Source organism: Xanthomonas sp. SI (genome assembly GCF_014236855.1).
Taxonomy (GTDB): Bacteria; Pseudomonadota; Gammaproteobacteria; order Xanthomonadales; family Xanthomonadaceae; genus Xanthomonas_A.
This window is the reverse complement of sequence record NZ_CP051261.1, coordinates 1-111,978: the sequence shown is the minus strand read 5'-3', so window position 1 is coordinate 111,978 and position 111,978 is coordinate 1. Positions and strand designations below refer to the sequence as shown.

At 67.0% G+C, this 111,978-nt stretch carries 107 protein-coding genes and 1 pseudogene (1 of these 108 only partly in view); 34 read left to right on the top strand and 74 right to left on the bottom strand.

Annotated features, from left to right (window positions below; all coding sequences use genetic code 11):
- The 4 genes in view from HEP75_RS00540 to HEP75_RS00525 are tightly spaced (at most 16 nt apart) and all read right to left on the bottom strand, a layout consistent with a single transcriptional unit that may run on beyond the window.
- On the bottom strand, positions 1 to 206 hold the 5' portion of the coding sequence (locus HEP75_RS00540) for a DoxX family protein (protein ID WP_185825053.1). 253 nt of this gene lie to the left of the window's left edge; the window shows 206 of its 459 coding nt (coding positions 1–206); its start codon is at positions 204 to 206; the stop codon falls past the left edge of the window.
- Positions 203 to 964, bottom strand: coding sequence for a DNA-binding domain-containing protein (locus HEP75_RS00535; RefSeq protein WP_185825052.1), 762 nt, complete (start codon positions 962 to 964; stop codon positions 203 to 205). Before HEP75_RS00535 ends, HEP75_RS00540 begins: the two co-directional genes overlap by 4 nt.
- Entirely contained in the window at positions 961 to 1,803 is an 843-nt protein-coding gene (locus HEP75_RS00530) for a DUF692 domain-containing protein (RefSeq protein ID WP_185825051.1), read from the bottom strand. The genes HEP75_RS00535 and HEP75_RS00530 overlap by 4 nt, the downstream gene beginning before the upstream one ends.
- 16 nt (positions 1,804 to 1,819) lie before the next feature.
- Positions 1,820 to 2,107 carry a DUF2282 domain-containing protein gene (locus tag HEP75_RS00525; protein ID WP_185821717.1) on the bottom strand — a complete coding sequence of 96 codons (288 nt, stop codon included), beginning with the start codon at positions 2,105 to 2,107 and terminating at the stop codon, positions 1,820 to 1,822.
- A 484-nt stretch (positions 2,108 to 2,591) separates the two neighbouring features.
- Here HEP75_RS00525 and HEP75_RS00520 point away from each other — a divergent pair, with 484 nt between their 5' ends.
- The 3 genes from HEP75_RS00520 (at position 2,592) to HEP75_RS00510 (ending at position 4,944) form a co-directional block, all read left to right on the top strand.
- A complete protein-coding gene (locus tag HEP75_RS00520) occupies positions 2,592 to 3,155 on the top strand; it encodes a sigma-70 family RNA polymerase sigma factor (protein ID WP_185821716.1) in 564 nt (187 codons plus the stop codon).
- A complete protein-coding gene (locus tag HEP75_RS00515; protein ID WP_185825050.1) occupies positions 3,152 to 3,793 on the top strand; it encodes a DUF1109 domain-containing protein in 642 nt (213 codons plus the stop codon). The genes HEP75_RS00520 and HEP75_RS00515 overlap by 4 nt, the downstream gene beginning before the upstream one ends.
- A 122-nt stretch (positions 3,794 to 3,915) precedes the next feature.
- A complete protein-coding gene (locus HEP75_RS00510) occupies positions 3,916 to 4,944 on the top strand; it encodes a patatin-like phospholipase family protein (protein WP_185825049.1) in 1,029 nt (342 codons plus the stop codon).
- Between the two features lie 491 nt (positions 4,945 to 5,435).
- Here the strand turns inward: HEP75_RS00510 and HEP75_RS00505 are convergent, their stop codons facing one another.
- From HEP75_RS00505 to HEP75_RS00495, 3 genes are all read right to left on the bottom strand, one after another.
- Complete coding sequence (locus HEP75_RS00505; RefSeq protein ID WP_255423948.1) at positions 5,436 to 6,770, bottom strand: XVIPCD domain-containing protein; 1,335 nt, start codon at positions 6,768 to 6,770, stop codon at positions 5,436 to 5,438.
- 12 nt (positions 6,771 to 6,782) lie between these two features.
- Positions 6,783 to 7,661 (bottom strand): hypothetical protein, encoded by an 879-nt coding sequence (locus HEP75_RS00500; protein WP_185825048.1) that lies wholly within the window; start codon positions 7,659 to 7,661, stop codon positions 6,783 to 6,785.
- 362 nt (positions 7,662 to 8,023) lie between these two features.
- On the bottom strand, positions 8,024 to 8,503 hold the full coding sequence (locus HEP75_RS00495; protein ID WP_185821712.1) for an Lrp/AsnC family transcriptional regulator: 480 nt from the start codon (positions 8,501 to 8,503) through the stop codon (positions 8,024 to 8,026).
- Between the two features lie 127 nt (positions 8,504 to 8,630).
- Here HEP75_RS00495 and phhA point away from each other — a divergent pair, with 127 nt between their 5' ends.
- Positions 8,631 to 9,521, top strand: coding sequence for a phenylalanine 4-monooxygenase (gene phhA, locus HEP75_RS00490; protein ID WP_185825047.1), 891 nt, complete (start codon positions 8,631 to 8,633; stop codon positions 9,519 to 9,521).
- A gap of 29 nt (positions 9,522 to 9,550) precedes the next feature.
- On the opposite strand, the gene HEP75_RS00485 is transcribed toward phhA, so the two are convergent.
- The 11 genes from HEP75_RS00485 to HEP75_RS00435 all read right to left on the bottom strand — a co-directional run bounded on the left by HEP75_RS00485 (position 9,551) and on the right by HEP75_RS00435 (position 21,427).
- Complete coding sequence (locus HEP75_RS00485) at positions 9,551 to 10,753, bottom strand: Fic/DOC family N-terminal domain-containing protein (protein ID WP_185825046.1); 1,203 nt, start codon at positions 10,751 to 10,753, stop codon at positions 9,551 to 9,553.
- Between the two features lie 164 nt (positions 10,754 to 10,917).
- The gene (locus HEP75_RS00480; RefSeq protein ID WP_185821709.1) at positions 10,918 to 12,021 is read right to left on the bottom strand and encodes a GDSL-type esterase/lipase family protein; all 1,104 of its coding nucleotides are present in this window, start codon (positions 12,019 to 12,021) and stop codon (positions 10,918 to 10,920) included.
- 150 nt (positions 12,022 to 12,171) lie between these two features.
- Complete coding sequence (locus HEP75_RS00475) at positions 12,172 to 12,828, bottom strand: RpiB/LacA/LacB family sugar-phosphate isomerase (RefSeq protein ID WP_185814712.1); 657 nt, start codon at positions 12,826 to 12,828, stop codon at positions 12,172 to 12,174.
- 138 nt (positions 12,829 to 12,966) lie between these two features.
- Entirely contained in the window at positions 12,967 to 13,722 is a 756-nt protein-coding gene (kduD, locus tag HEP75_RS00470) for a 2-dehydro-3-deoxy-D-gluconate 5-dehydrogenase KduD (protein ID WP_179570402.1), read from the bottom strand.
- Positions 13,723 to 13,787: 65 nt separating this feature from the next.
- The gene (gene kduI, locus HEP75_RS00465) at positions 13,788 to 14,642 is read right to left on the bottom strand and encodes a 5-dehydro-4-deoxy-D-glucuronate isomerase (RefSeq protein ID WP_185825045.1); all 855 of its coding nucleotides are present in this window, start codon (positions 14,640 to 14,642) and stop codon (positions 13,788 to 13,790) included.
- 375 nt (positions 14,643 to 15,017) lie between these two features.
- Positions 15,018 to 16,076 (bottom strand): LacI family DNA-binding transcriptional regulator, encoded by a 1,059-nt coding sequence (locus tag HEP75_RS00460; RefSeq protein WP_185823232.1) that lies wholly within the window; start codon positions 16,074 to 16,076, stop codon positions 15,018 to 15,020.
- 47 nt (positions 16,077 to 16,123) lie between these two features.
- Complete coding sequence (locus HEP75_RS00455; protein WP_185825044.1) at positions 16,124 to 17,707, bottom strand: family 43 glycosylhydrolase; 1,584 nt, start codon at positions 17,705 to 17,707, stop codon at positions 16,124 to 16,126.
- A 50-nt stretch (positions 17,708 to 17,757) separates the two neighbouring features.
- Entirely contained in the window at positions 17,758 to 19,041 is a 1,284-nt protein-coding gene (locus tag HEP75_RS00450; protein ID WP_185814709.1) for a TRAP transporter large permease, read from the bottom strand.
- A 3-nt stretch (positions 19,042 to 19,044) separates the two neighbouring features.
- Entirely contained in the window at positions 19,045 to 19,563 is a 519-nt protein-coding gene (locus HEP75_RS00445) for a TRAP transporter small permease (protein WP_185814708.1), read from the bottom strand.
- A gap of 10 nt (positions 19,564 to 19,573) precedes the next feature.
- Entirely contained in the window at positions 19,574 to 20,566 is a 993-nt protein-coding gene (locus tag HEP75_RS00440) for a TRAP transporter substrate-binding protein (protein WP_185825043.1), read from the bottom strand.
- Between the two features lie 36 nt (positions 20,567 to 20,602).
- Positions 20,603 to 21,427, bottom strand: coding sequence for a 2-keto-4-pentenoate hydratase (locus tag HEP75_RS00435; protein WP_185814706.1), 825 nt, complete (start codon positions 21,425 to 21,427; stop codon positions 20,603 to 20,605).
- Positions 21,428 to 21,788: 361 nt separating this feature from the next.
- Here HEP75_RS00435 and HEP75_RS00430 point away from each other — a divergent pair, with 361 nt between their 5' ends.
- The gene (locus HEP75_RS00430; RefSeq protein WP_185826448.1) at positions 21,789 to 22,835 is read left to right on the top strand and encodes an alpha/beta hydrolase; all 1,047 of its coding nucleotides are present in this window, start codon (positions 21,789 to 21,791) and stop codon (positions 22,833 to 22,835) included.
- Between the two features lie 182 nt (positions 22,836 to 23,017).
- Positions 23,018 to 24,682, top strand: a complete 1,665-nt coding sequence (locus HEP75_RS00425) for a carboxylesterase/lipase family protein (protein ID WP_185825042.1) — start codon at positions 23,018 to 23,020, stop codon at positions 24,680 to 24,682.
- Positions 24,683 to 24,713: 31 nt separating this feature from the next.
- On the opposite strand, the gene HEP75_RS00420 is transcribed toward HEP75_RS00425, so the two are convergent.
- The 7 genes from HEP75_RS00420 to HEP75_RS00390 form a co-directional block, all read right to left on the bottom strand.
- Entirely contained in the window at positions 24,714 to 25,241 is a 528-nt protein-coding gene (locus HEP75_RS00420) for a hypothetical protein (protein WP_185825041.1), read from the bottom strand.
- A gap of 60 nt (positions 25,242 to 25,301) precedes the next feature.
- Positions 25,302 to 26,483, bottom strand: a complete 1,182-nt coding sequence (locus HEP75_RS00415) for a GGDEF domain-containing protein (protein ID WP_185825040.1) — start codon at positions 26,481 to 26,483, stop codon at positions 25,302 to 25,304.
- A 259-nt stretch (positions 26,484 to 26,742) separates the two neighbouring features.
- Positions 26,743 to 28,290: a PepSY-associated TM helix domain-containing protein gene (locus tag HEP75_RS00410; RefSeq protein ID WP_185825039.1), complete on the bottom strand. Its 1,548-nt coding sequence runs from the start codon at positions 28,288 to 28,290 to the stop codon at positions 26,743 to 26,745.
- Positions 28,287 to 28,559: a hypothetical protein gene (locus HEP75_RS00405; protein WP_185821697.1), complete on the bottom strand. Its 273-nt coding sequence runs from the start codon at positions 28,557 to 28,559 to the stop codon at positions 28,287 to 28,289. The genes HEP75_RS00410 and HEP75_RS00405 overlap by 4 nt, the downstream gene beginning before the upstream one ends.
- Positions 28,549 to 28,845, bottom strand: coding sequence for a hypothetical protein (locus HEP75_RS00400; RefSeq protein ID WP_185825038.1), 297 nt, complete (start codon positions 28,843 to 28,845; stop codon positions 28,549 to 28,551). Before HEP75_RS00400 ends, HEP75_RS00405 begins: the two co-directional genes overlap by 11 nt.
- A gap of 6 nt (positions 28,846 to 28,851) precedes the next feature.
- Entirely contained in the window at positions 28,852 to 31,134 is a 2,283-nt protein-coding gene (locus HEP75_RS00395) for a TonB-dependent receptor (RefSeq protein ID WP_255423946.1), read from the bottom strand.
- A 358-nt stretch (positions 31,135 to 31,492) separates the two neighbouring features.
- Complete coding sequence (locus HEP75_RS00390; RefSeq protein WP_185825036.1) at positions 31,493 to 33,889, bottom strand: TonB-dependent receptor; 2,397 nt, start codon at positions 33,887 to 33,889, stop codon at positions 31,493 to 31,495.
- A gap of 283 nt (positions 33,890 to 34,172) precedes the next feature.
- Here HEP75_RS00390 and HEP75_RS00385 point away from each other — a divergent pair, with 283 nt between their 5' ends.
- Complete coding sequence (locus HEP75_RS00385) at positions 34,173 to 34,934, top strand: OBAP family protein (RefSeq protein ID WP_185825035.1); 762 nt, start codon at positions 34,173 to 34,175, stop codon at positions 34,932 to 34,934.
- Between the two features lie 88 nt (positions 34,935 to 35,022).
- On the opposite strand, the gene HEP75_RS00380 is transcribed toward HEP75_RS00385, so the two are convergent.
- The 7 genes from HEP75_RS00380 to HEP75_RS00350 form a co-directional block, all read right to left on the bottom strand.
- Positions 35,023 to 35,433, bottom strand: coding sequence for a hypothetical protein (locus tag HEP75_RS00380; protein ID WP_185825034.1), 411 nt, complete (start codon positions 35,431 to 35,433; stop codon positions 35,023 to 35,025).
- 163 nt (positions 35,434 to 35,596) lie between these two features.
- The gene (locus tag HEP75_RS00375; protein ID WP_185814696.1) at positions 35,597 to 36,001 is read right to left on the bottom strand and encodes a Na+:solute symporter; all 405 of its coding nucleotides are present in this window, start codon (positions 35,999 to 36,001) and stop codon (positions 35,597 to 35,599) included.
- 485 nt (positions 36,002 to 36,486) lie between these two features.
- Entirely contained in the window at positions 36,487 to 36,768 is a 282-nt protein-coding gene (locus HEP75_RS00370) for a hypothetical protein (protein ID WP_185825033.1), read from the bottom strand.
- A gap of 231 nt (positions 36,769 to 36,999) precedes the next feature.
- The gene (locus tag HEP75_RS00365; RefSeq protein ID WP_185821690.1) at positions 37,000 to 37,395 is read right to left on the bottom strand and encodes a hypothetical protein; all 396 of its coding nucleotides are present in this window, start codon (positions 37,393 to 37,395) and stop codon (positions 37,000 to 37,002) included.
- Between the two features lie 261 nt (positions 37,396 to 37,656).
- Positions 37,657 to 38,052 (bottom strand): VOC family protein, encoded by a 396-nt coding sequence (locus HEP75_RS00360; RefSeq protein WP_185825032.1) that lies wholly within the window; start codon positions 38,050 to 38,052, stop codon positions 37,657 to 37,659.
- Complete coding sequence (locus HEP75_RS00355; RefSeq protein ID WP_185823558.1) at positions 38,049 to 38,486, bottom strand: hypothetical protein; 438 nt, start codon at positions 38,484 to 38,486, stop codon at positions 38,049 to 38,051. Before HEP75_RS00355 ends, HEP75_RS00360 begins: the two co-directional genes overlap by 4 nt.
- A gap of 64 nt (positions 38,487 to 38,550) precedes the next feature.
- Positions 38,551 to 39,063, bottom strand: coding sequence for a hypothetical protein (locus HEP75_RS00350; RefSeq protein WP_185821688.1), 513 nt, complete (start codon positions 39,061 to 39,063; stop codon positions 38,551 to 38,553).
- Positions 39,064 to 39,279: 216 nt separating this feature from the next.
- Here HEP75_RS00350 and HEP75_RS00345 point away from each other — a divergent pair, with 216 nt between their 5' ends.
- On the top strand, positions 39,280 to 39,963 hold the full coding sequence (locus HEP75_RS00345) for a hypothetical protein (RefSeq protein ID WP_185825031.1): 684 nt from the start codon (positions 39,280 to 39,282) through the stop codon (positions 39,961 to 39,963).
- A gap of 85 nt (positions 39,964 to 40,048) precedes the next feature.
- Here the strand turns inward: HEP75_RS00345 and HEP75_RS00340 are convergent, their stop codons facing one another.
- The gene (locus HEP75_RS00340) at positions 40,049 to 40,507 is read right to left on the bottom strand and encodes a hypothetical protein (RefSeq protein ID WP_185821686.1); all 459 of its coding nucleotides are present in this window, start codon (positions 40,505 to 40,507) and stop codon (positions 40,049 to 40,051) included.
- A gap of 183 nt (positions 40,508 to 40,690) precedes the next feature.
- Entirely contained in the window at positions 40,691 to 41,671 is a 981-nt protein-coding gene (locus HEP75_RS00335; protein ID WP_255423945.1) for a DUF1028 domain-containing protein, read from the bottom strand.
- A gap of 329 nt (positions 41,672 to 42,000) precedes the next feature.
- Between HEP75_RS00335 and HEP75_RS00330 the strand changes: the two genes are divergently transcribed.
- Together HEP75_RS00330 and HEP75_RS00325 are read left to right on the top strand one after the other, a co-directional pair.
- Positions 42,001 to 42,684: a hypothetical protein gene (locus HEP75_RS00330; RefSeq protein ID WP_185821685.1), complete on the top strand. Its 684-nt coding sequence runs from the start codon at positions 42,001 to 42,003 to the stop codon at positions 42,682 to 42,684.
- Between the two features lie 358 nt (positions 42,685 to 43,042).
- On the top strand, positions 43,043 to 43,423 hold the full coding sequence (locus HEP75_RS00325) for an STY0301 family protein (protein ID WP_221899293.1): 381 nt from the start codon (positions 43,043 to 43,045) through the stop codon (positions 43,421 to 43,423).
- A gap of 132 nt (positions 43,424 to 43,555) precedes the next feature.
- Here HEP75_RS00325 and HEP75_RS00320 read toward each other — a convergent pair whose 3' ends face one another.
- The 3 genes from HEP75_RS00320 to HEP75_RS00310 form a co-directional block, all read right to left on the bottom strand.
- Positions 43,556 to 43,966 (bottom strand): pentapeptide repeat-containing protein, encoded by a 411-nt coding sequence (locus HEP75_RS00320; protein WP_221899292.1) that lies wholly within the window; start codon positions 43,964 to 43,966, stop codon positions 43,556 to 43,558.
- Positions 43,967 to 44,152: 186 nt separating this feature from the next.
- Entirely contained in the window at positions 44,153 to 44,551 is a 399-nt protein-coding gene (locus tag HEP75_RS00315; protein ID WP_185825028.1) for a DUF4431 domain-containing protein, read from the bottom strand.
- Positions 44,552 to 44,667: 116 nt separating this feature from the next.
- On the bottom strand, positions 44,668 to 44,913 hold the full coding sequence (locus tag HEP75_RS00310) for a hypothetical protein (RefSeq protein ID WP_185814687.1): 246 nt from the start codon (positions 44,911 to 44,913) through the stop codon (positions 44,668 to 44,670).
- 154 nt (positions 44,914 to 45,067) lie between these two features.
- Between HEP75_RS00310 and HEP75_RS00305 the strand changes: the two genes are divergently transcribed.
- Complete coding sequence (locus HEP75_RS00305; RefSeq protein ID WP_185825027.1) at positions 45,068 to 45,496, top strand: Dabb family protein; 429 nt, start codon at positions 45,068 to 45,070, stop codon at positions 45,494 to 45,496.
- Between the two features lie 17 nt (positions 45,497 to 45,513).
- Positions 45,514 to 45,693 carry a hypothetical protein gene (locus HEP75_RS00300; RefSeq protein ID WP_185825026.1) on the top strand — a complete coding sequence of 60 codons (180 nt, stop codon included), beginning with the start codon at positions 45,514 to 45,516 and terminating at the stop codon, positions 45,691 to 45,693.
- 70 nt (positions 45,694 to 45,763) lie between these two features.
- Here HEP75_RS00300 and HEP75_RS00295 read toward each other — a convergent pair whose 3' ends face one another.
- The 6 genes from HEP75_RS00295 to HEP75_RS00270 all read right to left on the bottom strand — a co-directional run bounded on the left by HEP75_RS00295 (position 45,764) and on the right by HEP75_RS00270 (position 50,685).
- Complete coding sequence (locus tag HEP75_RS00295; RefSeq protein WP_185825025.1) at positions 45,764 to 46,207, bottom strand: lysozyme inhibitor LprI family protein; 444 nt, start codon at positions 46,205 to 46,207, stop codon at positions 45,764 to 45,766.
- Positions 46,208 to 46,359: 152 nt separating this feature from the next.
- Complete coding sequence (locus tag HEP75_RS00290) at positions 46,360 to 46,608, bottom strand: SymE family type I addiction module toxin (protein ID WP_345776771.1); 249 nt, start codon at positions 46,606 to 46,608, stop codon at positions 46,360 to 46,362.
- A 674-nt stretch (positions 46,609 to 47,282) separates the two neighbouring features.
- Positions 47,283 to 48,290 carry a RelA/SpoT domain-containing protein gene (locus tag HEP75_RS00285; protein ID WP_185825023.1) on the bottom strand — a complete coding sequence of 336 codons (1,008 nt, stop codon included), beginning with the start codon at positions 48,288 to 48,290 and terminating at the stop codon, positions 47,283 to 47,285.
- Between the two features lie 347 nt (positions 48,291 to 48,637).
- Positions 48,638 to 49,294 carry a hypothetical protein gene (locus HEP75_RS00280; RefSeq protein ID WP_185825022.1) on the bottom strand — a complete coding sequence of 219 codons (657 nt, stop codon included), beginning with the start codon at positions 49,292 to 49,294 and terminating at the stop codon, positions 48,638 to 48,640.
- Complete coding sequence (locus tag HEP75_RS00275; RefSeq protein ID WP_185825021.1) at positions 49,294 to 50,325, bottom strand: ImmA/IrrE family metallo-endopeptidase; 1,032 nt, start codon at positions 50,323 to 50,325, stop codon at positions 49,294 to 49,296. The genes HEP75_RS00280 and HEP75_RS00275 overlap by 1 nt, the downstream gene beginning before the upstream one ends.
- 30 nt (positions 50,326 to 50,355) lie before the next feature.
- The gene (locus HEP75_RS00270) at positions 50,356 to 50,685 is read right to left on the bottom strand and encodes a hypothetical protein (RefSeq protein ID WP_185825020.1); all 330 of its coding nucleotides are present in this window, start codon (positions 50,683 to 50,685) and stop codon (positions 50,356 to 50,358) included.
- Positions 50,686 to 50,761: 76 nt separating this feature from the next.
- On the opposite strand from HEP75_RS00270, the gene HEP75_RS00265 reads away from it, so the two are divergent.
- Entirely contained in the window at positions 50,762 to 51,322 is a 561-nt protein-coding gene (locus tag HEP75_RS00265) for a sce7726 family protein (protein WP_185825019.1), read from the top strand.
- Here HEP75_RS00265 and HEP75_RS00260 read toward each other — a convergent pair.
- The 3 genes from HEP75_RS00260 to HEP75_RS00250 all read right to left on the bottom strand — a co-directional run bounded on the left by HEP75_RS00260 (position 51,319) and on the right by HEP75_RS00250 (position 59,451).
- The gene (locus tag HEP75_RS00260) at positions 51,319 to 52,335 is read right to left on the bottom strand and encodes a hypothetical protein (RefSeq protein ID WP_185825018.1); all 1,017 of its coding nucleotides are present in this window, start codon (positions 52,333 to 52,335) and stop codon (positions 51,319 to 51,321) included. The genes HEP75_RS00265 and HEP75_RS00260 overlap by 4 nt on opposite strands.
- Before the next feature lie 216 nt (positions 52,336 to 52,551).
- Complete coding sequence (locus HEP75_RS00255) at positions 52,552 to 56,364, bottom strand: LamG-like jellyroll fold domain-containing protein (RefSeq protein ID WP_185825017.1); 3,813 nt, start codon at positions 56,362 to 56,364, stop codon at positions 52,552 to 52,554.
- A 315-nt stretch (positions 56,365 to 56,679) separates the two neighbouring features.
- On the bottom strand, positions 56,680 to 59,451 hold the full coding sequence (locus tag HEP75_RS00250; RefSeq protein WP_185825016.1) for a TonB-dependent receptor: 2,772 nt from the start codon (positions 59,449 to 59,451) through the stop codon (positions 56,680 to 56,682).
- 299 nt (positions 59,452 to 59,750) lie between these two features.
- Between HEP75_RS00250 and HEP75_RS00245 the strand changes: the two genes are divergently transcribed.
- Both HEP75_RS00245 and HEP75_RS00240 read left to right on the top strand, forming a co-directional pair.
- Positions 59,751 to 60,773, top strand: a complete 1,023-nt coding sequence (locus HEP75_RS00245; RefSeq protein ID WP_185825015.1) for a sugar kinase — start codon at positions 59,751 to 59,753, stop codon at positions 60,771 to 60,773.
- A gap of 460 nt (positions 60,774 to 61,233) precedes the next feature.
- On the top strand, positions 61,234 to 62,487 hold the full coding sequence (locus HEP75_RS00240; protein ID WP_185825014.1) for an SGNH/GDSL hydrolase family protein: 1,254 nt from the start codon (positions 61,234 to 61,236) through the stop codon (positions 62,485 to 62,487).
- 482 nt (positions 62,488 to 62,969) lie between these two features.
- Here HEP75_RS00240 and fabV read toward each other — a convergent pair whose 3' ends face one another.
- From fabV to HEP75_RS00225, 3 genes are all read right to left on the bottom strand, one after another.
- Positions 62,970 to 64,175 (bottom strand): enoyl-ACP reductase FabV, encoded by a 1,206-nt coding sequence (fabV, locus tag HEP75_RS00235; protein ID WP_185825013.1) that lies wholly within the window; start codon positions 64,173 to 64,175, stop codon positions 62,970 to 62,972.
- A gap of 334 nt (positions 64,176 to 64,509) precedes the next feature.
- Positions 64,510 to 65,142, bottom strand: a complete 633-nt coding sequence (locus tag HEP75_RS00230) for a response regulator transcription factor (protein WP_185825012.1) — start codon at positions 65,140 to 65,142, stop codon at positions 64,510 to 64,512.
- Positions 65,139 to 66,239, bottom strand: coding sequence for a sensor histidine kinase (locus HEP75_RS00225; protein ID WP_185825011.1), 1,101 nt, complete (start codon positions 66,237 to 66,239; stop codon positions 65,139 to 65,141). The genes HEP75_RS00230 and HEP75_RS00225 overlap by 4 nt, the downstream gene beginning before the upstream one ends.
- Positions 66,240 to 66,448: 209 nt before the next feature.
- On the opposite strand from HEP75_RS00225, the gene HEP75_RS00220 reads away from it, so the two are divergent.
- The 5 genes from HEP75_RS00220 to dld all read left to right on the top strand — a co-directional run bounded on the left by HEP75_RS00220 (position 66,449) and on the right by dld (position 71,349).
- Positions 66,449 to 67,030 (top strand): PEMT/PEM2 methyltransferase family protein, encoded by a 582-nt coding sequence (locus HEP75_RS00220; protein ID WP_185826446.1) that lies wholly within the window; start codon positions 66,449 to 66,451, stop codon positions 67,028 to 67,030.
- Between the two features lie 10 nt (positions 67,031 to 67,040).
- On the top strand, positions 67,041 to 67,496 hold the full coding sequence (locus HEP75_RS00215; protein WP_185825010.1) for a DUF2214 family protein: 456 nt from the start codon (positions 67,041 to 67,043) through the stop codon (positions 67,494 to 67,496).
- Positions 67,497 to 67,599: 103 nt separating this feature from the next.
- The gene (gene lldR, locus HEP75_RS00210) at positions 67,600 to 68,460 is read left to right on the top strand and encodes a transcriptional regulator LldR (RefSeq protein WP_185825009.1); all 861 of its coding nucleotides are present in this window, start codon (positions 67,600 to 67,602) and stop codon (positions 68,458 to 68,460) included.
- A complete protein-coding gene (gene lldD, locus HEP75_RS00205) occupies positions 68,457 to 69,617 on the top strand; it encodes an FMN-dependent L-lactate dehydrogenase LldD (RefSeq protein WP_185825008.1) in 1,161 nt (386 codons plus the stop codon). Before lldR ends, lldD begins: the two co-directional genes overlap by 4 nt.
- Positions 69,618 to 69,630: 13 nt before the next feature.
- Complete coding sequence (gene dld, locus HEP75_RS00200) at positions 69,631 to 71,349, top strand: D-lactate dehydrogenase (RefSeq protein WP_185825007.1); 1,719 nt, start codon at positions 69,631 to 69,633, stop codon at positions 71,347 to 71,349.
- Positions 71,350 to 71,407: 58 nt separating this feature from the next.
- Here the strand turns inward: dld and HEP75_RS00195 are convergent, their stop codons facing one another.
- The 4 genes from HEP75_RS00195 to HEP75_RS00180 form a co-directional block, all read right to left on the bottom strand.
- Entirely contained in the window at positions 71,408 to 72,211 is an 804-nt protein-coding gene (locus HEP75_RS00195; RefSeq protein ID WP_185825006.1) for a hypothetical protein, read from the bottom strand.
- Positions 72,212 to 72,340: 129 nt separating this feature from the next.
- A complete protein-coding gene (gene ligD, locus HEP75_RS00190; protein WP_185825005.1) occupies positions 72,341 to 75,052 on the bottom strand; it encodes a DNA ligase D in 2,712 nt (903 codons plus the stop codon).
- A 6-nt stretch (positions 75,053 to 75,058) separates the two neighbouring features.
- Positions 75,059 to 76,036: a Ku protein gene (locus HEP75_RS00185; RefSeq protein WP_185825004.1), complete on the bottom strand. Its 978-nt coding sequence runs from the start codon at positions 76,034 to 76,036 to the stop codon at positions 75,059 to 75,061.
- On the bottom strand, positions 76,036 to 76,434 hold the full coding sequence (locus HEP75_RS00180; protein WP_185814664.1) for a hypothetical protein: 399 nt from the start codon (positions 76,432 to 76,434) through the stop codon (positions 76,036 to 76,038). Before HEP75_RS00180 ends, HEP75_RS00185 begins: the two co-directional genes overlap by 1 nt.
- A 165-nt stretch (positions 76,435 to 76,599) precedes the next feature.
- Between HEP75_RS00180 and HEP75_RS00175 the strand changes: the two genes are divergently transcribed.
- Entirely contained in the window at positions 76,600 to 76,896 is a 297-nt protein-coding gene (locus HEP75_RS00175; protein WP_185825003.1) for a hypothetical protein, read from the top strand.
- A 142-nt stretch (positions 76,897 to 77,038) separates the two neighbouring features.
- On the opposite strand, the gene HEP75_RS00170 is transcribed toward HEP75_RS00175, so the two are convergent.
- The 3 genes from HEP75_RS00170 to adh all read right to left on the bottom strand — a co-directional run bounded on the left by HEP75_RS00170 (position 77,039) and on the right by adh (position 80,126).
- Positions 77,039 to 77,434, bottom strand: a complete 396-nt coding sequence (locus tag HEP75_RS00170) for a DUF779 domain-containing protein (protein WP_185825002.1) — start codon at positions 77,432 to 77,434, stop codon at positions 77,039 to 77,041.
- Positions 77,434 to 78,462, bottom strand: a complete 1,029-nt coding sequence (gene adhP / locus HEP75_RS00165; protein WP_185821656.1) for an alcohol dehydrogenase AdhP — start codon at positions 78,460 to 78,462, stop codon at positions 77,434 to 77,436. The genes HEP75_RS00170 and adhP overlap by 1 nt, the downstream gene beginning before the upstream one ends.
- Positions 78,463 to 78,596: 134 nt before the next feature.
- Complete coding sequence (gene adh, locus HEP75_RS00160; RefSeq protein ID WP_185825001.1) at positions 78,597 to 80,126, bottom strand: aldehyde dehydrogenase; 1,530 nt, start codon at positions 80,124 to 80,126, stop codon at positions 78,597 to 78,599.
- Positions 80,127 to 80,371: 245 nt separating this feature from the next.
- Here adh and HEP75_RS00155 point away from each other — a divergent pair, with 245 nt between their 5' ends.
- A complete protein-coding gene (locus HEP75_RS00155) occupies positions 80,372 to 82,312 on the top strand; it encodes a sigma-54-dependent Fis family transcriptional regulator (protein WP_185825000.1) in 1,941 nt (646 codons plus the stop codon).
- 224 nt (positions 82,313 to 82,536) lie between these two features.
- Here the strand turns inward: HEP75_RS00155 and HEP75_RS00150 are convergent, their stop codons facing one another.
- The 4 genes from HEP75_RS00150 to HEP75_RS00135 form a co-directional block, all read right to left on the bottom strand.
- Positions 82,537 to 82,926, bottom strand: a complete 390-nt coding sequence (locus HEP75_RS00150) for a hypothetical protein (RefSeq protein ID WP_185814658.1) — start codon at positions 82,924 to 82,926, stop codon at positions 82,537 to 82,539.
- Between the two features lie 258 nt (positions 82,927 to 83,184).
- Complete coding sequence (locus HEP75_RS00145) at positions 83,185 to 83,682, bottom strand: hypothetical protein (protein ID WP_185824999.1); 498 nt, start codon at positions 83,680 to 83,682, stop codon at positions 83,185 to 83,187.
- 206 nt (positions 83,683 to 83,888) lie between these two features.
- Positions 83,889 to 84,539 carry a hypothetical protein gene (locus tag HEP75_RS00140; RefSeq protein WP_221899291.1) on the bottom strand — a complete coding sequence of 217 codons (651 nt, stop codon included), beginning with the start codon at positions 84,537 to 84,539 and terminating at the stop codon, positions 83,889 to 83,891.
- A 56-nt stretch (positions 84,540 to 84,595) separates the two neighbouring features.
- Positions 84,596 to 86,728 (bottom strand): TonB-dependent receptor, encoded by a 2,133-nt coding sequence (locus HEP75_RS00135; protein WP_185824998.1) that lies wholly within the window; start codon positions 86,726 to 86,728, stop codon positions 84,596 to 84,598.
- Between the two features lie 414 nt (positions 86,729 to 87,142).
- Between HEP75_RS00135 and HEP75_RS00130 the strand changes: the two genes are divergently transcribed.
- The 7 genes from HEP75_RS00130 to HEP75_RS00100 all read left to right on the top strand — a co-directional run bounded on the left by HEP75_RS00130 (position 87,143) and on the right by HEP75_RS00100 (position 92,337).
- Positions 87,143 to 88,345 (top strand): amino acid aminotransferase, encoded by a 1,203-nt coding sequence (locus HEP75_RS00130; RefSeq protein WP_185824997.1) that lies wholly within the window; start codon positions 87,143 to 87,145, stop codon positions 88,343 to 88,345.
- Positions 88,346 to 88,589: 244 nt separating this feature from the next.
- Positions 88,590 to 89,606: a class 1 fructose-bisphosphatase gene (locus HEP75_RS00125; RefSeq protein ID WP_185824996.1), complete on the top strand. Its 1,017-nt coding sequence runs from the start codon at positions 88,590 to 88,592 to the stop codon at positions 89,604 to 89,606.
- A gap of 147 nt (positions 89,607 to 89,753) precedes the next feature.
- The gene (locus HEP75_RS00120; protein ID WP_185824995.1) at positions 89,754 to 90,143 is read left to right on the top strand and encodes a hypothetical protein; all 390 of its coding nucleotides are present in this window, start codon (positions 89,754 to 89,756) and stop codon (positions 90,141 to 90,143) included.
- A gap of 70 nt (positions 90,144 to 90,213) precedes the next feature.
- A complete protein-coding gene (locus HEP75_RS00115; protein WP_185824994.1) occupies positions 90,214 to 90,606 on the top strand; it encodes a hypothetical protein in 393 nt (130 codons plus the stop codon).
- 193 nt (positions 90,607 to 90,799) lie between these two features.
- On the top strand, positions 90,800 to 91,432 hold the full coding sequence (locus HEP75_RS00110; RefSeq protein WP_185821648.1) for a LysE family translocator: 633 nt from the start codon (positions 90,800 to 90,802) through the stop codon (positions 91,430 to 91,432).
- A gap of 178 nt (positions 91,433 to 91,610) precedes the next feature.
- Positions 91,611 to 92,000 carry a DUF2267 domain-containing protein gene (locus HEP75_RS00105; RefSeq protein WP_221899290.1) on the top strand — a complete coding sequence of 130 codons (390 nt, stop codon included), beginning with the start codon at positions 91,611 to 91,613 and terminating at the stop codon, positions 91,998 to 92,000.
- Positions 92,001 to 92,070: 70 nt separating this feature from the next.
- The gene (locus HEP75_RS00100) at positions 92,071 to 92,337 is read left to right on the top strand and encodes a hypothetical protein (RefSeq protein ID WP_185821647.1); all 267 of its coding nucleotides are present in this window, start codon (positions 92,071 to 92,073) and stop codon (positions 92,335 to 92,337) included.
- Between the two features lie 155 nt (positions 92,338 to 92,492).
- Here HEP75_RS00100 and HEP75_RS00095 read toward each other — a convergent pair whose 3' ends face one another.
- Entirely contained in the window at positions 92,493 to 93,074 is a 582-nt protein-coding gene (locus tag HEP75_RS00095; protein ID WP_255423944.1) for a nucleoside 2-deoxyribosyltransferase, read from the bottom strand.
- A 43-nt stretch (positions 93,075 to 93,117) separates the two neighbouring features.
- Between HEP75_RS00095 and HEP75_RS00090 the strand changes: the two genes are divergently transcribed.
- Positions 93,118 to 93,825, top strand: coding sequence for a 2OG-Fe(II) oxygenase (locus HEP75_RS00090; protein WP_185814649.1), 708 nt, complete (start codon positions 93,118 to 93,120; stop codon positions 93,823 to 93,825).
- Positions 93,826 to 94,042: 217 nt separating this feature from the next.
- Here the strand turns inward: HEP75_RS00090 and HEP75_RS00085 are convergent, their stop codons facing one another.
- A complete protein-coding gene (locus HEP75_RS00085) occupies positions 94,043 to 95,128 on the bottom strand; it encodes a PA0069 family radical SAM protein (RefSeq protein ID WP_185824992.1) in 1,086 nt (361 codons plus the stop codon).
- 108 nt (positions 95,129 to 95,236) lie between these two features.
- Between HEP75_RS00085 and cls the strand changes: the two genes are divergently transcribed.
- From cls to HEP75_RS00065, 4 genes are all read left to right on the top strand, one after another.
- Complete coding sequence (gene cls / locus HEP75_RS00080) at positions 95,237 to 96,709, top strand: cardiolipin synthase (RefSeq protein ID WP_185824991.1); 1,473 nt, start codon at positions 95,237 to 95,239, stop codon at positions 96,707 to 96,709.
- A gap of 150 nt (positions 96,710 to 96,859) precedes the next feature.
- On the top strand, positions 96,860 to 97,129 hold the full coding sequence (locus tag HEP75_RS00075) for a hypothetical protein (RefSeq protein WP_185824990.1): 270 nt from the start codon (positions 96,860 to 96,862) through the stop codon (positions 97,127 to 97,129).
- 13 nt (positions 97,130 to 97,142) lie between these two features.
- Positions 97,143 to 97,895, top strand: a complete 753-nt coding sequence (locus tag HEP75_RS00070; RefSeq protein ID WP_185824989.1) for a pyridoxine 5'-phosphate synthase — start codon at positions 97,143 to 97,145, stop codon at positions 97,893 to 97,895.
- Between the two features lie 22 nt (positions 97,896 to 97,917).
- Positions 97,918 to 98,079 (top strand): hypothetical protein, encoded by a 162-nt coding sequence (locus tag HEP75_RS00065; protein WP_185824988.1) that lies wholly within the window; start codon positions 97,918 to 97,920, stop codon positions 98,077 to 98,079.
- A gap of 596 nt (positions 98,080 to 98,675) precedes the next feature.
- Here the strand turns inward: HEP75_RS00065 and HEP75_RS00060 are convergent.
- The 12 genes and pseudogenes from HEP75_RS00060 to dnaA form a co-directional block, all read right to left on the bottom strand.
- Positions 98,676 to 99,083, bottom strand: a complete 408-nt coding sequence (locus HEP75_RS00060) for a biopolymer transporter ExbD (RefSeq protein ID WP_185824987.1) — start codon at positions 99,081 to 99,083, stop codon at positions 98,676 to 98,678.
- Positions 99,084 to 99,460: 377 nt separating this feature from the next.
- On the bottom strand, positions 99,461 to 99,874 hold the full coding sequence (locus tag HEP75_RS00055; RefSeq protein WP_003470010.1) for a biopolymer transporter ExbD: 414 nt from the start codon (positions 99,872 to 99,874) through the stop codon (positions 99,461 to 99,463).
- 3 nt (positions 99,875 to 99,877) lie between these two features.
- Positions 99,878 to 100,303, bottom strand: coding sequence for a biopolymer transporter ExbD (locus HEP75_RS00050; protein WP_003470008.1), 426 nt, complete (start codon positions 100,301 to 100,303; stop codon positions 99,878 to 99,880).
- A 42-nt stretch (positions 100,304 to 100,345) separates the two neighbouring features.
- Positions 100,346 to 101,110 carry a TonB-system energizer ExbB gene (exbB, locus tag HEP75_RS00045; protein ID WP_179570259.1) on the bottom strand — a complete coding sequence of 255 codons (765 nt, stop codon included), beginning with the start codon at positions 101,108 to 101,110 and terminating at the stop codon, positions 100,346 to 100,348.
- 93 nt (positions 101,111 to 101,203) lie between these two features.
- A pseudogene (locus HEP75_RS00040) lies at positions 101,204 to 101,764 on the bottom strand (TonB family protein).
- 265 nt (positions 101,765 to 102,029) lie between these two features.
- Positions 102,030 to 103,223 carry a tetratricopeptide repeat protein gene (locus HEP75_RS00035; RefSeq protein ID WP_185824985.1) on the bottom strand — a complete coding sequence of 398 codons (1,194 nt, stop codon included), beginning with the start codon at positions 103,221 to 103,223 and terminating at the stop codon, positions 102,030 to 102,032.
- 157 nt (positions 103,224 to 103,380) lie between these two features.
- Positions 103,381 to 104,187, bottom strand: coding sequence for a M48 family metallopeptidase (locus HEP75_RS00030; RefSeq protein ID WP_185824984.1), 807 nt, complete (start codon positions 104,185 to 104,187; stop codon positions 103,381 to 103,383).
- Positions 104,188 to 104,254: 67 nt separating this feature from the next.
- Positions 104,255 to 105,088 (bottom strand): CPBP family intramembrane glutamic endopeptidase, encoded by an 834-nt coding sequence (locus HEP75_RS00025; RefSeq protein ID WP_185824983.1) that lies wholly within the window; start codon positions 105,086 to 105,088, stop codon positions 104,255 to 104,257.
- A gap of 99 nt (positions 105,089 to 105,187) precedes the next feature.
- Positions 105,188 to 107,635, bottom strand: a complete 2,448-nt coding sequence (gene gyrB / locus HEP75_RS00020; RefSeq protein ID WP_185824982.1) for a DNA topoisomerase (ATP-hydrolyzing) subunit B — start codon at positions 107,633 to 107,635, stop codon at positions 105,188 to 105,190.
- 113 nt (positions 107,636 to 107,748) lie between these two features.
- On the bottom strand, positions 107,749 to 108,849 hold the full coding sequence (gene recF, locus HEP75_RS00015) for a DNA replication/repair protein RecF (RefSeq protein WP_185814641.1): 1,101 nt from the start codon (positions 108,847 to 108,849) through the stop codon (positions 107,749 to 107,751).
- A 363-nt stretch (positions 108,850 to 109,212) separates the two neighbouring features.
- Positions 109,213 to 110,313, bottom strand: a complete 1,101-nt coding sequence (gene dnaN / locus HEP75_RS00010; RefSeq protein ID WP_179570245.1) for a DNA polymerase III subunit beta — start codon at positions 110,311 to 110,313, stop codon at positions 109,213 to 109,215.
- 324 nt (positions 110,314 to 110,637) lie between these two features.
- Entirely contained in the window at positions 110,638 to 111,978 is a 1,341-nt protein-coding gene (gene dnaA / locus HEP75_RS00005) for a chromosomal replication initiator protein DnaA (RefSeq protein ID WP_179570243.1), read from the bottom strand.

The following is a 111,978-nucleotide window of genomic DNA, read 5'->3' as shown; positions in this document are numbered from 1 at the left end:
CGGTAGTCCTCGCGGAACAGCGCGTAGGTGCTGTCGGTGATGGTCAGCACGCCGCTGACCTTGGTGCGCCCGGACAGGAAGAAGATCGCGGCGATCGACAGCCGGAACAGCAGTGCCAGCGCCGAATGGCCGACCCGCTGCGACACCGCGGTGGCGAGACGATTCCACGCGGCACGCGGGTCCGCGGAAGCGAGAAGAGACGTCATGGAATGCCTTGCATGGAAGAGAGGTCGAGGGAAGAAAACGCGCCGGCATCCAGCAGCGCCGCGAAGGTATCGGCCAGCGCCAGCGTGGGCTCGGCCTGCTGCGCCTGCTCTGCCGCGGCCTGCAGCGTGGCGCCACCGCGACAGGCCTGCAGCAGCACGCAACCGCCCAGGCCCAGCGCATGCCGATGCACCTGGCCGCCATGCCGCAGCAGCAGTGCGCCTTCGCCGCGCCACGCAAGCTCGGGCACCGGCGCCACATCGCGCTGCGCGCACCAGATCGAGTACACCGGCAACGCCTCGAACCAATGCCAGCGCGCGCTCGGATGCACGGTCAGGCGCGCGGCCGCCAGTTGTTCGCCAGGCAAGGCGGCCACGGCCTGCGGATCGAGGACGGCGGCATCGGCCGCGACATGCGCCTCGCGCCAGCTGCGATCCAGTTGCGCCACACCCGGCAGATAAGGCAACTGCCCGGCCTCGGGAAGCGCGGCGAGAAACGCATCGAAGTCGCCGCCGTAGTGCAGCAGGTGCACATCGTTGGGTGGGCAGCGCTGGGCATAGGTACGCGCCGCCTGCTCGAACCATGCCGCTCCCACCAGCCGCTCCACGCTCGGAAAATTCGCCTGCAACGCATCGATGCAGGCGCGCAGCACGGTGTTGCGGTAGATGCGGAATCCCGGTTGCGCCGCCAGCCCGCCAGCATCGCCATCGCCGTACAGCGCGCGCGCGAACCCGTCCTGGAACTGCGCCAACGCGCTCATGCCGCCCACCGCCGCCGCGTCGCGGCCCGCTCCAGCAGTCGCTGCGCGCGATCGCGCTCCAGCAGCAGCGCATCGAATGCGGGCACGTCGCCATCGCGCTCGATCAAGGTCGGCCGCGGCCCGGCGATGTCCAGGAAATGCGCGTACAGGTCCCAGACGGCGTCATTCACCGGCGCATCGTGCGAATCGATTAGCAGCGTCCGCGCGTCCGCCGCATCCTGGGCATGGCCGGCCACATGCACTTCCACCACCGCATCGGCGGGGAAGGCATGCAGGTAGGCATAGGCATCGAACCCCAGGTTGTGCGCGCTGACATGGACATTGTTGATGTCCAGCAATAGCCGGCAACCGCTGCGCCGCACCAGTTCGGCCAGGAAATCCGGTTCGCTCCAGGTGTGCCCGGGCAGCTCCAGATAATGGCTAGGGTTCTCGATCGCCAGGGTGCGGCCGAGCGCCTCCTGCGCCCGCTGGACATTGCTCACCACGCGGGCCAGCGCCGCGGCGCTGCGCGGTACCGGCAACAGGTCCGGATGGTAACGGCCGCGCCAGACCGACCAGGCCAGGTGCTCGGACACCTGCCACGGCTGGACCCGCTCGGCGAGCGCGGCCAGGCGGCGCAGGTGCTGCGCGTCCGGATCGGCATCGGCCGCCAGCGACAGCGACACGCCGTGCAGCGACAGCGGGTGGCGCGCGGCGATCGCCTCGAGCCAGGCCAGCCGCGGCCCGCCCTGGACCAGGTAGTTCTCCGGATGCACCTCGAACCACAACCCCGGCGCAGGACAGTCCAGCGCCTGCGCGTAGTGTTGCGGCTTCAGGCCGATGCCGGCGCCGAGCTGCATGGCCGCGGCGCCGCGCTCAGGCGCCGACCGGGCTCAGCGTGCCATGACCCTTCGGCGTCTTGATGCCGACGCAGGTGCCGGCCGGCACGTTCTTCCAGGCATTGCCTTGGTAGTCGCGCTTCGACGTGCCCGCGCAACTGGTGCCCGCCCCGGCCTTGCAATCGTTCTGGCCGGCCTTGGCGATGCCGTAGCACTTCTCCATCGGCTTGGGCTGCGCAGCGCGATCGGCGCCCTGCGCCATCGCGGCTCCGGCGACGAGGGCGGCCAGGGTCAGGGTTGCCGCGGCGGCGTTGCGTACGTTCATGGGAATGCTCCTGCGGAAAAGGGAATGGACGGGCCGGGCGCACGCTGCGGCCGGGTTCCTCCTGCATTCGCGGCGAACGCCGCAGCGGTTACAGCCGGCCGCCCACGCGTGGAAAAAATATTCGGCCGGCGGCTGTAACCGCCACCGCGCATGCGACGAACTACCGCGGTCATGACCAGAGACAAGAAGCGACAGTGAACAGCCAGACACCGGTGGCGGCCGTGGCCGCATGGCCTGCGCCCGCGGCGCCATGCGTCGCGGCGGTGGGCGCGTGCCTGGCACGCCTGGCACGGCCGGGTGCGGCGCCAGGCGCGGCCAGCGTGGCGGCGGTACCGGCGCGCAGATGCCCGGTGCGACTCCAGCGGCAAGGTCAATGCCGTCGTATCCTGCCTGTCCGGCGTGCGCCAGGCCGCCTTGGAGAACGCTGCATGCCGATCCGCCGTTCCCGCCGCGTCCCGTCCCAGGCCGCCGGCCGCGTGGCGCGATGAGCCGGCTGGACGCGCTGCAGGCGGTGGAAGTGCGTCTGCGCCTGTTGTTCGTGGCCGGCCTGGAGGGCGACGCGCGCGACTACCGCACGTTCCTGGACGAACTCAGCGCCCACTTGCGCGCTTTCCTGCGCCGCCGCCTGAACCACGCGCCCGATGATGTGGAGGACATCTTGCAAGAGACCCTGCTGGCCATCCACAACAGCCGCCACACCTATCGCCGCAGCGAACCGCTGACCGCGTGGGTGTATGCGGTCGCCCGCTACAAGCTGCTGGACTTCTACCGGGCGCACGCGCGCAAGCGTCCGCTGCAACTGCCGCTGGACGCCGCGGACGATCTGTTCGCGCATGCCGACGACGCGCCGGCGCACGCCCGCCATGAGATCGGCCGGCTGCTGCAGCAATTGCCGGACCGGCACCGCCTGCCGATCGTGCACGTGAAGCTGCAGGGCCTGTCGGTCAGCGAGACCGCCCGGCTGACCGGCATGTCCGAATCCGCGGTCAAGGTCGGCGTGCATCGCGGACTCAAGGCGCTGGCGCTGAAGATCAGGAGTACGACATGAAGACCAATGAATTGATTGCGCTGCTGGCGCAGGAACCTTTGCGCGTGGACCGGCATGCTTCTGCTCGGCGATTCGCGTTGGCGCTGCCATGCGGGCTGCTGGGTGCGCTGCTGTTGGCGGCAGCCGTCTTCGGTCTCCGCCCGGACCTGACGGTCGCCGCTGCGCATCCGGCGTTCTGGGCGAAGCTGGGCTTCGCCACCTGCATGGCCGCCGGTGCCGGCCTGGCGACCTGGCGCCTGGCCACGCCGGGGCGGCGGGTCGGCGCCGCCGCCATCGCGATCGGCGTCCCGGTCGTCACGTTGTGGATCGCGGCCATCGCCGCGCTGTGGGCGGCGCCGGCGGAACTGCGCCTGCCGTTGCTGCAGGGCCAGAGTTGGCACAGTTGCCCGTTCAACATCGCGCTGCTGTCGATTCCGACCTTCGCCAGCGTGTTCTGGGCCTTGCGCGGACTGGCGCCGACCCGCCTGCGCGCGGCCGGCGCAGCCGGCGGACTGCTCGGCGGCGCCCTGGCGACCACGGCCTATTGCCTGCATTGCCCGGAGATGGCGGTCCCGTTCTGGGCGCTGTGGTACGTGCTGGGGATGGCGCTGCCGACCGCGCTCGGCGCCGCCCTCGGCCCGCGCCTGCTGCGCTGGTAGCCGGCGGCGCGTTCGTTCGGCGCCGCGTGCGCCAGCCGGCATGACCTCCGGTCGTGGGCGGTGCAGGCCGATCCCGGTATGCTCGCGCCGGCTCCGCCCTCTCCTTCCTCGACGCCGCATCCATGACCGCCTTCCGTTCCCCGCGCCTGCTCCTGTCCCTGTCCCTGTTCGGCTTGCTCGCTGCGTGCGGCGGCGAGCCCAAGCCGGCGACGCCGGCCCCGGTGGTGGTGGGGCCGGCACCGACCGCCGCGGCCAAGCCGCTGCGCATCGGCATCGCCCTGGGCGGCGGCGCGGCCAAGGGCTTCGCCCATATCGGCGTGATCAAGATGCTGCAGGCCAACGGACTGGAGCCGGTGGTGGTGTCCGGCACCAGTGCCGGCAGTGTGGTCGGCGCGCTGTACGCCAGCGGCATGGACGCGTTCCAGATGCAGCAGGCCGCGGTGGCGCTGGACGAGACCAGCATCCGCGACATGCGCCTGTTCTCCGGCGGTCTGGTGCAGGGCCAGGCGCTGCAGGACTACGTCAACGCCCAGCTCAAGAACCGCCCGATCGAGAAGCTCGGCAAGCCCTTCGCCGCGGTGTCCACGCGCCTGGAAGACGGCGAGCGCACCGTGTTCGTGCGCGGCAACGCCGGCCAGGCGGTGCGCGCCTCCAGCAGCATTCCCGGCGTGTTCGAACCGGTGACCATCGGCAAGTTCCATTACGTGGACGGCGGCGTGGTCAGCCCGGTGCCGGTGGACGCGGCGCGCCAGCTCGGCGCCGACTTCGTGGTCGCGGTGGACATCTCCAGCAAGGCCAGCGGCAAGAACCCGGCCGGCATGCTCGGCATCGTCAATCAGTCGATCGCGATCATGGGCCAGCGCCTGGGCCAGCAGGAGCTGGCGCGCGCGGACATCGTGATCCGGCCCAGGGTCAACGACATCGGCGCCGCCGATTTCGCCCAGCGCAACGCCGCCATCCTGGAAGGCGAGAAGGCCGCGCTGGCGGCGATGCCGCAGATCAAGGCCAAGCTGGCGCAGCTGCAGCAACAGCGCGCGGCGGCCGCGGCCGCTGCAGCCAAGGCGTCGCAGCCGGCACCCGCGCCATGCGAACCGCGCTCGCGCCTGGGCCGCCTGATCGGCCGCGACGATCCGTGCAAGAAGCAGGACTGAGCTAGCGCGGCGCATCAGGAGGATTAACAGCCGAGCTGTGCATAGCCCCTGGTTGGGGTGAGGGTACGGCGCGCAGCGTCTCGCGGAGTTGGGTGCGCGAGGCTGCGCCCAGACCCTCATCCGCCCCTTCGGGGCACCTTCTCCCGCTGGGAGAAGGAATAGCCGAGCGCCCATAGCCCCTCTCCCACCTGGAGAGGGGTTGGGGTGAGGGTACGGCGCGAAGCGACTCGCGGAGTTGGGTGCGCGAGGCTGCGCCCGTACCCTCATCCGCCCCTGCGGGGCACCTTCTCCCGAGGAGAGAAGGAACAGCCGAGCTGTGCATAGCCCCTCTCCCACCGGGAGAGGGGTTGGGGTGAGGGTACGGCGCGAAGCGTCTCGCGGAGTTGGGTGCGCGAGGCTGCGCCCGTACCCTCATCCGGCCCTGCGGGCCACCTTCTCCCGATGGGAGAAGGAATAGCCGGGCGTCCATAGCCCCTCTCCCGCCGCTTCGCTCAGATCCGGATTGCCGCCGTGCTCTGGCGCTGTGCATCCTGCTGCTGCACATCCTGCTGCATGGTTGCCTGCTGCGTTTGTGCGAGCACCTGCTGCCGATCGAACTCGGCCAGTCGCTCGAACGACTGCGTGGCCGGCGTGCGCACCGCCTCTTCGATCGGCATCTGCGCACGCAGGTGCGCCGGATCCTTCGGGTCGCCCTGCACCACGAACACCAGTTCGCCTGCCTGCACGTTGCGCCCGCGCTCGCTCAACCGAACATGGTCCACCCGCTCCAGGCCGCTGCGCGCGGCCAGATCGGTCAGGCTGGCGGCCATGCAGGCGCTGTCCGCGTCGGGGCTGCGCCCGAGTTGCTGGTCCAGCGCGTGCGTGCCGGCGACGCATTGCTGATGCAAGGCGTGGCGTGGATGGTCCGGCCGGGTGGGATCGGTGGCACCCGCGGCCAGCAGCTCGGCATTTGCCGGCCGCGCGGGATCGGCCTCGGCCAATGTCTGCGGGCTGCGCATGACCGGTTGCTGCCGGTAAGGATCGTCGGGATGGAACTGCTGCCGCAGCTGCTGGCGCTCCAGGCGTAGCGCGCGCGTGTCGTCGAGTTCGCGGAGTTGCTGCGGGTCGCGCACTGGCTGCACCACGGTCTGCTCACCATCGCTGACCCACGTGTTCCAGCCGCGCGTCTGTTGGTCGTACATGTAGGAAAAATTCGGCGCACCAATCCGGTCCGGGTCGATGATGGGCAGCGTATGGCTCGCTCCGATGCGTGCGACCGTCATCCGCCACGTATAGGAAAGCGCATTGAGTTGCGCATCGTCGTACTTGCCAACGTCCGCCATGGTTTCGCTGGCCCGGTTCACTCCAAGCGCGGAGTTGTCGAGCATCATCGACCAGACCTTCTCCGCCTCGGCTTCGCCGCCGTGGCGGCGCGCGGCATCGAGCAGCTGGCGCGGGGTCCAGGCGTCGGGGTTGATTTTTCTTTCCTGGAACGTGGCATCGTGAACGTCCTCGACGTCCCTGACTGGAAGATTGAGCGCAAGGTCGGGGCGATGCGCCGTGTTCTGATAAAACTCGCGTCGCTCGAGATCATGCTTCATCAAGTCAACGCCGAAGCTGTTCCACTCGCGTTCGCTCATGCGCACGCCGTCGCGTCGTGCCTGGCTATCGGCGAACATATTCGCGGTTGCACCTGGTGCGTTGTCATTGCGTACGACACCAAGCGCGAGCAGGCCATAACCATCGTTACCCTGCTTGCGCGCTAGATAGTTCCAGTAGAGCTCTCGATTTTCCTCGTCTGCATAGTGCCGGAGGATGTCGATGTCTTTTTGGTCGAGTCCAGCCATTTCCACATCTCCTTATCGGGGTGCTCCTGCCTCATCGGCCAGGGTCTTTGGAGCCCCGAACTGAACGAGTGCGCTTCGCGCCCTATCCTCGATCTTGCTCCAATCGGCCAATGCAACGCGCACATAGTTGATATGCACCAAGACCTTCAACTGCGGAATGGTGAAAAAGTGATCGCACTTGGGAAGTGCGTCTTCATCGCTTCGCACCAGCGTTCCATCGCGATATTCCACCCCCGTCTGCGTCACTTCACGCGATGTGCATTTGATGACCGTCTGGATGTCGCCGCGTTGGTCCCGTCTCACGTACCAATCGTCATGTCCTTTGGGCTGCATCACAGCTAAGGATTCGCGGTATCCCTTGGCCCTGTAATACGCAAAGATCTTGGGCAGGTCCGCATAGTATGGCGTCAAGCCATACGTCACTTCCCCCTGGATGCGGGTTTCCAGGCGCTCGGCTGGATTGTCTTGCTGACCCGGATCCGGCGTGTACTGGCTTCGCAAGGACGCATGAACATCCACCCGGTCCATATAGTGGTAGCCGATGTTGACCGTGCGCGTTGCCACATCCAGGCTCAGATGACTGCGCTCGCCAGGCGCGAACGGCTCCAGCGTCGGATATTCCAGGTACAGGCCGAAGCTGCCGTCGAAGTTCGGCCCCATCTGGTCGCCGAAATAGTTGGCCGGGATCCGCAACGTGTACGGGCCCAGGCACGTGTCCATCAGCGGCGGCGGCGTCTTGAATGGATCCTGCGGGCCATCGTGATGCTTCATGACACATCCCTGTTCGTTGGTGGTGGTGCGCGACGGTTTGTCGGCCGGGTTGGCGCAGCCGGCCAATGGCAGCCCGATGGCCAACAACAGCCAATGGGCGCGGCATGGGGCACGTCTCATCTGCATCCTCCGGTGATGCGCGGGACACAATTATAGGTCGCGCATACGCCCTGGAGCCGCATGGGCCACGCCTGCATCGATTTCGATATCACCAACGTGGCGTCAGGCTGGCGAAGCGCGCTTCGCTGTGGTTCTGGCAGTCCACAGTGGCCCGAACTTTCCATCCGGCGCATTGCGTACGGTCAACGTCGCGCCACTACGCGATGAGCCGGCCATTCGCATTGAGGCGATAGGCACGTAGGCGATCTGCACGGCAGTGACAGCGACCGTGGCGCCGCTGCTGTGCCCGAGCGGTCGCAGAGCATGTCATCGAAGTCGCAATTGCCCGGCCGCGATAGTGTGGCGGCTCGACGCGCGCCCTTTCAGCCGCGCGGCAGCGGCAACCCGGTGAAGTCCTTGACCGTACGCAGCACGAAGCTGGAATTGACATCGGCCACGCCGGCGGCGTTGAGCAGCTTGTCCAGCAGGAACGCGGAGAAATGGGTCAGGTCGCGCACGTAGACGTGCAGCAGGTAGTCCATGTCGCCGGTCAGCGCGTGGCAGGCGACGACCTCGTCCCAGCCCTGCACGCTGTCGGCGAAATGGGCGATGCCGGTTTGCCCGTGCTTTTCCAGCTGCACGCGCACGAACGCCTGCAGACCCAGACCGATCGCGCCAGGCACCAGCCGTGCGGCGTAGCCGGCGACCACGCCGTCGGCCTCCAGCCGCTGCACCCGGCGCAGGCAGGCCGACGGCGACAGGTTCACCTGCGCGGCCAGTTCGGCGTTGCTGGCCCGTCCCTGCCGTTGCAGCAGCGCCAGCAGGCGCAGGTCGGTGCGGTCGAACAGGGCCGATTCGGTCATTTATTGCTCTGCAACATGTATTCGCTGCAACAATCTTGCGCCTAGGAACTGGAATCGCGCAACTTCGCAAACTCATTGCGTGGCTTGTCGCCTAGCATCGTCGGTATCCCCACCGGAGCCGCCGCCCATGGACACCGCACCGCGCCGCGTCGAACACCAGCAGACCGACAAGGGCTATGTGCCGGTCTACACCACGGCCGTGGTCGCGCAGCCATGGGACAGCTACAGCGCCGACGACCATGCCACCTGGGGCACGCTGTACCAGCGTCAGCGCGAATTGCTGGTCGGCCGCGCCTGCGACGAATTCCTGCAGGCGCAGGACGCGATGGGCATGAGTCCGCAGGCCATCCCGCGCTTCGAGCAGCTCAACGAGGTGCTGGGCGCCGCCACCGGCTGGACCCTGGTCGGGGTCGAAGGCCTGCTGCCGGAACTGGATTTCTTCGATCACCTGGCCAACCGCCGCTTCCCGGTGACCTGGTGGATCCGCCGCCCCGAACAGATCGACTACATCGCCGAGCCGGACCTGTTCCACGACCTGTTCGGCCACGTGCCGCTGCTGATGAATCCGCTGTTCGCCGACTACATGCAGGCCTATGGCCGCGGCGGGGTGAAGGCGCACGGCATCGGCCCGGACGCGCTGCAGAACCTCACCCGCCTGTACTGGTACACGGTGGAGTTCGGGTTGATCGCCAGCGCCGACGGCCTGCGCATCTTCGGTGCCGGCATCGTCTCGTCCAAGGGAGAGTCGCTGTACGCGCTGGAATCGGCCGCGCCCAATCGCATCGGCTTCGACCTGGCGCGGATCATGCGCACCCGCTACCGCATCGACACCTTCCAGAAGACCTACTTCGTCATCGACAGCTTCGAACAGTTGATGCAGGCGACCGCGCCGGACTTCACTCCGATCTATGTGGCGCTGGAAACCCAGGAGCACCTGCCGGCCGGCGAGGTTCAGGAAGGCGACCGCGTGTACCAGAAGGGCACCGGCGAAGGCTGGGCGGAAGGCGGCGACGTTTAACCGTAGAGCCGGGCCCTGCCCGGCTGCTTTCAACGCGGCCGCGTAGCCACGCGCGCTGGTGGCTGGTTGAGTCGCTTGAGGACGGCGTGGGCGTGGTACGTCCTGCCCCACTTCTTCTCGTTGCCCTTCGACAGGATTCCGGCCTCCTCGAGCGCATAGATGCCGGTAAGCGCTGACCGGTCAGACACATCCAGCAGCGAAGCAACCTGCGACGCCGTGACCACCGGATGGCCGACCAGCAGCGCGGGAAGTCGACGCGCGACAGAATCGCCGCGATAGCGGCTTACCTTCACCGACCACTCTGCTACAAGCTGCTGCATGTCCTCGGCGATGGCGATCGCATCGTTCGCCGACTCCACCACGGCCTTGGAGACCATATCCATCCACGGTACCCAGTTGCCTTTGATCTGCACCTGGTTGAGCGCTTCGTAGTAGGTGTCCTTGCTTCGGAGCAATGCGCCAGACAGGTACAGCGGTGGATATCCTTCTGCCGCCAGTATCAGCGGCATCAGCAGCCGACCGGTGCGTCCATTGCCATCCTTGTATGGATGGATGGTTTCGAACTGGGCGTGCGTGATGGCGAGCTGGGCAAGGATGTTCAGTTCGAACTGTTCGTCTTCCGCCGCCTGGTATTGCAGCATCTGCCGTTCCAGTTCCTGCATCGCCTCGCCGATCCGATCCGGCGGCGAAGGAACGAAGCGTGCGTCTTCAGGGCGTCCTCCCAACGGGCCGATAACGGCCTGTTCCTGACGATAGCTGCCCTTTGGGAAATGCTTGGGCGTGTCCTGCATCAGCACTGCGTGCAGGTGGTTGACCAGCGCAAGGTCGATGGCGGACCTACCCCGCTCCCTGACCGTTTCAAGGCCGTCCTGCAGCGCCTGTACGTAACGCTCGGTGACCACCACGTCGGCGGGCAGGCCGTCGAGGCCAAGGGTAGCTTCATACACCAGCAACTGGTCCAGATCGGTCTGGGTCCCTTCTATCTGGGAGCTCTGCACGGCTTCGCGTCGCGCCAAGGTACGGGTGACCAAATCCGGGGCAGGCCAGTGGCGCATTGCCTGTTCCAGCCGGGCCAGCGCCGCGTTGGCGCCAGCGAACAGTTCGCGGTTGCCCGACTGCCCAGCGGGCAGCCTGCGCGGCGTTGGCGGGGCTGTCATGGCCATCAGGTTCGGGCGACCTTCGACCGGCACCAGGTACTGGCGCAGTGGAACCGCTATGTCTTCTCGTCGCATGGAACCCTCCGCCCTAAACTTCAAAAGCACTCTACGCTTCTGAAGTTTAGCGTTCCATCCTTCAAAAGCGGCAAAGATTTTTGAAGTTTACTTCATTAAACTTCAAAATCTCCCACCGCTTTTGAAAGTTGGCGCCGGTAGACCGGGGCCCTGCCCGGCTGGCTTCACCGCGGATACGCCAGCAGCACCACTAGATCCTGCTCCCCCCGCTGCTGCAGCGCATGCAGGCTGCCCACCCGGGTCAGAAGCGCATCGCCTGCCGCCACGTCGTACTGCTTGCCATCCAGCACGTAGCTGCCCTGCCCGCTGACGATGTAATAGATCTCGTCCTTGTGCTGCGGGTGCAGGCCGATGCCCGCGCCCTTGTGCAGCACGCGCTTGCGCAGCACGAAGGGCAGGTCCTTGTCGTCGGCGAAGAAGGGATACGCGGTGGTCGGCCCGGCGCCGCCGTGCGGGCCGGGCTGACTGATGCCGATATCGCGCTCGTGGACCACGCGCGAGGGCTTGGCCGGCTCGCTGCCCCGCCCTGCGGGCTGACTTACGTCGCAGTCGATGTCGCGCTTCAAGGCCGGCTTCAGCTCGGGCGTCGACGCCACCCAGTCGCGCAGCACCAGGCAAGCCACGGCGGTGGCGCCGGCGGTGCTGAAGTGGGTGCCGTCGGCCTTGTTCTGCTCGGGCACGAACATGAAGTACGGCTTGGCGCCCTGCTCGCCCAGCGCGCGGATCCAGCGGGTGGAACTGGCGTTGAGGTCGATCAGCGCGACCTGCTCGCGCGTAGCCAGCTGTTTCACCGCCTGGGTGTACAGCCCGTGGGTGTCGAGCAGCGAACCGAAGTCGTACAGCAGCCGCGCGGCGGGCGTGAGCAGGATCGGCGTGGCGCCCTTGTCGCGGGCCAGCGTCACGTAGCGCGATAGATACTGCGGATAAGCATGCTGCGGATCGTCGTAGCGGTTGGGGTCTTCGACCTTGGCGTCGTTGTGCCCGAACTGGATCAGCAGCACGTCGCCGCGACGCAGGTCCTTGGCGATCGCGTCGAGGCGGCCCTCGACGATGAAGCTGCGCGCGCTGCGCCCACCCTTGGCGTGGTTGCGCACCTGCCAGGCGGCCGGATCCAGATAGCTCTGCAAGGCCTGGCCCCAACCGGCCTGCGGCGCGCGCTCGGGGCCGTAGTCGGCCGCGGTGGAATCGCCGGCGATGAATACGCGCTGCGGCTCTGCACAGGCGATCCCTGCGCAGAGCGACAGCAAGACGGACAAGAACAGGCGCATGGCGGGCTCCGGTGCGCGGTGTCTGCGCTTTGCGCCGCCGCCGCTGTCACCGCGGGTGTGGCGAGGCGTTAGGCAAGCGCGGTGCGGGTTGGTCGAACCGTTCGACTCTCACCCCAACCCCTCTCCCGCGGGAGAGGGGCGTCATGCGGGTCAGGCCGCTGCGGCTTCCGGCTTGCCCAGCACGCCGGCGACGAAGGCGCGGATCTCCGCATCCTGCGCATTGTCGAAGAAGCACTGCTGGAAACGCTCGCCGCCGACCGCCTGCTTGACCAGTTCCGGATCCAGCGCGCGCAGGCCGTCCAGGTAGGACTTGCCGGTGGCCTGCTTGACCTGCGCCAGGATGCCGGCGTTGGCCTGCTGCGATTCGCGGCGCTCGGCCGGATAGCCCATGCCGCGCTCGCCGCTGAAGGCCTTCTCGAAGATGTAGCGCACGTTGATTTCCGCGCCCCAGCCGTAGCCCTTGGCGAAGGCCAGCGCCAGCGCGTTGCCATTGTTGACCTGGGCGAACAGGTAGGCGTCGGTCGGCTCGATGCAGTAGCCGCAGAACACGCCCGGGTAGGCGTTGAGCGACATCATCGCGCCCTGGCCGGTGCCGCAGCCGGCGACGACGAAATCGACCGCCTTGGAATTCAGCAGCAGGCTGGCGACGATGCCCAGGTGGATGTAGGTCAGGCGGTGGTCGTTGTCGCCGTCCATGCCGACGTTGAACACGCTGTGGCCCTGTTCGCCGGCCACGTCGGTGAGCTGCTGCAGGATTACCGGGTTCTTGCCGGCCTGGCTGAACTCATTCATCAGTGCGATTTTCATGGGTGTCTCCGATTGCGGGGGAAGATGTTGCGTGTGATCGATGTGGCGCGTGTGGTGCCGACCCTCATCCGCCCTGCGGGCACCTTCCCCCGGAGGGGGAAGGGAGAAGCGCTGGCTGCGGCCGCACGCGTGCTTGGCTCAGCGCGCCAGCCAGCCGCCGTCGACCGGGATGACGGTGCCGTTGACGTAGTCCGAGGCGCTGCTGGCCAGGAACACCGCGGTGCCGCCCAGGTCTTCCGGCACGCCCCAGCGCCCGGCCGGGATGCGCTCCAGGATCGACTGGTTGCGCGCGGCGTCGGCACGCAGCTGCGCGGTGTTGTCCGTAGCCATGTAGCCGGGCGCGATGGCGTTGATGTTCAACCCCTTGGCGCCCCACTCGTTGGCCAGCAGGCGGGTGATGCCGGCGATGCCGGACTTGCTGGCGGTGTACGAGGGCACGCGGATGCCGCCCTGGAACGACAGCATCGAGGCGATGTTGATGATCTTGCCGCTGCCCTGGGCGATGAAGTGGCGGCCGGCGGCCTGCGACATGAAGAACGCAGACTTGATGTTGACGTTCATCACGTCGTCCCAGTCCTGCTCGCTGAAATCCACCGCGTCGGCGCGGCGGATCAGGCCGGCGTTGTTAACCAGGATGTCGAGGCGGCCGAGGCCGGCCAGGGTCTCGTCGAGCACGCGCTGCACCGGCTCGATGCTGATCAGGTTGGCCTCGATCGCGACGAAGCGTCGGCCCAGCGCCTTGACCTTTTCCTCGGTCTCGGTGGGCGCCTGGATGCCGGCGGCGGCGATGTCGGCGCCGGCCTGCGCCAGCGCCAGCGCGATGCCCTGGCCGAGGCCGGTATTGGCGCCGGTGACCAGTGCGACCTTGCCTTCGAGACTGAACGGATTCGTCATTGCGGGTGCTCCTAGAGTGATGCGGATACGGTGGCGGGCGGCGGCGCAGGTGGCGCACGCGGCGCTTACTTGAGCTGGCAGATGTCCAGCACGTGCATGTCGGTGTAGTCCAGGTTTTCGCCGCCCATCGCCCAGATGAAGGCGTAGTTGCTGGTCCCGGCGCCCATGTGGATCGACCACGGCGGCGAGACCACCGCCTCGTCGTTCTGGATCACGATGTGGCGCTGCGCGTCGGGCTCGCCCATGAAGTGATAGACGCGGTCGTTGGCGCCCAGGTCGAAGTAGAAATAGACCTCGCTGCGACGATCGTGCAGATGCGGCGGCATGGTGTTCCACACGCTGCCCGGCTTGAGCACGGTCAGGCCCAGCAGCAGCTGCGAGGACTGGCAGGTGGCCGGCACGATGTACTGGTAGATGGTGCGCTCGTTGCTGGTCTCCAGCGCGCCGCGGTCCAGCGCCACCGCGTCCTTGATCGACAGTTGCTTGGTCTCGAAGCGCGCATGCGCCGGGGTCGAGGCCAGATAGAACCGGGCCGGGTTGGCCGCGTCGTCGGAGGCGAAGCTGACCTCGCTGCTGCCCATCGCCACGTACAGCCCGTCCTTCGGTCCCAGCGCGTAGGCGGTGCCGTCGACGGTGACCGTGCCGCTGCCGGCGCCGACGTTGATCACGCCCAGCTCGCGGCGCTCCAGGAACGGATGGCCGGCGGCGGAGGCCGGTTCGGTCTGCTGCGGCAGTGCCACCGGGTTGTTGACCGGCGCGGCACCGCCGAGCACGAAGCGCTCGTAGTGGGTGTACTTCAGCGTGACCGCATCGGCGACGAACAGGCCATCGAGCAGGTACAGCTCGCGCAACTGGTCGTTGCTGGCGCCCTTGATGGCGTCGGGATGGGTGGCGTAGTGGGTCTTGCAGTACAGGGACATGGGGATCTCCGGGGCAAGCAGGGACACGCGGCAGCCCGCATGAGGGCATTCTAGCGGCTCTGGTAAACCGGTGTCATTGCGCAGTGCACGAAAGGCCGGGATTGGGGATTGGGGATTGGGGATTCGTGGCCAGCGGCGGAGAGTTTGGACGAGCAATCGGCGCCGCGCGCCGCTGGCACTGCAGGACACGGCGATGTATCGGGCAGACCGACCTACTTGGCGACGGTTGCCGCATCCCTTCTGGAGAAAAGCCCCCTTTGGTAAAGGGGGCGTGCCTAAGGCGCGGGGATTGGGCAGGCTCGGCGCCCGGGGCCCAAGGTTCTGCGACGCAGAACCTTGGGGGCACCTGCCCGCGCAGCGGACAGGTGCCGCGCTTCAATCTTCCGGCGGCTGGCAGGAGTCGCGCACGATCAGGTGCGGGCGCACGCTGGCGATCGCCAGTGCCGGGGTGCCCTCGGGCTGGATCAGCATCGCCGCGGCGGTGCGGCCGGTGTCGCGGGTGTGCCGGCGTACCGAGGTCAGCGACGGCCACAGGCGCGAGGCCAGCGGGCTGTCGTCGTAGCCGATGATCGACAGCTGGCGCGGGATGTTGATGCCGGCGCGCAGCGCGACCTTGTACACGCCGGCGGCCATCTCGTCGTTGCCGGTGAAGATCGCGCTCGGGCGCTGCTTGCCGAGCAGCAGTTTCTCGGCCGCGGCCACGCCGGATTCGAAGGTGTAGCCGGCCTCGACGATGCGCTCCGGCGGCAGTTCGATGCCGCGCCGGGTCAGCGCTTCGATGAAGCCGGCGGTGCGCTCGTGCGCGGAGCGGTAGGCGCTGGGACCGGTGATCAGGGCGATCTCGCGGTGGCCAAGCGACAGCAGGTAGTCGGCGGCCTCGGCGGCGCCGTCGCGGTCGTGGGTGACCACCATCTGCGAGGTCTCGTCCAGCGGCAGCGAGGCGATGCGGGTGTAGCGCACGCCGATGCCGGCGAGCATGTCGGCCAGCGCCTGGTCTTCGGAGGCGCGCGGCACCAGGATCACGCCGTGCAGTTTCTGCTGCTGCACGAAGCGGCGCACGCCCTCGATATAGCCGGGGCTGCGGCTGTCGCAGGGATGCACCACCAGCTCGAAGCTGGAGCCGCGCAACGCGTCCAGCGCGCCGTACTGCATGTCCACGATGTACTGCGCGGTCGGGTTGTCGTAGACCATGCCGATCAGGAACGAGCGCCGGAACGCCAGCCCGCGCGCCAGCGGATCCGGCGCGTAGCCGACTTCGCGCATCAGCGCTTCGACCTTCTCGCGCGTGTCCTTGCGCACCAGCGGCGAGTTGTTGATGATCCGCGACACCGTTTTCTTCGAAACCCCGGACAGGCGCGCGATGTCGTTGATCGTCGCCGCCTTGCCGTGGACGGACGCGTGGAGATCGGCGGAAGGAGGTTTGCTCGGCGCCATGGACGGAAAACCGGACGGAAGAGGACGGATTCTACCGGTAGTCATGTTCACTCCAGCGCGCGGTAGCGGAATTGGCGGAAATGCACCTTTCCATTTCCGGCCGCATACAGCGCCGGCTTCAGCGCCAGAAACTTGCCGGCGACGTTGTGGTGGTAGCCGGACACTTCCATCTGCACCGGATACTTGGTCCAGCTGATGCCGTCGCGGCTGCTGTGGATGGTGACGATGTGGCGGTCGTTGCGCACCCGCAGCCACAGGCGGCCGCCCTTGGCGCTGGGCGCCAGCTGCGCCGGGCGCTCCTCGCCGTAGCGGTGCATGACGAACGCCTCGCCGTTGCTGCCCACCCCGGCGTACAGGCGCTCGCTATAGAACAGCAGCGCGCCGCCCTGCGCACCGGGTTCGATCTCCATCTCCACCTCGAACTCATAGGCGGGGTCGGGCGCGATCACGGTCAGCGGCGAACTGTCGCGCGGCGCGCGGCCCTTGCCCTGCACGCTCAGCGTGCCGTCGCCGAAGGACAGCCGCTGGTATTCGTCGCGGCCCGGGTTGAAGAACGACCACTGCGGGCCGAGCCGGCCGCCGCGGAAATCGTCCGACAACGCCAGCCCGTGCGGCAACGCCTGCCCGCTGGGCTTTTTCAGCGGCATGCCGAGATCGCCGCCCTTGGCCACGAACCAGCCGTCGGCGGTCCACTCGATCGGGTCCAGCAGCGCCTGCCGGCCCAGCGTCCAGTAGCCGTTCTCGTAGCCGTGATAGAGCATCCACCAGCGCCCGTCGGTGCCTTCGACCAGGGTCGCATGGCCGCGCGACCACCACGGCTCGGCCGCACTCTTGGTGCGGGTGATCGGGTTGTTCGGCGCGTTGCGCCACGGCCCGTGGATCGAGCGCGAGCGAGCGGTGATCACCATGTGCCCGGTCGGCGGGCCGGCGGTGCCGCCGACCGCGGTGGTCATGTAGTACCAGCCGTTGTGGCGGGTGATCTTCGGCCCTTCCTGCGCATAGGCTTCCACATCCCAGCTTTCCGGGTACTTCCAGCCGTCGTAGACATGCTTGGGCGTGCCGATGACCTTCAACCCGTCGTCGGACAACTGCACGTAGTCGCCGCCGCTCAGGAACAGGTAACGCTTGCCGTCCTCGCCGACCGCGTGGCCGGGATCGATGTACTTGCCCAGGCCGATGTCGATCGGCGCGCTCCACGGGCCCTTGATGTCGTCGGCCCAGACCACGAAGTTGCTGCGCTGGCCCTGCTCGCCACGCCGCGCCGGAAAATAGATGTAGTAACGCGTGCCGTGCTTGATCAGGTCCGGCGCCCAGATCGCGCCGACGTTCTCGCTGATGGCGTGGCCCAGCGGCTGCCAGTTCACCAGGTCGCGCGAGTGCCAGATCGGCAGGCCGGGGTAGGCGTCGAACGAGGACAGGGTGAGGTAGTAGTCGTCGCCGTCCTTGAGCACCGACGGATCGGGATGGTCGCCGGCCAGCACCGGGTTGAGGAATGTGCCATCGCCCTGGTCGGCGATGCGCTGGTGCTCGATGCCGCGCTTCCAGTCGGCCGCCGCGGCCAGCGCGCTGGCGGCGAGCAGGCCGGCCAGCAGCAGCCAGCGCAGCGAACGCGGGATCGTGGACGAGCTCATGCCATGCACTCCTTGGTTGGCGCCGCAGCGGCTGCGTGCGGCGCGGCGCATCAGGCGCGCAGCGCGCGCGGCAACCACAGCGACAGTTCCGGGAAGAACGCCACGATCAGCAGCACGCACAGCGCCGCCAGCCAGAACGGCCAGATCGTGCGCATGCTCTGGGCCACGGTGATCTGGCCGATCGAGGTGCCGATGAACAACACCGAGCCGATCGGCGGGGTGATCAGGCCGATGCCGCCAGCCAGCACCATCACCAGCCCGAAATGGATCGGGTCGATGCCGTAGGCCTTCACCACCGGCAGGAAGATCGGCGTGCAGATCAGGATCTTCGGCGCCAGGTCCATGAACATGCCCAGCAGCAGCAGCATCACCACGATCATCAGCAGCACGGTGTTCTTGCCGTCGGCGATCGACTGCAGCAACTTCACCGCTGCCGCCGGCACCTGCAGGTAGGCCAGCAGCCAGCCGAACACCGCCGCGGTGGCGATCACGAACAGGATCACGCCGGTGGTGCGCGCCGCATGCGTGACCGCGGCGAAGAACTCAGCCCAACGCAATTGCCGATACAGCAGCGCGGTGACGATCAGCGCGTACACCACCGCGATCGCCGCGCTCTCCACCGCGGTGAAGATGCCGGCGCGGATGCCGACGAAGATCAGCGCGACCAGGCCCAGCCCGGGCAACGCACCGACCAGGCGCAGCGCCACCGCGCGCCAGCCCGGGAACGGCTCGGTGCCGTAGCCGCGGTGGCGCGCCACCGCGTAGCCGGTGATCATCATCGCCGCGGTCATCAGCAGCGCCGGGAAGATGCCGGCCGCGAACAGATCGGCGATCGACAGCCCGCCGCCGGCCGCGGCCGAGAACAGGATCAGGTTGTGCGAAGGCGGCACCAGCAGCGCGACCAGCGCCGCGGTCATGCTCACGTTGACCGCGTAGTCGCGGTCGTAGCCGCGCTTGATCATCTGCGGAATCATGGTGCCGCCGACCGCCGACACGTCGGCGATGGCCGAACCGGACACGCCGCCGAAGAACAGCGAGGACAGCACGCTGACCTGGCCCAGGCCGCCGCGCATGCGCCCCACCAGCGACGAGGCCAGCGCGATCAGGCGTTCGGAGATACCGCCGCGCAACATCAACTCACCGGCAAAAATGAACAACGGAATCGCGATCAACGAGGCCGAGCCGCTGCCGGCGGAGATCTGCTGCACCAGCACGATCGCCGGCAGGTCCAGGTAGAGGATGGTCGCCAGCGCCGCGGCGCCCAGCGCATAGGCGACCGGCACGCCGATCAACAGCAACAGCACGAACAGCCCGAGCAGGATTGCAATGGCCATGGCTCAGTTCACTCCTTCAGCGGTGGCCGGACGCAGCGCCTGCCACGCCTGGTACAGCGCGAACACGCTCATCAGCGCGCCGCCGATCGACAGCGGCAGGTAGTTGATGCTCTGCGGCAGCGAGGCGCCGGCCATCTTGATGTCCAGCCCGTCCAGCAACAGCACCCCGCCCCACCAGGCGATCACTGCGCCGATGGCGACGATCATCAGCGGACGGATCAGGTCGATCGCCCGGCGCACGCGGGCGTGCATCTTTTCCGCCAGCAGGAAGAAACCGAAGTGGCGGCGGGTGTGCACGCCGGCGGCGGCGGCCAGGCTCATCGCGGTGCTCAGCAGCAGCAGCGTCACCGGCTCGGTCCAGCTCGGCGAATCGTTGAGCACGTAGCGGGTGAATACCTGCCAGCCCTGCACCACCACCAGCCCGAGCAGGGCGGCGGCGGCGATGCCGATGGCGAGGTTGGAAACCCGGTCGAGCAGCCGCTGCAGCGGCGCCACCGGAACGGCAATGGCGTGGTCGGTCATCGGCATGGCCTCAGGCGAAATCGCGGATGCGTCGGTACAGGGCTTCGATCTCCGGCTGCCGCCGGTACTCGGCCAGCAGCGGCGCGGCGGCCTTGCGGAAGGCGGGCATGTCCACCTCGTTGATCAGCACGCCGTAGTCGAGCACTTCCTGGCGCGCCTTCGATTCGGAGGCGTCCCACAGCTTGCGCATCACCGCCACCGATTGCCGCGCGGTCTCCACCACCAGCGCGCGATCGCCCGGCGCCAGCGCCTGGAAGCTGCGCTGCGACATCACCAGCACGTCCGGCGCATAGGAATGCTCGCTCTGCGACCAGTAGTGTGCGGCCTCGAAATGGCGGCTGGACTGGAAGCTGCGCATGTTGTTCTCGGCGCCGTCGATCATGTGCGTCTCCATCGCCGAGAAGGTTTCGCCCAGCGACATCGGCGTCGGATTGGCGCCGAGCATGTGCATCAGCTTGAGGAAGATGTCCGACGAGGCCACGCGCAGCTTCAGGCCGTGCAGGTCTTCGGGACGATGCAGCGGGTGCTTGGTGTTGTAGAAGCAGCGCGCGCCGGAATCGTAGATGGCCAGGCCGACCAGGTCGCGCTGCTCGAAGCTGCGCAGGATGCTGTCGCCGACATGGCCGTCGATCGCGCGGCGCAGGTGCGGCACCGAGTCGAACACGTACGGCAGGCACAGCGCCTGGGTCAGCGGGAAGGTGTTGTTGAGCGCGCCGGAGTAGACGCGGGTGATGTCGATGGCGCCGAAGCGGGCCATGTCGATCGCTTCCGCTTCGCGGCCGAGTTGGCCGGAGTGGTACTGGCGCAGCTTCAGCCGGCCGCCGGTCTGCCGTTCCAGGGTCTGCCCGAACCAGCGCACCGCCTCCACGGTGGGATAGTCGGCCACGTGCACGTCGGTGGCGGTGAGCAACTGGCTGCCGCCGCCGGCCTGAGCCAGCGTGCCCAGCGGCGCTGCCGCGGCCGCGGCGAGTCCTGCGCCCAGAAAACCTCTACGAGTGATCATGCTGCGCCCTCCCGCGCGTCGTCGGCATGCCGCGGCTTACGCCGCGACCGCCCTGCAGTGAAGTTCGCCGTAGCCGTCGAAACGGATCGTCGCGTGCTGGCCGATGGCGATGTCGTGGATGCCGGTGGCATTGCCGGTGGCGATCAGCTCGCCGCGCTTGAGCGGCCGGCCGCGCCGCGCCGAACGCGCCAGCGCGAACGCGAACGCGGCGCGCAGCCCGCCCGGCAACAGGGTGGCACCGCCGCTGCCGACGCGTTGGCCCTCGATCAAGGTTTCCGCCAACAGCGCGGATTCGTCCAACGTGGTCCAGTCGGCGACCTGCGGCCCCAGGATCAGGCCGTTGTTGTTGCCGAAATCGGAGATCACCACGCGCGGCCCCAACTGGTTGATCGTGGCCAGCGGGCTGCTGGCCACTTCCACGCCGATGAACAGCGTGGACGGCACCTGCGCGGCCTGCTCCGGGGTCCAGTGCAACTGGTCGGCCGGCACGTCCGCGTCCAGGCGCATCACGTACTCGGCCTCGACAGCGCCGAAGCCGCCGTCGAACACCGGGATGTCCGTTGTTCCACCGGTAGCATTCCACAGGTTGCGGGCGAAGATCGGGCCGAGCAGGCGCTCGTCGCCGGAATGGTCGCGGCGCTCGGCGGCGATGTAGCCGACCTTCCAGCCGACCACGCGGTCCGGCCATTGCGCGATCGCCAGGTCCTGCACGCGGTAGGCGGTTTCCAGGTCGTCGGGGATGATCCCCGGGAAATCGGGCAACGAACGGCCCTGCTGGCGGGCCTGGACGAAGCGCGCCGCGATGTCGGCCAGCGCGGGCGGTGGCGTGTCCGAAGGACCGGAATGAGTGCTCAAGGGCATCTCCGCAAGAATGTGGGGGGTCGGAAGAATTGCTGCGCCGCTCATCGACAGCGCGTTGCGCAGTTGTATATGGTAAACCGGTGTCATTGGCAATGTGCGGTGCGGCAAAAAGCGGGGATTCGGTAGTGGGGATTGGGGATTCGCCGCGGCATTGCGACCTGATCCCGAATGCGAAACCCACCGCTTGCGCGGCGCCGTGCGAGCGGATTAGCTGCACATCCTTGACCTGGGAGGGCGACGGATGCGGAACACGACGACAACGGAAGGCGCTGGTGTGGCGCTGACGGATGCTGCCGACGACAACGGCCTGCGGCGCCTGGCCTCGCGCCCGATCCTGAGGCATGCGGCCGGCGCGCTTACGCTGGCGTGGCGCCATCGCCGGCATGGCGCGCTGAGCGTCTTGCTGGCACTGGCGCTCGCCGGCCCCGCGCTCGCGGCCGAGCACCCGAGCGGCGAAACAGCGGCCGAGCAGGCGGCGCGGATCCCGCTATGGCCGGATCCGGCGCCCGGCGCTGCGCCCGGCCCCGACGAGGCGCGCATCGTCGACCGCAGCGACGACCCGGCGCTGCCCGACCGCGCCATCAGCGGCCGCTACCAGCCGTACCTGGTGGTGTACCGGCCGAAGACGCCGAACGGCATCGCCCTGCTGGTCGCGCCCGGCGGCGGCTACGCGCGCATCGTGCTGGACAAGGAAGGCACCGCCTTGCTGCCGATCTTCGCCGAACAGGCAGGCATTACCCTGTTCGTGCTGCGTTATCGGCTGCCCGACGCGGAAGCGGCGGGCGCCGACGCAGCGGCGCAGCGCAACCTGCCGCTGGCCGACGCGCAGCGCGCGCTGCGCCTGATCCGCGCACGCGCCGCCGACTACGGCGTGGACCCGCACCGGGTCGGCGCGATCGGCTTCTCCGCCGGCGGCCACGTCGCCGCCAGCCTGGGCACCCGCTACGACGACCGCGTCTACCCGGCGCGCGACGCGATCGACCGGCTCAGCGCGCGGCCGGACTTCCTGCTGCTGCTGTACCCGGTCATCGACATGGGCAGCGGCACCGCGGCGCATACCGGCTCGCGCCTGCGGCTGCTCGGCCGTCATCCCGATGCCGCCACGATGAGCGCCTATTCGCTGCAGAACCGCGTGATTCCGGCGATGCCGCCGACGTTCCTGGTGCACGCGCAGGACGACCGGGTGGTGCCGGTGGAGAACAGCCTGCTGTTCTACCAGGCGCTGCGCCAGGCCGGCGTGCCGGCGGAACTGCACCTGTTCGCGCACGGCGGCCATGGCTTCGGCACCCGCGGCATCGCCGGCCTGCCCTTGGCGGCATGGCCGACCCAGGCGCTGGAATGGATGCGCAGCGTGCAGGGCGACCCGGCCGCGCTGGCGCCGATCCCGCCTGCCGCGCCGAAGCAGTAGCGGGCGCAGCCGCGTTGCCATGCACCACACCGCCATGACCCAGCGCGCGAACGCCGCCTGCCTCGGGCCGCCTCGCGCGGCGCACGCCACAGGCCTGCCGCTTGCACCCATCCGATCCTTTCCGCTGTCGGCCAGGGCCTTCGCCCATGGCTGGCGGCGTTTGCCCACGGACTCCGCCACGCATGACCACGCCCGCCGCCATCCCGCCTGCCTCGCTTGCCCCCACCACGGCCATCGCACCCGACGACCACGGCCGGCGCCGCTTCCTGCACGGCAGCGCGCTCGCCGCACTGGCAGTGAGCGGTGCCCTGCCTGGCGGTAGCGCCGGCGCCGCGCCCGCGCCCGCCGACCCGCAAGCGCCGCTGGCGCGCACCCGCAGCGGTCGCATCCGCGGCTATCGCGACCAGGGCGTGCAGGTGTTCAAGGGCATTCCCTACGGCGCCGACACCGCACAGCGCCGTTTCCAGCCGGCGCTGCAGGAACACCCCTGGCGCGGCGTGCGCGACTGCACCAGCTACGCCGCTTCCGCGCCGCAGCTCAAGCTCGACCCGGTCAGCGAGGACTGTCTGTTCCTCAACGTGTGGACGCCCGCCCTGCGCGACGGCGCAAAGCGCCCGATCCTGTTCTACATCCACGGCGGCGCCTACAACAACGGCTCCGGCAGCGATCCGCAGTACGACGGCGCGCGCCTGTGCCGGCGCGGCGACGCCGTGGTGATCAGCGTCAACCACCGCCTCAACGCGTTCGGCTACCTGTACCTGGCGCAGCTCGGCGACGCCGAGTTCGCCGCGTCCGGCAACGTCGGCCAGCTCGACCTGGTGCAGGCGCTGCAGTGGGTGCGCGCGCACGCGGCCGAGTTCGGCGGCGATGCCGGCAACGTCACCGTGTTCGGCCAGTCCGGCGGCGGCGCCAAGATCGCCACGCTGATGGCGATGCCGGCCGCGCAGGGCCTGTTCCACCGCGCCTGGACCATGAGCGGCCAGCAGGTCACCGCCGCCGGCCCGCGCGCGGCCACGCAGCGCGCGCAATTGCTGCTGCAGGCCTTGCAGCTCGACGCCACGCAACTGGCGGCGCTGCGCACGCTGCCGATGCAACGCCTGCTCGAGGCCACGCGCACGCGCGATCCGTCGCGGGTGGAGAACACCTCCCTGTACCTGGGCCCGGTGCTGGATGCGCAGGTGCTGCACCGGCATCCGTTCTGGCCGGACGCACCGCCGCAATCGGCGACGATCCCGATGGTGATCGGCAACACCCACGACGAGACCCGCGCCTTCCTCGGCAACGATCCGGCCAACTTCGCGCTGAGTTGGGACACGCTGCCGGCCAAGCTGGAGCAGGAACAATTCGTGGACCTGCTGCCGCAGGTGGTGATCGCCGAGTACCGGCGTCTGTATCCGCACTACACGCCGAGCGAAGTGTTCTTCGCCGCGACCACCGCCGGGCGCTCGTGGCGCGGCGCGATCGAGGAAGCCGAAGCGCGCGCGCGGCAGGGCGCGCCGACCTGGGCCTATCAACTCGATTGGGGTTCGCCGCTGGACGGCGGCAAGTTCGGCGCATTCCACACCCTGGACATCCCGCTGGTGTTCGACAACATCCGCCAGCCCGGTTCGCGCACCGGCGACGGCGCGCAGGCGCAGCGCGTGGCCGATGCGATGAGCGAGGCGCTGCTCGCCTTCGCCCGCCACGGCGATCCCAACCACGCCGGGCTGCCGCGCTGGGAACCGTATTCGCTGGCGCGGCGCGAGACCATGGTGTTCGACGCCGACAGCCGCCTGGCGCACGACCCGCGCGGCGGCGAACGCCGGCTCTACCAGCAGGTGCCGTTCGTGCAGCGCGGGACGTTTTGAGTCAGCGCAACCAGCCGCAGCGCGCGGCTGGTCAGTTGCCGGCGTAGGCCCAGTAGAGCCTGGACGTCCGGGTATCGTAGGCCATGAAACCATCTCCATTGGAGGACACGGTTCTCGGACCAAGATCGCCCGCTTCGCTGTACAGGACGGTGATCACGACGTGCGGGGACCGCAGCGCAGGAAGTTGCGGACATCCCGGCTTGCGCGCGTTGTACTCGATGAAACCATCGAACGTTTCGCTCTGCGAGTCGTCGAATGGAGCGTGGTGCCAGTGTCGTTGCCGCGCATCTTCGCTGGCCCAATAGGCATCGGGAATCTTCGCTACATCCACGGCATAGGTGTAGTCGATGCCGTCGAGAAATCCTTCTTCCCGGCAGACCTGCGGTATCCCGCGCAGGGAGGTGACGTGACCGAGTCCGCTGCGTTGCAGTTGATCGCGCATCACGCCGACGGCGATATAGGTGCGCATCATCGTGGACACCATCTGCAGCTGCACGAGCGCCCCCACGGGGATCACCAGCCACAGTGCGAGAACCCGCAACGTCTTGACCAGACGCATCGATCACCTCGGCGAAGGGCTATGCACGCCCCCTAGCGTCGCATGCCATGCCGGCCCGCGCTACCAACCCGTGTCCTCGGCCAGCACCACTTGATTGCCGCCGCCGATGCGCGCGCGCTGCAGCAGCGCTTCGGCACGTTGCATCAGCGTGGCGGCGGTGTCGGCGGGCGTGGCGAGCAAGGCGCCGACGCTGACGCCGAGCTGTTCGTTGGCCATGTCGGCGTGCGCGATCGCCAGCAGCTCGATCATGTCGCGCAACGCCGGCGCCACCTGGCGCAGGTGCGCGCCGCTGGCGTCGTACAGCACCAGCGCGAAGTGGCCCGCATCGATGCGCATGGTCACGTCCATCGGCCGCAGCAGGCATTGCAGCACCTCGGCCACGTCCACCACCGCGCGATCGGCCTCGCGCGGGCCGTAGCGCTGCACGAAGGCGGCGTATCCATCCAGTTCGACCAGGATCAACGCCAACCCGCGCTGCAGGCGCCGGGTCTCGGCCAGCGCCACCGCCAGGTGTTCGTCGAAACGGCGGCGATCGCCAAGACCGGTGAGCGCGTCGCGCAAGGCCTCGTCGTCGCGCACCCGCCGCTGCAGGAATCCCTCGCGGCGCGAATGCTCGCGCAGGTAGCCGCCGACCGCGCCGATCGGCACCGCCGCCCACAGCAACCATTGCAGGCGCAGATAGGCGTCGCGCGCCGCGCCGTCCAGCAACAGGTGCGCGGCCGCGGCGCTGATCGCGCACAGCACCAGCGCCACCGCCACGCTCTGCCACAGCGCCAGGCCCAGCGGAAAGAAACCGGCGACGATCACCAGGGTCATCACCGCGGCGGCATAACGCAGTTCCTGCGGCGGATAGCCGATGCTCGACAGCACCAGCCCGGTGCCGCCGACCAGCAACAACAGCGCCGCCCGGCCCGGCCCGTGCGCGTCCGCGCGATGGATCGCCACCGCCACCCACAGCAGCGCCAGCAAGGTGGCCGCACGCACCGCCACCGCATAGCCGAGCAGCCCGGTGCTGCCCGACCAACCGAAATGCAACGCGTCCCAGGCCAGCAACGCCAGCGCGATCAGCACACCGAGCGAGGCCGCCACGCGTTGCGCGAAGCCCATGGTCGATGCGGTGTAGCGGCGATACGCCCGTTCCAGCGGCGGGTCGAAGCGCAAAGCGGCAAAGCCGTGATGCAGTTGCCTGGCGTAGTCCTCGCCGGACGGCGCGTCCGGCGGTCCTTCGTAGCGGTGGTGCATGCGATCCCCTGTACACGGCAGCGTGGAACAGAACGCGGCGGCTGTCACACAATTCACCGTACGACGCCCAGCGCCAACGCTGCAGACTTCGACTTCCGCGTACATGAGAAATCACTGGCGCACGATTGTCCACTTTTGTCCGCCATGCATGCGCGCGATGCACAGCGCATGTCAGCAACAAGATGCAGCATGGCTGGCATGCGACAGCGCGTGCGGCCGGTGGCCGCAGCGGCCCGAGCGACGGCCGATTTATAGCCGCTCAGGCCTTCGCCGGCAGCGCCCACACGCTATTCGGATCGCCGTGACGGCCGCGGCGAAGGGTGGCGCGCGCCATCTGCCAGTACGCCCAGGCCAGGGCCAAGGCACAGCCATCCACCGCCAGCAGCAGCGAACTGCTCCACGGCGCCACCCAGCCGCCGGCGCCGCGCAGCGCGGCCAACGGCACCAGCGCAGTCAGCACCGCGCAAGCCAACAGCAGTTCGTAGGCGCCGCGCGCGGTGGGGCGCAGCAGTGCCCAGGCCACGCCCAGTCCGAACACGGCGTAGTACACGTAGCGCTCCTGCCCCGGCGGCAACAGCCGCGCGGCGACGAACAGCGCCGAGACGCCGGCCACGCAACCCAGGCAGATGCCCACCGTGAGCCGCGCCAGCGCATGCGTGCGCCACGGCTGCGCCTGCTGGCGCCGCTTGCGCCGCGCCTCCACCCACAGCAGGTTGCCGCTGTAGAACAGGAACGCGCCGCCCAGGCCGAGCAGGAAATACAGCCACCGCAGCGGCGCCCCGCCGAAGTTGGCGTAATGCAGCGCCTGCAGCCCGCGCAGCGACGCCACGCCGGGCGACATGTCCTGCGGCGCCAGCACCCGCAGCACCTTGCCGGTGGCCGCTTCCATGGCCACGCCAGCCATCGTGTTGAGCCGGCGCTGCGGGTGCTGGCCGTAGATTTCCACGCGCGCATTGGCATCGCCGGCGTCGTGGAAGGACAGGCTTTCCGGTTCGAAGCCCGGACTGGCCGCGCGCGCGCGCGCCAGCAGGTCGGCCACCGGCAGCAGCGGCGCCTTGATGTGCGCCGGCTGCACGTGCGGCGTCAGCTCCAGATCCGGCTCCAGCACCTGCATCAGCTTGCCGTCGAACACCAGGTACTGGAATGGCGCCAGCAGCAGCACGCCCAGCGCCAGTACCGCGCCGGACCAGGCGAAGATCACGTGGAACGGCAGCGACAGCATGCCGACCACGTTGTGCGCGTCCTGCCACAGGCGCTTGACGTTGCGCCCCATGCGCAGCGCGAACAGGTCCTTCAGGAACACCGGCGCGTACAGCACCACGCCACTGACCAACGCCAGGCCATAGAGAATGCAGACCACGCCGAACAGGTAGGTGCCGAAGGTGCGCGGCAAGCCGGCGGTGAAGTGCAGGTCGTACAGGAAGTCGACGAAACCGGTGCGTTGCGGCAGCTGCAGCGGTTGCCCGTCGGCACCGGGCTGGAACTGCACGGTGCCGCCGAACGCCTGCGCCGGCGGCCCGAACGCATACAGCCGCGGCTGCGCGCCGTGTTCGCCCGGCAGCATCAGCGAGAACGATTCGGCCAACACCGGATGCCGCGCCAGCACAGTATCCAGCAGGGCCTGCGCCGCCTGTTCCGACGGCTGCGTCGCCGGAGCGGCGAGCGCCGACGCGCGCGGCCAGTCGTTGAGCTCGTGAGTGAACACGGTGATCGCGCCGACATAGAAGGCGATGAACAAGGCCATGCCGGCCAGCAGGCCCATCCAGCTGTGCGCCGACAAGAACTGACGCAAGGTCGCTGCCTTCATACCGTCACCTGCACCAGGCCGGCGGCCTTCAACGCGTACAGCAGGCCATGGCACAGCAGCGTGGCCAGGCCCAGCCACAGCCAGGCGCGCGCGCCGCTGCGGAACACGAACGCCAGCGACATCGCGCCGATCCACAACGGGAACATCAGCAGCAGCCACGGCAACGTATGCACCTGCAGCGCGCCCGGCCACAACAGCACGCACAGCCCGACCACGCCCACCGCCAGCGGCAGGCCGAGCACGATCGCCGCCAGCCATCTAGCCCACATCGGCGCGGCCTCCGCGCAGCTGCCGCCACGCATCCAGGAACGGCAGCGCGACCGCGGCCAGCATCAGTGCGCTCAGCGCCGCGAACGTGCCGGCCCACACCCCGAGCGCGGCGATCGCCGCGACCAGCGCCAGCGTGCTCAACACCGCACCCGCCACGCGCAGCGCGCGCGCATGCGGGCGCCAACCCGGGCGCAGGCGCTGGTGCGCGGTGGCCAGGTAGAACGCCAGCGCCGCCAGCGGCGCGGCGAGCAGGTACAGGGCGGTGGTCAGCGCATGCATGGCCATCGTCGGTTACCAGCGCGCCTCGAAGCCGATGCCGACCACGCGCGGCGCGCCGAGGATGGCGATCGGCTGGTCCGCCCAGCGGTACTGGACGTACTGCCTGTCGAGCAGGTTGTTGGCGAACACCCACGCGCTCCAGTCCAGGTTCTCGTAGCCGAACTTGGCGTTGAGCAGCGTGCGCGAGGCCAGCCGCGGCGCATCGCTGCCGATGTCGGTGTAGACCTTGTCGCGGAAGTTGGCGTTGAGGTTGGCGACCCAGCCCGCGCCGAAGCGCCAGTTGCCGCCCACGGCTGCGGTCCAGCGCGGCGCGTAGGCGAACTCGCGGCCGGCGTAGTCGGTGATCTGCGCGTCGGCCACGGTCTTGAACTCGTCGTAGCGGGTGCGCGAATGGCCCAGCGACGCATACCAGTCGAAGCCTTCGCCGAGCCGGTGGCTGAGCTCCAGCTCGAAGCCGTACAGGTGCGCGCGGCCGGCGTTGACGGTGTTGTAGTCGTAGTCGTTGAGGCCGAAGAAGGCGAAGACCTGCTTGTCCTTCCAGTCGATGTAGTAGGCGTTGGCATTGACGCTCAAGCGCCCGTCCAGCCACTGCGAGCGCAGCGAGGCCTCGTAGTTCCAGGTGTATTCCGGGTCGTAGGCGAAGGCCTGGCTGCGCGCGGTGTTGAAGCTGGAGCCGCCGGAGCGGTAGCCGCGCTGCACCACCAGGCTGGCCGCCAGATCCGGGCTCCATTCGTAACGCGCGCCGAGCTTGGGCAGGAACGCGCTGAAGTCGCGCGTGTTGTCCGGCACTTCGCCGCTGGCCGAATCGACGATGCCGGCCACGCCCGCGTTGATCGCGTTGATCGCCTGGTACAGCGCGGTGCCGGGGCTGGCGAAGCTGGCGGCGCTGGGATAGGTGCCGACGAAGGTCGCGGTGGTGCTGGACGCCATCTCGTAGCGCTGGCGGTCGTAGCGCACGCCGCCGAGCAGCGAGAAGCCGCCGCCCACGTGCCACTGCCCGTCGGCGAACAGCGCGCGGTTCTCCGAGGTGGTCGGCGCATCGCTGGCATACAGCACCGGGATCACCGGCAACGCCGCGCCATACGCGGCTGAGATCGCCGCCGCGTTGGCGGCCGGGAAACCGGCGCCGGTCAACAGGCGGGTAATGGTGGCCAGCGGGGTATTCACGTCGAGGCGGTTGACCACGTCGTTCTGGGTGTCGTGCTTGGCCCAGTACAGCCCGAACAAGCCGTCCACGGCCTGGCCGTCGTAGTTCAGGCGCACTTCCTGCGAGGTGGTGCGGGTGGTGGCCAGGCGCCTGGCGTAGGCGGTCTGCGCCGCGCTGCGGTCGCCGTCCCAGGTGCTGTCCATGTCGACCTTGTTCCATGCCGTCACCGCCGACAGCGACCAGGCCGCATCGATCGCGTAGTCGACGTTGAGGTTGGCGATGTCGCTGTCGGTCAGGCTGCGGTTCGGCGTGTTGTCGTGGTTGGTGCGACGCTTGAAGTAGTCCGCCTCGTCGGTGGGCACGTACACGTACAGGTACGGCCCGTTGCGGTGCGCCTTGGTGTAGCCGAGCTGGACCTTCAACCCGTCGATCGCCGACGGCGTCCACAGCAGCTTGCCGCGGTAGGTCAGCGCGTGCAGCGCATCGTCGGACGCCTGGCGCGTGTCGTTCCAGCTGTAGCCTTCGAAGCTGCGTTGTTCGACCGAGGCGCGGAAGGCCAGTTCGTCGGCCACCAGCGGGCCGCCGAACGCCGCGGCCAGGGTGCGGTCGGACGGATCGGAGGCCAGCACCCGCAGCTTGCCCTCCCAGTCCATGGTCGGCTCGGCGGTGCGCAGGATCACCGCGCCGGCCAGCGCGTTCTCGCCCTGCAGGGTGGACTGCGGCCCGCGCAGGATCTCCACCTGCTGCAGGTCCCACAGGCTCAGCGGCGCCGAGCTGATCGCGTTCTGCGGCAGCGCCGCGCCGTCCAGGTAGACCGTGGCCAGCGGCGCATCGCCGCCGCCGTCGATCTCGCGGATGCCGCGGATGGTGAAGCCGGTATCGCCGTAGGTCTGCGCCACGTTGGCGGTGCGGTTGAGCACCTCGTAGAGATTCTGCAGGTTCTCCTGCTCGATCCGCGCCTGGGTGGTCACCGCCACGCTGGTGGTGGTGTCCTGCAGCGTGCGTGCGCGCTTTTCGCCGGTGACGACGATGCGGTCCAGGGTGGTGGGATCGGCGACATCCGCCTCGGCGGCCAGCGCAGGCGCTGAAGCATGCAAGGCCAGAATTGCGGCGATGGAAACAGACAAGGGCAACAAATTGACGCGCACGCGCATCGCTCCGTGAAAAGAAAATCGGACGGAGGCATGGCGATGGCTGTGCCTGACTGCCGGGCTCGGCAGCGCTGGGCGCGGACTTTAACAGAGTGTGAAGAGGGCGGCCACAAATTTGTGCGGTGTATCAAGGGCTGCCATGGCGGATCTTCGGCATGGGTTCTCCGACTCTCCACGACGGAGCGGCCTTTGTAGGAGCGGCTTCAGCCGCGACAGGCGTTATCGATAGATCCTGTCGCGGCTGAAGCCGCTCCTACACAAGCCGTCGCGACGGCGCAGCCCGTCAGCGCCGTCGCGACCGCTAGCCACCCGAGCGAACCGGAACCGCGTTACAGCAGCGCCGGCGTTGCGCGGCTCAATGCCAATGCACGTCGACCGACAGACCGACGATGCGCGGTTCGTTGTACACCGCCGCCATGTAGTTCTCGATCACGCCCTTGAGGTTCTTCTCGTTGGTGATGTTGCGCGCGAACGCCGCCACTTCCCACGCGCCGTAGTCGCCGCTGTAGCCCAGCTTCAGGCCGCCTTCGAAGCTGCCCTTGGAATTGAACTCGGTCGAGTCGTACAGCACGAAGCTGGTCTTGCCCTGCTTGTTCCAGTCGGTGGCGACGAAGAACGCGCCGCCATCGGCGACCGGGATGTCGTAGCGCGCGGCCAGGTTCACGTTGTAGGTGGGCGCATTCGGCAGCGGATTGCCGTCGATCTGGGCGAAGGTGTTGGCGCCGAGCTTGATCGTCGGATCGTTCACCGTGCACACCACCACGCCATTCAGCGCGCACACCTGCGCATACACGCGCTTGTCCTGGATCTCGCTGTGCAGCAGGCTCAGGCCAGCGCTCAGCGACAGGTTCGGGATCGGGCGCCAGTCCAGATCGGCTTCCATGCCGTAGGCCTTGGCCTTGTCCGCATTGAACAGCACGCCGTTGCCGTTGGAGTCGTTGCCGTTGAGTTGGATGTCGTCGACCGTGTAGGTGAAGCCGGTGACGTTCAGGCGCAGGCGGTTGTCGAACAGGCTGCTCTTGATGCCCGCTTCCCACGACAGGATCGTCTCCGAATCGGCGGTGGTGAAGTCGGAGTTGAACACCGCCGAGCGGCCCTGGATGGTGGGGCCGCGGAAGCCGCGGGCGACCTTCGCGTACACGCTGACGTTGTCGTCGATCGCGTACATCGCGCTGAAATCCCAGCTCGGCTGGGTGTCGGCCATGCGCACGTCGCGGCGGCCGCGGTAGGTGACCACGCCAGCGGCGGTGTCGGCGGTCTTGAGCAGCTTGGTTTCCTTGCTGTCGCGGGTCTGGCGCACGCCCGCGGTCAGGGTCAGCGCGTCGGTGGCCTTGTAGGTCAACTGGCCGAAACCGGCCCACGAAGTGTTGCTGTTGCGCAGGCGCACCCAATTGTTCGGATTGCGCGCGGCAGTCTGCAGGAAGTAGGCGCGCTGGTAGAAATCGGTGGTGTCCTTGCCGTCGAAGTAGAACGCGCCGGCCTGCCACTGCAACGGCGCGTCGCCTTCGCTGGCCAGGCGCAGCTCCTGCGTGTACTGGTCCAGATCGCGCACCTGGCCCATCGACTGGCCGTAGCCGTTGGCCACACCGTTGACCGGATAGTTCGCCGCCGCGCCGCCGTCGGTATCGCCGCGGCTGTAGCCGGAGGTGGTCTCGTAGGCGCTGATCGAGGTCAGCGACACGCCGCCGAAGTCGTACACCGCCTTGAGCGAACCGCCGTGGGTCTTGTACGCCTGCGGATTGTCGTGCGCCTCGTCGTAGGCGACCTGGTCGCGCGGCACGTCGACCTTGTTGGAGCCCTTGGTGACCGCATTGCGCAGGAACAGCGTGGAGGTACCGTCGTAGTCGCGGGTATGCGCCGAGGCCAGCAGCGAGAAGTTCTCGCTCGGCTTGAGCAGCAGCTGCAAGCGCGCGTTGCGGTCGTCGTAGCCGCCCATCGCATCCTTCTTCGGCGTCACCGTGCCGTCGGCGCTGGGGCCGCTGTAGGTGTTGTCCACCCAATCGTCGCGGTGCTGGTACAACGCCGACACGCGGAACGACAGCACGTCGTTGATCGGCCCGCCGAAGCCGCCGTCGAGCGAGGTGGTGCCGTAGCTGCCGTAGCTGGCGCTGAGCCGGCCGCTGTAGTCGTCACTGGGCTTGATGCTGTCGAACTTGACGATGCCGGCGGTGGTGTTGCGGCCGAACAGCGAGCCCTGCGGACCGCGCAGCACTTCCACCTGGTCCAGGTCGTAGACCGGATTGGACTTCAGCACCACGTGCTCCAGCACCACGTCGTCCTGGATGATCGACACCGGCTGCGAAGCGCCGAGGTAGAAATCGATGTTGCCCAGGCCGCGGATGTAGAAGCGCGGGAAGATGCGGCCGGTGGTGGTCTCGGCATAGAAGCTGGGCACGCGGCCGGACAGCGCCAGCAGCGTGTCGTCGCCGCCGGCGGTGTAGTTGCGCATCGCATCGCCCTGCACCACGCCCACCGACACCGGCACCTCCTGCAGGTTCTGCTCGCGGTGCTCGGCGGTGACTGTGACGGTGTCCAGCGAGGTCGCCGCATCGCCGGCCGCGGCGCCGCGCATGGCCTGCTGCTCGCTACCGGCCAGCGACGGTGCCATCTCCTGCGCGGTAGCCGCAGTGGCGATCGACGCCAGCAACAGACCAGCGCAGGCCTGTGCCAGGCGGTTGCGGACCAGCGCGCCAGGCAGGCGCGACGAACGCGCGGCCAGGCGGCACGCGGAAAGAGAGGGATGCAGCAACATGGCACTTCCTTTGGGCTGGATGACGATTCCGTTCGGCTTGCGCGACGGCCCGCCATTGGATGGCGTAGCGCGGCACGATATGTCATCTGTGTTGCATCCCGGTTGCAAGGCGGCCGGCTCAGCGGCATCGACGCGGTGTGGCCGGCACGGCCGCAGCACGCGTGTTCTTACGGTCTCTGGACGCGCTCGCAACCTGGCGACGACACGGCGGCGACGGACGTTTCACCCACGCCCGCCGATCCTCGGGCCGTACACGCTCGTGCCGCCTCGCTGGAGACCCCGCATGCGCACCACCCTGTTGGCCCCACTGCTGCTCGCCCTCGCCGCCTGCTCGCGCGACCACACCGGCCCGGCCACACACCCGCCCGGCGCCGAAGAAACCGCCAAGACAGACATGCTCGAAGCCGGCGCCAAGGCGCTGCAGGGCAACGGCCCGCTGGCCAAACTCGACATCCACCTGGTCGGCTTCCATCCGATGAAGGAGCACCCGCACCAGCAGATGGAAGCGCACCACTTCTGCCGCCAGGTCAACCAGGACTTCGCGCAATGCGCCCTGTTCGACGGCGACAGCGCCCAAGCCAACCTGACCGGCGTGGAGTACATCATTTCCGAAACCCTGTTCCAGCGCCTGCCGCCCGAAGAACGCGGCTACTGGCACCCGCACAACGGCGAAATCCTGTCCGGCCAGCTGTCTGCGCCCGGCTTGCCGCTTGTGGCGGAAAAGGAACTGATGCGGAGCAAGATGAATAGCTACGGCAAGACGTGGCACACCTGGCATACCCGCGACGGCGCCGGTCCCGGCGACGCGATGCCGGTCGGCGAGGCGATGCTGGCCTGGTCGTTCAACCGCGACGGCGAGCTGCAGCCGTCGCTGCAGGCACGCCGCGACCAGGTCGCCGCACACAGCGCCGCCGAGCTGCGCGCCAATCGCAAGGACCTCACCACGCTGGCAAAGCCGCAGGAGGGCGTGGACCTGTTGCGCCCAGCGTTTCCCGAGGCCACACCGATCCCTGGCGTGTCGGATGCGCGGGCGCAGCATCCCTAGCGGCTCCCGATGCGCCCGTGCCCGAGCAGCAGCGAACGCCGAAGACCGGGCGGTTTGCGCGATCGCATGCAACGGATGAGCAAACGGCTCAGTCGCTATCGATGCCCACCACCGTCAGCAACAACGCAGGAGCTCCCTGGCCGGCTGCGGCTTCCGACAACATGCCGGTGACGCGCACGATCTGCCCGACGCCTTCTTCTTCCAGGTGCGCCGCCTGCTCCTTGCTGAGCACCAAGCGCAGGCGGCGCACATCCTCATGGCGCGGCGCCTGTCCGGCAGGCGAGGCCGCCACGCAGACCGGCGTCGGCAGCACCAGCACCTCGCCGCCAGCGTCGGCCGCAGCAGCTGCACTGGCCGTCGCTGGCTTTGCGTGCGGCTCCAGCTTGCCGGACAGCGTGACCTTGATCGGGCCATAGGGCAGGCAGTGCGGCTGCGCCTGCGCCAACGGCGCCGCGCCTAGCGACAGGCAGGCGAACAAGAACACGGTGCGCAGCGACATGGGGTGTATCCGTGGACGGCAGAGGCGGGCAAGGATACGGGAGCTGCATGACCGCTGCGCGTTGCCGGGAAACGGCGGCTTCAGGCGCCTGTGCGCCTAGCGACATGCCGGTGGATGCTTGACGACCTGCGTAAAGGTGTCCGACATACGAAACCTCGAGGAGCTAGCGTGCGTTCGCGCCTGCGTCCGCCACGGAAATTCCAAGCATACGCGTGATGGGACCGGTCACGAGCACGCCAAGGATCGAGCTCGGCGTCCCCCAGAAAAGGACCGCGACATAGATCATCGACGCCCCACCGCCGGTGTATGGGCGCACGCAGTCGCTGTAGTACGCCAGCCCCAGCCATGGCGCAAACAGAAGGCAGCCGCCGGCTGCCCGCAACGGATTGGCCGTCGCCAGCGCGATGATCGGCGGCAGCAAGGGAACGAGCAGGAACATCCCCAATGCGGCAAGAAATTCCCGCAAGCCGTGCCGATAGCAGGCGAAGCTATTGAAAGCTTGCAGGGCCATGATGCCAAGGATGGCGACGAGGCCATAAGTCACTGCGCGACCGCGATTGATCAGCATGAACGTTACGCCTGGTGCGGGCCGATCCGCAAAGTGGAAGCGGCTTGGGATGAAGTTCGGAACTGCAAACCCAGCGTGGTTTTGGATCATGGTTACGTTACGGCCAGGCTCGACTGAGAGGCGTCGGTCCTGCCTTTTGGAGCGGCGAAGCGGCCCACTTCAATTCAATCTCAGGGCGCTCTTCTACACAAGCACAGGATGCCCCCACATCCGACAACCAGTCCAGGCACCAGCAGATGCCATCCGCCGGTTGCCGCAGCGACCACGGCGGCATAACCGGTCGACTCTACCGCATCAGGTCCGAGACCATCCCTGAGAATCCAGCACCAATAGGTCGCTAGCAGCCCCAGTGCAGTGGCCAGGACGATCAGACTCCATCCCAGCGCGCTCCACAGCGTTTTTGTCCGAGCCTGCATTGGTCATTCGCCTGCTGTTGAATAGGTTTTTCTGCGAAAAGGGGTTGCTGAACTCGGCGTGGCCATCTTCTATGACCGTTTGAAACGCGCCGCCTCGAGTGCATATATCGCGGGAAGCACGGACGGATGACGCTTTACCCAAAGCGCACCCAAGTAGTCCACGACCGACCTGCCCCCGAGCGCCTCTTCCAGACGATCGCCATGCGCAGCCTGCAGCAGCGTGTGCGCGGATTCAATGACGTGTTCGGAAATTTTGGCCTGTGCGGTCCCGGTGTCTTTTCCCCATTCCTTCTGGATGGAGGAAATGAGCTTTCCGGCCTCTGCTTCCGCCAATGCGCGCTTTCGTGGCATGTGACTGCTTGTGTTGTCGAGTGGTAGATATCATCCACCCCAACCATCGGGCGGCGTGCCTTCGAACCGGATCCTCGCGCGTGGCGACATCGACGACAGGCTCGATGCCGTGGATAACGGGAGACGTGCGGCCGATACCAGAAACGTCCCTGCAAGCGCACGCATGGTCTCTCCTTTCGACTGAGGATGGATGGCGTTCTGGCACTGGACTCTATCGCCCGGAAAAGTCGTCTACCGCCACGTGGAATAGGATGTCACATGGGCATGGTCGAATCCTCCGTGCGCGTCCGCGTCCATATCGATGACGAAGCCTGATTGCCTCAGCACCGATTGCTCCGTGCCTACGACACACCGAAGATGCTGCGAAGCCGTTTCTTTGCAAGCGTCGAAGAAGTAGTCGTCCGAACCGAGCACGGCTGATCCTGCAAGATGGCGGTTCAGGCCTTGCTCCACCTGCTGTGCGCTATAGGCCGTGTAGGGCTGATCGAATGGCAGCCCAGACGCGGCGTACACAAGTTGCCATGGCGTCTCGCAAGCGCAGGGCGCCGGGGAATAGCCGAACAGCAGAAATCCTGCAGCGCATGCCGTGAGGGTTGCTGCTCCAAGGAGAGGAAGGCGTCGCTGCATGTTGCTCAATCCGGAGTTAAGTGTTGGCACACGGCTGGCTGGCTAAGCGCATTGCCTAATCTCATTGAGCGGTCTCAAGAATATCCTGTACTGGACAGCCACTTACGACAGCAAGCCTAAGTAGGACAAGGGCATCACCGTGTTGCTGATGCCTTGGCCGAGAAAAACTTGTCAGCGCTGCATACGGATTACCACGATTATGGACGCATCCCCCCACGATGGCATGGCATGCTGCCCCACTGCTTCTCGCCCTGCAAATCGTCAGGTCGCGATGACGCGCACCTGCACGACATTGCCTTCCGGATCATGGCCATCCAAATGCAGTTGATCGCGCCAGCGCCACGCGGATGCGAGCGGCTTGAAGGCGCCGCCGCTGGACTCGGCGGCGGACCGGGCATGCTCCAGGCTCTCCACCAGGAACGAGCATTTAATTGGCGTTGCGGTTCTCACGTGGAGCGGCCCAGGTGCGGGAGCGGGTGCCCTGTCGCTCGCCATGCGGACCACCGCGATTTCGTAGTGGGGATTGCCCACCACCACGAATGCGTCGTCCTGTTCCACAAGCACGAGCGAGAGCGTGTTCCTGTAGAACTCGGCGACCCGCTCGATGTCCCGGGCGTAGATCACGGTGAGGGCATGGACGGGATGGGAAGTGCTCATGCAATCGGCTCCGGTTCGAAGGCTCGGTTGGGCAGCTCCTGGCCGCACCATGGACAGAATCGCGCAAATGCATACTGCTCATTGATCGACCAGCATGCATCCTCGCCCCTGAACATCTCGAACGCGAATCGCACCTCAGCGTCGGGATGGGTCGCAGCTGAGAACATGTGGATGCAGCAGTACTTGCTCTGCCGTTCGCGATGCGTCACGCGCTCGGGAAACTGGGCATCCATCCAACTGGCGCTCCACCGCTGGCACGCTGCGCACTCCTCGATATGCGCCATCGCCTCATATGTTGTCCGATCTGGGAAATGCGCCTCTTCGACGGCGATCATCCCTTCCAGCGTCAGCTTGAGCGTCGCATCGCCGTCGATGCGGTCGCGCATGCTGGCCATCGTCTTTCGGGCGGCAAGGCAGGTCTCGTCGGTCGTCATGGGCTATGCGTTCGCTGCGATGTGTGAGGTTGGCCGAGCCGCAGCGGCCTAGGCCGGCATGGCGTCAGGCAGCATCCAGCGCTGCCTGCAGCCGTGAAAGCTTGTGGAGGTATTCGTCCGTGTACTCCCAATCGGCCTGGAGCCTGGCCCAGACCGCTTGGCGCTTGAGCGCGCGTACCGCGAAAGGCTTGGCCGAAGCATCGATCGTGCCCTCATCGGCGAGCTGGCCGAATGCCGTCGCCAGCACCGAAACGTCGGTGGTGAAGATGTACTGCTGATCGTCGAAATCGGGATCTTCGATCTGCTCGCGCACCGTGGACTCGTTGAAGATGGCGTCCGAATAGTCGGAGGCCTCCATCTCCCCGACCGACTCGATCGTCCAGATGATGCATGCCTCGAGCGGTTCACCCGGATGTTGCTTGCGCCATTCGCGGTACTCGTGAAGGGCGGTGTCTCCTTCGTCGGAGCCGAACGGAGCAAGCTCGTCCGTGCAATCCCAGAAGAATTCGTCCGGAATGATCTGGAGTGCGCGGGGATGGCCGTGTTCCTTGTCGATGCCGCCGAGATCTTCTTCCATGACGTTTCCTCGTGCCTGTGCGGATTGAATGGGCGGGATTGTAGGGGCTTCGGTCGCCGAACGGGAGCGGGCGCTCGGACCTTTCGATAGGTTCTCAGGTCTCTTGCCTGAAGGCCCCAGGCCGGCGTGCCGCTGGACCGCATGAGCGCGGTCGTCGCGTGCACCAAGTGTGCCGCCATTGGCCCACACTATCGCCACACCCTTGGAGTGATCGAGATGCACAGAGCTTGGCTGCTCCCCCTGTTGGCGGTACCGGCACTGGCGCATGCCGCGCCGGACGACGCCGATGCGGACACCTGCCGCGTTAGCGTGTTCACCGACAGCCAGGCCGGGTTCGCGCTCGCCAAGGTGGCGGTGCCGCGGTTGTATCTGCTCGACGGCAGCGACGGCTGCCCGGACAAAGGCGAGACCGCCTGCCGGCAACACGCCTACGTGGTCAGGGGCGATGTCCTGGTCCTGGCGCAGCGGCGCGACGGCTTTGCCTGCGCGTTCTATCCCAACAAGGCCGGCGACAGCACCGGCTGGGTCGCGCAGGCCAGCGTGCAGCCGTTGCCGAGCGCGGCCCAGCCGACGCCGCAGGCCTGGAACGGCCACTGGCACGATGGCGACAACGAACTGCAATTGACCGCCAATGGCGACGGCAGCGTGACCGTCACCGGCGATGCCTACTGGCCCAGCGCCAACCCGGATCCGGAGCAAGTACCTGGCGGCCCGCATATAGGCGCCGTCGCTGCGCGCGGCTATCCGGACGGCAACCGGATCGAGGTCAGCGAGGACGAGTGCACGGTCCGTCTGCAGTTGCTTGGCGACCTGCTGGTGGTCGCGGACAACCTGCAGTGCGGTGGTGCGAAGGTCAGCTTCGGTGGGGTGTATTGGCGGGAGAGGGCGGCGCAGCGTTGAGTTCGCAACATGGAAGCGAGATTTCGGCGGTGTCGGGGAAGCGCATACGCCGGCCACGTCCAATGCCAGGGAAGGCACACTGCGCCTAAGGCTCCTCCTGCTCAAGCAGCACAACGTTCATCGCACAGATCGAGCCGGACCATTGCGACAGGTGACCCTTGGACGCTTCCGAGAAGCTTCCGGTGACGTGAAGATGTTGCCCGTTGCCGTCCGAAGGGGCAGAAATGCCATCGATCCAGATACCGTCAGCGAACGTGCGGGCGAATTGATCTTTCCCGGGGGACGCATAGAGAGCAGAGTGCTCGAAGCCTTGGTTGTAGTAGCCGGTCACGGAGACATTACGTCCTTCGTAGGCGCGGCCGTTCGCGATGAGCTCTTCGATGCGAACAACCTTGATGGGACCGACGCCCTGGGCCTGGGGACAATAGAATCTCGACAACCGAATCCTACGATCCTGTTTCTGGCTGCCTTCCCCGTCGGCAGAACCCACGCCATGGCAGCCGGACACGATCGCGACAAAGCACACCAGAACGATTGTCTTCATGTGGTCGATGGCAATACGCCCCCACTACGTGGGTGCCCGCAGGCAGCACAGAACGACGCCTGTGGCGTACGCAATGGTTTGCTAAACCGGGGGTCAGAGTGCACTAAGAAAGTGCACTCTGACCCCATCCTCTGGACCCCGCGATGGCGCGAAGCAGCGCAGCCCTTCACTGGCAGCGGCCCATCATTTCGGTCGCTCATCGCTAGCGGCGCCAGCCCAAGACTTGAAAAGCGCATTGTCGTGCAACGGCTGGTAGATCGGATCCTGCAATTCGATCCTCGCCCACGTCGGATTCTCGGCCGCGAAGACGCCAAGTTCGCTGAGGGCGTCTTCGGGCTGTCCGAGTTGCATGGACAACCGGGCAGCACGCCGCCAGATGCGGTCCCACTGCCAACTCAGGTGCAGCGCCTGGGCGAGCGCTACCTTGGCCTCGGCGATTTTGCCGCGGTCGGCCAGGTGCTCGGCGTTGATCATCGCCTGATGGGCGTAGTAGCGGTCCAGCAGCCGGCGCAGATCCGGAACCGGAGACGCCGACGCGTCTACACGCAGATCTATATCTTCCCAATCGCCTCCCGGCGTTTTGACCAGCAACGCGGCCGACAACCTTCCGATGGTCTGGCCGCCCGCGTTCTCGCCCGCTTCCAGGCTGGCCATCAGGCAATTGGCCAACGTCGCGCGACATGAGAGGAAGTCCGTCTCCATGGCGGTCAGCACGCGCTCGGAAGCCAGCCCGTTTCCCTGGACCGAGTAGCCCTTGCCATGACGGGCGCCGGCCCAAGCCGAGGCGGCCGCTTCTTCGCCCGTGTAGGCCGTCGAAGCGCCCGCGGCAGCGACGATGCCGACTTGGCGCGCCGCGATGGTCGTTCCGTCGAAGTTCCCGTCCTTCGCCAACAGCTCAGCCATGACCTTCGACGGCGGCAACCCGGCGGCAAGCAAGTCGAGTCCTCTTGGGCCGTAGGCGGGATTGGTTTCGTACTGGGTGGCCAGTGCGCCGACCTTGGCCTTGGCATAGATCACGCTGGCACCGACCGCCAGATTGTTGGTGGCGACCGCCACGCCGCACGACCCATCCGGGGCGCATGCCGCGATCGAGAACGTCGCATACGCCTTGAGCGGGAAGGCGAGGCATACCAGCGCCATGGCGAGTCTGGCAAGAACATGCATTGCGGCATCTCCAGTGGGCAGGCGTGGAAATGGAATCGATTTGAAGCCGAGGATTGATCGGGATGCCCCCGCATTCGTCACGCCTTGCCACCACCGAGCCGCCGCAACGCGGCCCAGCGCGATCCTCGCCGAGCCGTCATCCGGCGTCAATCGTTCCAAGCGCTGCCGCGGCGGGCGGCCGACATCTGCGTCCGAACATCGGCGCAACCGCCAGGCCTTTCTCGGTCGTGCGCTTTCGCGACGCAGCCGGCACCGAATCGCCCGCCCGCCTGGCGCACGCTCGCCGCCGTTGGCCCACACTACCGGCCACACCCTTTGGAGCGATCGAGATGCGCGGAGTTTGGCTGCTCACCCTGTTGGCGGTATCGGCAATGGCGCACGCTGCGCCGGGCGATGAAGAGGCGGCCACCTGCCGCAATGGCGTGTTCGCCAATAGCCCGGCCGGGTTCGCGCTCGCCAAGGTTGCCGTGCCGCGGTTGTATCTGCTCGACGACAGCGACGGTTGCCCGAGCAAGGGCGAGGCCGCCTGCCGGCAGCGCGCCTACGTGGTCAAGGGCGATGTCGTGGTGCTGGCCCAGCGGCGCGACGGCTTTGCCTGCGCGTTCTATCCAAACAAGGTCGGCGGCAGTGCCGGCTGGGTCGCGCAGGAAAGCGTGCAGCCGTTACCGAGCGCGGCCGAGCCGACGCCGCAGGCCTGGAACGGCCGCTGGCACGATGGCGACAACGGCCTGCAATTGACCGCCAACGGCGACGGCAGCGTCACCGTCAACGGCGACGCCTATTGGCCCAGCGCCAATCCGGATCCGGAGGAAAGGCCGGGCGGCCCGAACGTGGGCGCCGTCACTGCGCGCGGCTATCCGGAAGGCAACCGGGTCGAGGTCAGCGAGGACGACTGCAACGTCCGTCTGCAGCTGCTCGGCGACCTGCTGGTGGTCGCGGACAACCTGCAATGCGGCGGCGCGAACGTGAGTTTCGGCGGGGTGTATCGGCGGGGGGCGGCGGCGCGGCGCTGAGGTCGGGCGTAGAACACGGCTTGTAGTCGCGTAGCCGCCAGCGTCAATTACCACCCCATCGCGACCTTTGCCGGTGCGGCTCGTCAACGGAGTGCAAGGTTCGCTGGGGACATCATGGTGGATACTTGGTCCGGAGCGCGCTTGAAGCCTTGGCTACGCGCCGGCACGGGCGCGGCCCCACGCCTGACTGAGCGCAATGCCGGTCTGCCCATCGGTTCGCATCCACAAGGTGTCCTGGCGTTTTCTTTCTGGCCAGTCGGCCGTCACCGCAAAGGGGAGTTACATGGTTCCGAAGCGTCTATCCGCAATAGCGCAATGCGTGGTTGCCCTGGCATTGGCGTCTTTCAGCATGTACGCCTTGGCGAAAGACACCTTCAAGTGCCCCGATACCCTGCGCGTCTCCGCTGCGGCCCTGCAGAGCCCGGACCTGCCGGAAGGCGGCGAGATGGCCTTCAAGAGCGATGCACCGCTGCCGTTTTTCTCCATGGGCATGTTCTCCGGGCACCCACGCGAGCAGGCGTCATTGGTTCCAGACAACGAGCGCGCGTCGCCAGCAGGCGGGGTCTCGACGTCCGTGTGGACGTTCCCTGGGCCGGACGCGTACGGAAAGTACGCGGTATGCGAGTACGGTCCCGCCGGTCAGGTCCAGATCTACAAGCGGATGCCTGATGCGGCGAGGACGTGCACAGCGACGGCGCGTAGCGTGCGCGCGCGGGAAGCTGCCTTCGAATGCGAATGACCCGCACGCCCCTATCGTGGCGGCGTTGTGCGGCGGAGGGATTGCCGCCCATGTGCGAGGAAGAACCTGGGGTCAGAGTGCACTTTCAAAAATGTCGCTCAGGGAAAGGTGCACTCCGACCCCATATTCATTTTAACCACCGCCCGGCTCGTCCCCGTCCGTGTCTGCCCAGGCAATGTCCGCTCGCTGCCGATCCGACAGCGGCAGAATTTTGCCTTGCGCGAGAGTGAGGACAGTGCCGGCCATCAGGGCATCCGTAAAGATGCAATTCTCAAACGAGGAGCGGCGAAGATCCGATCCGCTCAGGTCGGTAGATTGAAACGACGTGTTGGTAAAGACGGATGCACGCAGATCACTCAGCGTCAGCCGTGCTGATGAAAAATCTACCTGGATGAACTCATTCCAGCAAAGGTTAGACTCCGAAAGATCGGTGTTCTGAAAAGAGACGTTGCTGATCTCGGAGCGACCAAAGAACGTACGCGGCAAGGTCAGATTGCTGAGATCTTCCCTGTCTATCGCCGTCCGAAAGAAGTTGACGCCCATTGGCTCCTCGTCATCGTATTGCGGGAGATGGTCGGGAACGGGCGGAACATCGCCGGGTTCCAAGTAGCTCGGCTGCAGGCGTAGGCAAGATGCTTCATAGCTTTGTCTAGTGGCCATGGATCCTCAGTGTTGGCTGACAAGATATAAATAGCCCTGGATAGTATCTAGGGCGATTTGGACGGATCGTCAGTCCGTCTTCCCACGCGCCGGCGTAAACATCAGCGGCGTGTGGTGGTGACCGGTTTCAGCTGGCCACAGTTGGCCCGGCAGCGTGATGCGCTTGCCGAGCCGAGGCCGGAACAGCTTGTATTGCTCCGGCTCCAAGAACAGTTGCAGGCGGTTGGCCGAGATGGCGCTTTGATCCGAATCGAGTACGCATACCGGCGCCGGCAGTCGCAGGACGAAATAGGTTTCGGGTGCGTCGCCGTTCTGGACACTCTCGTAGTTGGGCGGGCCTGCGAACGTAACGCGCTCAAGTACGCCGGTGAGCCGAACCACCGACGGCTGACCGGGCAGGCACTGGGCGTTCGCAGCAGTGGATGCCGCGAGGAGCAAGGCAAACAGACAAGCGAAATGTCGAAGCATGAGTGTGCGCGCTTAGTAACTTGGCTGCAGTGGCAGGCCAGGATACCAAGCCGCCAACGTCCGCTTGCTGCGTTGCTTCTGATCTGGATCCTGCTTTCGGCGCTTCCAGCCGCCGTTCAGTAGCACTTCGCCGTTCCGTCCAGGAAGAACTGCACGTCATGCGCCTGGCACCAGGCCTCCAGCTCGGCCTTGAACACCGGCCATAGCGCGTGCGCCCACGCCGGCGCGCTCTGCGCCCAGGCGTGCTCGGTGGGCGCGAACACGGTCGGCACGCCCATCGTGAAATCCAGCACGAACGCGCCACCCGGGCCGGTGCAGACCAGTTCTTCTTTCCAGCGCGGTTGGAATTGGAAGGTGCTCATGGGCGATTGATTGGAGCGATCCTCGACCAGCTGTGGGCCGTCAAGGATAGACGCAGGGAGCGGTGTCAGGCTGACTTCCTCTCACGTGAACCTGAGCACGTTCTTGCCATCCTATACTCACAGGCCAGCAGATATGAACTGGAGGGCCTGGATCATGACCGATCGCACGCGCCGAGATCTCATCGTTGCAGCCACCGCCTTGGCCGCCGGCGTCGTGGCCGCCGGCTCCCGCGCGGCCACGTCCACGTCCGCCAACAAGGCAGCGTTCCCACCGGTCGTGCACCACGTGTTCTTCTGGTTGAGGAATCCGGATTCCAAAGAGGATCTAGCCAAGCTGCTAGCCGGTTTGCGAACGTTGGCCGGCATCGACACCGTGCGCGGCATCCACATCGGCGTGCCGGCGGAGACCGAGCAGCGCGGCGTCGTCGATGGCAGCTACAGCGCCTCGGAACTCCTGTTCTTCGACGATGTCGCCGGACAGAACGCCTATCAGGTCCATCCCATTCACAAGCAGTTCGTCGCCGATTGCGAGCATCTGTGGCAGCGCGTGGTCGTGTACGACGTCAAGGCCGCCGCGCCGTAGCTCGTTTGCAACTAGAAGTGCACTTTGACCCCATCCTTTGGTATGGCGCACCGACCGCCATGGTGTTCAAGGGCACGCGTCAGGGCGAAAAGGGAACGCTGTACAGCTATGTGGTCGAGTTCGGCCCGGGTGCGTTCATCGGCTATACGGTCCGGCTGGACGAGACAGGCCGTATTGCTGGGTTCGCGATTGCATGACAGGCGACCTGTGCACGGAAGCTTGGTGATGAACGCGTCGGGGCAACCGGATCGAGGCGGTCTGGTGTGGCTACCGATCGTCTGCGACAGACAGATATCCTTCAAGCGTGTTGGCGCGCTCGCAGAGACGGAAAATTTCGTTCTGCATGACTTGAAAGCTGCTCACGCTTTCGCTGCCATAAAGTGACGACTCAAAGGCCTCGCTGGTGCCGTGGAGCTCGAGCCAGGCGCGCTCGGCGTGAACCAGGTTGTCCTTGGACGTATCACGCAGCTTGCTGAGCAGCGACTTATACGCAGCATTCAATCGCGCGTCTTGTTTCTTCTTCTCCGCAGATTGGCATGCGGCAAGCGCGATATTGTCTGATTCTGCTTTTTCAATGCATCCATAGAACGCATTGGTAATGCCTTTGGGCGCTTGACGTTTTATGACCTGAGCGGTGCTTTCATATGCCAGTGCTTGCCCGTTCACAAGAAGGGCAAGGCAGAGGACGAGTATCCTGGTTGCTGTTTTCATGCAGTACAAGCCTCGATGGGCCAAGGGGTTTAAAGGAGGTATCTGATCGGGTGGATGAGCCGGATCGTACCATCCGCCGTCGGCCGGCCAGGATGCAGGTGAGGGTACCTTAGATACTATCCAGGCAAGTCGGGTGCAGGAAGCGTACCGATTCAATCCTTGGTGGCTAGGCTCACCACCAGCTCGCCGTCACGTACGCGCACGCGCAGCTTCTTGCCGATAGCGAAGCCCAGTTCCTCCATCCAGCGGCCGGCCAGGCGCAGCGCGGGCATGCGCTTGCCGTTGGCGGCGTGGCCGCAGCCCACGGTGCAGTGCTGCGGCGGGCGCGTGCTGCGCGGGGCGCGTTGCTGGCGGGCGAGATCGGCGGCGTCGGCCGCGGCGACCTGTTCGGGCGTCAGCATGGGAATCAGCTCGGACTCGACGATGCTCCAGTTCGGGCAGCAGGTTGCCTTGTGCGTTGCACGCTTGCGCGCAGGGGCGGGACGGGATGACGGTGGATGCATGGCGAAGCCCTCCTTGACGGCCAGAAACCCGCCGCCGACCGGCGACGGGATGTCGGGAGGTTAGAAACCGCTAAGAGACGGCGGGCGTATTTCCCCGAGGGGTGTTGTATTAGCCGCCCTCCCGACGTAGGCATCGCGTCGGTTGCACCTGAGGATCAGGCACAAAAAACCCACCGGTTTGTCGGAGGTGGGTACCGCTCTTAGAGGAGTTTCTACGCTCCTTGAATTAGAGATTGCTACTGGCTGGGCGGGATGTCAAGTGGGGAACGGAGCGACTAAAGAATCTGAGCCAGAGTGCGCTTTCTAGGGTGCCTCGTACAGAGAAAACTGCACTCTGACCTAGAATTCTATGCATTCCTTGCCGCTCTCGAGATAGTAGCCAGTACCGCCCCCCAGCATACTTTTTGACTCTTGTCCTTCCCTGGCTTTGATTGCTCGGAGGCATTAACGCAAAGACATACGAGGCAAAAACAAGAAGAATGATGATCTTCATCGGAGCCTCCTGGCCTAACGTTTATCATGAGAGGCGCTTGGGGGGCCAAAGGCCGGAAAGCGTCCTCTCGATAGAAAGGTTAGCTTGCCTTCCGCTTAACAACGGGAGCTTTGCGTGCCTTGTATTTAACTTGAAATGCGTCGCCAAACTCTTCCTTGAGTGCCCGTCGTACCAAGCCGACGTGAGTTCTGAATACGCCACGCTTAATGCGTTCTTCGGAAGTCCCTTGGTAGTCGTTCTTCCCCGCTCGGCGTGCAACGTCTTTGGCGTCCGACTTCAGAGCCGTTTCGCCGTGTTTACTCCATATCTTCCTTAAGTCAGCGATGGTGGCGACTTTCAGCCCAGACAGGTCACTTAGCAGTTGGTCATATCTTTCGATGGTTCCCTTGTTCTTGGGAGGAAGCAGGGTGTCCAGTAGTGAGGATAGGTTGTCGACGTTGAGAGCTTCATCCTCTTCCTGTCTGACCGCTTTCTGTTGAACGTATGCCGTTCGTTCCTCAAGCACTCGATCGAACTCAAGATCAACCGTCTCCAGGAGGGCCGAAATTCGATTTATGGTGCGTCGTAACGGCGGAGGAACGCTCTCTTCGTGCTTGTATTGCAGCTTGTGCGACGCTGCTGCCCATACGTGCTGTGCAAGTGTTCGGACTTGAATTTCAACTTTGAGAGCACCTAGATCGCGGAGGCTTGGCATGGCAAGCCAAGCCGGGGGCAGGCGTGCGATGTAGTGCCTAGATTGGTAGCCAAATTGAGATTCAGTCAATCGATTGCCCGTGTCTTCGCCAGAGATGACGTCGAATGTTGCACGGACGAGTTCGTCTGCGCGACTCAGCTCGCTATGAAACAGCAGGATTGCTCTTACACCAACTAGGTCGTCGAGCTCAATTAGTTTAGTGAGGGCCAAGTTCTTCCTTTCGAGCTTCTCGCCTATGGAGTCCCATGACTTGACTCGCCCTTCGAGTGGTACCCCGAGAATGACGTCGTTCTGAGCCAATAGCTGCTCGAGCTGTTGGCAAGTGGTGGCCTGCATGCGTTGCCACTGAAGGGCTCCAGCCTGGTACTCGGCCTTTAGTTTGTCGATACTCATATAGGCAAGCTAACCCTTAATTAAGCCGCGCCGCGAAGTGACGTCGGGTTGAATGAGTTGTTAGACGGTGGTACCAGGAGGTGGCGAACGATGTCGTATGCACCCCAGCACTGCCGCCGTAAGCCGAGCATGCCACAGGTGATGGCCTTAGGGCTTGCCCGAGGTTCTTGCTGGCGGATGCCAACGAAACCGAGGGCAATAGGAGCATCGGGTAAATTAAGCTGCACTATGAAGTAGTAGCAGACCCGATGGAGGAAGACGAGTACCTCAGGGTCAGAGTGCACTTCTAGGTGCCGGACATGGGACAAAATTACACTCTGGCCCAAATTTTTGCTTTAGACGCCATGTCAGCCGGGCAGACCCAGCAGATAGGGAGACTGGTACCTGCCCGCCGTATTGATCTGCAGGTCTTTGAGATAGCTCTGGAGACCTTCGGAGACGGCGGTCTCACCGGCGGGGGCGGACCTGCCAAAGATGTTCGAGATAGCGCTATTCACATCCAATCGCAGGCGGACCCGCTTAGACACATACTCCCAACCAAAGTGTCCTACCAAGATCGCGACTGCCTCTTCCAGGCAAAGAATCTGCGCCCAGCTGAAGCTCTCCTGGATCTCACCTTCGACTTTGCATAGCGCAACCAGTGATCGCTTGTCGCCGGTGATCAGACTTGCGTTGCTGTCATCACAAATTGCCGCAAATAAGGCCAGCTCGCCGCCGTCGATGTCAGGCGTTCCCTCCAGCAAAGCGTAGTTAGCAGACTTGAGCATTACAACTACCTCGCTGGCTTCTGCCACAAGAAGTTTTACTTGGGCTACTGCCAGCTCGCTGCCGAGTTTCTTGAGCGATTTTTCCGGGTTTGCTAGATGTAGCTGATAGCGTAGTTGGGCCAAGATGGAGAAGTCGCTCAGAGTCAGCCCTAGCGCAGTGGCCAGATCTTCGATCAATCCGTACTGGCAAAGTGCCTTGGCCGCGTCGCTGTCGATCAGATAGTGGGATGCGCCCATTAGAATCCTTGCATATTGAGCAGGTAAGTCCGGTTGTCATCAGATAGTCGGCCAACGTCGCAGTGAGCCATGAAACGCTGCTTGATAAGTTCGATGGCGTTGGCTTGATCAGGGAAGTAACCCAAAGCTAGGTTGGCAAGCATCCAGTCATCATGCTCTCGTGCATAGCTGAGAATGATGTGTCCAGGATCAATACCAAGATGCTTACCCGTCGTCACTGCCAAGTTGGTCAGCTGCGCTGCTGATACGGGTCCATGCCCTTCAAATGGGAGTCGAGCATGACCGTTGCGCAACAGTCGGATTGCGAACTGGTCGGCTTCGTGCTCTTCCGAATCTGCTGGCCGGTCCATTTCCCGTTCTATCGCATCTGTGATGGCATCCATACCCTCATCGATCAGGGCACCGGTACTAGCTACGTGTCCCAAGCACACATGTGCCAGTTCGTGAGCGAGAACGAACAACTGCCGGGCATTCTGGTTGGACTGATACCCCAGCACGATTACCGGGTTACCGTCGATCTGCAGCGCCATGCCGGTGACGCGCTTGCTTCCGCGGGGAAGGTCTTTTAGGAACACAACCGGGATACCTAGACCCCAGCAGAAGTCCAACAGGACGGGGAACGTGATGGCTTTGGTGCCGCTCCCAGCCCGTATCTGCTTGCCAAGGATCGAGGGGTCCTTGGAGAGGGGCTCGCCTGACGGGTCCATGCAGAACAAAGCCAGCTTACCCAGCGCCATGCCCAAGCTCGCGCAGACCCGGAGCTCCGTCTCCTGCGTCGTAGCGCGCTTTTTGTAGCGGGCAGGGCGATTCAGGGCGAGCACTTCCAGCTCACCGCTATCTGCAAAACGTACGTTCAGACCAAGTCTCTGCTTGAGAATCGAGGCGAACTCAATAGCTCCAGTGCTCGTCTTGAAAAGCGCGTTGTCCCACCACTCGGGCAGAAGTCGGGAAACAAAATTTTTGGGAAACCCGGCCTCGTCGAGTGCGTCATAGGCACTCTTGACCGTCACCCTTGGCGTGTTCTTGTTCATCCTTGGCCTCCGTTGGGCCTAGGTAGATTGTTACATGTGGGCTTGATGATGGGCAAAAAGCAGTTTTGCCAAGCGCTTTGCATGGGCCTCAGTACCATCCCAGACCGTAGCCAGCGCCTCCATCAAGACCTTCGACTCGCTCGGATCAGTGGCGCCTTCGTATGCATCTACATCCGCATATTCGCATAGCTGACGCATGGTTCGGCTGACTTTTTTTGGCCGTCCGAAGAGGTTACGGTGCACCTGTGCCTGGCCCAGCTTCGCTGCTCGCGCAATGGCTGAACTTCCTGTAATTCCTTCCGAGGCGAGCTTCTCCCTCAACTCTGAGGCGAGGGTGTGAGGGTGCTTAAGGCGCTTCATGTAACTGGAGGATAGTGAATTGCATATAAGCATAGCCATGCTATGCTCGGCTTGTACACTGCCGCCCGACAAAAATATGAGAGAGCTTCAAATCAAACAGGTGCTGGCCGGTCACTTAGCTAAGCAGGCCGATACCCATCAGGTATCCCTGATTGAAGAGTTGCGCCTGCACGGTGGCGAGGTGCGGGCCGATCTTGTGCTGGTCGAGCAGATGCACTGCTTTGAGATCAAGAGTGAAGCAGACAGTTTGGCTCGCTTAATCAACCAAGGCTCCCGCTACGGTTGGGTGTTTGACCGAGTCACTTTAGTCATGGCTCCTTGCCATGTCGCAAAGGCGATGGAGCTTCTACCGCCTTGGTGGGGCGCGATGGTAGTCGATTCGCAGACTGGAACTCTACAGTGCCTGCGCGAAGCCGGCCTGAACGTGCGCCACAAGGCCTCCTCGCTAGCTTCCATCCTCAATAGGGAGGAGGCGCTGGAAGTTCTTCGCAGGGGTGGGCAGCTAAAGGGCTGGCGCAGCAAAAGTCTGTACTTGATCCAGCAACACATTGCACAAGCATTCGAGCTGGATGAAATAAAGGAGCACATCCGAGATGCACTGCTCGCACGTGCGGGCAGTGCATCAGCCCTGCACTAGTACTGCTTTTTAAGCACGTAGCTTATGTGATGCGTCCAATACTCGGAGATATGCAGATGGCCGCCGCTTTTCTTCTTTAGCGGAATAGCCGGATCCACTCGATCTGCGATGAGCTTGTCGCCGAATGAGAAGGCGGCACCCTGGTACTCAGTGGGGTACATGTTGACTAGGATTTCGGAGATTGCAATCGACTCCGCTTTGGTCGAGTTGGTCCCGCGTAGGATGCGCCACTTATCATCCAGCGCATAACGAATTACTACGCGGCTGCCGCGACGCTTGAGCGTCTCTTCAGTCCAATCTGGATTAAGCGGACCGTAATCTGAGAAGCCAATTAGTGTAAGTGGCGCCAGCGCCTGCACTTGATGCCACAGCTTCCAATCCTTACGTTCAACTTCACCGGCACTTGCAATGTGGGCGAGCGAAGCAGGGAAACAGCCCGACGATAAATGAAGGTTAGCGAACCCGAGCCGCTTGAGGGTCTGAAGGGCCGCTGCCAGGGTTGCGTGATCAGCTGGCTTGGTCGCAGGCGTCCGGCCAAGATCGACGATTAGGCGGTCGGCCTTCGCAGCTAAACCCGGCACGGAAAGCGAATTCTTCACCGCTGTGATGCCCTTGGCAAGGTCCGCCAGTTCAGCAACACGCAGACGAAGAGCGATTTTTCGATCACCCAGATTCGGTGAAATGACTGGGAAGTCATGAGCAGCCGTGACGGGGTTTAGAACCGCAGTAATCAGTTTGCCAGAGCCCCCAGCCACTGCCAGGAACTGGTTGAGCTCCTTCAGGCGTGATTTGGTCAGCACGCCTTCCGGATTGGCGTAGTCAACCAACGCTGGGTACTTCCATACTTTGGCGAAGCATTCGAGCATGGATGCATGCTGCTCCGACTTACGAACCTCCACGCATGGAAGTGCTCTGGGAATCACTGCAGCGGTCAGTTCTAACAGTGCACGTTGCTCGTACTTCTGCCATTTGATGATTGGCACATACTGCGGGTACATCGGGAATGTCGCCATGGCCCCCTCCTTGGCGTTTGTGTTCTACGGCCAAGCGAGAGCTGGCCGGCATATCACTCTTGGAGGAAACTTTCTCCCTGGAGTGTGGTTGCGATTCTGTTGTAGCACGACGCGATGCGGCGCGTGGAGACAAATGCAAATTCTGTCCCGGAACCGCTTTCCTTGCGGCGGCGCCCTCCATTATCGGAGGAGCCGCCGCTGGTTATGCCCTGCTTATCAGGGCAAGGCCACCGCGTTATTGCGCTGCGTCACCTCGTCCACCTCATCCTCGCTGACGACCCGCAAACGGCCACCCTTGGTACTGGCGCCCCCCGGCACCGCCAACCGCACGTTCGCAGTCCTCGGCTCCAAATCCCGCGGCGCCTCCAACGCAGGAAACGGCGCCCGCGCCAATTCCCGGCCACGTGCATCCTCCAGCACCACGAACCCCGCCGGCGCATCCGCATGGCCCAGGCTGTGCACAGTGACCTCGATGGCATCCGCACTCACCCGCACGTCGCCACGCCCAATCCCCAGGTCCGGCCGCTGCTCCACCGGCAGCGCGGCAGGCGCGATGAGTTCGAACTCCATCACCACCGTCTTGCCAGACGGGAATTCCACGCCCACCGCGCCGCTCTTCTCTAACGCGAACTCGCGCGTGGCGGCCTTGCCGTCGATGTGTCCGTCGCCATCGCGATCGAGGCCCGAGCGCATGCGCCATTGCCCGGCGGCGACGTTCCAGCCGGTCATCTGCGCCTGCTGCGCCTTGCCGCCGGTGTTGTAGCCAATGACGGTGAAGCGGTCCTGGCGCGGTTTGGGCAGCAGCAGGGCGACCTGCACGGCGCCTTCGGGGTCGGCGAAGCGCCAGCTGACGGTATGGCCGGGGTAGGTCTGGTTGCGCTTGAGTGCCACGCCGCCCAGGCGGGCGCGCTGCAGGTTCACGGTGGGCGATTCGACGCGGTCGCTCCACCAGTGGCCTTCGGTGTTCATATAGAAGCTCTGCAGTTTGTCGCGGGTCTCGGCGCGGTACAGGGCTTCCAGCCAGGCGGTCTCGCCGCTGGCTTCCCAGGCGGCGTGGTGGGCAAAGTCGGGGACGGCATCTGGTTTGGCGGCGACCTTGGCCAGGTCGGCGCCCCAGCTGTCGCGCTTGCCAAGTACATCGAGGAAGTTTTCGTTGAGCAGCGACAGGCCCGCCGGGCCGGCGTTGGCGACGCGGTAGTCGATGGGCTTGAGGTAGCGCGCGTCGCCGGTCCAACGGTAGGCGGCCCAGAAGGTGTGCAGGGTGTCGGCGCCGCCGCTGCCTTCGAACAGTTCGCCGCCGCGGGTCTTGCCGGTGGTCCAGTTGATCTCGTTGGGCAGCGCCCATTGGCCCTTGGCGTTGGTGTAGGCGTGGGCGAGGTAGCCGTCGGCCAGGCCGGTGACGATGCGGCGGCTGTTGGGGTCGGCGTTGTAGCCGCCCAGCAGCATGGCCGGGTGCAGCACCGGGAACGAGTACGGTTTCTGCCACTGCCAGTTCGGCTCGCGGTAGACCTTGCGCCCGCCGAACCAGTTGCTGGCGAACAGCAGGTGGCCTTGCGGGTTGACCTGGATGATGGTGTCGAAGGCCTTCACCGTACGCATCAGGCGTTCCACCGTCAGCGGGTCGCCCCAGTTGAGGTAGAGCATGGCGCTGTTGATGTTGATGCCTTCCTCGTAGGAATGCAGTTCGTCGGTCTCGATGGTGGACAGGCCGTCGGTGAACATGCCGTTGCGGTAGTTGGCGTCGGACAGCGCGGTGAGCGAGGCGTTGAGCTTGTCCGGGTCCACGCCCATCAGGGCGACGCCCGGCCATTGCTGGGTAAGGTCGGAATCGTCGGAGATGCCGCCGCCGAAATCGCCGTAGGCCACCTGCCGCTCGTCGATCCACCAGCGGATGTAGCGGCGCGTGGCCTTGAGGTCTTCCAGTTGCCAGAACGCCCAGGCCGGCACGCCTTTGGGCGGGGTGGGCAGGTCCACCGGCAGCGCGCCCTGGTTGCCGTAGCTGATGTCGTTCCAGTATTCGCGGCCGAGTGCGTTGTCCGGGTCCACGCGCAGCAGGTCGCTGATGTCCGCACCCAGGCGCGCGTACAGCAACTGGCGCTTGGAGGTGGTGTGTTCCTCGACCAGGAAGCCCCAGTTGTCCTTGACCTGGTTGAAGCGGTCGGCGATGTGTTCGGCCTTGGCCTGGTCGCGCGGCTTGAACAGCAGGCGCAGCTGCGCGCCGTCCAGCGCGCGCGCGTCGAAACCGGGCGCGGCGGAGGCGATGCTGAGCATCAGGCTGTCGTTGCTCAGGATGCGGTCGCGCAGGTCCAGCCACAGCGTGCGCGCCTGGCCCGGCTTCACCGACACCGACACGTCGAGCATGTCGCGCGCCGGCCAGATCGGGTCCTTGATGCGGATGTTGAGCGGGATCAGGCCGTCGTGGGTGGCCGGCAGGTCCAGCGCCGGCAGGTCGATGGCGATGCCGTCCAGGCCGTCGTGCATGTTTTCCCAGCCGTAGGACCAGCTGCGCATCAGCGGTTGGTCCGGCGGGGCGTCGCCGAGGCTGGAGGGGATCAGCACGTGCACGATCGGCAGCGGCGGCGCGGCGGATTTTTCGTCGCTGCGCTTGCGGGCCGGCGCCTTGCTCGGCAGCGCGACCACGGTGCTGCGTTCGGCCGGCGGGTAGCGGCCGGCGATGTAGCCGCGCAGCGTGGCGAGGTTGGCGTAGTCCGGCGCGATGTCGCTGCGCACGGTGTAGCTGAGGGTGGCGCTGGGGTCGGACGGCGGTGCGCCGGCGCTGACGTCGTAGGCCCAGATTTCCTGGATCGGGGTTTCCTGCGCGGTGTTGGTGAAGCGCAGGTGGCCGCCACGGCGGCGTTCGAACTGGTCGACGCTACGCACGGTGCCTTGGCTGCGCTGGAACAGCGGCGCGGGCGTTGCGCCGGTGGCGGCGTAGCTGGCCTGGCCGTAGGCGGCGCCGCGCAGTTCGATGCGGTTGAACGGTTCGTCGGGCAGGGTGAGGTCCAGCGCCTTGCCGCCTTCGACGTAGACGTTCCAGTCCGGCAATTGGAAGTAGTCGTTACGGCCGGGCAGGCGCGAGCGGTTGTAGACGCCGGGCCAGGTGGTCTCGGCGATGCCGTCGGTGGCCTTCCACATCCACTGCTTGAGGTCCTTGGCGTCAGCGAATTCGACCTTGCGGATGCGCGTGGATGGTGTGTCCAGTGCGGGTGGTGCGTGGCCATGATCCCAACCGAAACGATGCAGCCAGGCGTTGCGCGCTGCGTCGGCGCGCGGCGGTTCGGCGCTGCGCGGTTCCTGCTGGCGGGCCAGGGCCGCGGCGCCGGCGGCGTCGAGCATGCGGTCGTAGACGCGGATCTCGTCGAAGTCGCTGCCGCGCAGGAAGTTGTAGCGGCTCTGCACCTGGTGCGGGGCCATCACCCGCCCGGCCAGGCCGAGCTGGTCGAGCGCAGCGTCGAAGTCGAGCGAGCCGCCGTCGGCGCACGCCTGCGCGCAGTCGGCGCGTGCGGCTTCCTTGCCGTCCACGTACAGGCGTACGCCGCGGGTTTCGTCCCAGGCGAAGGCGAGGTGGGTCCAGGCGCTGGCGGTGGGGTTCCTGTCGAGGGTGAACGACACGCGGGTGCGCGCCAGGTTGGCGTCGGTGACGAAGGCGTCGAAGCCGTGGCCGTTCCAGTCGATGCGCAGCCAGGCCATGTCCCAGCTGCTGTGATCGGCGTAGCCGACGCGGAAGATCACGAACGGGGCTTCGCCCACGGGATAGCGCGAGCGCCAGAAGAAAGAGAGGGTGCCGCGTTGGGTGTAGAGGTTGCCGGGCGCGTTCCAGGCGAGGACGCCGTCGTCGGCCCATTCGATGGCGTTGCCCTTTACGCCGGTGGGGACGAGGGCGACCTTGTCGCGGAAGTTGGGTTTGGGGTCGCCTTTGGCGATGTCGGCGTCGAAGCCTTGGTCGGCGGAGACGCGGAACAGGAGTTCGGGTGCGGTGGTGGCGGGGGCGGGGGCGGCGAAGGCCGGGAGTGCCAGGCAGGACAGCATGGCCAGGCAATAGGCCAGGATGCGATTGCCGGTGGTGGGGGATGTTTGGCCTGTCCGTGCGGAGCAGCGCGCGTGTGGCGCGATGTCGCGGGATGGTGAGTGCCTGTCGCGGCTGAAGCCGCTCCTACAGGGGAACATCGTTGCGGCAGCGCGCGTGGCGCTGCGGCGGATTGCCTCTTTCATGTCGCTCCTTTGCGATCGCCGTGCGCGCGTGCCGCCGCATGGCGATCCTCCCTACCCCCGATCCGGCGAGTATGCAGGCAGCGGCGCGCTGCCGGTGCCGCGCACGGGGCGCGACACCGGCGGGCGCAGACTTCAGAACTTGTAGCGCACGCCCAGCAGGTACTGGCGGCCAGTCTCGCTGTACTGCAACGGCAGCTGCGAGGTGGAGCCGACCCATTCGTCGGACGGTTCGTTGGTCAGGTTGATGCCTTCCAGGCTCAGCTCCAGGTGGTCGTCGATCTTCCAGCTGATCGAGGCGTCCACCGTGTTGACCGCGGTCATGCCGTGCACGTCGAAGCCGGTTTCGGTAGCCGGCACCTGGGTCAGGTACTCGTCGCGGTGGGTGTAGGACACCCGCGCGCTGAGCTGTTCGCCCTGGTAGAACAGGGTGCCGTTGTACGAGTTCTTCGACAGGCCGGTCAGGTCGGTTTCCAGCGAGGCCGCACCGGTCGCCGTCAGGTACTGGATCTTCGAATCGACGTAGGTGTAGTTCAACTGCACGCCGAGGTTGCTCCACTTGCCCGGCAGGAACGCGAAGGGCTGGGTGTAGTTGAGCTCGACGCCCTTCAGGTCGCCGCCGGGGGTATTGAGCGGCACGCTGAACACGAAGTCGTCGTTGACGCTGGCGCCGGTGCCGTCGAGCAGGCTGGCCGGCAGGCCGCTGGCCGAGTAAGGCTGGGTCACGCGGGTGGTCTGCACGAAGCTCTCGATGTCCTTGTAGAACACCGCCGCACCCAGCATCGCGCCGTCCTGGAAGTACCACTCGAAGCCGAGGTCGGCGGTCTTGGCGCGGATCGGTTCCAGATCCGGATTGCCGCCGCTGACGGTGCGCGCGCCGCCGGACACATTGACGGTGACGCCCGGGGTCAGGCTGCCCAGACCCGGACGCGACATCACCTTGGCCGCGCCGAAGCGCACCAGGAAGTCCGGCGAGAGTTCGGCGACCAGGTTCAGCGACGGCAGCGTGTCGTTGTATTCGCGGTTGACCGTGGTCTGCACCACTCCGGTACCGACCGTGGCATAGCCGGTGGATTCCTGCTTGGTCTTGACGTAACGCACGCCGAGGTTGCCGTTGACCGGTACCGAGCCGATGTCGAAGCCGAACTGGCCCATCAACCAGGCGCCGCGGTCCTTCTCTTCGACGCTGCGCGAGTTCACCGCGCGCTCGGCCAGGGCGAAGGTGCCGGTGCCGCTGTAGATGTCCAGCGCATTGCCCACCGCATTGAGATCCGGCACCACCCAGCTGCCCGGGCTGCCGCTGACGCCGCCGAGGGTCGCCAGCTCGGTCATGTTGACCGGCACGATGCGGGTGCCGCCGGCGAAGGCCGGGACCGACACTTCCGAGGCGCGGCGCAGTTCCTTGGTCTTGAACGAGTAGTCCTTGGCCAGCACGCCGCCGCGCAGGCTGAAGCCCGGGCTCAGGGTCCACTCGAAGTTCAGGCTGCCGGTGTCGAAGGTGTTCTCGACGTACTGCGGACGCAGGCGGATTTCCGCCAGGGTCCAGCCGCTGCCGTCGGTGGGATCGACGCCGTAGTTGAAGACCGGCGAACGGCTGTTGCCGCGGTAGTCGTACGAGTAACCATCGACGTTGAGCTTGTCCATGATGATCGTGGTCTGGATCGGGTTCTCGTGCTTGGAGCTGGAGGTACCGATCTGGCCGTCGATCTTGAACGAGTCGCTGAACTTGTGCTCGCCGTTGAGGGTGAGCTGCTTGAAGACGGTGTTCCACTCGTCGTAGCGCTGCTCGGAGCGGATGTCCACGTCGTCGAACTGGCCGTACAGCAGCGCGCCGGTCTTCGGGTCGATGTAGCCATCCTTGACGATGGTCTGCGGCTTGCCGCCCTGCGAGGCGCCACGGCTGAAGGAGATCGCCTCGATGTACTTCTCGGTGCGCTTGGCGTCGATCTTGGAGTACAGGCCGTCCAGCGAGAACTGGGTGTCCTTGCTCGGCTTCCACTGCAGCGAGCCGGTCACGCCGGTGCGCTTCTGCTCGTGCTCCATCAGCGTGTAGCGCGGGAAACGCGGGTGGAATACGTTGGCACCGCGCGCGGCGGCGAACGGCGAGGTGGCGCTGAAGTTGCCGTTGCTCGGGCCGTTGGCCCAGCGCCCGCTGTTGCTGCCTTCTTCCAGGATCTGCCGCTCCGAGTACGCCACCGACAGCAGTGCGCCGAAGGTGCCGTCGGCCCAGGTGTTGGCGATCAGTCCGGCCACGCGCGGGTCGGCCTTGTCGGCCATGTCGTTGTAGCCGGCCTGGCCGTTGAGGGCCAGGGTGAAGCCGTCGTAATCGAACGGGCGCGCGGTCTTCAGGTCCACGGTGGCGCCGAGCGAGCCTTCCTCGACGTCGGCCGAGGCGGTCTTGCGCACTACCAGCTGGGTGAACAGGTCCGAGGCGAACACGTTGAAGTCGAAGCCGCGGCTGCGGTTGGAGCCGCCGGACTGGTCGGAGCCGCCGACCGTGGTCAGCGCTTCCATGCCGTTGACCCGCACGCGGGTGAAATCCGGACCCAGGCCGCGCACCGAGATGCTGCGGCCTTCGCCGGCATCGCGGGTGATGACCACGCCGGGGATGCGCTGCAGCGATTCGGCCAGGTTGAGGTCGGGGAAGTCGGCGATGTCCTCGGCCACGATGGCGTCGACCATGCCGGTCTCGCCGCGCTTGAGGTCCAGCGCCTTCTCCACGCTGGCGCGGTAGCCGGTGACGGTGACCGTGTCGAGCTGGGTGGCCGGTTCAGTGGAGCCGGTGGCGGGCGCAGGATCCTGCGCGGGAACGTCCTGGGCGTGGACCACGCCGGCCTGCAGGGCCAGACTGATCGAGAATGCGAGCAAGGTAACCGGTGTCTTCCGGCGTTCGGTACGAGATTGCATGTCCTCCCCTCCCAAGGGTTACATGAACTGCGTGATATTTCGGGCTGTTGCCGCGGATGACACCGCTGGTCAAAACCGACGTTAACAGTTGCGAAACATTGCGGCATCTTGCAGCGCAGCAGAAAATCTAGCGGATTTGCAGGCTTTAGACACAAAGCCTTACCTGGCTTGGCGCGGCCGCTGCGACGGCAGAGTATTGGACGCCGCAGAAAATGACACCGATAGCCAATGGACTTGGCCGGGGCCGCCGTTCCCGGCATGCTGGGCGCCCTCTTCGACCGATCAGGATCTTCCCCGCCATGACCGCATCCCGCATCGTCTGCTTCGGCGAACTGTTGCTGCGCCTGGGCGCTCCCGGCCACGAACGCCTGCTGCAGTCGCCGCGGCTGGACGTGCATGTCGGCGGCGCCGAGGCCAACGTCGGCGTGTCGCTGGCGCATTTCGGCCACGACGTGGCGATGGTCAGCGTGCTGCCGGACAACCCGCTGGGCGAAGCGGCCGCCGGCGAACTGCGCCGGCACGGCGTGGACACCCGCGGCGTGCGCTTCGTGCCCGGGCGCATGGGCCTGTATTTCCTGACCACCGGCGCCGGGCACCGACCCAGCGAGGTCACCTACGACCGCGCCGGCTCGGCGTTCGCGCTGGCGGAGGCGGATGCCTACGACTGGCCGGCGCTGCTGCAGGGCGCGGACTGGCTGCACCTGTCCGGGGTGACTCCGGCGCTGGGCGAACGCGGCGCGGCCGCGGCGCTGGCGGCGGCGCGCAGCGCGCGCGCGCGCGGCGTGCGCGTGTCGTTCGACGGCAACTACCGGCCCAAACTGTGGGAGGCCTGGAACGGCGACGCGCCGGGCATCCTGCACCAGCTGCTGGCGCAGGCCGACGTGCTGTTCGCCGACTACCGCGACCTGGGCGTGGTGCTGGGCCACCAGTACCCGCAGGACAGCGCGCAGGCGCGGGTGGAAGCCGGCGCGCGCGACGCCTTTGCCGCGTTCCCGCAACTGCAGGCGATGGCCTGCACCCAGCGCGTGGCGCACAGCGTGGACCACCACAGCCTGGGCGCAATGCTGCTGCGCCGCGACGGCAGCGTGGCGCAGGCGCCGAGCGAAGAGCTGACCGGCATCGTCGACCGCATCGGCGGCGGCGACGCGTTCGCCGCGGGCGTGCTGCACGGCCTGAGCCAGGGCTGGGACGACACCGCCACGATCCGCTTCGGCCTGGCCGCCGGTTGCCTGAAGCACTCGGTGCCGGGCGATTTCCATCCGCTGGGTGAGGCCGACGTGCAGGCCTGCGTGGGGACGTCGCGGTTCGATGTGAAGCGGTGAGGGGCCGGGATTGGGGAGTGGGGATTGGGGATTCGTAGGAGCGTTGGTTGCGGTGGTTTTGTGCGTGGTGCGGCGTTGTTGTGGTTCGTTTTTCTGTCGCGGCTGAAGCCGCTCCTACAGGGGCAGCGCGCACGGTTTTTGTAGGAGCGGCTTCAGCCGCGACAGGAAAATGAGGCGGTCGCAATGCCAAGGCGCCCATGAAAAACACGGCATTGACGCCACCACGAATCGCAAATCCCCACCTTTGCAGAAGCGGCTTCAGCCGCGAGCTGCGACACGCTTCAGATACCGGGCGGTTTCCATGTGCGGATTGGCGCGGCCCGTCCTGCAATGCCCGGCGCAGCGTCGGCCTTGGTTTCCCGCGTCGCGCTGGGAGACCGGCGGTTCTCGCTAGACTGCAGGCCCTTCCCGCCATTTCCGAGACCTCAATGGACGCTTCCCGTCAGGCCGTCGTGCGCCCATGAGCCGCATCTCGATCGCCGCCGCCCTCGTCGCTGCACTGCTGGGCGGCGCATGCCCCCGCCCTTCCTACGCACAGGCGGCGTCGGCGCAGCCGGGATGGATCGCCAGCTGGGCCACCAGTCCTCAGGTCGGGGAAGCCGATGCGGACGAGCCGCTGGCGAACCTCGACGGGCAGACGGTGCGGCAGCGGGTACGCATGTCCGTCGGTGGTGCCCGGTTGCGGGTCCGATTGTCCAACGAATTCGGTTCATCGCCGTTGACGATCGGTGCGGCATCCATCGCCGTGGCGACGGATGCTTCGACCGTGCAACCGGGTTCGCTGCGGCCGCTCACATTCGGCGGGAATTCCTCCGTCAGCGTTCCCGCGGGCGCCCCCGTGCTCAGCGATCCGGTCGAACTGGCGGTCGCGCCGGGCGCGCAGGTCAGCATCAGCCTGTTCTTTCCGGAGCGGGTCGCATCCAGCACGCTGCACTCCCTGGCGCTGAAGCACGCCGTGGTGAGCGCGCCCGGCGACCACACGCGAGAGCCGAGTATCGCGCCGGCCGCGACATCCACCTCGTCCATCGCGCTCACCGCGGTACTGGTGCCGCAGGTGCGCTCGCAGCGGTTGCTGGTGGCATTCGGGGATTCGATCACCGACGGTGCGGGATCCACCACCGACGCGGACCGCAGCTGGCCGGCGCAATTCGCGCAGCGCGTGGCGGCGGCCGATCCCGGTTTGTCCGTGGTGAATGCCGGAATCGCGGGCAACCAGTTGTCGCATGAGGGGTACGGCGCGAGCGGCTTGGCCCGCTTCGACCGGGATGTCCTGTCGCTGCCGGGCGTGACGCATCTCGTGCTCCTGGAAGGGATCAACGATATCGCCGCACCAGGGGTCAAGATCGGTGCGCGCTACTTTGCGCCGCCGGCGGAGGTCAGGACCGCGGAGCAAGTCATCGCTGCCTACCGGCAATTGATCGCGCGCGCGCACGACCATGGGATCAAGGCGATCGGCGCGACCCTGACGCCCTTTGCCGGCAATACAGTTCCCGGCTTCTACTCGCCGCAGAAAGAGGCGACGCGGCAGGCGGTCAACGCCTGGATACGCAACAGCGGCGCGTTCGATGCAGTGATCGATTTCGATACGGTCCTGCGCGATGCCGAGCATCCGCTCCAGCTTCAAGCCCGCTTCGCCTCGCGCGACCGGCTGCATCCCAACGATGCCGGCTACGCCGCCATGGCGGACGCGATCGACATCGCTCTTTTCCGCTGAGCGCGCGGCGACCGAAGATCGGTGCCGGCCGTGGCGGCTGGCACCGCTCTACAGGGAAGATGCACGCTTGTGTAGGAGCGGCTTCAGCCGCGACAGGCACCTCAACGGAAGGCGGCCTCGGGCGCCGGCCGCATCTCCAATCCGATTCGACGCTGGCGTTTCCTCGTTCCGGTCGCGGCTGAAGCCGCTCCTACAGGGGGAGACGCGTGCTTCTGTAGGAGCGGCTTCAGCCGCGACAGGCACCTCAACGAAAGGCGGCCTCAGGCGCCGGCCGCATCTCCAATCCGATTCGACGCTGGCGTTTCCTCGTTCCGGTCGCGGCTGAAGCCGCTCCTACAGGAGAGATGCGCGCTTGTGTAGGAGCGGCTTCAGCCGCGACAGACACCCAACGCAAAACGGCCGGCATCGCTGCCGGCCGCTTCTCCAATCCCGAATCCCGGCTCTTCCAATCCCGAATTCCCAATCCCGAATCCCGGCTGTTCCTAAAGCTCGATGCAATCGAACTGCACGTCCGGATTCACGTCGGCGTCGTAGTCCACGTCCTTGCGCTCGAAGCCGAACAGCTTGAGGAATTCGTGCTTGTAGCCGGCGTAGTCGGTGAGCTGGAACAGGTTCTCGGTGGTGACCTGCGGCCACAGCGCCTTGCAGGCGTCCTGCACGTCGTCGCGCAGTTCCCAGTCGTCCAGGCGCAGGCGGTTCTGCTCGTCGGTGGCCGGGGCCTGGCCGTCTGCGCGGTACATGCGCTCGCGGAACAGGCGGTCGAGCTGGTCGATGGTGCCTTCGTGCAGGCCCTTCTCTTTCATGATCTTGTAGACCATGGAGATGTACAGCGGCATCACCGGGATCGCCGCGCTGGCCTGGGTCACCACCGACTTGAGCACCGCCACGTTGGCGCTGCCGCCGCTTTGCTGCAGGCGCGCGTGCAGGCGCTGTGCGGTCTGGTCCAGGTCCACCTTGGCCTTGCCCAGCGCGCCGTGCCAGTAGATCGGCCAGGTGATCTCGGTGCCGATGTAGCTGAAGGCGACGCTGCGCGCGCCCGGCGCGAGCACGCCGGCGGCGGCCAGCGCGTCGATCCACAGTTCCCAGTCCTGGCCGCCCATCACGGTGATGGTGTCTTCGATCTCCTGCTCGGTGGCCGGCTCGATCGAGGCCTCGATGATCGCGTCCTTGTTGGTGTCGATCGCGGTGGCGGTGTAGGTCTGGCCGATCGGCTTGAGCGCCGAGCGCTTCACTTCGCCGGTGCCGGGCAGCTTGCGCACCGGCGAGGCCAGCGAATACACCACCAGGTCGACCTGGCCGCCCATCTCGGTCTTGATCAGTTCGATCACCTGCGCGCGCGCTTCGTCGGAGAAGGCGTCGCCGTTGATCGACTTGCTGTACAGGCCCTGCGCCTTGGCGAATTTGTCGAACGCGGCCGAGTTGTACCAGCCGGCGGTGCCGGCCTTCTTGTCGCTGCCGGGCTTTTCGAAGAACACGCCCAGCGTGTCGGCGCCGAAGCCGAACGCGGCGGTGATCCGCGAGGCCAGGCCGTAGCCGCTGGAGGCGCCGATCACCAGCACTTTCTTTGGCCCATCGCTGCGCACGCCGCGCGCACGCGTGGCCTCGATCTGTTCGAGCACGTTGCGCTCGCAGCCGAGCGGATGCGTGGTGGTGCAGATGAAACCGCGAACTTTCGGGTGGATGATCAACGTGGTGTCCTCTCGGCAAGATGCCCCGCGGCATCTTAATGTCTGCGGCGCGCATGCAGAAGGGCCGAAGGCTGCAGACGGCGGGGTATGGAGGCGTTATGCACCGGCGATGCTGGTGCGGGCGTGCGACGAAGCATGGCTGGCTGGCGTTGGCGGTGCGTGTCGCGTGATGTGCTGGCTTGACTGCGTTCGTCTGGTCTGTGTCGCGGCTGAAGCCGCTCCCACACGATGCCGTGCGTGCCGCGAGCACGCCGCGGCCTCTTGCCACGGGTACGCCGCGGCCTCTGCCACCACTGTAGGAGCGGCTTCAGCCGCGACCGGCACCCACAGCCACTCAGATGATCCGCAGCGTGATCGCCTTGAGCACCGCGCGGGTGCGGTCGCGAGTGCCGAGCTTGTCCAGGATGGTGGAGACGTAGTTCTTCACCGTGCCTTCGGCCAGGAACAGGCTGCGCGCGATTTCCTTGTTCGAGTAGCCGCCGGCGAGCAGACGCAGGATCGCCACTTCGCGTTCGTTGAAGGTGTCGCGCGGCGCGTCCTCGTCGCGGTAGCGGTAGCGCGCGCGGACCGGGTCGGTGCTGACCGGCTGCAGCAGGGTCTCGCCCGCGGCCACGCGCACGATCGCGTCGCGCAGGTCTTCGGGCGCGGCGTCCTTGAGCAGGAAGCCCTGCGCGCCGGCGTCGGTGGCGCGCAGCAGCAGGTCGGCGTCATCGAAGGTGGTCAGCAGCAGGACCGGGGTGGCATCGCCGCGCGCGCGCAGCCGTTGCAGCGCCTGGATGCCGTCCAGGCCGGGCATGCGGATGTCGCTGAGCACCACGTCCACCGACGTGGCCGCCAGCGCGGCCAGCAGCGCTTCGCCATCGTCGGCCTCGCAGGCCACGACGATGCCCTGGGTCTGCAGCAATGCGCGCAGGCCGGCGCGCACCAGGATCTGGTCGTCGGCCAGGGCGATGCGCAAGGCACTCACAGCGGCAACCGCGCGGTCAGTTGCATGCCGCCCAGCGGCGTGCGGCCCAGATCGAGCCGGCCGCGCAGCGCGGCCATGCGCTCGCGCATGCCGGCGATGCCGTTGCCTTCCTGGATACGCTCGCCACGGCGGCCGTCGTCCTCGATGTCCACGCGCAATTGCCCATCCTCGTGATGCAGACGTATATGTACCTCATCGGCATCGGCATGCCGGGCGGCGTTGGTCAGCGCTTCCTGCACCAGCCGCAGCAGGGTCTCGGCCAGCTGCGGATCGGTGATGCGCACGCCCGGCGCGATCTGCAGCCGCAGCTGCGGCCGCGGGAAAGGCGCGGCCAGCGCGCGCAGCGCGGTCTCCAGGTCCAGGCCTTGGTCGTCGCGCAGCGACTGCACCACGTTGCGGATATCGGCCAGCAGCTCGCCGGACAGGCGCTCGACCACGCCGAGTTCCTCGCGCCGCGCCAGGTCCGGATCGGTCAGCAGCAGGCGCAGATTGATCCGCAGCGCGGTCAGCTTGTGCCCGGCCACGTCGTGCAGCTCGCGCGCCAGGCGCAGGCGTTCGGCATCGCGCGCGCTGTCGGCCAGCAGCGCGCGCGTGGCCAGCAGGTCGGCATTGACCCGGGCCAGCGCTTCGCGGGCGCGCTCGGCCGTGCGCGCGTAGTGCGCGGACAGCCCGGCGAAGGCGTGGAAGCCGGCGTAGATCAGGGTGGTCAGCAACGCGCGCTTGAAACCGGCCGTGGACAGCAACAGGAAGGTGCCCAGGTTGACCAGGAGCGCCAGCAGCAACACCCGGCGCGGCTCCCACAGCAAGGCCACCTGCGTCACCACCACCACCAGCAGCACCGGCGCGGTGCCGACGCCCGGTTCCAGCCACACCAGGACCAGCGCCGCGGCGGCTTGCAGCCACAGCGCGGCATCGCGCAGACGCGGCGCGGGCAGGTAGCGATAGCCAAGCAACAGCAGCACGAACAGGCCGGCCGCCGGCCAACGCAAGGCGGCCGGTGCCTGGTGCTGCAGCTGAAACGACCACAGCACGGTGGCTACGGTGGCCAGGCCGGCCAGGCGCTTGGGGTCGATCAGATCGTGCAGGACGCGGTGCATGCCGCGGATGCTGACCGCGCAGCGCGGCGCCGGCAATGGGGCTGGCGCAGAAAGTGACTTCCGGCAGGTCGGATCGATGACCAGCGGCCACTGTGCCGCTACGGCATGGCGGCCACACTAACGCCATGCCATCGATGCCGCGGCGGCCCGTTCACCAGGCGTCCAGCGCGATGGCGTACACCGACATTGCTCCCCACGAGGAAACGACGATGCACCTGACCCTGCGACATCCCGATCTGTGGTTCACCGTGCTGGGCGTGTGCTGGGGCGTCTACGAGATGCTGCTCAGCCACCGCCGCCGCGCGGCCGATGGCGGCGCGCGCGATCAGGGCACGCTGCAGCTGCTGTGGCGCGTGCTGTACGCGGCGGTGGCGGTGGGCGTGCTGCTGGCCTTCGTCGGCGTGTGGCGCTATGCGCCGGCGCTGCAGGAGCCGGCGCGCTGGCTGGGCTGCGCGCTGCTGGCCGGAGGCCTGGCGCTGCGGCTGTGGGCGATCCGGGTGCTGGCGCGCTGGTTCACGGTGGACGTGACCATCCAGGACGACCACCGGCTGATCCGCCATGGGCCGTATCGCTACCTGCGCCATCCCTCCTACACCGGCGCGCTGCTGGCGTTCTACGGGCTGGCGATCGGCCTGGGCAACGTGCTGTCGCTGCTGGCGATCGTGCTGCCGGTGACCTGGGCGTTCCTGCGCCGCATCCGCGTGGAGGAAGCCGCGCTGACCCAGGCGTTCCCGCGCGAGTACCCCGACTACGCCGCGCACAGCTGGCGGCTGCTGCCGTTCGTCTGGTGAGGGACGGGCGATGCGCGCGCTCGACCTGACGCTCGCCGTCCTCCACCACCTCGCCTTCCTATTGCTGACCGCCGCGCTGGTGGTCGAGTGGACGTTGCTGCGCGAACCGCCGCACGCGCTGCGGCTGGCGCGGCTGCTGCGCGCGGACGCCGCCTACGGAATGGCGGCGTTGCTGATCCTGGCCGTCGGCGGCCTGCGCGTGCGCTACGGACTCAAGGGCCCGGACTACTACCTGCACAACCCCTGGTTCTGGGCCAAGCTGGGCGTGTTCGCGGCGATCGGGCTGCTGTCGCTGCTGCCCACGCTGCGGCTGCTGCGCTGGCGCCGCCAGGCCCGCCTGCAGCCGGGGTTCATGCCGCCGCCGGCGCAGGTTGCCGCGCTGCACCGCAGCGTCGGCGCCGAACTAGCCCTGCTGGCAATGTTGTTCGTGCTGGCCGCGACGATGGCGCGCAATGTGGCGCGTTAATTGGTATTACCAAAAATAGGCTGTAAAACCTCATCCGCAGTTGACTTGGTCGAATCCGCAGCGATCTAATGGCTGTCCCTGTGCGCCGCCGGCAATTAGTGGTATGACCAATATTTCAACGTCTGCGACGACACCATCAGCGGCACGCCACGGCCCACACGATGCACCGCCGCCGGGCGCCGCATCGGCTACCGGCAGCGGCCGCCTCAGCGATCGCGTTGCCGCGCAGCTGCGTGCGCTGATCGCAGAGCGCGGCTTGCAGCCCGAGCAGCGCCTGCCGGCCGAGCGCGCGTTGGCGCTGGAACTGGGCGTGTCGCGCACCGCGTTGCGCGAGGCGATCGCCCAGCTCGCCAGCCAGGGGCTGCTGCGTGCCCGCGCCGGCGGCGGCACCTATGTACAGCGCCCGCATACGCCCGAGGAACGGGTGGTGGCGCCGCTGCAGCCGTTCCTGCCGCTGCTGCAGGGCGATCCGGAATACCGCTTCGACGTGCTGGAGACCCGCCACGCGCTGGAAGGCGCCACCGCCTGGCACGCCGCGCTGCGCGCCACCGACGCCGACCGCGCGCGCATCGCCGCTGCGTTCGAGGCGATGCTGCAGGCGCATGCGCAGGGCGATGCGGCCGCCGAGGCGCGCGCCGATGCCGACTTCCACCTGGCCATCGCCGAGGCCGCGCACAACCGCGTGCTGCTGCAGGTGATGCGCGGGCTGTTCGATCTGCTGCAGACCAACATCTCGCAGAGCCGGCACAAGCTGTTCCAGTCGCCGCGCACCTTCGCGCCGCTGCTGGCGCAGCACCGCGCGCTGCGCGACGCGATCCTGGCCGGCGAGCCGGAACGCGCGCGCGACGCCGCGCACGCGCACCTGGCGTTCGTGCACACCGCGCTGCGCAGCCTCGACGAAGACGACGCGCGCCGTGCGCGCGCCTCGCGCCTCCCCTCCTCTCCCGACGACCCGCGCCGATGATCATTTCCGCCGCTTCCGACTACCGCGCCGCCGCCGAAGCGCGGCTGCCGCCGTTCCTGTTCCACTACATCGACGGCGGCGCCTATGCCGAGCACACGCTGCGGCGCAACGTGACCGACCTGGCCGACATCGCGCTGCGCCAGCGGGTGCTGCGCGACATGGCCGCGCTGAGCCTGGAGACCGAGCTGTTCGGCGAGCGCCTGGCGCTGCCGCTGGCCCTGGCCCCGGTCGGGCTGACCGGCATGTACGCGCGCCGCGGCGAGGTACAGGCCGCGCGCGCGGCGGCGGCCAAGGGCGTGCCGTTCACCCTGTCCACGGTGTCGGTGTGCCCGATCGAGGAAGTGGCGCCGGCGATCGACCGGCCGATGTGGTTCCAGCTGTACGTGCTCAAGGACCGCGGCTTCATGCGCAACGCGCTGGAGCGGGCAAAGGCCGCCGGCGTGACCACGCTGGTGTTCACCGTGGACATGCCCACGCCCGGCGCGCGCTACCGCGATGCGCACTCGGGCATGAGCGGGCCGCACGCGCCGCTGCGGCGCATGCTGCAGGCCGCGACCCATCCGCGCTGGGCCTGGGACGTGGGCCTGATGGGGCGACCGCACGACCTGGGCAACATCTCCACCTACCGCGGCAGCCCGACCGGGCTGGCCGACTACATTGGCTGGCTCGGCGCGAACTTCGACCCGTCGATTTCGTGGAAGGACCTGGAATGGATCCGCGAGTTCTGGACCGGGCCGATGGTCATCAAGGGCATCCTCGACCCGGACGATGCGCGCGACGCGGTGCGTTTCGGCGCCGACGGCATCGTGGTCTCCAACCATGGCGGGCGCCAGCTCGACGGCGTGCTGTCCAGCGCGCGCGCGCTGCCGGCGATCGCCGATGCGGTGAAGGGCGAACTGAAGATCCTGGCCGACTCCGGCATCCGCAGCGGCCTGGACGTGGTGCGCATGCTCGCGCTCGGCGCCGATGCGGTGCTGCTCGGCCGCGCCTTCGTCTATGCGCTGGCCGCGGCCGGCCAGGCCGGGGTGGAGAACCTGCTGACCCTGGTGGAGAAGGAGATGCGGGTGGCGATGACGCTGACCGGCGCCAAGTCGATCGCGGCGATCTCGCGCGATTCGCTGGCGCGGGTCACCCGCGAAAGCACCGTGTCGCCGTAGGGTCGCTGAGCGCATGAACGCGCCGCTCGCCGAAGCATGCCTGCTGCGCCAGCTGCGCGACGCGGTGGGCCGCGGCCACGTGCTGGTCGGCGACCGCGCCACGCGGCGCTTCCGCAAGGGCTACCGCTTCGGCGAGGGCCGGGTGCTGGCGGTGGCGCGGCCGGGCACGCTGCTGGAACTGTGGAACGTGCTGCAGGCCGTGGTGGCCGCGGAACGCATCGTCATCGTGCAGGCCGCCAACACCGGCCTCACCGGCGGCTCCACTCCGGACGGCGACGGCTACGACCGGCAGATCGTGCTGGTCAGCACGCTGCGCCTGCGTGGCGTGCAACTGCTGCACGACGGCCGCCAGGTCGTCTGCCTGCCCGGCGCCACCCTGGACGCGCTGGAACGGCAGCTGCAGCCGCTGCGGCGCGAGCCGCATTCGGTGATCGGTTCCTCGTGCATCGGCGCCTCGGTGCTGGGCGGGGTGTGCAACAACTCCGGCGGCGCGCTGGTGCGGCGCGGCCCTGCCTATACCCAGCTGGCGCTGTTCGCGCAGCTCGGCGCCGACGGCCAGTTACGCCTGGTGAACCATCTCGGCATCGCGCTGGGCGATACGCCCGAGCAGATCCTGACCCGGCTGCAGGCCGGCAACTACGGCGCCGCCGACATCCACGACGACCCTGCCCTCGCCGCCTCCGACCCGGACTACGCCGCGCACGTGCGCGACGTGGACGCGGACACGCCGGCCCGCTTCAACGCCGACCCGGCGCGGCACTACGAGGCGTCCGGCTCGGCCGGGCGGCTGTGCGTGTTCGCGGTGCGGCTGGACACGTTCCCGCGCGAGGACAGCACGGTCTTCTACATCGGCAGCAACGCCACCGACGACCTGACCGCGCTGCGCCGCGGCCTGCTCACCGCCTTCGCGCAACCGCCGATCAGCGGCGAATACCTGCACCGCGACGCGTTCGACATCGGCGCGCGCTACGGCAAGGACACCTTCCTGCTGATCGACCGCTTCGGCACCGGCGCGGTGCCCAAGGCGTTCGCGCTGAAGAGCCGCGTGGATGGCTGGTGCGAGGCGCTGGGCCTGCCAGGGCTGGCCGACCGCGCGTTGCAGGCGCTGACCGACCGGCTACCCGAGCACCTGCCACCGCGCCTGCGTGCCTACCGCGACCGCTTCGAACACCACCTGCTGCTGCGCGTGTCCGCGCGGGACGCCGCCGCGACCGACGCGTTCCTGGCCGACCACTTCGCCGGCAGCGACCGCGGCGCCTATTTCCGCTGCGACGCCGACGAGGGCCGCAAGGCGTTCCTGCACCGCTTCGCCGTGGCCGGCGCGGCGGTGCGCTACCGTCAGGTGCATCGCGACACGGTCGAGGACATCGTGGCGCTGGACGTGGCGCTGCGCCGCAACGACCGCGACTGGCTGGAGACGCTGCCGCCGGAACTGGAGCGCGCGCTGCTGGGCAAGCTCTACTACGGCCACTTCTTCTGCCACGTGTTCCACCAGGACTACCTGGTGCGCAAGGGCCACGATCCGCTGGCGATCGAGCATGCGATGTGGGCGCTGCTGGACCGGCGCGGCGCCGAATATCCGGCCGAGCACAACGTCGGCCACCTGTACCGCGCCAAGCCGGCGCTGGCCGCGTTCTACCGCGCGCTGGACCCGACCAACAGCTTCAACCCCGGCATCGGGCAGACGCCGAAGGGCAAGCACTGGCACGCCTGCGACGGCGATCACGACTGAGCGTGGCTGAGCGCGCCGGTACGCACCGCGCGCGGCCGGACGCCGCCGCGCGTTGCGGTCATTCGATCTCGAGCATGCCGCCGTCCATCAGCGCCGTGGCGATGGCGTACACGTTGCGGGCGTCGGGGCGGATGCCGTCGGCGCCGAGCACCGCGCGCTTGTCCTCGGCACCGTCCATCGCCCGCTCCAGCACCTTGCCGTAGCGCAGGCTCAGGATCAGCGGGCCGAGCAACATCGCGCGCTGCGCTTCGTCCGGCGCGGTGTCGGCGGTGCCGCGCTGTTGCTGCTGCGCGGCGTCGACCACCGCATTCCAGCCGGCGATGTAGGCGTTGGCCTCGATCGCCATGTTGTGGTTCAGCGCCTCCTGCGCCACCGGCGTGGCGTCGAAGTCGGTGCCCTTGGCCTGCGCTTCGCGCATGCCGGCGGCGACCTTTTCGGCCAGCGCGCGATCGAACTGGGCCTGGCGTTCGCCGACCGACAGGTGCACCGCCAGGTGCGCGAGCACGAACACCAGGTTGTCGGCGGCCACGTCGCCGCTGCGCAGCGCATGCGGGCGTGGGGCATCGCGCAGCTGCTGCAGCAGCGCGCTGGTCAGCACCAGGTCGTTGTCGAGCGCCGCGGCGGCGAATGGCCGGTACTTGACCAGCGGTTGCTCGGCGACGAGGCGGATGCGCTGCAATCGACCGGCATCGGCCAGCTGCAGCAGTTGCCCGCGCAGCGACGGCGAGGCCTGCACCGCGGCACGCACCTGCGCGGCGTCGGTGGCGCTGCCCTGGATCGCCGTCAGCACCGCATCGAGGCGGTCGGCGGCGAACGCCGGCACGGCGCACAGCCAGGCCAGCACGAAAACCCACCGTCGCATCCGCAGCATGGTCGAATCCTTTCGTCGCTATCCAGAAGCGGCGCAGCCTAGCATGGCCGCCGCACGCTGCCGACCAGGGCGCGCTGCGGCACGGGACGCTGCGCGGCGGAGGCCGCGGGGCCGGAGGAATCAGCTTCCGGGCAGCCGCTGCCGCAACGTCTCCATCTCCTTCCACGGATGCTCGCGCAGGCGTGCGGCGCGCTGCAGCGCCTTGGCCAGCGGGAACGCCTGCGGCGAGGCGATCCGCGCCAGTTCCTCCCAGCGCAGCGGCACCGCCACGGTGGCGTGCTCGCGCGCGCGCAGCGACCACGAGCACACGCTGGTGCTGCCGCGGCCGTTGCGCAGCCAATCGACGAAGATCACCCCGTTGCGCTTGGCCTTGCTCATCGTGGCCACGTAGCGCTCGGGCGCAGAGCCGGCCAGCGCCTGGGCGAAGGCTTCGCAGAAATCGCGCGCCTGCTCCCAATCCGCACCGGGCACGATCGGCACCACCACGTGCAGGCCCTTGCCGCCGGACAGGCGCACGAAGCTTTCCAGCCCGGTCTCGCGCAGGCGGGTGCGGATCTCGCGCGCCGCGGCCTTGATCTGCGTCCAGCTCACGCCCTCGCCCGGGTCCAGGTCGAACACCAGCCGGTCGGGATGCTCGGGATCGTCCACGGTCGACCCCCAGGGATGCAGCTCCAGGGTGTTCATCTGCACCAGTTCCAGCAGGCCGGCCAGATCGTCGATGTACAGGTAGTCCTCGGTGCCGCTCTTCTGCTTCAGTGCGATCGCGTGTACATGCTCGCCGAGCGCGCGGTTGTTGTGCTTCTGGAAGAAGCATTCGCCGCTGGCGCCATCGGGGCAGCGCAGCAACGACAGCGGACGCCCGGCGACTTCCTGCAGCAACCATGGCGCGATGGCGCGGTAGTACTCGGCGACCTCGCCCTTGCTGATGCCGGCACCCGGGTACACCACGCGCTCGGGGTGGGTGATGACGACCGCCGCGGCATCGGCGTCGGCGCTGGCGGAGGAAGCGACCTTCCGCGCCGCGGTGCTTGCGCGCGGCGCGGACTTGGCAGTTGCCGGTTTGCGCTTGGCGGCACCGTTTTTCGTAGCATCGCCTTTGGATGTGCTGCGTTTCGCCGGCGCGGTCTTCTTCGCCGATGCCGCAGCGCGCGCCGCCACGACATGGTTGCCTGGGGCTGCCGCCGGTGGCGGCGCACGATCACCGCCGAGATCCTGCAGCGGCTTGTCCTCGCGCAGGCGCTTGAATGCAGCCTGGCGCAACAACCCTTCCTTGGCCCAGCCGCGGAAGGCGACTTCGGCCACCAGTTGCGGCCGCACCCAGTGCACGCTGCGCCGCGGGAACGGCGCATGCGCGGGGATGTCCACTACCGCCTGCTCGCTGTGCAGCGCCTGCAGCTGCGCAAGCAAGCGCCGCAGGCCCGATTCGTCGAAACCGGTGCCGACCCGGCCGACATAGCGCAAGCCGCCATCGCTGCGCTGCGCCAGCAGCAAGGAACCGAAGCCACTGCGCGCGCCCTTGGGATCGGTATAGCCGACGATGACGAAATCGTCGCTGTTCTCGTGCTTGGTCTTGACCCAGTCGCCGCCGCGGCCGCCGTGATAGCGCGCGTCCGCGCGCTTGCTGACCACGCCTTCGTAGCCCTTCGCCGCCGCCGCGGCGAACACCTCCGGGCCGTGGCCGAGCACATGGTCGCTGTAGGCCAGCACGCCCGGCGTGTCGCCGAGCAGCGCGCGCAGCAATTGCTTGCGCTGCAGCAGCGGCACCTCGCGCAGGTCCACGCCGGCCACGCCGAGCAGGTCGAACACCAGGTAGCGCAGCGGCTGCTTGGAACTTCCCTCGATTACCCGTTGCAAGGCCGAGAAATCGCTGCGGCCATCGGCATCGAGCACTACCAGCTCGCCGTCCAGCCGCGCCTCGCTCACCGGCAACGCCTGCACCGCGTGCGCGACCTCGGGGAAGGTCTCGGTCCAGGCCTGGTCGTTGCGCGAGCGCAGCGTCGCCTGGCCGGCATCGAGATCGGCGAGCAGGCGGTAGCCGTCCCACTTGATCTCGTGCAGCCATTGCGCGCCGTCGGGGGCACGGTCGCGCAGCAGCGTCAGCTGCGCGCGCTCGCCTGGCGGACACGGGCGATCGCGCGCACCGTCCAGCGCCAGCGCGCGCTTGCGCCAGGCCGCATCGCTGCGCCGCGGCCGCGCGGCCGACAAGGCAGCAGCGCCAGCGGCGGCAGACTTGGCCGGGGCTGCATCGCGCGCACGCTTGGAGGCCATGGTGGGCTTGGCGGCCTTGGCCGCGCGCTTCGGCGCGGGCGCGGAGACCGGCTCCTGCAGCAGGTCGTCGGCATCGCGATCGGCGGCGAACGCGTCGTCGCGCTTGATCAGCAGCCACTGCGGCTGCTTGCCGCGCAACGCAGTGCGTACCAGTTTCCAGTTGCCGTTGAGGCGCTCGCCGTGCAGCACGAAATCCAGCTTGCCAGCGGCGATCGCGGCCAGCGGTTCGCCGTCGCACGACCAGGTGCCGTGGTCGAACACATCGACATGGCCGGCACCGTAATGGCCCTCGGGAATATCGCCGGCGAAGCCGGCATAGGACAGCGGATGGTCTTCCACCTGCACCGCCAGCCGCTTTTCGCCGACCCGCAGCGACGGCCCCTTCGGCACCGCCCAACTCTTCAGCACGCCGTCGGCTTCCAGGCGGAAATCGTAGTGGCGCGAGCTGGCGTGGTGCAGCTGCACCACGAAGATCGGCCGCCGCGACGGCGCCGCGACGCTGTCGTCGGCCGGTTCCGGGGTTGCGCCGAAGCGGCGTTTGCGGGCGTACTCGCGCAGCGTCATCGTGCCCTACCCCGCCTTGCGCCGCGCCGGCGCCTTGCTTGCGGCGGTCTTCTTCGCCGGCTTGGCCTTGCTCGCGGATTTCGCGGCGGGCTTGGCGGCCTTCTTCGCCGCTTTCCTGGCCGGCTTCTTCGCGGTCTTGCTGACCGGCAGCGCCGCCTCCGCCTTCTTCGCCGGGGTACGGCGCTTGGCGTCCAGGCTCTTCTGCAGCAGCGACATGAAATCGACCACGTTGGTGGCGGCGTCTTCGCGCTGCGGCGTGTCGGCTTCGTCGTCCACCTGCGCGGTGCCTTCCTGCGCCTTGATCCGTTTCTGGATCACCGCCTGCAGGCGCTCGCGGAATTCGTCGTGATAGGACGCCGGGTCCCACTTGCCGGACATCGAGTCGATCAGCTGTGCGGCCATCTCGGTTTCCTTGGCGCTGATCCGGTAGTCGGCGGCCTTGCCGCTGGGCAGCGTGTAGTCGTCCAGCGCGACCAGTTCCTGCGGATAGCGCAGCAGGATCAGCACCAGCGCGTCTTCCTGCGGCAGCACCGCCGACAGGTATTCGCGGGTGCGGATCACCACCCGCGCGATCCCGACCTTGCCGGTGGCGCGCAGCGTCTCGCGCAGCAGCACGTAGCCCTTCTCCGCCTTCTTGCCCGGCACCAGCACGTAGGGTTTCTCGAAATAGCGCAGGTCGATGTCGGCGGCGTCGACGAAGGCCTCGACCTCCACCGTCTCGTGACTTTCCGGCGCGGCCGAGGCGATGTCCTTCTGCTCGACCACCACGTAGTTGCCCTTGCTGTATTCGAAGGCCTTGACGATGTCCTTCCACGGCACCTCTTCGCCGGTGTCGGCGTTGACCCGCTCGAAGCGGATCGGGCGCTTGTCGCGCGCATCGAGCATGCGGAAGTGCAGGTCGACGCGGCGTTCGCCGGACATCAGCGCCACCGGCACGTTGAGCAGGCCGAAAGACAGGGTGCCGGTCCAGATCGGACGCGCCATCAGTGCGCCTCCAGGTGCAGTGCCGGCGCCGGCAGATGGTCCAGCGCCTGCCACGCATCCTCGATCACCGGCCGTGCCTGGCCCCAGTCCAGCTGCGATTCGCCGCGGACCTGCTCCCAGTGCGCGGCCAGTTCGCCGTCGGTGTCGGCCATGGGCGCGCGCGGCCAGCCGCCGGCATGGGTGCGCAGCGCGAACGCGTAGGCCGGGCACAGGTCGCGCCACGGGGTGCCGTGGCGATCGCGGCGCTGGCGATAGTCGGCCAGGCTGTATTGGCGGTAGTCCGCGGCGTCGTGCGGGCGCGGACCTGCAGTGTCGTCGGGACCGTGCGGCAGCGTGGCCGGCAACGGATCCAGATGGGCATTGAACAACAGTGGATCGGGGCGGGCGCTGGGGCACATGGCGGAAGCTCCGGGCGGCATCGGCGGCATGGGGATGGGCAGCAGTAGCGCCGGCGCCGTTAGGCGTTCGTGACAGCGATGTGGACGCATTGCGATTCGCAGCGGCTTCACCGCCATCGCGCTGCACTGTACGCACGTTCCCAGCCCCAACAGGAGGAATCGGCCATGTCCACACCCACCGACCCGCTGCGTCGCAACGACCCGTTTCCTGGCGAACAACGCGGCAAGCGCGACGCCCAGGACCGCGAGGACCGCGGCGCCGGCGACCGCCCGGACACCATCGTCGAACACGAGCCGCGCACCGGCGCGGGCCGCCCTGCGCCCGACGGCAACGCGGCAGATAGCGCCAGCGAGGAGCACGCGCACAAGCACCACGCCGACGCCAACCAGGACGAGGCGCTGGAAGAGACCTTCCCGGCCAGCGATCCGGTCTCGCCGTTCGTGCCGTCCAAGGCCCCATAGGCCAGCGCCATCGCCCCTGTAGGAGCGGCTTCAGCCGCGACAGGCTGCATGAATCGACAGCTCCTGTCGCGGCTGAAGCCGCTCCTACAGCTCTTCGGCAGCTCCCGCCGTCAACGAATCCCCAATCCCCAATCCCGGCTTCTCACACCTTCCCCGCCGCCTGCAACGCCGCATACTCCGCGTCGCCGAACAGCCGCGAGCGCACCAGGAAGCGCACGCCCTCGCCGTTCTCCAGCGAGAACATGCCGCCGCGCCCGGGCACCACGTCGATGATCAGCTGGGTGTGCTTCCAGTATTCGAACTGCGAAGCGCTGATATAGAACGGCGCGCCGCCGATCTCGCCCAGCTGCACGTCGCGGTCGCCGACAATGAAGTCGTCCTGCGGATAGCACATCGGCGAGGACCCGTCGCAACAGCCGCCCGACTGGTGGAACAGCAGCGGCCCGTGCCGCGCGCGCAACGTGTCGATCAGCTGCAGTGCCGGCAACGTCGCCAGCACCTGCAGCGGCACGCCGGATTCGGGCGCGGCGGCGTCCATCAGGCGGCCATGTCCAGCACGATGCGGCCTTCGATCTGGCCGGCGCGCATGCGCGCGAACACCTCGTTGATGTTCTCCAGCGTGGCGGTGGCCACGGTCGCGGCGACCTTGCCCTGCTCGGCGAATTCCAGCGATTCCTGCAGGTCCAGACGGGTGCCGACGATGGAGCCGCGCACGGTCACCCCGTTGAGCACCATGCCGAAGATGTCCAGCGGGAACTGGCCCGGCGGCAACCCGTTCAGCGACACCGTGCCGCCGCGGCGGACCATGCCGATCGCCTGCTCGAACGCCTTCGGCGACACCGCGGTGACCAGCGCGCCGTGCGCGCCGCCGATCTCCTTCTTCAGGTAGGCCACCGGGTCGGTGGTCAGCGCGTTCACCGTCACCGTGGCGCCCAGCCGCCTGGCCAGCGCCAGCTTGGCGTCGTCCACGTCCACCGCGGCCACGTTCAGGCCCATCGCCTTGGCGTATTGCACTGCCATGTGCCCGAGCCCGCCGATGCCGGAGATCACCACCCAGTTGCCGGGCTTGGTATCGGTGACCTTCAGGCCCTTGTACACGGTGACGCCCGCGCACAGGATCGGCGCGATCTCCACGAAGCCGATGTTCTTCGGCAGATGGCCGATGTAGTTGGCGTTGGCCAGCGCGTATTCGGCGAAACCGCCGTTGACCGAGTAGCCGGAATTCTGCTGCGCCTCGCACAGCGTCTCCCAGCCGCCCAGGCAATGCTCGCAATGCCCGCAGGCCGAATACAACCACGGAATGCCGACCCGGTCGCCTTCCTTGACGTGGCCCACGCCGGCGCCGACCGCGACCACATGACCCACGCCCTCGTGGCCGGGAATGAACGGCGGGTTCGGCTTCACCGGCCAGTCGCCCTCGGCCGCGTGCAGGTCGGTATGGCATACGCCGCAGGCTTCGATCTTGACCAGGATGTCGCCGGCCTGCGGCCGCGGCACCTGCACTTCCTCGATCGTCAGCGGCTTGCCGAATTCGCGTACCACCGCGGCCTTCATTGTCTTGTCCATCGAAACGCTCCTGTGGAAAACGATGACGTCACCATCGCGCGTCCGGCGACGGGGTGCCTTGATCCAGATCAGTCGGGCCACGCGGCGGCGGGGCGGCGGCTGCTAGCGCGCCGCCGCCCTGCCCCGCGCCGCGCTCAGAAGAAGCCCAGCGCCTTCGGCGAGTAGCTGACCAGCAGGTTCTTGGTCTGCTGGTAGTGGTCGAGCATCATCTTGTGGTTCTCGCGGCCGATGCCCGACTGCTTGTAGCCGCCGAACGCGGCATGCGCCGGATAGGCGTGGTAGCAGTTGGTCCATACTCGCCCGGCCTGGATCGCGCGGCCCATGCGGTACAGCCGCGACGCATCGCGGCTCCACACGCCGGCGCCCAATCCGTACAGGGTGTCGTTGGCGATCGCCAACGCCTCGGCCTCGTCCTTGAACGTGGTCACCGACACCACCGGCCCGAAGATTTCCTCCTGGAACACGCGCATCTTGTTGTGGCCCTTGAACACCGTCGGCTTGACGTAGAAGCCGCCGGCCAGCTCGCCGTCGAGGGCGTTGCGCTCGCCGCCGATCAGCACCTCGGCGCCTTCCTGCTTGCCGATGTCGATGTAGGACAGGATCTTCTCCAGCTGCTCGCTGGAGGCCTGCGCACCGACCATGGTGTTGGGATCCAGCGGATTGCCCTGCTTGATCGCGGCCACGCGCTTGAGCGCCTTTTCCATGAACCTGTCGTAGATCGACTCCTGGATCAGCGCGCGCGACGGACAGGTGCACACCTCGCCCTGGTTGAAGGCGAACAGCACGAAGCCTTCGATCGCCTTGTCCAGGAAATCGTCGTCCTCGGCCATCACGTCGGCGAAGAAGATGTTTGGCGACTTGCCGCCCAGCTCCAGCGTCACCGGGATCAGGTTCTGGCTGGCGTACTGCATGATCAGCCGGCCGGTGGTGGTCTCGCCGGTGAAAGCGATCTTGGCGATGCGCGGGCTGCTGGCCAGCGGCTTGCCAGCTTCCAGGCCGAAGCCGTTGACCACGTTGAGCACGCCCGGCGGCAGCAGGTCGCCGATTACCTCCATCAGCACCAGGATCGAGGCCGGGGTCTGCTCGGCCGGCTTCATCACCACGCAGTTGCCGGCGGCGATCGCCGGCGCCAACTTCCAGCACGCCATCAGCAGCGGAAAGTTCCACGGGATGATCTGTCCGACCACGCCCAGCGGCTCGTGGAAGTGATAGGCGATGGTGTCGCTGTCGATCTCGGAGATGCCGCCTTCCTGCGCGCGGATGGCGCCAGCGAAATAGCGGAAGTGGTCGGCGCACAGCGGCACGTCGGCGTTGAGCGTCTCGCGCAGCGGCTTGCCGTTGTCCCAGGTCTCGGCATAGGCCAGCAGCTCGAGATTTTGCTCGATGCGGTCGGCGATCTTCAGCAGCGCATTGCTGCGCTCGGTGGCCGAGGTCTTGCCCCAGGCGTCCTTGGCCGCGTGCGCCGCGTCCAGCGCGGCCTCGATGTCCTGTGCGTTGGAGCGCGCCACCGAGGTGAACACCTTGCCGGTGATCGGCGTTGTGTTTTCGAAGTACTGGCCGCTCTTGGGTTCCACCCATTGCCCGCCGATGAAATTGCCGTAGCGCGACTTGAAGATGGATTGCGGATCGGTGGCATGCGGCTTGGCGGTGGTGACGGCGTTCATCGGTGGTCTCCTGCGGCGGTGGGAAAGGAATGGGACACGCCCATCCAGGTAGGCGGTAACCGCAAGAGCGATGCCAGGTTTTGGCTGTTGCGCTGCGTCATGGCCGCGCGCCGCGGCCCATCGACGCGGCGCCTGCATTCCTGTTGCAGCGCGTCACGCGTGGCGATTGCGCGGAGGCGGCGGATGTGGTGTTTATCGGAACACCTGTCCCAACACCTGTCGCAATTTGCGACAGCGGAGCCGTCATGGCGCAACAGCAATCGCAGCACCAGCTCGGCCACGCTCGCCGGATCTTCTTCGAGCGCGGCGGCGCCCCGGTCGGCCAGGTGCCCGACACCATCCTGCAGTCGTGGCAGCGCTGCCAGCGCCTAGGCCTGGCGGCGCAGGGCACGCCGCCGATCGAGCCGGTCAGCGCGCCGCGCCTGCGCGAACTGCGCGAGGCGCACGAGCGCCTGTGGCGGCTGGCCCGCGCCGAACTGGAAGGCCTGGCCGGCGATGCCGCCGCCACCGGCAGCATCGTGCTGCTGACCGACGAGGCCGGCTGGATCCTCGACGCCGAAGGCAGCCCGGGCTTCCTCGACAAGGCCGGGCGCGTGGCGCTGATGCCGGGCGCATGCTGGAGCGAGACCCAGGTCGGCACCAATGCGATCGGCACCGCCATCGTCGAGAGCCGCTCGGTGGAAGTGCGTGGCGGCGAGCATTACTTCGCGCCGCACCAGATCCTCAGCTGCGCCGCGGTGCCGATCTTCGATCCCTACGGCCAGTTGGCCGGCGTGCTGGACATTTCCGGCGACGCCAGCGTGCAGCACATGCACGCGCTGGGCCTGGCGCGGATGGCCGTGGCCAGCATCGAGCACCGCTATTTCGACGACGGTATCGCCGAGTGCGAACTGCTGCGCGTGCACCACGATCCGGCGCTGCTCGGCACCGCGCGCGAAGGCCTGCTCGCGTTCCGCAACGGCAAGCTGGTCGCGGCCAACCAGGCCGGCCTGCGCCTGTTCGGGCTGGAGCGGCACGACCTGGGCCGCGCGCCGTACGCGGCCTTGTTCGAAGAGCCGCTGTCGCGGCTGCGCCAGCAGGGCAGCGTGTTCGACCTGCAGGGCCGCGCCCTGCATGGGCGTGTCGACAGCATCGGCGACGCGCGGCCGCGGCGGCGTTCGCAGCAGCCGCCGATCACCGTGTCCGCGGCCACGCGCGCGCAGCACGGCGCCGATGCGCCGCTGTTCGATGCCGCACAGGAACTGGCGCTGGAACGCGCGCGACGCGTGCTCGATGCGCAATTGCCGGTGCTGGTGCAGGGCGAGACCGGCACCGGCAAGGAAGTGTTCGCGCGCGAACTGCATCGGCGCAGCGCGCGCGCCGGCAAGCCGTTCGTCGCGGTCAACTGCGCGGCGCTGCCGGAAGGCCTGATCGAAGCCGAACTGTTCGGCTACGAAGACGGCGCCTTCACCGGCGCGCGCAAACACGGCAGCCCGGGCCTGCTGCGCCAGGCCGACGGCGGCGTGCTGTTCCTGGACGAAATCGGCGACATGCCGCCGGCGCTGCAGCCGCGGCTGCTGCGCGTCCTGCAGGAACGCGAGCTGCTGCCGCTGGGCGGCGGCAAGCCGGTGAAGCTGGATTTCGCGCTGATCTGCGCCACCCATCGCGACCTGGACGAGGCGATGGCCGAGCGGCGTTTCCGTCCCGACCTGTATTACCGCATCGCCCATCACAGCGTGCAGATTCCGGCGCTGAGCGCGCATCCGGATCGGCATGCCTTGGTACAGGAATTGTGGGCGCGGGTAGGGCAGGGCCGGCGCCTGACCGACGCGGCGCTGGCCACGCTGAGCGTCTATCCGTGGCCGGGCAACCTGCGCCAACTGGTGGCCTGTCTGCGTACGCTGGTCGCGCTGAGCGACGCTGGCGCCGTGGTGGACGTCGATGCATTGCCGGCCTATTTGCCAGGCGCGGCGCGCGGCATGCGCGCGGGCGGCGGCGATGCGGTGCCAGGGCAGGGCGGAGCGCACGGCGAACTGTCTGCGGTGCCTGCGCGCGCCTCTGCGCACGCGACTGATCTGGACAGCCTCGCCCTGGCGGCGATGCGCCAGGCGCTGGATGCCTGCGGCGGCAACGTCGCCCGCGCCGCGCGCCAGCTCGGCGTCAGCCGCAGCACGCTGTACCGCCGGCTCGGACTCGGCGTGCGTTGAGCGAGCGCATGTGCAGGCACTGCACGTGTGCCTGCATCGCTGCGGCACTGGTGCATTCCGATTCGTAGAAACGCCCATGTAGAAACGGCTTCATTGACGGCGGAGATTCCCGGTAAGGCCTGTCGCGGCTGAAGCCGCTCCTACAGGGATCGCCTGCGGGTCGCACGCGTGACGTCGTGCCTGCGATCTGCCGTCGTTCGCGCTTGCCGCGCTACCGGCTGCGCTCAATCGTAGGCGTTGTTGAGGCAAGGCGAACTCTTCGGCGTGATCACGCTGAAGCTGTCGTCGTACAGGGCGATGACGCAGGTGTTCGGCGCATCCTCGGTCTCGTAGTTGCATTGCTTGCTGCTGCGGCTGCGCGAGACGTTGCCCATCTGGAACGACAGGCTCCAGTTGTCGTTGGAACCGGTCTGCGCCTGCAGTATCACCGGCGGCGCCGACTCGCCCGGCGCCAGCGACACGGCAACCGACGTGTTGACGAAATTTCCGCAGGTGTGTTTGACGCTGACGTTGGTGATGGTCTGCCCGGTGCCGTTGTTGACGACGAACGTGCCCTGGTAAAGCGTCGCGCTGACGCCCTCGGCCAGGATGGGCTTGTCGGCTTTCTCGTCCATGCTGCGATCTCCGGCTGTGAAGCGATTGAGGTAGTAGGAATGGGCCTTCGAGACCCAGCCGTACGCTACTGCCGGCGCCGCCGCGGCCGCCAGCGAACCAGCCGTCGCTGGTAGACACCTCCACCGTATTTTGTAGACACATCCGCGCGGTTTTTCTGATTTTCCTCACGCCACTGCGCATACCGCGCAGCGGCGAAGATCCGGTCGGATGCAGCCGCGGTACCGCGTCGTGCGCATGCCGAACGCGGGCCGCCTGTCTCATGGATGCCGCGTCGGCGTCGATAGCATCGACGTGTTCGGCGCCAGCGCGCCACGCCTGCGCTCACGCTGGATCTGCCGGCCGGTGGCTTCGGCCTGCGCCTTGATCGCCGGCGACGCGGCGGGATTGGATGCGACGAACGTCGCCAGTTGCAGCGCCAGCTGCGGATCCATCAGCCGCAGCAGGCCCAGCGCATTGCCTTGCCGATCCGGGTCGCCCGAGGTGATATCCGCATAGAACAGTTCGACGTACTTGCTCTGCAGCGTGCGCGCGAACTCGTCCTTCTTGTCTTCGACGCTGAGCCTGGCCAGCGCCAGCTGGCCTGCGGATATCTTGTCGGCGGCCGCATTGCCGTAGAACGCCAGTACCGCGATCGCCAGCGGCGCCAGCGTCTTCTCCATGATCCAGAAGAGGCGCTCGGCCGGGGTCTTGTCCGCCTCGAGCGTCTGTTTGAGGCGAGCGATATCGGCCAGCAACCGATCGAGTTTGTCTTCCACGGCAACGCCTCGGCGAGGTCGGCGCCTGCATGGACCATCCATGCAGCGGCACCCGTCGCGACGGAATTCCACGTGGCATGCAGGTCGTGGATGCATGCCTGCCAAGCCCGTGGACCGCCGTTCGATCGGTGCTCCCGTCTAAGCGTCGCTAGCGGCCGTTTGTGAAAAACACGCGCCGACCAACGTGCGACATCCTGTGTCCAGACTCAGGCGGAACGTGTTCGCCGCTGCCGCAGCATGTTTGCCACTGCCTCGGCCTCGCGCTCGAGCTGCGCCTGAAACTTCCCGTAGTTGGAAAGATGCAAATGTTGGTAGATCTGTCGCTGCGAGTCGGCGAACAACAGCCGCAACGCCGCGCCTATGATCGGCTGCGTTGGCAACCAGGCAAACAGCTGCGTTGCGCGCATCAGCCGCGCCACTCCCGCCGACACGAACACATGGCGGGCCGAACCGCAGCGCATGGCAGCATCAATCATGCGCAGATGCGCGATGTCCAGATCCGCCGCCACCAACTTGCTGCGCCCGACCGTTGGGACATGCAGCAACTCGACGAAGGACACCTGCGCCGCGTCCTGTGGAAGAAAGCCCAAGCGCGCGAAACTACGGTGATAACGGCGCCCGTCGCCGCGATACGCCGGCAGCAGGAAAGGGTGGTGTACGCCATGGCGCTGCCAGAAATCGGCGCCATCCTGGTGATAGCGCAGCACCTCCGCGAACACCGGACTGGATTCGATATCCGGCGCATAGTTCGCGTCCAGGCCGACAAACAAGAATTCCGCGTCCCACGGCGCCGCGCCTTGGTAGGGGCGGTCGCCGAAATGCTGGCGCAGTGCGGCGCTCGGATGCAGCTGATACACGGCAACCCTCTAGTTGCGGCGAGCCAATGCAATGCGATGCGCCCAGCCGCACCACCTCAATGCGCGAAATCCCACTGCAACCCAACCGTATAGCCGCGATCCGGTCCCGGCTCGTAGTAGCGGCCATTGCCGTCGTTGACGATGACCGAGCCGATGTAGGCGTGATCGAGCGCGTTGTCGATGCGCGCGAAGGTGCGCAGCGCGCCGTGCGCGGTGCTCCAGCGGCGCGAGGCCTCCAGGTTCAGCAGCGCGTAGCCGGGTGCGGTTTCGGTGGCCAGGTCGTTGGCCACGGTGTCGCCGGCGGCCACCGCTTCGACCGCGAACTGCCACGCGCGCGGCTGCCACTGCCAGCGCGCGAAGAACTGCTGGCGCGGCACCCCGGGCAGGCGCGAACCGGCCGCCACCTGCGCGGTGGGCGTGGCGCAGCCGCTGCTGGCGCAGGTCAGGTAGGCCTGGCGCACCGTCGCCTGCAGCCAGGTGTAGGACAGCTGCAGCTGCGCGGTGTCGCCCAGCGGCAGCAGGTAGCTGGCCTCGGCGCCCTGGCGGCGGGTGCGGCCGATGTTGCGGTAGGTGCTGCGGCCGTTGGTGTTGCTGGCCACCGCCAGTTCGTCGTCGGTATTGGCGCGGAACAGCGCCGCTTCCCACGCGGCGCCGGCCTGGTCGCGCCATTTCGCGCCCAGTTCCAGGTTCTCGCTCTTGGCCGCGGACAGGTCCAGCGCCAGGCCGGCGCCGCCGTCGTTGCGGTAGCCCAGCTCGTTGAAGGTCGGCGTCTCGAAGCCGCGGCCGGCCGAGGCGTAGAAGCGCAGGTCGTCGCTGGCGCGGAACACCACCCCGGCCACCGGCGTGGTCGCCGAATAATCGGTGCGGCCGCTGTCGTCCGGGTTGCGGCCGACGATGTAGGCGTCGTCGGAGCGGAAGCGCACCTGGCTGTGGCGCAGGCCGGCCAGCAGCGACCAGCGCTCGCTGAACTGCCACCAGGCCTGGGCGAACTGGTCCACGTTCTGCACCTGGTCCTCCTGGTCGCGGCGCAGCCGGCCCTTCACCCCCAGCGTGCTGCCGACGAAGTTCTCGTAGCCGGTGCGGTGCTGTTTCTGGCGGTCGGCATTAGCGCCGACGGTGAGCTGGAACGGGCGCCCGCCGAGTTCGCCCTGCCACGCCCAGCGCGCGTCCACGCCGCCGTAGTCGCCGTCCAGGTCGATCAGCCCGCCGGCATGCAGCGGGTTGGCCTGCACCGCCACCGGCACCGCCAGGTACTGCTGCACGTCGCGGCGCCCGGCGTAGCCCATCAGCCGCCAGGTCTGCTGGTCCACCTGCTGGGTGAAGATCGCCCCGGCCTGCGCCTGGCGCGTGGACTTGCGCGTATCGAACTGGGTCGCCACGGCGGTGGCCTGCTGCGGATCGGCATGGAACTGGGCGCGGGTCAGGCCCAGCGGGTCCTGCGCCCACGGCGCGTCCAGGTAGTTCAGCACCAGGTCCAGGCGCCGGCCGGGGGCCAGGTCGAACCCGAACTTGGCGTTGACCGATTCGCGCCGCGCCTGGCTGTGGTCGCGGTAGCCGTCGGTGCGGAAATGGGTGGCGGCCACGTTGTAGTGCACGTCGCCTTGCTGGCCCTGCAGCTGCGCCCCGGCGCTATACGTGCCGTTGCTGCCGACGGTGCTGCGCAGCCGCCACGGATCGTCGGGCGCGCCGTCGGCGCTCCACAGCTGCACCACGCCGCCGGAGGAATTGCCATACAGCGCCGAGAACGGGCCGCGCAGCACCTCGATGCGCTCGGCGCCCAACATGTTGAAGTGCGACAGCTGGCCCTGGCCGTCCGGCATCGTCGCCGGGATGCCATCCAGCAGCAGGCGCACGCCGCGCACGCCGAACGCCGAGCGCGCGCCGAAGCCGCGGATCGACAGCTGGGTGTCCTGCGCATAGTTCTGGCGGTCGCGCGCCAGCAACCCGGGCACGCCGGCCAAGGCCTCGGCGACCTGCACGCCGGTGCGGTTGCGGTTGCTGTCGCCGACGCTGATCGCGGTCAGCGAGGCGGGCAGGTCGAAATCGTCCACCCCGCTGACCCGTGCGGCCTGCACCTGCACGACCGGCAGGGTGGCGGGATCGGCATCGGCCTCGGCGGCGCAGACGACGGGCGACAGCCCCGCGGCGCAGAGGCCGCAGAGCAGAGCGAGAGGATGGCGATTGGGCATGCGCGCATCATCGCGCATGCGCCGCCCGGCCGCACGCCGCCTAGGGCCTGTCGTCGATTCTCAAGTAGGTCGCGTTGGGCCTGTCAGGTCGACAGCCGGTGCTGCGTGGCGCAGCGCCTGACTGGCGGTCAGGTCAAGCCGCGCGGTGCCGGCTGGCGGCCTGACAGGCCCAACCCACAGGGCGCTCTTGTACGCCCTCGGCGCTACGTCATCGCCCGGGTGGAACCATCCTCCACGCCTTCCATTGCTTGCCTCGTGCACGCACACGAGCGGCGCGATCTGCTTGGGGATTAATGACGCGCCCTGGCGCAAAGCCCCGCCACGCAAGGCCTGCGTTTGCTAGGATGGGGTGTTTGACCGTGCCGGCTCCGGTCCCTCCCGGCCCCCACCTTTCGCCACCAAACGAGTACCGCCGTGTCCTTCTTTGCAAACGTGGAACAGGTCCCAGGCGACCCGATCCTGGGCCTGACCGAGGCCTACAACGCCGATTCCCGCCCGACCAAGGTCAACCTGGGCGTGGGCATCTATTACGACGAGAGCGGCCGCATCCCGCTGCTGCGCGCCGTCCAGCAGATCGAGCGGCAGCTGGCGCAGGACGCCAAACCGCGCGGCTACCTGCCGATCGACGGCCTGCCGGCGTACGACCTGGCCACGCAGAAGCTGCTGTTCGGCGCCGAGTCGCCGTTGCTGGCCGCCGGCCGCGTCGCCACCTCGCAGACCATCGGCGGCAGCGGCGCGCTGCGCGTGGGCGCGGACCTGCTGAAGAAGCTGCTGTCCACCTCGACCATCGCCATCAGCAACCCGAGCTGGGAGAACCACCGCGCGGTGTTCTCGGCCGCCGGCTTCGACGTGGTCGACTACACCTATTTCGATGCGGCCACGCACGGCCTGAACTTCGACGGCATGCTCGCCGATCTGAACAAGCTCGCGCCGGGCACCGTGGTGCTGCTGCATGCGTGCTGCCACAACCCGACCGGCGCCGACCTGACCCAGGAACAGTGGCGCACGGTCGCCGCGCTGCTGAAGGAACGCAACCTGTTCCCGTTCGTCGACATCGCCTACCAGGGTTTCGACAAGGGCATCGACGAAGACGCCTACGCGGTGCGCCTGCTGGCCGAAGCCGGCGTGGACAGCTACGTGGTCGCCAGCTCGTACTCCAAGTCGTTCTCGCTGTACGGCGAGCGCGTCGGCGCGCTGTCGGTGGTCTCGGCCACCGCGGCCGAGAGCAAGGCGGTGCAGTCGCAGATCAAGCGCATCATCCGCACCATCTATTCCAGCCCGTCCACGCATGGCGCTGCGCTGGTGGCCGGCGTGCTCACCAGCCCCGAGCTGCGCGCGATGTGGGAGCAGGAGCTGACCGAGATGCGCGAGCGCATCCACGCATTGCGCGCCGGCATGGTGCAGAAACTGGCCGCCCTCGGCGCGCCGGAGTTCGGCTTCATCCAGCAGCAGGCCGGCATGTTCTCGTACTCGGGCCTGAGCAAGGCGCAGGTGGACCGGCTGCGCGAAGAGTTCGGCATCTACGCCGTCGGCACCGGCCGCATCTGCGTGGCCGCGCTGAGCCAGGCCAACCTGGACTACGTGACCCAGGCCGTGGCCACCGTGCACAAGGGCTGATCGCGCGCGGTACTGCAACACGAAGCCGGAAGCGCACGCGCTTCCGGCTTTTTTGTGCCTGCGATTGCCCGCCTGGTGTGGGAGAGGCTGCAGCCCCGACGCTTGGCACCTTCCGCACGCACCAACCTCCCATCGGCCCTTGGCGATGCAGCGCTTCTGCACGCCATCGCTCTGCCGCTAATCGAAATCTCATGCAACAGCCGCGACAATAGGCGCCTTCCCCCACCAAAGGCTGCCTGCGCCCATGTCGCGAACCTCGCTGACCCGCTTCCTGATCGAAGAACAGCACGCCGGCCGCATCGGCCCGGAACTGCGCCAGCTCATCACCATCGTCTCGCGCGCGTGCAAGCGCATCTCCATCGCGGTCAGCAAAGGCGCCCTGGGCGGCGTGCTCGGCGACGCCGGCACCGGCAACGTGCAGGGCGAGGCGCAGAAGAAGCTGGACGTGCTCAGCAACGACATCCTGCTCGAAGCGAACGCCTGGGGCGGGCATCTGGCCGCGTGCGCATCGGAAGAGATGGATCACAGCCAGCCGGTGCCGGACAAGTATCCCAGCGGCGATTTCCTGCTGCTGTTCGACCCGCTGGACGGCAGCTCCAACATCGACGTCAACGTCTCCGTCGGCACCATCTTCTCGGTGCTGCGCGCGCCACCCGGCACCGACAAGCCCGGCGACGAACACTTCCTGCAGCCGGGCACCGCCCAGGTCGCCGCCGGCTACTGCATCTACGGCCCCAGCACGATGCTGGTGCTGACCCTGGGCCACGGCACCCACGCCTTCACCCTGGAACGCGAGGAAGGCAGCTTCCTGCTGACCCAGGCCGACATGCGCATTCCCGAGGACACCGCCGAGTTCGCGATCAACATGTCCAACCAGCGCCACTGGGAAGCGCCGATGCAGCACTACGTGGCCGACCTGCTCGCCGGCAGCGAAGGCGCGCGCGGCAAGAACTTCAACATGCGCTGGATCGCCAGCATGGTCGCCGACGTGCACCGCATCCTGACCCGCGGCGGCATCTTCATCTACCCCTGGGACAAGAAGGACCCGGGCAAGGCCGGCAAGCTGCGCCTGATGTACGAAGCCAACCCGATGGGCCTGCTGGTCGAACAGGCCGGCGGTGCCGCCAGCACCGGCCGCGAACGCATCCTCGGCCTGCAACCGGAGCAGCTGCACCAGCGCGTGCCGGTGTTCCTGGGCTCGAAGAATGAAGTGGCCGAGGCGGTGCGGTACCACGTGGAGCACGACAAGGCGCAGGGCTGAGTCTTCGCTGCACATTGCCGGGGATACACCAGCTACTTGGATCCCCGGCAAACGCTCCGGCGCACTGCACGAGATGCGTTAGCTGGAACAAGCCAACGCCACTTCGCAATTCGGCACAATGCACTTGGCAACAGGGGGATGAGCGGCATGAACTGGAGCAAGGTCTTCAAGTACGCCGGCGTGCTGTTGGTCGTGCAATTCGCTCTCGGATTGGCCGAGGGGTTTTTCCTCCCCGAATCCACGACGAACATTGCGTTTTTGCTCCTGGACGCGGCAGTTTCATTCTCCGTGTGCGCGGGGATATTCGCACATCTTTCCGCCCGCCAGCCCGTCAAGCCGTTCGCCCATGCCTGGGCCGCGCTGTTCCTTCAAGCGGCGCTGGCGGCGCTGTTCGCGCTGGCGCTCAAACGATGGCTGGGCACACCGCCGCCACTTCTGCTGGCCCTGGATTGGCTTGTGCTTGTCTGCGCGCTCCTGGCCGGCAGCGCACTGGGCTCCAACCTGCTGCGGGTCGCCAAACAGCGGGCTGATGCCTAGAGATCCGCTCGTGCCAGAATCACTTCGCAGCTAGACTTCAGCGAGCCACACCAGCACCAAAGGAAACCACATGCTCGAAAGATTGCGTGCGCTCCTGTTTGGAAAGGCAGTTGCCGCTTCGCCAGCCGATGCTGTGCAGTGGCAGGAGGGCGGCCTGTACGTGACCGAGCGGGAGAGCGGCCGGTTCGTGCCGCTCAAAATCCTCAAGCTGGACGCGCATGGCGTCCATGTCCGTGTCTACAGCAATGTGTACCCGGAACCTCCCGCGCGCATCGACGTATCCACCCTGTACATGGCCGGCGTGGACCGGCCGGACGATGTCCCGCTGGGCATGGGCCACCTGCCGATCTCCACGGCCTCCTTTTCCGGTTGGGAAGCGCGATTCGTGCAGCCGTCCACGGTCGCCGCGGAAGAACTGGATGGCTATGACGTGTGGCGCGATGCAGAGGGCGGTTACTTCTAGCGTCGCTGTCTGCGCGCCGGTTCGATCACCACCGGTTCCCGCTTCGATGTCGTCTGGCGCAGAGCTGACAACGTCATCCATCGCCGGGAAATGGTGCGGCGCTACGTGGCGGACGGACAACGACGCTCCCCGCATGGCGGACGTACCGCGCCGTTGCTACGATGCAATGCCACTTCCCGTGAGCCGCTGCGCCATGAGCCTGCATGTCTGGTGGATGTTCCTGCTGACGGTGTTCGTGTTGTCGGGCACGCCGGGGCCGAACATGCTGCACGTGATGACGCGCAGCGTGCGTTTCGGCGTACGCCGCAGCCTGCTGGCGATGGCCGGCTGCCTGCTGGCGGTGGTGCTGGTGCTGCTGGCGTCGGCGGCGGGCCTGGGCGCGGTGCTGGACGCGTCGCCGCGCGTGTTCGAGGTGCTGCGCTACGCCGGCGTCGGCTATCTGCTGTGGCTGGGAATCGCTGCCTGGCGTAGCGGGGAAGCGCCGTTGGACCCGCAAGGCGCACCGCCCCTGGCGGCGTCGCTGTCGCCGCTGCAGCTGTTCCGTGGCGGGCTGGCGATCGGATTGAGCAATCCCAAGCTGCTGCTGTTCGCCGCTGCGTTCCTGCCGCAGTTCGTCGACAAGACCCAGCCGCAGTGGCCGCAATTCGCGATCCTGGTGGCCACCTTCGCCGCGTGCGAGCTGTTCTGGTACGCGGTCTACGGCATCGGCGGGCACGGCATCCGCCGCTACCTGTCCCGGCCTGGCCTGCGTCGGCTGTTCGACCGCGTCGTCGGGACCATCTTCATCGGGTTCGGCATCGTGCTGTTGCGCTTCCGGCCGCAGTAGCGACAGGATCGCGGCGGCGGACGGGGTGCCGCAGCCCGCCGTCGATTGCGCTGGCAAGCAGGGACCCCTTCACTCCGGCCAGGCCGCTGCGGCGCCCGGTTTGGCCACAGCATCAGGCAATCCACGCATGACATGGCCCTTCGCATACCAAAACGCATCGCTGGAGTTCGAACGTTTCATGGTCGATGCGCGCGACGCTTCGGATCTGGCCACGACCAACATGGCCTGGAACATGGTGGTCGGCGTGCTGCATGCCTTCCGGCGCCGCCTCACTGTCCAGCAAGGGCTCCGTTTCGCCGACATCCTGCCGCCGGTGCTGCGCGCGCTGTTCGTCGAAGGCTGGGACAGCGAAGCGCCGATTCTGGCGTTCGGCCCGGACGAGGAGCTGTTGGCGGAAGTCCGTTCGGTTCGCGCCGCGCACAATTTCGCTCCGCCCAATGCGGTGCAGGCGGTCGCCCAGGCATTGCGCAGGAACGTCGACAACGCCGAGCTGGACCGGGTATTGGCGACACTGCCTGCCGGTGCCGCCGCGTTCTGGTCCGTCGCGCCGTCCGTTCGCGTCGCCTGAGCCCGCCCAAGAAGGCACCATTCAACGTGAAACGCCCCACCTTGGGAGGGCGGCAGGGAACAAGATTGCGATGAACCAGACGGTCTTCCTCATGTTCTTCTTCGCTACGGCGCCGGTCGCGCTGATGCCGAGCGTCATTTCCTGGCTCACCCGGCACCGTTCGCGCCGGCCGATCGTGATCGCCAACCTGGCGCTGTGGGTGCTCATCTTCTTTGCGGCGAGGAGTTTCACCCTCGGCACGTCGAGCAAGTTCCAGTTGCCGACGCTGCTGGCCCTGATCGCGTGGCTGGTGTTGCTCGGCTATTCGATTCGTGGAAGTTCTTCGAAAGGAAGCTGAGCTTCCATGAGATCAACGTTCCTTCGTGGCGGTACCGGTAGTGGTTGCGGCTGGTCCATCCGGTCGAATCTATGGTCACGATTTCTATGGTTGTTGGTTGACACGAACGGCGCGCGCGACCGGTCCTTATGCTGCTTCGCCCAGCGCGCCTGTACCTATCCCTCCATGTCCAGATCCTCCCGCAACCGCGCCAACGCGCGCCGCGCATCGCCGACCACCAGCGGCGCCGGGACCGCCAGCATCAGGTTGAGCGGCAAACCGAATTCCTCGAAGTACCAGCCGTGAGTGTCGACGCGGCCGTCGGCGCCGATCGCGTCGGGATGGCGGGCGCGGATGCGCTGGGCGAAGCTGCCGTCGTCGGGGATGTACCCGTACACCGGCTTGCCCAGGGCGACGGCGTAGCCGACCTCGAAGCAGGTGCCGCTGTCCGGCTCCGGGCCGCGGAAGAAATCCAGGTTGGCCAGCACCGCATCGGCTTGCGCGATCAGGCCGATGTTGGCCTCATAGATCCAGCGTGCCTGCGCGGCGGGATCGGCGATCTGCGCCGGCAGCGCCTGGTCCAGCGGAAACAGGCCTTCGAATCCGAATTCGCGGCACAGCGCCTTCAAGGCGTCGCCGCGGGCAGCGGCATCGGGGCGGAACACGTCGGGGCCGGCGAGGTACAGCGTGCGGATCATCGGCGCGGGCAGGTGGGCAGTGGGGCGCTCATTGTCGGCGCGCGCATGAAGGGATGCCAACGCCACAGCTGCGATGCCGTGGGATCGCTGGTAAGGTCGCGCGATGTCCGAACCCAATGCCGATTTCATCGAGGTCTTCGACGACGCCATGTCCCGCGAGGACTGCGCCGCGATCATGCGCCGCCTGCGCGGCAGTGCGCAGTTGCAGCCCGGCGAGGTGGGCAGCGGCGTGTTCCCCGAGCTCAAGCATAGCCGCGACCTGCGCATCAGCGGCCTGGAGCCGTGGCGCGACGTGGAACAGCGGCTGCAGCAGGCGGTGTTCGCCGGCCTGCTCGGCTATCTGCGCAAGTACCCGCAGGCACTGATCTCGCCGCTGATGCTGCAGGTGCCCGGCGCCGATGGCCAACCGCACCGGCTCGGCGCCGACGATTTTGCGCTGCTCGACGACGCGGCGCTGTCCAACCTGGCGCGCACCTGTCTGCGTCCGGGCGCGATCAACCTGCAGTGGTACGCCGCGGGCGAGGGCGGCTATCCGTACTGGCACTGCGAGCTGTACCCACGCGATCCCGGCGGCGAAACGCTGCATCGACATCTGCTGTGGACGCTGTACCTCAACGACGACTTCCAGGACGGCGAAACCGAGTTCCTGTTCCAGCAGCGCAAGATCGCGCCGCGCGCCGGCAGCCTGCTGATCGCGCCGACCGCGTTCACGCATACCCACCGCGGCAACCGCCCGCAGGGCGGCGACAAGTTCATCGCCACCAGCTGGATCCTGTTCCAGTCGGCGCAGGCGCTTTACGGCCGGGATTAGGCATTGGGGATTGGGGATTCGCAAAAGCGGGATGCGGCGGCTGTTCGTTGGTCGGCCTTCGTTTGGCAGCGGGTTAGCGCACGTTCTCGTCGCCAACCGGATCTATTTCGGTCAACACGGCCGCCTTACGGCCGGGATTCTGGACAAAGTCAGTGGCTAGTGCAGCAAGCCTTGCGCGCTCTTACGAATCCCTAATCCCCAATCCCCAATCCCGGCTTCAAAACAATTCCCCCTGCGGCGATGGCGCACGCGGCGGCAGCGGCTTGACGAAGCGGCTGCAGTCCAGCGTCCGGCGCGCGCGTTCGGCGTAGCCCAGGCGCTTGTGCGCCAGCGCGAAGCGCCGCGTCAGCAGGTCGGCATAGACGCCTTCGCCGCGCATGCGCTTGCCGAAGGTGCTGTCGTAGTCCTTGCCGCCGCGCAGCTGCTGCACCGTGCTCATCACGTGCGCGGCGCGGTCGGGATGGTGCGCCTGCAGCCAGTCGCGGAACAGCGGCGCCACCTCGTGCGGCAGGCGCAGCAGCACGTAGCCGGCCGAGTCGGCGCCGGCGGCATGCGCCGCCTCCAGCACCGCTTCCAGTTCGTGGTCGTTGATCCACGGGATCACCGGCGCCACCATCACCCCCACCGGCACCCCGGCCTCGTGCAGCGTGCGCATCGCGCGCAGCCGCGCATGCGGCGCCGAGGCGCGCGGCTCCAGCCGCGCCGACAGCCGAGGGTCCAGCGAGGTCACCGAGAAATGCACGCTGACCAGGTTCTCGCGCGCCAGCGGCACCAGCAGGTCCAGGTCGCGCTCGACCAGCGCGTTCTTGGTGATCAGCGAGAACGGATGGCGGGTTTCCCACAGCACTTCGATCAGCCGGCGGGTCAGCTGCAGCTTGCGCTCGATCGGCTGGTAGGCGTCGGTGTTGATGCCCAGCGCGATCGGGCTGGGCACGTAGCCGGGCTTGGCCAGTTCGCGGCGCAGTAGCTCCGGCGCATTGGTCTTGGCGAACAGGCGGGTCTCGAAGTCCAGCCCCGGCGACAGGTTCAGGTAGGCGTGGCTGGGACGCGCGAAGCAGTAACTGCAGCCGTGCTCGCAGCCGCGGTACGGATTGACCGACTGCGAGAAGCCCACGTCCGGCGACTGGTTGCGGCTGATGATGCTGCGCGCGGTCTCCTCGCGTACCTCGGTGCGCAGCCGCGGCGCGGCGAATTCCTCGCTGTCGTCGGGATGCCAGCCGTCGTCCTCGGCCTGGCTGATGGTGCGTTCGAAGCGGCCCGGCAGGTGGCTGCCGGCGCCGCGTCCCTTGATGGCCGTGCTCATCCGCACAGGCTACGCCGCTGCCGTCTCGGCCGCTGCGACGGCGACGCTGCGCGGCTGAATCTTTCAGCGCCACGCGCAGGAGCCGCGCCGGCCCCGTAGAATCCGCCGATGTTCGTATTCGCGACCCTGCAGAACACCTGGGACTGGCTGACCGGCATCCCGCATTTCGGCGCCTACCTCACCGCCGCCTATCTGCTGTACATCCTGTGGCTGAGCGGCTGGATCGTGCTGCAGAAACGCGAGCCGGCGGCGACGCTGAGCTGGGTGCTGTCGCTGGCCGCGCTGCCATACCTGGGCTTCGTCATCTACTACCTGCTCGGGCCGCAGAAGGTGAAGCGGCAACGCCTGCGCCGCGGTCGTTCGCGCTCGGGCATGGAGCACTACAGCAGCGTCTGCCCGCCCGACGCCGACTGCACCGAGCTGGCCAAGATCGCCCAGGCCACCACCGGCCTGGCGCCCAGTTCGGCGACCACCGCGCAATGGCTGGTGGACGGCGCCGCCACCTACGACGCGATCGTGCGCGACATCGCCGCCGCGCAGCACCACGTGCACCTGGAGTACTACATCTTCAACCCCGACCGCAGCGGCACGCGCATCCGCGACGCGCTGGTCGAACGCGCCCGCGCCGGGGTCAAGGTGCGCCTGCTGCTGGATGCGGTGGGTTCCTCGCAGGTGCGCAAGCGCTTCCTGCAGCCGCTGCTGGACGCCGGCGGCGAGGCGGCGTGGTTCCATCCCACCCAGCTGCTGCGCCCGTTCAAGTTCAAGCGGCCGTGGGTGAACCTGCGCACGCACCGCAAGATCGTGGTGATCGACGGGCGCATCGGCTTCACCGGCGGCATCAACGTCACCGACGAAGAGAACGAGGCGCTGCGCCCCGACGCCTACCGCGACCTGCACGTGCGCTGCGAGGGCCACGTGGTGCGCAGCCTGCAGCTGGTGTTCGTCGAGGACTGGCTGTACGCCACCCGCCAGGGCCGCGACGCCTTCGACATGGCGCAGATCTGGCCGCACGACATGCCCGGCCGCGACGACGGCGCGATCCAGGCGCAGGTACTGGTGTCCGGTCCGGATTCGTCGTGGGAAAGCATCCATCGCATGCAGGTGGCGGCGATCTACGAGGCGCAGCGGCGGGTGTGGCTGGTGACGCCGTACTTCGTCCCGGGCGAGGCCGCGCGCATGGCGCTGACCTCGGCCGCGCTGGGCGGACTCGACGTGCGCCTGCTGGTGCCCAAGCGCAGCGATTCGCGGCTGGTGACGCTGGCGGCGCGCTCGTATTTCGACGAGTTGCTGCAGGCTGGGGTCAAGATCTACGAGTACGGCCCGCGCATGCTGCACAGCAAGGCGCTGATCGTCGACGACGAACTGTGCATCGTCGGCAGCGCCAACTTCGACAACCGCAGTTTCCGCCTCAATTTCGAAGTTTCGGCAATGTTCCGCGACCGGCAGATGACCCAGGAACTGGCCACGTTGATCGGCCGCGAGATCGCCGATGCGGTGCAGGTGCGCGACGATCGCAAGCGCTCGCTGTGGCGCTACCGGTTGCCCGAGGCGATGGCCCGGCTGACCTCGCCGCTGCTGTAGCCACGCCGTCGCTCCCCGTCGGGTCGCGCCGTGCCTGCACGTGCCACCGAACGGGTACATCCACGCCCGGGCGGCGCCCGTTCCGGTGGTTCGCCGTGGAACCGGTCACCCGGGCGGCGCTACACTGCGCGCATCCTTGGGGAGATCGTCATGTACTGGCTTTTTCTGCTGCTCGCGCTCGCTGCCTTCGTCCTGGCGTTCTCCACGCCGCACATGTCGTTGTTGGTGCTGGCCTTGCTGGCGGCGCTGGGATTCCTGCTGGCCTGGGCGCGCGGCTGGTACGTGGTCAAGATCGGCGACGCCAGCCAACGCGATGCCGCGCCGATGATCGATCCGGCCGAGCTGCGCCGGCTGCGCGAACAGGCCGAGGCGCGCCGCGCCGCGGCGGCCGCGGCCAGCGACGACGCGCTCTCCTCGTAAGCGTCGCCCGCCGATGACCCGACTCAGCGTCAACGTCAACAAGATCGCGGTGCTGCGCAATTCGCGCGGCGGTGAGCTGCCGAGCGTGCTCGAGGCGGCGCGCGCCTGCCTGGACGCCGGCGCGCACGGCATCACCGTGCACCCGCGCCCGGACCGGCGCCACATCCATGCCGAGGACGTGCTGGCGCTGGCCGAGCTGACCCGCGCGCGCGGCGTGGAATTCAACATCGAAGGCAACCCGTTCGCGCCGCCGCGGCCGGGCTACCCAGGGCTGATCCCGCTGTGCGCGCAGGTGCGCCCGGCGCAGGCCACCCTGGTCCCCGACGGCGACGGCCAGCTGACCTCCGACCATGGCTTCGACTTCGGTCGCGACAGCGAACGGCTGCGTCCGCTGATCGCCGAACTGAAGGCGCTGGGCTGTCGGGTCAGCCTGTTCGTCGATGCCGATAACCCCGACCTGGCACGCGCCGCCGAACTCGGTGCCGACCGCGTCGAGCTGTACACCGGACCGTATGCGGAGGCGTTCGAGCGCGGCGACGCCGCAGCGCCGGCCGCCTTCGCCGCCGCCGCGCGCCGCGCGCAGGCCGCCGGACTCGGCGTCAATGCCGGCCACGACCTGGGCCAGGCCAACCTCGGCGCGTTCCTGGCCGCGGTGCCGCAGGTGCTGGAGGTGTCGATCGGGCATGCGCTGATCGGCGAGGCGCTATATGCAGGGTTGGGCGCTACAGTGAAAACCTACCTGGCGATCCTGGCCACCATTCGCTAGCGCGTCAGGTCACTGAGAGCCGATGCCGCAACTGGACAAGCAGTACTTCGAAGACGTTGTGATCGCACATCTCCTCAAGCTCGCGTTGCTGGGCTTTGGCGTGCTGTTTTCGTTGTTCTTCATCGCGACGGTCAAGCTGGACCCGCTTCGTGGGTCTGCTGAATTAGGGGTGTCGGCCGTATGAGAGCAACTGGTCTCGTCCTATCTATTATCTTGGGCCTGTGCGGCTGCTCCCTGGACACGGTGACCACTCGATATTCCACGTTGGCGGATGCCCGCGCCGACCGTCTATTCGAACGAGGGTGGCTTCCCGACGTTCTTCCCCCATCGACGGTTCGCATTCGCACGTCGAACAATCTCGACCTCAGCACGTCCGTGGGAGCCTTCAACTTCATCCCGGCGGAGGCACCGGTCCTCTTCCATGCCTTGGTGTCCGGAATCAGAGCAGACGCCCCATTCGAGGGCTGGGCAGCAACCGTCCAGGGTTACTCGGACAGGGGATTCTCTGCCTGGACCTATGAGGACAGCGACACTGCCTGGGTATTTTTCTGCCACGGCGGAAAGGGTCATTGCGACTACTTCGCGTGGCCTAGCTAGCGATAGCTGACGCCTCGTTCAAGACGGCGGGCCTGCGCTCAGCAAGATACATGGCGCGGATCACGCCTTGCCGGGCATTGGCGGGACCCCGGGATCGGCTTGCGCACCCTGCATCGGAAAAACGCCACCGTTGCCGGTGGCGTTTGCGGTCCGTCATGACGGAGCTGTTGCGCTAAAAGCGCATCACTGGACGAAGCCGATGCGGTCCACCTGCGCGTTCTTGGCCGCGGCCAGCACCTTGGCCATCACCTCGTATTCGGCATCGGGGTTGGCCTCGATGCGCAGCTCCGGAGTGTTGCCGGCGCCCTGCGCCATCGCCTCCTGCAGCCGCGGCTGCAGCTCGGCCAGGGGCAGGGGACTGGCATTCCAGAACAGCTGGCCGCTGGCATCCAGGCGCAACTGGATCGGCGGCGGCGGCTCGAGCGGCCGCTGCGGCGTGTCGACACGCTGTGGCAGGTTCATGGTGATCGGCCGCGTCACCAGCGGTACGGTCACGATGAAGATGATCAACAGCACCAACATGACATCGACCAGCGGCGTGACATTGATTTCCGACAACGGTCCCCGGTTCCCTGCGGTACTGAAAGCCATGGCGTGCCTCCTGTCCTGTGGTTGTGGTGTCGCGTCTCCAGCCTACACCTGCGCCGCGGTGGTTTGCGAGGGGCAACTGGCGACAAGGCGGAGAGGCCAAGGTGATCCGCCGAGCCTGGCGGAACCGCACTTTGGCGCCGCTTCGGCGGCGACTTCCCGCTGGAGGCCGACCCGTTGGACACGACCTGCGCGCACTACAGCGATGGCAATCGGAGGCGAGTTTTTCGCGAACGTCGTCATCGGCAGACCGACACCACCGCGGCGCCGACTCCGACTCCGATTCCAACTCCGCTGCATCGCACCGGCGGCGCCAAAAAAAACGCCACCGTTTCCGGTGGCGTTGCAGTCGCGTCATGACTGAGGTGTTGCGGTAGAGCTTATTGCTGCACGAAGCCGATCTTTTTCATGTCCGAATTCTTGGCGGCGGCCAGCACCTTGGCCATCACTTCGTATTCGGAATCCGGATTGGCATCGATGCGCAGTTCCGGCTGGTTGGTCGGATCGCGCTGTACTTCGTTTTCCATCATTTGCGGAAGCGCCGTCACAGCCACCGGGCTGTTGTTCCAGAAGAGCTGGTTCGACGCATCGATACGCAGATCGATCGGCGGCGGCGGGTCGCGCAACTGCGGCGGCGGGTTGATCACTCGCTGCGGCAGGTCCACGTCGATCGGATACGTCATGATCGGCGCGGTCACGATGAAGATGATCAACAGCACCAGCATCACGTCGACCAGCGGCGTGACGTTGATGTCGGCCATGGGACCACGGCCGCCTCCTGAGCTAAATGCCATGGCTCAGTTCCCCTTCTCTTTGGTCGCAACGAAGCCGACGTCCAGCATGCCCTGACCCTGCGCGATCTTGGTGATCTCGTTGATCGTACGCATCTTGGTCGTGCGGTCGCCACGCAGGTTGAGCGGCGGCTGCGGAGTCTGCTGGGCAGCGGTGGAGAAGCGCGATTCCAAAGCTTCCTTGGAAACCGGCTCGTCGTTCCAGTACAGCGACCCGTCTTCCTTGACCGACAGCGTGATCGGATTGGAACGTTTTTCGTCCTTGTCCGGATCCTGCTTCAGGTTGGCTTGGGGCAGCTCCACCTTGACCTTGTGGGACATCAGCGGTGCCGTGATGATGAAGATGATCAGCAGCACCAACATCACGTCCACGAGGGGCGTGACATTGATGTCGGCCATGGGGCCGCCGCTGTTACCACTACTGAAAGCCATAACGGGCTCCGTTAATCGTTGCGTGGACTACTCGACCGCGGATCAGCGAACGCGCGAACCAGTGGCGAAGAAGTCATGCAGGTCGTGGGCGAACGTATCGAACTTGGCGATCGTCGAGCTGTTGACCTTGCTGAAGAAGTTGAACGCGAACACGGCCGGGATCGCGACGAACAGACCGATCGCGGTCATGATCAGCGCTTCACCCACCGGGCCGGCAACGGCGTCGATCGAGGCGGAGCCGGTGGCACCGATCTTGATCAGCGCGCCGTAGATGCCCCACACCGTACCCAGCAGACCGACGAACGGCGCGGTCGCACCGACGGTGGCCAGCAGGGTCATGCCCGACTGCAGCTTGGTGCTTTCGCGGGTCACGGCCTGACGCAGGGCGCGGTCGACGAACTCCGAACGGCTCAGGGTCTCGCCCAGGCCGGTGCCGGCACCGGCTTCGGCGCGCTGGTGGTGCGCAGCGGCCTGAGCGGCGTCGAGCGCGATCTTCGAGAACGGCTCGCTGGCCGGCTGCTCTTCCATCGCACGGATGGCGTCCTGCGCGTTCGGGGTGTCCCAGAACAGGCTGGTGACGCGGTCGGCCTGGCCCTTCAGACGGGTGGCGCGGAAGATGTTGATGACGGTCCAGTACCAAGACGACGCCGACATGATGATAAGGGTGATGAGCACCACCCAGGAGACGGCGAAGTCACCCGGCTTGGAGGTCATCTCGGTGATCAGGTGCTCGAAGCCCATCTGCGACAGGGCGTTCGATGCGTTGTTGCCCCCCGCAGCAGCGGCGATGAAAATTTCCTGCAGCATGACGCTTACCTTTGTTGTGTGTGGTGATGAGGGTGGTGCAAAGAGTAGACAGGGCCTGCAGACCGGCGGGTGCGCCGGCCTGCTGCCTTTGTATCAGTTCAGCGCGAAGTTGACCGGAACGCGGACGCGGCCGGCGGTCTTCTGTCCATTGGCGGTAGCGGCGTTGAACCGCCACTTGCGCGCTGCTTCCATGGCGGCGCGGTCCAGGTCGCGGTTGCGGCTGGATTTCTCGACGGCGACGTTGGTGACGTTACCGTTTGCGTCGACGTCGATGATCAGGATCACCTCGCCTTCAGCGCCCGACCGGAATGCGGACGGCGGGTACTTCGGCGGGTTCATGTTCTTCGACGAGATATCGACGCTGGCGCCGATGTCCGTTGCGGCGGCAGGCGGCGCAGGCGGCGACGGCGGCGTGGCGATGTCGCTCGGGCGCGGCTCCGGCACGTCGATCACCGGGGCTTCCGGCGGCGGCGGGATCTGGGTCGGCTTCGGCGGCGCCAGGTTTTGACCGGCGGCGGCGGCGTTTCCGGCGGCTTCGGCGGCGGCGGCGGCGGGGGGTGGCGGCGGCGGCGGGGCGTCGACCAGGGTGACGACGATGTTGCGTTCCTTCTCCGCTGCCGCCTTCGGCGCAACGGCTGGAATCAGCAACAACATCAGTGCTGCCAGATGCAGCGCGATTACGAAGGCAATACCGATGATGCGCGGCCAGCTGAGGCCGGAAGCTTCATCTCTGTCGTAATGCCGATTGATGACCAATTGTTCCGTCATGCGCCAATGACTCGATTTAGGGGGGCCGGGATTCGCGAAGAATCTGAATCCCAGTTCAGGCGGCTTGACACCGCAGGAACCTCCAAGCTTATACCAATCCCTGTGACCTGCACTACTTTAAGCACTGGTTTTCGGGGGCTTTTTTTGCTTTTTACTTCAGATTGATGATCTTCTTGGCGTCTTCCGGCTTCTTGACGCCCTTGGCGAGCGCTTGCTGCGCGGCCTGCTTGGCTTCCGCGGTGCGGCCTTCCTGGTGCAGCACCTTGGCCAGGTTCAGATAGGTTTCGCCGTCCTTGGACAACGGCGCGGCCTTCTGCCAGTTCTCGATCGCCTGCGGCACCTGGTCGGTGTAGTAGTACGACTGCGCCAGCGCCAGATAGGTCTGGTAGTCAGGCTTGAGGATGCCTTTCTGCAGGCCTTCGTTGATGACCGAAATGACGTCCTTTTCCTTCTTGTCGGTGTTGGCGTAGATCGAGTACAGCTGTTTGTACTCCTTCTCGTCGGTCAACTGCCCGGCCGCACGCAGCTTGTCCATCACCGCAGCGGCCTTGTCCATCTGGTCGGCCTGCATGTACATGCTGGCCAGGTTGAGCTGGGCCTTCTTGTCGTTCGGCGTCTTCGCCGCCAGCGTCTCGGCGGCCTTGACCGCTTCGCCGGTCTGACCGGCGGCGGCGTAGGACGCCATCAGCAGCTGGTTCCAGCTGTCCTTGGGCTCGGGCGAGGCGGCGATGGCCTGCTGCAGCACCGGGATCGCCTCCTGGTAGCGCTCGGTCTGGTACAGCGCCTGGCCCTTGAGGATCAGGTCTTCCGGGCGGGTCGACTTGGACTCGGCCAGGAACTTGTCCAGCGAGGCCAGACCGGCGGCGGTTTCGTCGTCCTGCAGCTGCAGCTGCGCCAGCATCAGCATCGACTGGAAGTGGCCGTTGTTGTCCAGGCCGTTGAACTGGATCGCCTGCTGCAGGTACTGCTTGGCGGCCTTGCTGTCGTCCAGGTTGTAGGCGGCCTGCGCGGCCAGCTGCGCGGCGATGGACTTGTCGTATTCGTTGGCCGCGCTATTGGCAAGGATCTCGTCGGCCTGGGTGCGCACGCCGGCGTAGTCCTCGCCCTTGTTGTAGGTGTCGATCAGCTTCTGCAGCTTGCTGCCGAGCTTGGCCGACGGCTTGCCGGTCGGCTCCTGGCGGGTGGCGTTGGGGAACATCACCGCGGCCTTTTCGTTCTTGGACTTGCGCGAGGAGCGCTGCTCGGAGCGATCGGACTGCGCGACGGCGTCGGTCACCACCGCGCCGCCGAGGGCAGCAGTGATCACCAGGGACAACAGCGCTTGCTTGCGGATACTGAATTTCATGGATCACCTCGGTGGAACCGCCCTGAGCGGCACGGAAGACGGAGCGGCCATCCTGGGCCGAGCCAGCAAAACTAACAGAAACCTATACGCGGTGAAAACGTTTTTAGGACGCATTGCCATGCACGGCGCACGCCCATGCGCGGCGGCGCCGATGCACTCAACCGCACTTCGGCGTCCGCCCGGCACTGCGCGCCTGCGCATACACGGGCTCAAGCGTAGCGACATCGCGTTGCAGTTCGCCGATGCGGGCGCTGGGATCGGGGTGAGTGGACAGCCATTGCGGCGGGCGTTGGCCGCCGGCGGCCATCATGTTCTTCCACAGATCCACCGCCTGCGCGGGGTCGAAACCGGCCTGCGCCATCAGCCGCTGGCCGACCACGTCGGCCTCGCTCTCCTGGGTGCGCGAACCCGGCAGCAGGAACGCGGCCTGCGCGGTCATGCCGCCGACCTGGCCCACCGTATCGGCCGCGGCGCTGCCATAGCGCGCGCCGGCCAGCGCGCCGAGCACGCTGAGGCCGGTCTGGGTGCCCATCTGGCGGGTGATGCGTTCTTCGTGGTGGCGCGAGATCACGTGGCCGATCTCGTGGCCGAGCACCGCCGCCAGCTGATCCTGGTTCTTGGCCACGGTGAAGATGCCGCTGTTGACGCCGACCTTGCCGCCGGGCAGCGCGAACGCATTGGGTTCCTTGTCGTCGAACAGCGCGGTTTCCCACGCCGTGCCGCGCCACTGCGTCGGCAATTGCGCGACCAGCGTGTTGACCACGCAGCGCACGTAGGCGTTGCGCTTCGGATCGTTGTCGATCGGCTCCTTGGCCTTGGTCTCGGCAAAGGCCTTCAGGCCAAGCTGATCCAGTTCCTGCTGCGATACGCCACCCACGACCTGGGTACGCCCGGTCGGCGAGGTGGTAGTCGCACACGCTGTCAGCAGCACCGCGATCGATGCCCCCAGTACAACACTCTTCATACGGGTCCCCCTATGACACGCATCGCAGTGTGGTGGCACACGTCTTAACTTTTCGTCAAACAAATCTTCAAGTTGTGCCAAACCAGTACAAAGCCGCTACAGCGACGGCGTTGTTCAGCCCGTGCGCGGCGATCGGCGCCCACAAGGTGCCGGTGCGCTTGTACAGCCATGCGAACGCGGCGCCCATGCTGCCGTAGACCAACCATAGCTGCAGGGTTTCGGCCACGCCATTGCCGGTGGTGCCGGGCAATTCGTGCACCAGCGCGAAGGCGGCGCCGCTGAGCGCCATGCCCAGCCGCGGCCGGCCGGCATCCCACAGGCGCCCGAACAGCACGCGGCGGAACAGCAGTTCCTCGTAGGCCGGGGCGATCAGCACCGCGAACACGACCAGGAACAGCGGCATCTGCGTCATCGCTTCGCGCATCAGCGGCAGGTTGGTCGGCACCGGCTTGATCCCCAGCTGTGCGCCGAGGTTGGACAGCACGCTGCTGCCCACGAATACCGCCACCGCGACCAGCAGCACCCAGCCCCAGGTCGCCGGCACGCGCGCGGCCTGCCAGGAGGCACGGCGCTCGGCGGCGTTGGCCGGGCGGCGCAGGAAGTACAGCAGCAAGGCCGCGGACAGGGTGCTGACCAGGGCGATCAGCAGCTGCGCCAGCGCTCCCGGCTGGCCGATCTGGGAGGCGACGGCGGTGGCCAGCCGATCGGCGGGAATGCCCTGCGCACGCAGCTCCATGGTGATCTGGAAGCCGCGCACCACGCCCCAGACCAAGCCGGACAGCACGCTGACGGCCAGCAACACGACCGCGGCCAGCAGCACGTCGAGAACGAAAGCGAGCACCGGCTTGCCCCAGCCGGACGGCGGCGGCGCGGCATTGGTCAGCGGGGGCGGGGCGGGCATGTGCGACGGCAGCGAGGTCATCGCGATCCTGGGCGAGAGCAGGCTAGGGGAGCGGAACGATGCCGGCCCCCGGCGCGCGCCGGGGGCGGCGATGCCGCATCAGATGTCGAGGTTGGCGACCTTCAGCGCGTTTTCCTCGATGAAATCGCGGCGCGGCTCGACCACGTCGCCCATCAAGGTGCTGAAGATCTGGTCGGCGGCCACCGCATCCTCGATGCGTACCTGCAACAGGCGGCGCGAATCCGGGTTCACCGTGGTTTCCCACAGCTGCTCGGCGTTCATTTCGCCCAGGCCCTTGAAGCGCTGGATCTGCCGGCCCTTCTTGGCCTCGTCGAACAGCCAGGCATGCGCCTGGGCGAAGCTGCTGATCGACTGGGTCTTGTTGCCGCGCACGATCTGCGCGCCTTCGCGGACCAGTCCGTTCAACGCTAGCGCGACTTCGCGCAGCGGGCGCAGCTCGCCGCTCTCGAAGACCGCCATCGGCAGCACCTGGGTCAGCTCTTCGCCCATGTGGCGGCGCACCGCGATCAGGGTCGCCGGACGCTGTTCGCTGCCCGGCTCGAAGCGCAGCTGATAGCGGGCGGTGCCCAGGCTGCCGCGGTTGAGCACGGCTTGCAGCGCGTCCAGGGTCGGATGCTGCTCGCCTTCGGCCTCCAGCTGCACCACGTCCAGCGGCGGCAGGTCGATCAGCGCGGTCAGCAGCGCCGGATCGTAGCGGTGCGCGTTGCGCGCCACCGCGTCGTTGGCGCTGGCGAACAGCAGCAGCAGCTTCTCCAGCGCGCTGCCGGTGATCGGCGGCTCGTCGGTGGCCGGGATCAGCGCCGCGCCCTCGACCGCGCTGTTGGCCAGGTAGGCGTTGAGCGCGTTGTCGTCCTTCAGGTACAGCTCCTGCTTGCCCTGCTTGAGCCGGTACAGCGGCGGCAGGCCGATGTAGATGTAGCCGCGCTCGATCAGCTCCGGCATCTGCCGGTAGAAGAACGTCAGCAGCAGGGTGCGGATGTGCGCGCCGTCGACGTCGGCGTCGGTCATGATGATGATGCGGTGGTAGCGCAGCTTGTCCGGGTTGTATTCGTCGCGGCCAATGCCGGTGCCCAGCGCGGTGATCAGCGTGCCGACCTGGTCGGAGGCCAGCATCCGGTCGAAGCGCGCGCGTTCCACGTTGAGGATCTTGCCGCGCAGCGGCAGCACCGCCTGGTTCTTGCGGTTGCGGCCCTGCTTGGCCGAGCCGCCGGCCGAGTCGCCCTCGACGATGAACAGCTCGGACAGCGCCGGATCCTTCTCCTGGCAGTCGGCCAGCTTGCCGGGCAGGCCGGCAATGTCCAGCGCGCCCTTGCGCCGGGTCAGATCGCGCGCCTTGCGCGCAGCCTCGCGGGCGCGCGCGGCATCGACGATCTTGCCGGCGATGGCCTTGGCTTCGCTGGGGTTTTCCTGCAGGAATTCCTGCAAACGGGCACCGAACGTGTTCTCAACGGCCGGCTTGACCTCGGAACTGACCAATTTCTCCTTGGTCTGCGACGAGAAGCTCGGGTCCGGCACCTTGACCGACAGCACCGCGATCATGCCTTCGCGCATGTCGTCGCCGGACAGGGTGATCTTGGCCTGCTTGGCGATGCCGTTCTGTTCGATGTAATTGGTCAGGGTGCGGGTCAACGCGGCGCGGAAGCCGGCCAGATGGGTGCCGCCGTCCTTCTGCGGGATGTTGTTGGTGAAGCAGAACATGGTTTCCTGGTAGGCGTCGGTCCATTGCAGGGCCACGTCCACGACGATGCCGTTCTGCTCGCCGGTCACCGAGATCACGTTCGGATGCAGCGGGGTCTTCAGCTGCGCCAGGTGCTCGACGAAGCTGCGGATGCCGCCTTCGTACTCGAACACGTCCTGGCGGCCTTCGCCGCGCTCGTCCTGCAGGGTGATCTTGACCCCGGAGTTGAGGAAGGACAGCTCGCGCAGGCGCCGCGCCAGGATGTCGTAGTGGAACTCGACGTCGCTGAAGATCTCCACCGCCGGTTTGAAGCGCAGGGTGGTGCCGCGCTTGTCGGAAGGCTCGAGCTGCTTGAGCGGGTATTGCGGCTCGCCCAGCTTGTATTCCTGCTGGTAGTGGTGGCCGTCGCGCCACACGTCCAGCCACAGGTGCTCGGACAGGGCGTTGACCACCGATACGCCGACGCCGTGCAGGCCGCCGGAAACCTTGTAGCTGTTGTCGTCGAACTTGCCGCCGGCATGCAGCACGGTGAGGATCACCTCGGCCGCGGACACGCCTTCTTCCTTGTGGATGTCGACCGGGATGCCGCGACCGTTGTCGGACACCTGCACCGAGCCGTCCACCATGATCTTGACCAGCACGTTGTCGGCATGGCCGGCCAGCGCTTCGTCGATGGAGTTGTCGACGACCTCGAACACCATGTGGTGCAGGCCGGTACCGTCGTGCACGTCGCCGATGTACATGCCGGGACGCTTGCGGACCGCTTCCAGCCCACGCAGCACGGTGATCTTGCTGGAGTCGTAGGTGGTGTTGGCGGGCGAGGTTGGCGGATTCTGTTCTTCGGTCATGCGCTTGCCGTAGGCTCCACGAGTCGGACGACGGCGGGCAGGAGCCCGGTCGCGCCGATGGATAGGGGATTGCGGCGAATTATAGCAGCCCCGGCCCTCAAGCCTCGCGGCGGCTAGGAACGGGCCACGGCCTGTCCATGTTCCACGTGGAACCGCGCGATGGGCAACGCCATGTCGGCCAGCGCCTGCGGGGTTTCGGTGGCGGTGACGAACACCTGCGCCGGCCCAGCCTGCAGCCGCTGCAGCACGCGCCGTTGGTGATGCTGGTCCAGTTCCGAGGCCAGATCGTCCAGGGCAATCACCGGCCATTCGCCGCGTTGCTCGGCATAGTCCTCGGCCTGGGCCAGTAGGCAGGCCAGGGCGGTGAGCTTGGCCTGGCCGCGCGACAGGGCGTCGCGGCCGGGGATGGTGGCAAACTCCAGGCTCCAGTCGGCACGGTGCGGCCCGACCGAGGTATAGCCGTACTGACGGTCGCGCTCGCGGTTGAGCAACAACGCATCGGCCAGCGGCACCTCGTGGCGGCGCCACCCCGGCGCGAACTGCAGGTGCTGGATGCCCAGCGCAGGCGCCAGCTCCGGCCCCAGCGCCAACAGGCGCTGCAGCAGGCGCTCCAGATATTGCTCGCGGCGCGAGGTGAGCGGTTCGCCGGCCTCGGCCAGCTCGTGGTCCCAGGCATCCAGGGCCGCGCCGCCGCCGCCGCTTTTCAGCAAGGCGTTGCGCTGCTTGAGCGCCCGCGCGTAGCGACGCCACAGCGCCAGGAAGTCAGGTTCCACGTGGAACAGGCCCCAATCGATGAAGCGGCGGCGGGGTTCGCCACCGCCGCTGACCAGTACGTGGCTGCCCGGTTCGAAGGTGACCACCGCCAGCGCGGCGCAGAGCGTGCCCAGGTAGGCCACGTCCTCGCCATCGAGCCGGCCACGCCAATCCTGGCCGCTATGGCGCAGCCCGGCGCGGCGGCGGCGTGGCTGCTGCGGCTCCGGGCCGCGTTCCTGCCATTCGACGAACACGTCCAGCGCGTCCTGGCCCTGGCTGACCAAGCCATCGCGCACCCGCCCGCGGAAACTGCGGCCGTAGGCCATCAGGTGCATGGCCTCGAGAATGGTGGTCTTGCCGGCCCCGTTGTCGCCGGTGATCAGGTTCAAGCCGGGCGCAGGCGCCAGCTCCAACGCGGCGAAGCGGCGCAGGTGATGAAGATCGAGGCGGGAGACGTGCATACGCGGAATCGGGGCGAGGCGCTCGCACCGGGCGCACGCGGGTCAGCTCATCAGGGTATAGGCGGCAGCATACCCAAAGCGGCTGCGAACGTCCTGTCGCGAGTGCAGCTTGGTGGGCGGGTTGAATTCGATGCGGGCGGTGGGCGGGCGGGTGGTTTTGCTACCGCGAGGCAATCCAGGGAACCCATTGAGTCTCGGTGAAGACATCAAACCTGGTCGGTAAGGCCCGTCGCGACTGAAGTTGCTCCCACAGGAGGCTTTCGTGGGCTCGGAAGCGCCTGTGAGCCTTGGACAAAAGAAAACCCGGCGCGAAGGCCGGGTTTCTAGGTTGTGTTCCACGTGGAACACGACATTAGGCTAGCGTCAGAGACGCAGCGGCATCACCACGTGGCGGGAGCGGGCGCTACTGGCCTCGCGCACCAGTGCGGAGGAGTTGGCGTCGCGTAGCTGGATCACGATGAACTCCTCGCGCAGCGCAGACAGCGCGTCGAGCAGGTAGTTCACGTTGAAGCCGATCGCCAGGTCGCTGACCTTGGTGTCGGCCTCGATCTCTTCCTGCGCTTCTTCCTGCTCGGGATTGTGCGCGCTGATCTTCAGCTGCCCCGGCGAGACTTCCACGCGCACGCCGCGGTACTTTTCGTTGGACAGGATCGCCGCACGCTGCAGCGCCGCGCGCAGGGCCTCGCGATCCAGCTTGACCTCACGGTCGGCACCGATCGGGATCACCGCTTCGTAATCGGGGAAACGGCCGTCGATCAGCTTCGAGGTGAAAGTGACATCGTCGCGCTTGACCCGCACGTGGCTGCGGCCCACTTCCAGCTCGACCTCGCGATCGCCGCCTTCCAGCAGGCGCTGCAGCTCGGTCACGCCCTTGCGCGGCACGATGATCTGGCGCTTGGCGCCACCGGCGTTCTCCAGTTCGGTCTCGCACAGCGCCAGGCGATGGCCATCTGTGGCCACGCAGCGCAGCGTCTGGTCGCGCAGGTCGAACAGCAGGCCATTGAGGTAATAGCGCACGTCCTGCTGCGCCATCGCAAAGGCGGTGCGCTCGATCAGTTCCTTCAGCGCCGCTTCCGGCACCAGCACCCGCTCGGTGGCTTCCACTTCGTCGACCGACGGGAAATCGTTGGCGGGCAGCGTGGCCAGGGTGAAGCGGCTACGCCCGGCCTGCACGGTGATCTTGTCGCCGGTCTGCGAGACGGTGATCTTGCTGCCGTCGGGCAGCGCCCGAATGATCTCGAACAGCTTGCGTGCCGGGATCGTGGTTTCGCCGTCCTGTGCGTCGTCGACCGCGATACGCGACACCATTTCCACTTCCAGGTCGGTACCGGTCAGCGACAGTTGCCCGTCGTGCACCTGCACCAGGAAGTTGGCCAGAACCGGCAAGGTCTGGCGGCGTTCGACCACATTGACGACTTGCGCCAATGGCTTGAGGAAGGCTTCGCGCTGCAGTGTGAAACGCATGTGGTTCCGTGCCCCTATGCTTTAAAAAGATATGGAATAAATCAAAAGCTTGGTGGTGATGGTAGAGCGATTTTCGGTGCAAAGGTAGCTTAACTATCTGGATTCAAAGGGTTTTTCAGCCCTTCAATCCCGGGTATTACTGCCCCTGTAGGGGTGGGGAAACCTGTGGATAGTTTTGCCGGCGCCGCCGCGCTGCACTTTATCCACAGTTTCTACCGGATTTGTCGCGAAGTCATGCACCGATTTATCCGCCGCTTCCGGCATGCCGCACCGGAGCGCTCGCGAGGGTGCCGATCCGCGCCTTTCCGGCGCGGTGCCGGCCCGCTACTCGCTCAGCTTGCGGATCAGCTTGTCCCAGTCCTCGCGCAACTTGCCGTCGGTTTCCATCAGGTGCTTGATCTGCCGGCAGGCGTGCAGCACGGTGGTGTGGTCGCGGCCGGCGAACGCGTCGCCGATCTCCGGCAGGCTGTGTTCGGTCAGTTCCTTGGTCAGGGCCATCGCCACCTGCCGCGGCCGCGCCAGCGAGCGGGTACGGCGCTTGGACAGCAGGTCCTTGATCTGCAGGCCGTAGTAGTCGGCCACGGTCTTCTGGATGTTGGGGATGCCGATCGCCTGCTGCTGCGCGCGCAGCAGGTCGCGCAGCGTCTCCTGGGCGAACTCGGTGGTGATCGCACGGCCGGTGAAGTTGGCGCGGGCGGCCAGCGTGTTGAGCGCGCCTTCCAGGTCGCGCACGTTGGAGCGCATCTTCTTGGCGATCAGGAACGCCACGTCATCGGGAATCTCGGCGCCGCGTTCGCGCGCCTTGGCCAGCACGATCGCCGCTCGGGTCTCGAAGTCGGGCGGGTCGATCGCCACCGACAGGCCCCAGGCCAGGCGCGACTTCAGCCGCGGCTCCAGGCCTTCGACCTCGCGCGGGTAGCGGTCGCAGGTCAGGATGATCTGCTGGCGGCCGTCGAACAGCGCGTTGAAGGTGTGGAAGAACTCTTCCTGGGTGCGGTCCTTGCCGGCGAAGAACTGGATGTCGTCGATCAGCAGCGCGTCCACCTGCTGGAACTGGCGCTTGAACTGGTCCATGGTCTTGTCCTGCAGCGCGCGGATCATCGCGCTGAAGAACTGTTCCGAGCGCAGGTACATGACCCGCGCGTTGGGGTTCTGCTCGCGCATCGCGTTGCCGGCGGCGAACATCAGGTGGGTCTTGCCCAGGCCGGTGCTGCCGTACAGCAGCAGCGGGTTGTGCGCGCGGTCGCCGGGCTTCTGCGCCGCCTGCGTGGCCGCGGCCAGGCCGAGTTGGTTGCTGCGGCCTTCGACGAAGTTGGCGAAGGTGTAGTGCGAGTCGAGGTTGCCGGCGAACGGCTCCAGCAACGGCGCCGGCGGCGTGCGCGCGGCGGCCGCATCGCTGGCGACCGGGGCCACCGGCTCCGGCGCGCGCGGACGCGAGCCGACCTGCAACGCCACTTCGCCGCTGCCGGCGAAATAGGTCATCAGTTCGCGGATCCGCGCCAGGTAGCGCTCGCGCACCTGTTCGACGATGAAGGCGTTCGGGGCGTACAGGACCATGCTGTTGTCATGGCGCTGTTCGGCTTGCAGCGGTTTCAACCAGGTGTGAACGTCCTCGGCTGGAAATTCAGCTTCCAGACGTTCCAGGCAACGGGGCCAAGCATCCAT

Coding starts and splice junctions, on each gene's coding strand:
- HEP75_RS00245 (WP_185825015.1), top strand. CDS start 59,751: ATGACCGCATCCCGCATCGTCTGCTTCGGCGAACTGTTGCTGCGCCTG.
- HEP75_RS00275 (WP_185825021.1), bottom strand. CDS start 50,325: ATGAACAAGAACACGCCAAGGGTGACGGTCAAGAGTGCCTATGACGCA.
- HEP75_RS00330 (WP_185821685.1), top strand. CDS start 42,001: ATGCGCGGAGTTTGGCTGCTCACCCTGTTGGCGGTATCGGCAATGGCG.
- HEP75_RS00440 (WP_185825043.1), bottom strand. CDS start 20,566: ATGATCACTCGTAGAGGTTTTCTGGGCGCAGGACTCGCCGCGGCCGCG.
- lldR (WP_185825009.1), top strand. CDS start 67,600: ATGACCAATATTTCAACGTCTGCGACGACACCATCAGCGGCACGCCAC.
- HEP75_RS00400 (WP_185825038.1), bottom strand. CDS start 28,845: ATGGCCATGCATGCGCTGACCACCGCCCTGTACCTGCTCGCCGCGCCG.
- HEP75_RS00115 (WP_185824994.1), top strand. CDS start 90,214: ATGCTCGAAAGATTGCGTGCGCTCCTGTTTGGAAAGGCAGTTGCCGCT.
- HEP75_RS00155 (WP_185825000.1), top strand. CDS start 80,372: ATGGCGCAACAGCAATCGCAGCACCAGCTCGGCCACGCTCGCCGGATC.
- HEP75_RS00500 (WP_185825048.1), bottom strand. CDS start 7,661: ATGAGACGTGCCCCATGCCGCGCCCATTGGCTGTTGTTGGCCATCGGG.
- dld (WP_185825007.1), top strand. CDS start 69,631: ATGAACGCGCCGCTCGCCGAAGCATGCCTGCTGCGCCAGCTGCGCGAC.
- HEP75_RS00495 (WP_185821712.1), bottom strand. CDS start 8,503: ATGACCGAATCGGCCCTGTTCGACCGCACCGACCTGCGCCTGCTGGCG.
- HEP75_RS00530 (WP_185825051.1), bottom strand. CDS start 1,803: ATGCAGCTCGGCGCCGGCATCGGCCTGAAGCCGCAACACTACGCGCAG.
- HEP75_RS00175 (WP_185825003.1), top strand. CDS start 76,600: ATGTCCACACCCACCGACCCGCTGCGTCGCAACGACCCGTTTCCTGGC.
- HEP75_RS00380 (WP_185825034.1), bottom strand. CDS start 35,433: ATGTCGCTGCGCACCGTGTTCTTGTTCGCCTGCCTGTCGCTAGGCGCG.
- HEP75_RS00270 (WP_185825020.1), bottom strand. CDS start 50,685: ATGAAGCGCCTTAAGCACCCTCACACCCTCGCCTCAGAGTTGAGGGAG.
- HEP75_RS00435 (WP_185814706.1), bottom strand. CDS start 21,427: ATGCCCTTGAGCACTCATTCCGGTCCTTCGGACACGCCACCGCCCGCG.
- recF (WP_185814641.1), bottom strand. CDS start 108,849: ATGCACGTCTCCCGCCTCGATCTTCATCACCTGCGCCGCTTCGCCGCG.
- HEP75_RS00455 (WP_185825044.1), bottom strand. CDS start 17,707: ATGAGCTCGTCCACGATCCCGCGTTCGCTGCGCTGGCTGCTGCTGGCC.
- HEP75_RS00150 (WP_185814658.1), bottom strand. CDS start 82,926: ATGGACGAGAAAGCCGACAAGCCCATCCTGGCCGAGGGCGTCAGCGCG.
- HEP75_RS00110 (WP_185821648.1), top strand. CDS start 90,800: ATGAGCCTGCATGTCTGGTGGATGTTCCTGCTGACGGTGTTCGTGTTG.
- HEP75_RS00070 (WP_185824989.1), top strand. CDS start 97,143: ATGACCCGACTCAGCGTCAACGTCAACAAGATCGCGGTGCTGCGCAAT.
- HEP75_RS00060 (WP_185824987.1), bottom strand. CDS start 99,083: ATGGCTTTCAGTACCGCAGGGAACCGGGGACCGTTGTCGGAAATCAAT.
- HEP75_RS00295 (WP_185825025.1), bottom strand. CDS start 46,207: ATGAAAACAGCAACCAGGATACTCGTCCTCTGCCTTGCCCTTCTTGTG.
- HEP75_RS00475 (WP_185814712.1), bottom strand. CDS start 12,828: ATGAAAATCGCACTGATGAATGAGTTCAGCCAGGCCGGCAAGAACCCG.
- HEP75_RS00305 (WP_185825027.1), top strand. CDS start 45,068: ATGACCGATCGCACGCGCCGAGATCTCATCGTTGCAGCCACCGCCTTG.
- adh (WP_185825001.1), bottom strand. CDS start 80,126: ATGAACGCCGTCACCACCGCCAAGCCGCATGCCACCGATCCGCAATCC.
- HEP75_RS00425 (WP_185825042.1), top strand. CDS start 23,018: ATGACCACGCCCGCCGCCATCCCGCCTGCCTCGCTTGCCCCCACCACG.
- HEP75_RS00365 (WP_185821690.1), bottom strand. CDS start 37,395: ATGCAGCGACGCCTTCCTCTCCTTGGAGCAGCAACCCTCACGGCATGC.
- kduD (WP_179570402.1), bottom strand. CDS start 13,722: ATGACGAATCCGTTCAGTCTCGAAGGCAAGGTCGCACTGGTCACCGGC.
- HEP75_RS00310 (WP_185814687.1), bottom strand. CDS start 44,913: ATGAGCACCTTCCAATTCCAACCGCGCTGGAAAGAAGAACTGGTCTGC.
- dnaA (WP_179570243.1), bottom strand. CDS start 111,978: ATGGATGCTTGGCCCCGTTGCCTGGAACGTCTGGAAGCTGAATTTCCA.
- HEP75_RS00315 (WP_185825028.1), bottom strand. CDS start 44,551: ATGCTTCGACATTTCGCTTGTCTGTTTGCCTTGCTCCTCGCGGCATCC.
- HEP75_RS00280 (WP_185825022.1), bottom strand. CDS start 49,294: ATGGGCGCATCCCACTATCTGATCGACAGCGACGCGGCCAAGGCACTT.
- HEP75_RS00370 (WP_185825033.1), bottom strand. CDS start 36,768: ATGCCACGAAAGCGCGCATTGGCGGAAGCAGAGGCCGGAAAGCTCATT.
- gyrB (WP_185824982.1), bottom strand. CDS start 107,635: ATGACCGAAGAACAGAATCCGCCAACCTCGCCCGCCAACACCACCTAC.
- HEP75_RS00065 (WP_185824988.1), top strand. CDS start 97,918: ATGCCGCAACTGGACAAGCAGTACTTCGAAGACGTTGTGATCGCACAT.
- HEP75_RS00525 (WP_185821717.1), bottom strand. CDS start 2,107: ATGAACGTACGCAACGCCGCCGCGGCAACCCTGACCCTGGCCGCCCTC.
- HEP75_RS00225 (WP_185825011.1), bottom strand. CDS start 66,239: ATGCACCGCGTCCTGCACGATCTGATCGACCCCAAGCGCCTGGCCGGC.
- HEP75_RS00050 (WP_003470008.1), bottom strand. CDS start 100,303: ATGGCTTTCAGTAGTGGTAACAGCGGCGGCCCCATGGCCGACATCAAT.
- HEP75_RS00385 (WP_185825035.1), top strand. CDS start 34,173: ATGCGCACCACCCTGTTGGCCCCACTGCTGCTCGCCCTCGCCGCCTGC.
- exbB (WP_179570259.1), bottom strand. CDS start 101,110: ATGCTGCAGGAAATTTTCATCGCCGCTGCTGCGGGGGGCAACAACGCA.
- dnaN (WP_179570245.1), bottom strand. CDS start 110,313: ATGCGTTTCACACTGCAGCGCGAAGCCTTCCTCAAGCCATTGGCGCAA.
- HEP75_RS00375 (WP_185814696.1), bottom strand. CDS start 36,001: ATGCTGATCAATCGCGGTCGCGCAGTGACTTATGGCCTCGTCGCCATC.
- HEP75_RS00405 (WP_185821697.1), bottom strand. CDS start 28,559: ATGTGGGCTAGATGGCTGGCGGCGATCGTGCTCGGCCTGCCGCTGGCG.
- adhP (WP_185821656.1), bottom strand. CDS start 78,462: ATGGACAAGACAATGAAGGCCGCGGTGGTACGCGAATTCGGCAAGCCG.
- HEP75_RS00320 (WP_221899292.1), bottom strand. CDS start 43,966: ATGGGCGTCAACTTCTTTCGGACGGCGATAGACAGGGAAGATCTCAGC.
- lldD (WP_185825008.1), top strand. CDS start 68,457: ATGATCATTTCCGCCGCTTCCGACTACCGCGCCGCCGCCGAAGCGCGG.
- HEP75_RS00360 (WP_185825032.1), bottom strand. CDS start 38,052: ATGAGCACTTCCCATCCCGTCCATGCCCTCACCGTGATCTACGCCCGG.
- HEP75_RS00350 (WP_185821688.1), bottom strand. CDS start 39,063: ATGGAAGAAGATCTCGGCGGCATCGACAAGGAACACGGCCATCCCCGC.
- HEP75_RS00415 (WP_185825040.1), bottom strand. CDS start 26,483: ATGCACCACCGCTACGAAGGACCGCCGGACGCGCCGTCCGGCGAGGAC.
- HEP75_RS00025 (WP_185824983.1), bottom strand. CDS start 105,088: ATGCCCGCCCCGCCCCCGCTGACCAATGCCGCGCCGCCGCCGTCCGGC.
- HEP75_RS00220 (WP_185826446.1), top strand. CDS start 66,449: ATGCACCTGACCCTGCGACATCCCGATCTGTGGTTCACCGTGCTGGGC.
- HEP75_RS00390 (WP_185825036.1), bottom strand. CDS start 33,889: ATGTTGCTGCATCCCTCTCTTTCCGCGTGCCGCCTGGCCGCGCGTTCG.
- HEP75_RS00505 (WP_255423948.1), bottom strand. CDS start 6,770: ATGGCTGGACTCGACCAAAAAGACATCGACATCCTCCGGCACTATGCA.
- HEP75_RS00480 (WP_185821709.1), bottom strand. CDS start 12,021: ATGCGCCTGTTCTTGTCCGTCTTGCTGTCGCTCTGCGCAGGGATCGCC.
- HEP75_RS00030 (WP_185824984.1), bottom strand. CDS start 104,187: ATGAAGAGTGTTGTACTGGGGGCATCGATCGCGGTGCTGCTGACAGCG.
- HEP75_RS00035 (WP_185824985.1), bottom strand. CDS start 103,223: ATGAAATTCAGTATCCGCAAGCAAGCGCTGTTGTCCCTGGTGATCACT.
- HEP75_RS00285 (WP_185825023.1), bottom strand. CDS start 48,290: ATGAGTATCGACAAACTAAAGGCCGAGTACCAGGCTGGAGCCCTTCAG.
- HEP75_RS00055 (WP_003470010.1), bottom strand. CDS start 99,874: ATGGCATTTAGCTCAGGAGGCGGCCGTGGTCCCATGGCCGACATCAAC.
- HEP75_RS00240 (WP_185825014.1), top strand. CDS start 61,234: ATGAGCCGCATCTCGATCGCCGCCGCCCTCGTCGCTGCACTGCTGGGC.
- HEP75_RS00460 (WP_185823232.1), bottom strand. CDS start 16,076: ATGGCGCCGAGCAAACCTCCTTCCGCCGATCTCCACGCGTCCGTCCAC.
- HEP75_RS00355 (WP_185823558.1), bottom strand. CDS start 38,486: ATGACGACCGACGAGACCTGCCTTGCCGCCCGAAAGACGATGGCCAGC.
- HEP75_RS00185 (WP_185825004.1), bottom strand. CDS start 76,036: ATGGCGCGTCCGATCTGGACCGGCACCCTGTCTTTCGGCCTGCTCAAC.
- HEP75_RS00265 (WP_185825019.1), top strand. CDS start 50,762: ATGAGAGAGCTTCAAATCAAACAGGTGCTGGCCGGTCACTTAGCTAAG.
- ligD (WP_185825005.1), bottom strand. CDS start 75,052: ATGACGCTGCGCGAGTACGCCCGCAAACGCCGCTTCGGCGCAACCCCG.
- HEP75_RS00255 (WP_185825017.1), bottom strand. CDS start 56,364: ATGCTGTCCTGCCTGGCACTCCCGGCCTTCGCCGCCCCCGCCCCCGCC.
- HEP75_RS00170 (WP_185825002.1), bottom strand. CDS start 77,434: ATGGACGCCGCCGCGCCCGAATCCGGCGTGCCGCTGCAGGTGCTGGCG.
- HEP75_RS00335 (WP_255423945.1), bottom strand. CDS start 41,671: ATGCATGTTCTTGCCAGACTCGCCATGGCGCTGGTATGCCTCGCCTTC.
- HEP75_RS00105 (WP_221899290.1), top strand. CDS start 91,611: ATGGTCGATGCGCGCGACGCTTCGGATCTGGCCACGACCAACATGGCC.
- cls (WP_185824991.1), top strand. CDS start 95,237: ATGTTCGTATTCGCGACCCTGCAGAACACCTGGGACTGGCTGACCGGC.
- HEP75_RS00340 (WP_185821686.1), bottom strand. CDS start 40,507: ATGAAGACAATCGTTCTGGTGTGCTTTGTCGCGATCGTGTCCGGCTGC.
- HEP75_RS00510 (WP_185825049.1), top strand. CDS start 3,916: ATGACCGCCTTCCGTTCCCCGCGCCTGCTCCTGTCCCTGTCCCTGTTC.
- HEP75_RS00515 (WP_185825050.1), top strand. CDS start 3,152: ATGAAGACCAATGAATTGATTGCGCTGCTGGCGCAGGAACCTTTGCGC.
- HEP75_RS00485 (WP_185825046.1), bottom strand. CDS start 10,753: ATGCGACGAGAAGACATAGCGGTTCCACTGCGCCAGTACCTGGTGCCG.
- HEP75_RS00125 (WP_185824996.1), top strand. CDS start 88,590: ATGTCGCGAACCTCGCTGACCCGCTTCCTGATCGAAGAACAGCACGCC.
- phhA (WP_185825047.1), top strand. CDS start 8,631: ATGGACACCGCACCGCGCCGCGTCGAACACCAGCAGACCGACAAGGGC.
- HEP75_RS00260 (WP_185825018.1), bottom strand. CDS start 52,335: ATGGCGACATTCCCGATGTACCCGCAGTATGTGCCAATCATCAAATGG.
- HEP75_RS00215 (WP_185825010.1), top strand. CDS start 67,041: ATGCGCGCGCTCGACCTGACGCTCGCCGTCCTCCACCACCTCGCCTTC.
- HEP75_RS00450 (WP_185814709.1), bottom strand. CDS start 19,041: ATGGCCATTGCAATCCTGCTCGGGCTGTTCGTGCTGTTGCTGTTGATC.
- HEP75_RS00120 (WP_185824995.1), top strand. CDS start 89,754: ATGAACTGGAGCAAGGTCTTCAAGTACGCCGGCGTGCTGTTGGTCGTG.
- HEP75_RS00085 (WP_185824992.1), bottom strand. CDS start 95,128: ATGAGCACGGCCATCAAGGGACGCGGCGCCGGCAGCCACCTGCCGGGC.
- HEP75_RS00290 (WP_345776771.1), bottom strand. CDS start 46,608: ATGCTGACGCCCGAACAGGTCGCCGCGGCCGACGCCGCCGATCTCGCC.
- HEP75_RS00100 (WP_185821647.1), top strand. CDS start 92,071: ATGAACCAGACGGTCTTCCTCATGTTCTTCTTCGCTACGGCGCCGGTC.
- HEP75_RS00075 (WP_185824990.1), top strand. CDS start 96,860: ATGTACTGGCTTTTTCTGCTGCTCGCGCTCGCTGCCTTCGTCCTGGCG.
- HEP75_RS00135 (WP_185824998.1), bottom strand. CDS start 86,728: ATGCCCAATCGCCATCCTCTCGCTCTGCTCTGCGGCCTCTGCGCCGCG.
- HEP75_RS00345 (WP_185825031.1), top strand. CDS start 39,280: ATGCACAGAGCTTGGCTGCTCCCCCTGTTGGCGGTACCGGCACTGGCG.
- HEP75_RS00250 (WP_185825016.1), bottom strand. CDS start 59,451: ATGCAATCTCGTACCGAACGCCGGAAGACACCGGTTACCTTGCTCGCA.
- HEP75_RS00520 (WP_185821716.1), top strand. CDS start 2,592: ATGAGCCGGCTGGACGCGCTGCAGGCGGTGGAAGTGCGTCTGCGCCTG.
- kduI (WP_185825045.1), bottom strand. CDS start 14,642: ATGTCCCTGTACTGCAAGACCCACTACGCCACCCATCCCGACGCCATC.
- HEP75_RS00090 (WP_185814649.1), top strand. CDS start 93,118: ATGTCCGAACCCAATGCCGATTTCATCGAGGTCTTCGACGACGCCATG.
- HEP75_RS00420 (WP_185825041.1), bottom strand. CDS start 25,241: ATGCGTCTGGTCAAGACGTTGCGGGTTCTCGCACTGTGGCTGGTGATC.
- HEP75_RS00445 (WP_185814708.1), bottom strand. CDS start 19,563: ATGACCGACCACGCCATTGCCGTTCCGGTGGCGCCGCTGCAGCGGCTG.
- HEP75_RS00535 (WP_185825052.1), bottom strand. CDS start 964: ATGAGCGCGTTGGCGCAGTTCCAGGACGGGTTCGCGCGCGCGCTGTAC.
- HEP75_RS00410 (WP_185825039.1), bottom strand. CDS start 28,290: ATGAAGGCAGCGACCTTGCGTCAGTTCTTGTCGGCGCACAGCTGGATG.
- HEP75_RS00180 (WP_185814664.1), bottom strand. CDS start 76,434: ATGTGCCCCAGCGCCCGCCCCGATCCACTGTTGTTCAATGCCCATCTG.
- HEP75_RS00195 (WP_185825006.1), bottom strand. CDS start 72,211: ATGCGACGGTGGGTTTTCGTGCTGGCCTGGCTGTGCGCCGTGCCGGCG.